Origin of the sequence: Pseudomonas sp. SWI36 (assembly GCF_002948105.1) — a bacterium.
Classification (GTDB): domain Bacteria; phylum Pseudomonadota; class Gammaproteobacteria; order Pseudomonadales; family Pseudomonadaceae; genus Aquipseudomonas; species Aquipseudomonas alloputida.
Window position 1 is genome coordinate 3,065,383 of sequence record NZ_CP026675.1, and the last position, 111,667, is coordinate 3,177,049.

The following is a 111,667-nucleotide window of genomic DNA, read 5'->3' on the forward strand; positions in this document are numbered from 1 at the left end:
CATCAGAGATCTTGGCCACCGGCGCGCCGTTGCAGTCGGTCATTTTAAGCACGATGTTCATGGGTGCCACACCTGGGATGTCGCAGGTCAGGTTGGTGCCGATGCCAAAGCTGACGTTGATGCGTCCGCGCAGGGCGCGGAAAATTTCCAGCGAGCGGGTCAGGTTGAGGCCGTCGGAAAACACCAGCGTCTTGGTCATCGGGTCGATACCCAGTTTCTGGTAATGGGCAATGGCCTTCTCCGCCCAGGCTACCGGCTCGCCCGAATCATGGCGCAGGCCGTCGAACAGCTTGGCGAAGTACAGGTCGAAATCGCCGAGGAAGGCATCCATGGTGATGCAGTCGGTCAGGGCGATGCCGAGCAGGCCGCGGTACTCGCGTACCCAGCAGTCCAGCGCAGCGATCTGGCTGTCGATCAGCCGTGGGCCGAGCTGCTGGTGGGCCATGATCCACTCGTGGGCCATGGTGCCCAGCGGCTTGATATCCAGTTTCCATGCCAGGTCGACGTTGCTGGTGCCGACAAAACGGCCGGGGAAGTCGTCGCGCAGCACCCTTGCCACTTCCTCCTGCACGCGGCTGGAAAAGCGCCGGCGGGTGCCGAAGTCGGCCACCTGCAGTTCGGCCAGCTCGTCGTCGCTGGCATGCGCACGCAGCCAGTCGAACTTGCGGTACAACTGATCCCGCGCCTCGGCCAGGCGCATGTGCGGGTGCAGATTGCGGTTGCGTACTTCGCTGATGATGGCCAGCAGCGGCACTTCGAACAGGATCACATGCAGCCACGGACCTTTCAGGCGCAGGAACAGCTGATCATTTTCGATGCCGACGTGCACGTAACGCAGATTGAAGCGGAACAGGCGCAGAAAGCGTAAAAAGTCGGGCTTGAGGAAGCTGATGCGTTCGAGGAAGGCCAGCTGGCCATCGTCCAGGGTGAGGTCGGCAAGCCGTTCGAGCTGATTGCGAATTTCGCCGAGGTAGGGGCGCAGGTCCTCACCGTTGCGGCAGCGGAATTCCCATTCGACGTCGGCGTCCGGGTAGTTGTGCAGCACACCCTGCATCATGGTGAGTTTGTAGAAGTCGGTGTCGAGCAGGTTGTGCACGATGCGCTCGGCGAATGCGCTTTCGCTCATCAAGGGGGCTCCGGAAGCGGCGATTGGCGGACATTGTGCCAGCCTTTTCCACCTTATGCGGCTGTTCCGGCCTCTTCGTGGGCAAGCCCGCTCCTACACGGTGCGGGGACCTGCTCCTATTGTGGGAGCTGGCGTGCCCGTGAGAAGGCCGAAACAGCCAAAACAGAGGTGTTTTTCCGTGCACCAGCTAGCCTTGAAACGGTGCCGCCTGTAGCAGTCGCGCACCAGCGGTGTGCAGTTCGGTGACGTCCGCTGTTACAGGGCGGTTGCACGTAAACACTTGCCAGGGTTGCAATGATGGCACTCGACGGTTGCTCCTTGTCTGTACGTGTGGTGGCGCCTGCCGCGTGGCAGACGGTTGCACGCTCAATAAAGAAAAGGCCGCCCGTCGCCTGCAGGCACCCTTCACAGTGTGTTTTCCCGGAAGACAAAACCGATGGCACGGCCCTTGCTCTGAGTACCGGGCTGAGAAGTTGTAGTGCCAACCAAAAAAACTCTAGGAGCACCACCTCATGTCGCAGACGTTTTACAAGAAAGGTTTCCTGGCTCTGGCCGTAGCTACGGCACTGGGTGTTTCTTCGTATGTTCAGGCCGACGTCAAGATCGGTGTAGCGGGCCCCATGACCGGGGCAAACGCAGCGTTTGGCGAGCAGTACATGAAAGGTGCGCAGGCAGCGGCCGACAAGATCAACGCCGCCGGTGGCGTGAATGGCGAGAAAATCGTCCTGGTCAAAGGCGATGACGCCTGTGAGCCGAAGCAAGCCGTGGCCGTGGCCAACCGCCTGGTCGATCAGGACAAGGTGATTGGCGTGGTGGGCCACTTCTGTTCTTCCAACACGATCCCGGCCTCCGAGGTATATGACGAGGCGGGCGTGATCGCCATCACCCCAGGCTCCACCAACCCACAGGTCACTGAGCGCGGCCTGAGCGCCATGTTCCGCATGTGCGGCCGTGACGACCAGCAGGGTATCGTCGCTGGCGATTACATCGTCGACGTGCTCAAGGGCAAGAAGGTCGCGGTGTTGCACGACAAGGACACCTACGGTCAGGGCCTGGCCGACGCGACCAAGGCGCAGCTGGAAAAACGCGGCGTGAAGCCTGTGCTGTACGAAGGCCTGACCCGTGGCGAGAAAGACTTCAGCGCGGTGGTCACCAAGATCCGCTCTACCGGTGCCGACGTGGTCTACTTCGGCGGCCTGCACCCGGAAGCCGGCCCGCTGGTACGCCAGCTGCGCGAGCAGGGCCTGAAAGACGTCAAGTTCATGTCCGATGATGGCATCGTCACCGACGAACTGGTGTCTACCGCCGGCGGCGCGCAATACGTTGACGGCGTGTACATGACCTTCGGTGCCGACCCGCGCCTGCTGCCAGACAGCAAGGCGGTGGTGGAGGAGTTCCGCAAGGCCGGCACCGAACCTGAGGGCTACACCCTGTACGCCTACGCTTCGCTGCAGGCTCTGGCTGCCGCTTTCAATGGCGCGAAGTCGAACAAGGGCGAGGACGCTGCCAAGTGGCTCAAGGCCAACCCGGTGCAGACCGTCATGGGTGAGAAGAAGTGGGACAGCAAGGGCGACCTGACCGTCTCCGACTACGTGGTCTACCAGTGGGACAAGACCGGTAAATACCACCAGCTGGAAAAACAAAAATAACAACGGCCCGCGGCCCGGGCGGTTGCTCGGGCCCAAGCCCCGCGGTACCTGTCTTTATTCGTAGATCTGCACAGTTCTGCGCTGCGAGGGCCCCGCACAGGTGGCCCGCGCCGTGGTCGGCGCTCGTGCAATCTCAATCAGGTGAGATTGCGTTATGGATGGTATTTTCCTGCAGCAACTGGTCAACGGCCTGACCCTCGGGTCGGTCTATGGCCTGATCGCCATCGGCTACACAATGGTCTATGGCATTATCGGCATGATCAACTTCGCGCACGGCGAGGTGTACATGATCTCCGCTTACCTCGCGGCGATCAGCCTGGCATTGCTGGCTTACTTCGGTGTCGAATCGTTCCCCCTGCTGATGCTGGGCACCTTGTTGTTCACCATCGTCGTCACCGGCGTTTATGGTTTCACCATCGAGCGCATCGCCTACAAACCGCTGCGTAACTCTACCCGCCTGGCACCGCTGATCAGTGCCATCGGCATTTCGCTGATCCTGCAGAACTATGCACAGATCAGCCAGGGCGCCCGCCAGCAAGGCGTGCCAACCCTGCTGGAAGGCGCCATGCGTGTCGAAGTCGGGTCCGGCTTCGTGCAACTGACATATACCAAGATCTTCATCCTGGTGGCGGCCTTTGTCGGCATGGGCCTGCTGACCTACGTGATCAAGTACACCAAGCTCGGCCGCATGTGCCGTGCTACCCAGCAAGACCGCAAGATGGCCTCGATCCTGGGTATCAACACCGACCGGGTGATTTCCTACGTGTTCGTCATCGGTGCAGTGATGGCCGCCCTGGCCGGCGTGCTCATCACCATGAACTACGGCACCTTCGACTTCTACGCCGGCTTCATCATCGGTATCAAGGCGTTCACTGCCGCAGTGCTCGGGGGTATCGGCTCGCTGCCGGGGGCCATGCTCGGCGGGATCATCCTGGGTATTTCCGAGTCGCTGTTCTCAGGCCTGATCAACTCCGACTACAAGGATGTGTTCAGCTTCTCGCTGCTGGTGATGATCCTTATCTTCCGCCCACAAGGCCTGCTGGGTCGCCCGCTCGTGGCTAAGGTGTGAACATGTCCGTTGCCAAAACTGCCTCTGTTAGCGAAACCAAGGGTTTCGACCTTAAACGCAGCCTGCTGGAGACCATTGTCGCTGGCCTGCTGGCACTTATCGTGTTTGGCCCGGTCGTTGGTGTGGTGCTCGACGGCTACACCTTCAATGCCGAGCCGCGCCGCGTGGCCTGGCTGGTCGGCGGTGTGATGGTGGGGCGCTTCCTGCTCAGCCTGTTCCTGCAGACTGCCCCCGGGCAGCGCATGCTCCTGGGCTTCGACAGCGGTGGCTCGGGCGTGCATGTGACCGCACCGGACTACAAGTCGCGCCTGCGTTACATCATCCCCGCGCTGATCGTGATTGCCATCGTTTTCCCGATCTTCGCCAACAAGTACCTGCTAACCGTGGTCATCCTCGGCCTGATCTACGTATTGCTGGGCCTTGGACTGAACATCGTGGTCGGCCTGGCCGGCCTGCTCGACCTGGGTTACGTGGCGTTCTATGCCATCGGTGCCTACGGCCTGGCGCTGGGTTACCAGTACCTGGGGCTGGGCTTCTGGAGCGTGCTGCCGCTGGCGGCCATCGCTGCGGCGCTGGCGGGGTGCATCCTCGGCTTCCCGGTGTTGCGCATGCACGGTGACTACCTGGCGATCGTGACGCTGGGCTTTGGCGAGATCATCCGCCTGGTGCTGAACAACTGGCTATCGTTCACCGGTGGCCCCAACGGCATGCCGGCACCTTCACCCACCTTCTTCGGCCTTGAGTTCGGCCGCCGGGCCAAGGATGGCGGGGTGCCTATCCACGAGTTCTTCGGCTTCGAGTACAACGCCAGCCTCAAGTTCGTGTTCATCTACGCGGTGCTGTTCTTGGTCGTGCTGGCAGTGCTGTACATCAAGCATCGCCTGACTCGCATGCCGGTCGGCCGGGCCTGGGAAGCGCTGCGCGAAGACGAGATCGCCTGCCGTTCGATGGGCCTGAACCACGTGCTGGTCAAGCTGTCGGCCTTTACCCTGGGCGCCTCGACTGCCGGTCTGGCGGGGGTGTTCTTCGCCACCTACCAGGGCTTCGTCAACCCGTCGTCATTCACATTCTTCGAGTCGGCGCTGATCCTCGCCATCGTCGTGCTGGGTGGCATGGGCTCTACCGTGGGTGTGGTCATCGCGGCGTTCGTGCTGACCGTGGCGCCGGAACTGCTGCGCAGCTTCTCCGAGTACCGGGTGCTGCTGTTCGGCGTGCTGATGGTGCTGATGATGATCTGGCGACCGCGTGGGCTGATCCGTATCAGCCGTACCGGTGTGACCCCACGTAAAGGAGTGGCGCCATGAGCGACGATATCATTCTCTCGGTCGACAACCTGATGATGCAGTTCGGTGGCATCAAGGCGCTCAGCGACGTCAGCCTGAAGGTCCGGCGCAACCAGATCTTTGCCCTGATCGGCCCCAACGGCGCCGGCAAGACCACGGTGTTCAACTGCCTGACCGGCTTTTACAAGGCCAGTGGCGGACGTATCGAACTGAACGTGCGCGGCAGCCACACCAACGTCATCCAACTGCTCGGCGAACGCTTCCAGGCGGCCGACTTCGTGTCGCCTGCGCGCTTTGCCAACCGTATGTACTACAAGATGTTCGGCGGTACCCACCTGGTCAATCGCGCCGGCCTGGCGCGCACCTTCCAGAACATTCGCCTGTTCAAGGAAATGTCGGTGGTGGAGAACCTGCTGGTGGCCCAGCACATGTGGGTCAACCGCAACTTGCTGGCCGGGGTGCTCAACACCAAGGCCTACCGCAAGGCCGAAAGCGATGCACTGGACCACGCCTTCTACTGGCTGGAAGTGGTGGACCTGGTTGATTGCGCCAACCGCCTGGCCGGCGAGCTGTCGTACGGCCAGCAGCGGCGTCTGGAAATCGCCCGGGCCATGTGCACGCGGCCGAAGATCATCTGCCTGGACGAACCGGCGGCGGGCCTTAACCCGCAGGAAACCGAGGCACTCAGCCGCATGATCCGTGTGCTGCGTGACGAGCACGACATCACTGTGGTGCTGATCGAGCACGACATGGGCATGGTCATGAGCATCTCCGACCATATCGTGGTGCTGGACCACGGCAACGTGATTGCCGAAGGTGCGCCGCAGGACATCCGCCACAACCCGACGGTGATTGCCGCCTACCTGGGTGCAGACGAAGAGGAACTGGTATGAGTGCACCCATTCTCGAGCTGAAAGACCTGGACGTGTTCTATGGGCCGATCCAGGCACTGAAGAAAGTCTCGATGCACATCAACGAGGGCGAGACGGTAAGCCTGATCGGCGCCAACGGTGCCGGCAAGTCGACCCTGCTGATGTCGATTTTCGGCCAGCCGCGGGCGGCATCCGGGCATATCGTGTACCGCGGCACCGACATTACCCGCAAATCCTCGCACTACATCGCCTCCAACGGCATTGCCCAGTCGCCGGAGGGGCGCCGGGTGTTTCCCGACATGACCGTCGAGGAAAACCTGATGATGGGTACCATCCCCATCGGCGACAAGCATGCCGACGAAGACATGCAGCGTATGTACGAGCTGTTCCCGCGGTTGAAGGAGCGGCGTAACCAGCGGGCCATGACCATGTCCGGTGGCGAGCAGCAAATGCTGGCGATTGCCCGGGCGCTGATGAGCCGGCCGAAGTTGCTGTTGCTGGACGAGCCCTCGCTGGGGCTGGCGCCGATCGTGGTCAAGCAGATCTTCTCGACTTTGCGAGAGCTGGCCAAGACCGGGATGACCATCTTCCTAGTGGAGCAGAACGCCAACCATGCGCTGAAACTGTCGGACCGGGCCTATGTGATGGTCAACGGGCAGATTCGCATGACCGGGACCGGGCAGGAACTGTTGGTCAATGAGGAAGTGCGTAACGCTTATCTGGGCGGGCACTGAGTTGTATGCAGGGGCTGCGATGCAGCCCCCTTCTCAATGTGGAAAACTTGTCGTTCCCTTCTCCCTAAACACACCCATATTCCTTCGCAAGCCATTGTTTCCACAGGCCAACTCTTTTCCACGGATAGTGTGGAGCCGCCTGTGGAAAACATGGTGGCATATCGCTCAAGGCCTTGAGTATCAAGCCCTGTAGCGATTTGATCATTTTTTGTTCATATCCCCGTTGTGGATGATTTTCCCAAGCTTTCAAAATCTCTGCGTGCGCTTCAAGTGCAGTGCCAATCCTGTGGATAACTCTGTGTAAAAACCTTGGACAGACCGCTGCAGGCGGCATGTTTGAAAGCCTTGCGCCATCATCGCCAAGATATCCACCGACCACAACCTGCTGAAAGGGTTCCGTGCAGTGGACAAGTTGCCCCCAATCCGTGGGGAAAGCCTTGTGGATAACATGCGTATACCTGGCGGCGAGCCCTCTGCCGCAAGGGTTTGCAGAATATGAACAAAAAATGAACAGCCCCTGAACGGCTTGCTGCCAAGGCTAGGCGCGGGCATGCTGCAAAGCTGCCATGACAACCTACCGTGAGGAACACAGCATGACGTCCACCGTATTCATCACTGGCGCGACTTCCGGTTTCGGCGAGGCCACCGCCCGCCGCTTCGCAGAAGCCGGCTGGAAGCTGGTACTCACTGGGCGCCGCAAAGAGCGCCTGGATGCCCTGTGCGCTGAACTGTCGGCCAAGACCGAAGTGCATGGCCTGGTGCTGGACGTGCGTGACCGCAAGGCCATGGAGCAGGCTATTGCCAATCTGCCGGCCGGCTTTGAAAAGATTCGCGGTCTGGTCAACAACGCCGGCTTGGCACTGGGTGTGGATGCTGCGCAGAACTGCAGCCTGGACGACTGGGAAACCATGGTCGACACCAACATCAAGGGCCTGATGTACACCACTCGCCTGCTGCTGCCACGGCTCATCGCCCATGGCCGCGGCGCGTCGATCCTGAACGTCGGGTCGGTGGCGGGCAACTATCCGTACCCGGGCAGCAACGTGTATGGCGGCACCAAGGCCTTCGTCGGCCAGTTCTCGCTGAGCCTGCGTTGCGACCTGCGCGGTACCGGCGTGCGTGTGAGCAACATCGAGCCGGGCCTGTGCGAGAGCGAGTTCTCGCTGGTGCGCTTCGGGGGTGACCAGGCCAAGTACGATGCTACCTACGCGGGTGCGGAGCCGATTCAGCCACAGGATATTGCCGAGACCATCTTCTGGATCCTCAACCAGCCGGCGCACATCAATATCAACAGCCTTGAACTGATGCCGGTGAGCCAGGACTGGGCAGGGTTCTCGATCGACCGATCAAAAGGCTAAGCACGAGGCGCGAACCGGAAAGATCCGGTTCGCGGAGCAACGCATCGCTCAGTTGATATAGTAAAAGCCGGTTCTTTCTTTAGGGATGATGCCTAACGCTTGAAGGACATCGTTGATGGCGTCATGCCGGCCCATGTCCTCGGCCGTTGCTTTGCAATTGATGACACGGCGCAGGCTTAGCAGGTAGCTGAGTTTGCCATGGGAGTGCTCGTCATAGCGGTGGCCGTGATCGATTATCTTCTGTGCCGCTCGGTTGATCTGCTCTTCGACAAATGCCTTGAAGGCTTCTGCTTCCATGTTGGTTACTCCTGAACGTTCGAGAAAGGAGCACCAACATAGGCGTGGGGAGATGCTTCCGGCAGAGGGAAACGCTCACCCCTGACAGGTTCGTTGTATGGACAGTCAGAAGTTCGCCTGATTCAGCCCTTCCAGGCAGGTAGCCAAGTGATAAGGCGTGGTCGATGGCATGTCATCCCTGCTCACCGCGCCGTCACCCCCTCGGCACTCATACCAGCCGGCGTCACGCAGGAACCGCGCTGAAAGGGCGCCTAACTGCCCCGCGAGCTTTGCTTCACTGCCTTCACGCAATGTAAGCGCCCGCAGGTACTCGGCCTGCGCCCAGATACGCTGGGAGGCATCAAGCACCCGGCCATCCACATTCAGCATGGCCAGTACGGCCGCATCCTTCACCCCGAATTGCTCGGCAAAGCCGAAGGCCCGGTCTATCGACGCATGCAGCGGCGTGTCACGCAGCAGCGGGGAGGTATGCAGCAGATAGAACCACTCGAACTGGTGCCCAGGCTCGAACCAGTTATCCACAGCCCCGCGTGGCTTTTCCAGCATCAGGCCATGGGCCGGTTCAATGAAATGCGCCTCGAGCGCCTGACACAATTGCAGCAGCGACTGGCGGACATGTTCGTCGTCACGCACAGCCAGTACCTGCAGGAACGCTTCGGCCAGGTGCATCTGCGGATTCTGCAGCGGGCCACTGCCGAGGTTGGCCCAGTCTTCGCCCAGGCAGGCTTCGTACAGGCCATCGTCACGGGCGAACTGCTGGTCGATGATGTCCAGCGCGGCATTCAACGTGGACTCCACCAGGTTTTCGCGCACTTTGCCCCAGTAGTGCGCGCAGGCGAACACGATGAAGGCGTGGGTATACAGGTCCTTGCGCCGGTCCAGCGGCTTGCCGTGGGCGTCGATGCTGTAGAACCAGCCCCCGTGCTCGGCATCGTGGAAGTGCTTTTGCAGCGAGCGAAACAGGGCTGCGGCGCGTTCGGCGGCGCCCGGTTGGCCGATACGGCTGCTGAACACGTACAGCTGGCGTGCACAGGCCATGGCCCGGTAGCGCTGCACCGGCAACGGTTGGTGCTGGGCGTCCAGCGCTTCGTAGGGCAGGGCCATGTCGGCGTTCCAGCCCGGGCCTTGCCACAGCGGCACGATGCGTTCGGCGAAGTGCTGGTTGAAGCGGGCCAGTTCGGGCAGGGTGGGGCGGGGGTCGGACATTTGGGCGCTCGTCGCTGTCGGGCAGGGCGCCATGGTAGCAGAAGTGGGGTTTTCAGTAGCCTGGGTTGCCGAGCCCCTGCCAATGCCGCGCCCCGACAAAGATGAAGCGCAATTGCTGGGTGATCTTTTCCTGCGGCGTCAGGGCCTGTGGATAACCCGCTTCCGGGTTGTCGATAAGCTCGGGCAGGGTGGCGAACACGGTCTTCACCACCAGGTCGGCCATCACCGCAAGCGCGGCGCTGTCCAGGTGTTGCCAGCGCTTCATGCGCGCAAGGTCGGTGGCAAGGTCGTCGCTGATATCCTGGCGCAGGCGGGCAATGGCCTGGCGCACGGCCTGTGCACCGCCGTACTGCTCGCGGGCCAGGAACAGGAACTGCGCGCGGTGGGCGGCTACCACGTCGAGGAAGATGCGCACCGAGGCGTCGGTGATGCCGCCCAGTTCGAATTCGTTCTGGCGCACCAGGCGGATGGTCTGGCGGAAGGTGGTGTCGATTTCGGCGACAAGTGCCAGGCCCAGGGCGTCCATGTCGGAGAAATGCCGATAGAAGCCGGTCGGCACGATGCCAGCGGTTTTCGCCACTTCGCGCAGGCTGATACTGCCGAAACCACGGCCACTCTCCATGAGCAGGCAGGCGGCATCGAGCAGGGCCTGACGGGTCTGTAGCTTCTGTTCGGCGCGCGGCAGCATGGTGCGGGCTTCTGTAACGGTCAGGCTGGGCACTCTAGATAAAAAAACAAAGCCCGGTCAATGGACCGGGCCTGGAGGGGAGCAAGCGTTGTGACAGAAGTTGTTCTTTTCGGCCATGGCGATCAGCTCACACGGCTGAGTTCAACCAGGCGATCCGAGCCACCTTCAGCGACACGGCCAGCTTGTTCGATCAGACGATCGGAGCCGCCTTCGGCAACACGGCCAGCTTGTTCGATCAGACGATCGGAGCCGCCTTCGGCAACACGGCCAGAACGTTCGATCAGGCGATCGGAGCCACCTTCGGCAACACGGCCAGAACGTTCGATCAGGCGATCGGAGCCACCTTCAGCAACGCGGCCAGAACGTTCGATCAGGCGATCGGAGCCACCTTCGGCAACACGGCCAGAACGTTCGATCAGTCGATCGGAGCCGCCTTCAGCTACGGTGTTCAGCGGCTGGGCGATTTCGGCTGCGCTGGAGCGCGCTTCGGACGTCAGGTGTTGCTCGGACGCCGGCAGGGCGAAAGCGTTGGCGGCCAGAAGGGACAGGGCCAGGGTCAGCAGATGGCGTTTCATGATTTCGGTGCTCCTCTCGGGGGCTGTAAAGTGGGTACGAAGCCAATGCTACGCCGCGTAACGCCAGAGAGAAGTTCATACGGGTAATGGTAACAATCGACCATATTGATAGAGGGTTGCAGTGCCTCTATTCCGGACCTTGCAGCCATTCAGGCAACCACCGGCCCCTGTTGGCGGTGGGTAACATGTGCAGTCTGGCGCGACACATTCCTGAGCAAAGGGCCAGGAAAAACTTCGCTATCATGGCGCCATTGATAAAACCTCACGGGTTTTCATCAGTCGGAGTTATTGAGGCCATCGCAGCGCCTGTTTTCTGTCATGCCGCAAGGAGAATTACGCAATGACGCGTCCCGCCAGAATCCTCGTCTGGACCCTCGCCAGCCTGCTTACCGTGCTGGCGATCCTGGTGGTAGTAATTGCCACCTTCGACTGGAACCGCGTCAAGCCACTGCTCAACGAGAAGGTCTCCGAAGCCTTGCATCGGCCCTTCGCGATCAACGGCAACCTCGCCGTGCACTGGCGTACCGAGCCCGAAGAGGGCGGTTGGCGTGCCTGGGTGCCTTGGCCGCACTTCATTGCCGAAGACCTGACGCTGGGCAACCCCGAGTGGCTCAAGGAGCCGAAGATGGTCGGCCTTGAGCGCGTGGAGTTTCGCCTGGCGCCGCTGCCGCTGGTGTTCCAGCAGATCAGCATACCCCGCATCAACCTCACCAAGCCCACTGCCAGCCTCACTCGCCTGGCCGATGGCCGCGCCAACTGGGTCTTCGACTTCGGCCCCAAGGATGAAAACGCCGAACCTTCCAAATGGCAGCTGGACATCGGCGCCATCGGCTTTGACCAAGGCAACGTCAGCTTCGACGACCAGACCCTGAAAACCAGCATGAAGGTGCAGATCGACCCGCTTGGCAAACCAATCCCGTTCAGTGAAATTGTCGGCAAGGCCAGCGCCGAGAAGGCCGGCGGTGCGCAGGACTATGCCTTCGGCCTCAAGGCCCAGGGCCGCTACAAAGGCCAGCCAGTGTCCGGCACCGGCAAGATCGGTGGCCTGCTGGCCCTGCAGGACGCCAGCCAGCCGTTCCCGCTGCAGGCCGACGTGCGCATCGCCGACACCCATGTGGTGCTCGCCGGCACCCTCACCGACCCGCGCAACCTTGGTGCCCTCGACCTGCGCCTGCGTTTGTCGGGTGCCAGCCTGGGCAACCTCTACCCATTGACCGGCGTCACCTTGCCTGACACCCCGGCCTATTCCACCGACGGCCACCTACGCGCCAACCTGCAGGCGGCGCAAGGGGCGTCGTTCAATTACCAGGGCTTCAACGGCAAGATCGGCGACAGCGATATCCATGGGGACCTGGCCTTCGTTGCCAGCCAGCCACGGCCAAGACTGTCCGGCAACCTGGTATCGAACCAGTTGCTGTTCAAGGACCTGGCGCCGCTGATCGGTGCCGACTCCAATGCCGAACAGAAGGCCCGCGGCGGTGCCAGCAAGCAGCCTGCAGGCAAGGTGCTGCCAGTGGAGGCGTTTCGCACCGAGCGTTGGCGGGCAATGGACGCTGATGTCACCTTTGCTGGCAAGCGCATCGTGCACAGCGCGCAACTGCCGTTCACTGACCTGTCGGCCCATGTGGTGCTCGAAGACGGCCTGTTGCGCCTGGAGCCCCTGCGCTTTGGCGTGGCCGGCGGCAGCCTGGCCTCCAACATCCGCCTGGACGGGCGAAGCGTGCCCTTGCAGGGGCGCGCGAAGTTGACTGCGCGGGGCTTCAAGCTCAAGCAACTGTTCCCCACCTTTGCGCCAATGCAGACCAGCTTTGGTGAGCTCAATGGCGACGCCGACATCAGCGGCCGTGGCAACTCGGTAGCCGCCTTGCTGGGTACCGCCAATGGCGACCTGCGCATGCTGATCAACGATGGCGCCATCAGCCGTAGCCTGATGGAAATCGCCGGGTTGAACGTGGGCAACTATGTGGTCGGCAAGCTGTTTGGTGATGAGGACGTGAAGATCAACTGTGCGGCAGCCGATGTAGCCATCAAGGATGGCCTGGCGACTACGCGGCTGTTCATCTTCGATACAGAGAACGCGATCATCTACATCGACGGCACGGCGAATTTCGCTTCCGAGCAACTGGATTTGAACATCACCCCGGAATCGAAAGGGCTGCGGTTGTTCTCGCTGCGTTCCCCCCTGTATGTGCGCGGACCGTTCGCCAAGCCGAACGCCGGTGTGCAGGCAGTGCCGCTGGCGTTGCGTGGCGCAGGGATGGTTGCGCTTGGGGTGGTGGCAGGGCCGGCGGCGGGGTTGCTGGCGCTGATTGCGCCCAGCAGCGGGGATGACCCGAACCAGTGCACACCGTTGTTGCAGCAGATGAAGGCAGGCAAGGCGCCGGCGGCGGTGAAAGCGCGGAAATAGCAAGGGGCCGCTAAAGCGGCCCCTTGAGGGTGTCAGAAATCAAAGGCCTTGCAACAGGTCAGACATATCGTCCGCGTGCTCCTCTTCCTGCGCCAGGATGTCTTCGAAGATACGACGGGTAGTCGGGTCTTTATCCCCGATGTACTGAATGATCTCGCGGTAGCTGTCGATGGCAATGCGCTCTGCCACCAGGTCTTCCAGCACCATCTCTTTCAGCGAATTGCCGGCCACGTACTGGGCATGCGAGTTCTTGGTCAGGTTGTCGGGGTTGAAGTCCGGCTCCCCGCCCAATTGCACGATGCGTTCGGCCAGCTTGTCGGCATGTTCGGCTTCCTGGTTGGCATGTTCCAGAAACTCCTCGGCAGCCACACTGGCCTTGATGCCGCTGGCCATGAAGTAGTGGCGCTTGTAGCGCAGCACACAGACCAGCTCGGTGGCCAGCGATTCATTAAGCAGGCGCAGGATCTGTTCACGGTCGGCGTGGTAACCCTCGGTCACTGCGCCTTGCTCCACATGCTGGCGTGCACGCTCGCGCAGGGTTTTCACATCGGTCAGTTCAACATTGCTCATGGTTATCTCCAGCAGGGGTCAGGGTCGGGTCGGAACACAGGCTTACGCGCCATGCAGGGCGTCGCTGTCCTCCTGGCGTTGCTTGCAGGTCTTGAAGCCTTTGGCATCCACATGGCCGGTGGCATCGAAGCGCACGTAATAGGGCTGCTGCTTGCCGTCGTGGTTGAGGATGTAGTCGTTGCAGGTGCCCCCGTGTGGCAGGTCGATCACGCTCGACGGGCTGCCGCCAATGGCGATGACCTTCTGCATGGTCATACCGTTCTCCACCTGCTTGACCAGCGGCTCATCGCGGTAGGTGACGTAATCCACCGGGTTTTCCGGGCGGCTGCCGCAGGCGGCCAGGGTGGCGCTTGCCAGAAGGATTGCCAGGGTCTGCTTGTACATGGTCCCGCTCCTTGCAAAGGGTCTGTGTGGTTTTGAACCACAGCGCGCGCCAGGAGTTCGATTGCGATGGTCATCATGGCCGCTGTAGTGTTGGCCCGTTGTCCACGCAAAGGAGCTGCGGTAATGCAGCAGGATTTGGCCACGCGATACCCGCTGGTGCTGGTGCCAGGCATGCTCGGGTTTGTCCGGATGGTGCTCTACCCCTACTGGTTCGGCATTGTGCCGGCCTTGCGCAAGGGCGGTGCGCAGGTGTTTCCGGTGCAGGTTTCGCCGCTGCATTCCAGCGAGGTACGCGGCGAGCAGTTGCTGGCGATCATCGACGATATCTGCCTACGTACCGGCGTCGAAAAGGTCAACCTCATCGGCCACAGCCAGGGCGCCCTGAGCGCGCGTTACGCAGCGGCCAAACGGCCGGGGCGGGTGGCGTCGGTCACCTCGGTGGCGGGGCCCAATCATGGCTCCGAGCTGGCCGACCACCTGGAACGCACGGCACCGGGCGATTCACCCCAGGGGCGCATCCTCAAGGCCGTGCTGCATGGGTTTGCCGTGCTGCTGGTGTGGCTGGAAACCGGCTGGCGTCGCGACCCGCTGCCGGTAGATGTGCACGCCTCGCACCAGTCGCTGACCAGCGCCGGGGTGGCACTGTTCAACCAGGCTTATCCACAGGGCCTGCCGCAAACCTGGGGTGGGGAAGGGGCCTATGAGGTCAATGGCGTCCGCTATTACTCCTGGTCTGGCACCTTGCAGCCCGGCCTGACAGACCAGGGGCGCAACCGCTTTGACGGCAGCAGCCGCTTCTGCCGCCTGTTCGCACGCAGTTTCATCAAGGAAAAGGGCCATTGCGACGGCATGGTCGGGCGTTTCAGTTCGCACCTGGGGCAGGTGATCGGCGACGATTACCCGCTCGATCACCTGGACATCGTCAACCAGTCGCTCGGTGCCGTGGGCAAAGGCGCGGAGCCTGTGCGGCTATTCACCGAACATGCTGCCCGGCTCAAGGCGGCGGGGCTTTAGCTCAAGTGCCTTGGCGGCGGATCGGCGTGGTCCAGCGTTCGGCCAGCACTACGCCGGCCAGGGTCAGCAAGCCGCCGACGAGGTGGTAACTGGCCAGTTGTTCGTCGAGCACCACGGCGGCGATCAGCGCAGTGACAAGCGGCAGCAAGTTGAAGAACAGTGTGGTGCGGCTGGGCCCCAGGCGGTGTACGGCCTGCATCCACACCAACGGCGCGATCATCGAAGCCAGTACGCAGGCATACAGGACCAGGCCGATGTTGTGGCTGTTCAGGCCGGTCTTGTCTGACAGCAGGAACAGCGGTAGCAACACGACGATGGCCACCAACACCTGCAGGTACAGCAGCTGCATCGGCGGCAGGCGCAGCTGCCATTTCTTCAGCAGGAAGCTGTAGAGCGCGTAGGCCAAGGTTGCCACCAGCATCAACAGATCGCCGCTGTTCAGCCCTTGCTGCAGCAGGCTGGCGGGATGGCCGGCACTGACCACTTCAAGCACGCCGAAGAATGACACCACCGCGCCCAGCAGGGCACCGTAGCTCAGGCGCTGGCCCAGCCAGGCGATGGACAGCGCCAGTGACATCAGCGGCATCAGCGAGAGGATGATGCCCATGTTGGTGGCACTGGTGATGCCGGCGGCGAAGTAGGCCAGGCTCTGGTACATCGCCATGCCCAGCACGCCGAGCACGAACACCTTGGCCAGGTGCGGGCGGATGGCTGCGCGGTTGCGCCACACGGCAGGCAGCAGGAACGGCGTGAACAGCAAGGCGGCCAGCAACCAGCGGTAGAAGCCGATCTCTGCAGGGTGGATGGCACCGGCGGACATCTTGGTGACCACGGTGTTGCCGGCCCAGATGAGGATGGCGGTGAGGGGGAACAGGTAGTTCATGCAGCAGGGTACTCGCTGGGGGCTGGAATGGGGCTGCTTTGCAGCCCTTCGCGGGTGAACCCGCTCCTACGGGGGATACACAGGCCTGGAGGCTGGCGCAGATCCTGTGGGAGCGGGGAGCCCGCGAAGGCCTGCAAGGCAGGTCCTCGATAGGCCTGTATTATCGAATGTCTGTCTACAAGCCTATACTTCTATCCAGACAACCGACCCTGCAAAGCAGACAGCATGCCGCGTAAATACCTCGATATCCCCCAGTTCACCCAACTGCCGGCCCCGGTGTACTTCCGCCACGACGAGTTCGTTGCCGACACCCACAGCGCCGTGCATCAACACGCCTGGGGCCAGCTGAACTACACCGCCCACGGCGTGATGCAACTGGATGTGGCCGGCCAGCGCTTCCTGTCGCCGCCGCACTACGCCGTTTGGGTGCCGCCCGACACCGAGCACGGCTGCTACAACCCCCAGGCCATCGTCTACCGTTCTATCTATCTCGACCGCAGCCTGTGCGCAGCGCTGCCACCGCACCCGTGCAGCCTGATGATCAGTGACATCCTCAAGGCCATCCTCGGTGACTTCGCCCGGCGCAATCTGAAGGTGGCCGAGGACGAGCGTGACCAGCGCCTGGTACAGGTACTGCTTGACCAGTTGCTGCTGGCGCCCACCTTGGCCTGCTACCTGCCGTTTGCCCACAGCGATGGCTTGCGCCAGGTGCTCGACGCGCTCAGCGCCGAGCCGGGGGACAACCGCCCGCTGGCCGACTGGGCCGCACGCGTACACGTCAGCGAACGCACCCTGGCCCGCCAGTTTCTGCGCGAGCTGGGCATCAGCTTTGGCGAATGGCGCCTGCGCCTGCGTTTTCTGCGTGCCATAGAAGCGCTGGAAGCCGGCCTGCCCATTCAGGCCATCGCCTTCGACCTTGGCTACAGCAGCGCCTCGGCGTTCATCGCCATGTTCCAGCGCCAGGCCCGGTGTACGCCGGAGCAGTACCGCCGGCAGGCGCGGGCGGGGCGTTGAATATTCTTGGCTACACTCAGCTCGACCCCCGTGCATCGGGCGCGGAGCCAAGGAGACCACTCCATGAAAGTGCTGCAAATCCCGTTACTGGCGCTGGCGGTGTTGTTCAGTGCCCAAGGTTTCGCTGCCAATACCGCGCAGCAGGAAAAGATGAAAACCTGCAACGCCGACGCCACCGCCAAGGCCCTCAAGGGCGATGAACGCAAAGCGTTCATGAGCACCTGCCTGAAAAAGGATGTGCCCCAAACCCAGCAAGAGAAAATGAAGACCTGCAATGCTGACGCCACCACCAAAGCCCTGAAGGGGGACGAGCGCAAGGCCTTCATGAGCGATTGCCTGAAGAAGAAATGACCTGCGCCTATGCCTGCGCCGCCAAGGCTGGCAGACTGCGGCATTCCCGCTGTCTGCCGTCGAGGCTGTATGACCTTTACCCCCCGTCAGATCACCCTGGCCAGCCTGATCATCGTCATGGCTGGGCTGCTGCTGGCTTTGCCCCTGAAGTTGCTGCCCAGCCTGCTGGCCGGTCTGCTGGTGTTCGAACTGGTCAACATGCTGACCCCGCGCCTGCAACCGCTGCTTGCTGGCCAACGCGCGCGCTGGCTGGCCGTGGCGTTGCTCGGCACGCTGGTGGTCAGCACCCTGACACTGCTGATTGCCGGTGCCTTCAGCTTCCTGCTGCACGAGGCGGAAAACCCCGGCGCCTCGCTGGACAAGTTCATGGCCTTGGTCGAGCGAGCCCGCAGCCAGTTGCCCCCTTTCATCGAGGGCTACCTGCCTGCCAGTGCCGCAGAGTTCAAGGTGGCCATCGGCGACTGGATCAAGAGCCACCTGAGCGATTTGCAGCTGGTGGGCAAGGGCATGGCGCACATGTTCGTGACGATGCTCATCGGCATGATCCTCGGCGCCATCATCGCTTTGCAGCGCATTCCCGATATTTCCCGGCGCAAGCCCCTGGCGGCGGCGCTGTTCGAACGTCTTAGCCTGCTGGTGAAGGCGTTTCGCAACATCGTGTTCGCGCAAATCAAGATCTCGCTGCTCAACACGATCTTCACCGGCATTTTCCTGGCCGTGGTGATGCCACTGTTCGACGTACACCTGCCGCTGACCAAGACGCTGATCGTGCTGACCTTCCTGCTGGGCTTGCTGCCGGTGATCGGCAACCTGATGTCCAACACCTTGATCACCATCGTCGGCCTGTCGCTGTCGATCTGGGTGGCGGCAGCGGCGCTGGGTTACCTGGTCGTCATCCACAAGATCGAGTACTTCCTCAACGCGCGGATCGTGGGTGGGCAGATCAGTGCCAAGGCGTGGGAATTGCTGCTGGCGATGCTGGTATTCGAGGCGGCGTTCGGGCTGCCTGGTGTCGTGGCGGGGCCCATCTACTATGCCTATCTGAAGAGTGAGCTGAAGCGGGCGGAGCTGGTCTGATCATGTAGTGGCCTGTACCGGCCCTTTCGCGGGTAAACCCGCTCCTACAGGGGCCTGTGGCCAATCACCGATGTGTGTCCACCCCCGATCGGGCGTAGGAGCGGGTTTACCCGCGAATACGGTAGCGGCGGCAACGGTGAACGGCGGGTGGTAATTGGCCAGCAGGCCCGGCCTCTTCGCGGGTGAACCCGCTCCTACACGGCGGCCTGCGGCCAATCACCGATGTGTGTCCACCCCCGATCGGGCGTAGGAGCGGGTTTACCCGCGAATACGGTAGCGGCGGCAACGGTGAACGGCGGGTGGAGATTGGCCAGCAGGCCCGGCCTCTTCGCGGGTGAACCCGCTCCTACACGCGGCCTGCGGCCAATCACCGATGTGTGTCCACCCCCGATCGGGCGTAGGAGCGGGCTTACCCGCGAATACGGTAGCGGCGGCATCGGTGAACGGCGGGTGGAGATTGGCCAGCAGGCCCGGCCTCTTCGCGGGTAAACCCGCTCCTACACGGCGGCCTCCGGCCAACCCCCGATGTGTGCCCACCCCCGATCGGGCGTAGGAGCGGGTTTACCCGCGAATACGGTAGCGGCGGCAACGGTGAACGACTGGTGGAGATTGGCCAGCAGCCCCAGCCCGTTCGCGGCTACAGGCTAATCGACAAATCAGGCCGCGCCGTAACGCTTGCGCGCCTCGATGGCCAGCCCGCTACCAATGCTGCCAAAGATATTGCCTTCCACATGCCGTGCATTCGGCAGCATCGCCGAAACACTGTTGCGCAGCGCCGGAATGCCGCTGGAGCCACCGGTGAAGAACACCGTATCGACCTGGCCTTCGCTTATCCCAGCCTTGGCCAGCAGTTCGGTCACGCTACCGCGCACGCGCTCCAGCAGGCCTTCGATCGCCTCTTCGAACAGCGTGCGGGTCAGTTCCGCACTCAGATCGGGCTCGACGCGGCGCAGGTCGATGTGGCGGCTGTCATGCTCGGTCAGCTCGATCTTGCTGGCTTCCACTTCCATCGCCAGCCAGTGCCCGGCGCGCTGTTCGATCAATTTGAACAGGCGATCGATGCCGAAGCTGTCCTCGATGTCATAGCGCATGCTGCCCAGCGCCAACTGTGACTTCTGCGAATACAAGGCGTTGATGGTGTGCCAGGTGGCCAGGTTGAGGTGGTAGCTGGTCGGCATCAGCGCACCGCTCTTCATGCGGCTGCCATAGCCAAACAACGGCATCACGCCCTGAAGGCTCAGTTGCTTGTCGAAGTCGGTACCGCCAATGTGCACACCGCCGGTGGCGAGGATGTCGCTTTGGCGCTCGGCGACCAGATGGCGCTCGGGCGACAGGCGGATCAGGGTGAAGTCCGAGGTACCACCGCCGATGTCGACGATCAGCACCAGCTCTTCGCGGCTGATGCTCGACTCATAGTCGAAGGCCGCGGCAATCGGTTCGTACTGGAACGACACGTCCTTGAAGCCGATTTTGCGCGCCACTTCGGCCAAGGTGTCCTCGGCCTCCTGGTCGGCAGCCGGGTCTTCGTCGACGAAGAACACCGGGCGGCCCAGCACCACCTGGTCGAATTCTCGGCCAGCGGCCGCCTCAGCGCGCTTCTTGAGCTCGCCGATGAACATGCCCAGCAGGTCCTTGAACGGCAGGGCGCTGCCCAGCACGCTGGTGTCGTGCTTGATCAGCTTCGAGCCCAGCAGGCTTTTCAGCGAGCGCATCAGGCGGCCTTCGTAGCCTTCCAGGTACTCGTGCAGCGCCAGGCGGCCATACACCGGGCGCCGCTCTTCGATATTGAAGAACACCACCGAGGGCAAGGTGATCTTGCCGTCTTCCAGGGCAATCAGCGACTCGACGCCAGGCCGATGCCAACCGACTGTGGAGTTGGAGGTGCCAAAGTCGATGCCCAGGGCGCGGGCCGGGGATACGTCAGACATGGGAAATGGGCTTCCGGAGGCAAAACGGCCGCGCAGTGTATGCCAGTTGGCTACAGAATCAAGACCAGTCGTCTGCCTTGAGGCAAACCCAAGTCGGTCTTGAAAGGCTATGCTTGACCCCTATCTTCAGTTGCAACATGCACATTCACATTGGTGATCCATAAATGGACTTCAAAGACTATTACAAGATACTCGGCGTAGAGCCCACTGCGGACGACAAGGCGATCAAGGCCGCGTACCGCAAACTGGCGCGCAAGTATCACCCGGATGTCAGCAAGGAGCGCGACGCCGAGGAAAAATTCAAGGAGGCCAACGAGGCCTATGAGGTGCTGGGCGACGCGCAGAAACGTGCCGAGTTCGATGAAATCCGCAAGTACGGCGGCCAGCATGGCCGGCCGTTCCAGGCACCACCGGGTTGGGAAAACCGCGGTGGCGGCGGCTTCGAAGGCGGCGACTTCTCCGACTTCTTCAGCTCGATCTTCGGTGGGCGCAGTGCTGGTGGCAACCCCTTCGGTGGCGCCCGGCAGCAGCAACGCAGTGCTGGCAGGCGGGGGCAGGACGTGGAGCTTGAACTGGCAGTGTTCCTTGAAGAGACCCTGAGCAAGGAGTCCAAGCAGATCAGCTTCCAGGTGCCGCAAACCAATGCCATGGGCCAGCGCACCGGCTTCACCACCAAGACCTTGAACGTGAGGATTCCGGCTGGGGTGACCGACGGCGAGCGCATCCGCCTCAAGGGCCAGGGCGCGCCCGGCAGCGGTGGCGGGGCCAACGGTGACCTGTTCCTGACCATCCGCATGGCACCGCACCCGCTGTTCGATGTCGAAGGTCATGACCTGATCATCACTGTGCCGTTGGCACCGTGGGAGGCGGCCTTGGGCGCCAAGGTGGCGGTTCCGACCCTGGATGGCAAGATCAACCTGACCATCCGTCCTGACAGCCAGAGCGGCCAGCGCCTGCGTGTACCGGGCAAGGGCCTGGCGAACAAGCAGGGAGAGCGCGGCAACCTTTATGCGCAGCTCAAGGTGGTCATGCCACCCGCGTCGGACGAATCTGCCCGCGAACTCTGGACCAAGCTTTCCGAGAAAGCTGCGTTCAACCCGAGGACACAATGGAGTAAGTGATCATGAGCAGCACCCTGATCGTTCAACTGGACATGCGTACCCTGTGTCAGGAAGCCGATGTCACGGCTGAATGCGTGATCGAAATCGTCGAGCACGGCATTGTCGAACCTTCTGGGCGAACGCCGGAGGACTGGCTGTTTGACGATCAGGCGCCGTTGGTGACCAAACGAGCGGTAAAGCTGCACCAGGAGCTGGAACTGGAGTGGGAAGGGGTGGCGCTGGCGCTGGAGCTGTTGCAGGAAGTGCAGCAGTTGCGCAGTGAGAACAGCATGCTGAAGCAGCGGCTGGGCCGGTTTATCCAGATGTAGGTGGCCTTGCCGGCATCTGTGGAAGCGGCCTTGTGTCGCGATGGGCTGCTTTGCAGCCCCAGATCTTTGCTCCACCGCAAAATTGCCGGGGCTGCTTTGCAGCCCTTTCGCGATGCTCACACAATGGACCGCATTTCAGGTCGGTTCGGCGCCCGGGTTCAGCACCAGTTGCATGAAGGTCAGATCAAGCCAGCGGCCAAACTTTACCCCCACCTGCGGCATCTGGCCGGTCACCACGAAGCCCAGCCGCTCATGCAGGCGCACCGAAGCTGCATTGCCACGCTCGATCGCTGCCACCATCACATGCTTGCCACATCCGCGCGCGCGTTCGACCAGTGCCGCCATCAACACCGGCCCGAGCCCTTTGCCACGCTGGTCGTTGCGCACGTACACCGAGTGCTCAACGGTCAGGCGAAAGCCCTCGAAAGGCCGCCAGTCGCCAAACGAGGCATACCCCAGCACGCCGGTTTCATCGACCGCCACCAGAATCGGGTAGCCCTGCTGCGCACGCGCTTCAAACCAGGCCTGGCGGTTGTCGAGGTCCACCGGGGTTTCGTTCCAGATCGCCGTGGTGTTGAGCACCGCGTCGTTGTAGATGTCGAGTATGCCTGGCACATCGGTGGGCCGGGCATCGCGGATTTCGTAGCTCATGACAGCGTCTCGCAAGGTCGTTGCTCGCAGATTAAATGGTTACCAGCCCGCGTACACCTTCGGCTTGCATGTTTTCGCCGCGACCGCGCTGGATGATTTCGCCACGGGCCATGACCAGGTACTGGTCAGCCAGCGCTTCGGCAAAGTCGTAGAACTGCTCCACCAGCAAAATCGCCATGTCGCCACGCTCGGCCAGGCGGCGGATGACCGCGCCGATTTCCTTGATCACCGAGGGCTGGATGCCCTCGGTCGGCTCGTCGAGAATCAGCAGGCGCGGGCGGCTGGCGAGGGCGCGGCCGATGGCCAGCTGTTGCTGCTGGCCGCCAGACAGGTCGCCACCGCGGCGCTGTTTCATCTGCTCCAGCACAGGGAACAGTTCGTAGATGAAGGCCGGGACCTCGCGGGCTTCACGGGCGGGGAAGCGCGACAGGCCCATCAGCAGGTTTTCCTCGACGGTCAGGCGCGGGAAGATCTCGCGGCCCTGGGGCACGTAGGCGATGCCGGCCTGCACCCGTTGCTGTGGTTTGAACGCGGTGATCGGCTTGCCTTCCCATTCGATGCTGCCGTCGCGGGCGGGCACCAGGCCCATCAGGCAGCGCAGCAAGGTGGTCTTGCCCACGCCGTTGCGGCCCAGCAGGCAGGTCACTTCGCCGACCTTGGCTTCGAAGGACAGGCCGCGCAGGATGTGGCTGCCGCCGTAGTACTGGTGCAGGGTGTCGATCTTGAGCATGTGAGAGTTCCTGAAAGGGATGCTGTGCCTGTGCCGGCCTCTTCGCGGGCAAGCCCGCTCCTACGACGGGAACCGCCCCATGGCATTACGCCCACTGTAGGAGCGGGTTTACCCGCGAAGAGGCCGGCACAGGCGCCAAAAATTCAAATCCGGTCAGCGGCCCAGGTACACCTCGACCACCCGCTCATCTGCCTGCACCTGCTCCAGCGAGCCTTCCGCCAGCACGCTCCCCTGGTGCAGCACGGTCACATGGTCGGCAATGCTGCCGACGAAGCCCATGTCATGTTCCACCACCATCAGCGAATGCTTGCCGGCCAGGCCCTTGAACAGCTCGGCGGTAAACTCGGTCTCGGCATCGGTCATGCCGGCCACCGGTTCATCCAGCAGCAGCAGCTGCGGCTCCTGCACCAGCAGCATGCCGATCTCCAGAAACTGCTTCTGCCCATGGGACAGCAAGCCGGCCTGGCGCTGGGCCAGCGGCAGCAGGCGCAAGGTGGTCAGCACGTCCTCGATGCGCTGGCGCTGGTCACCGCTCAGGCGCGCGGCCAGGCTGGCCCACACCGACTTGTCGGTCTTCAGCGCCAGCTCCAGGTTCTCGAACACGGTCAGCGCTTCGAACACTGTGGGCTTCTGGAACTTGCGGCCAATGCCGGCCTGGGCGATCTGGTATTCGCTCATGCGGGTCAGGTCGAGGGTATCGCCGAAGTAAGCCGTGCCGCTGTCGGGGCGGGTCTTGCCGGTGATTACGTCCATCATCGTGGTCTTGCCGGCGCCGTTGGGGCCGATGATGCAGCGCAGCTCGCCCACCCCGATGTACAGGTTCAGCGTGTTGAGCGCCTTGAAACCATCGAAGCTGACGCTGATGTCTTCAAGGCTCAGCACCGTACCGTGGCGGGTATCCAGGCCGGCCTTGCGGCTTTGGCCCAGGCCGATGGCATCGCGCCCGGCACCGAGGTTGTCGAATACCGGTTCCAGCATGAATTCCGGGTGGACTGGGGGCACGCCTCTCATGGCTGGCTCCTTTTCTTCAACAGGCCGACCACGCCCTTGGGCAGGTACAGGGTAACGAGGATGAACAACGCGCCGAGGAAGAACAGCCAGAACTCGGGGAAGGCCACGGTGAACCAGCTTTTCATGCCGTTGACCAGGCCGGCACCGAGCAGCGGGCCGATCAGCGTGCCGCGCCCGCCCAAGGCTACCCAGACGGCGGCTTCGATCGAGTTGGTCGGCGACATCTCGCTGGGGTTGATGATGCCCACCTGCGGCACGTACAGCGCACCGGCCAGGCCGCACAGCACGGCGCTCAGTACCCACACCAGCAGCTTGAAGCCGCGCGGGTCGTAGCCACAGAACATCATGCGGTTTTCAGCGTCACGCACGGCGGTGAGCAGGCGGCCGAACTTGCTGCGGGTCAGGCGCCAGCACAGGTACAGGCTGGCCAGCAGCAGGCCCACGGTCAGCAGGAACAACACCGCGCGGGTGCCCTGGGCTGCAATGTCGAAGCCGAGGATGGTGCGGAAGCTGGTGAAGCCGTTGTTGCCGCCGAAGCCGGTTTCGTTGCGGAAGAACAGCAGCATGCCGGCAAAGGTCAGGGCCTGGGTCATGATCGAGAAGTACACGCCCTTGATCCGCGAGCGGAAAGCGAACCAGCCGAACACCAGCGCCAGCAGCCCGGGCGCCAGCACCACCAGGCACAGGGCCCAGGCGAAATGCTGGGTACCGGCCCAGTACCAGGGCAGCTCGGTCCACGACAGGAAGGTCATGAACCCGGGCAGGCCGTCGCCGGCGGCCTGCCGCATCAGGTACATGCCCATGGCATAGCCGCCCAGGGCGAAGAACAGGCCATGGCCCAGGGACAACAGCCCGGCATAGCCCCAGACCAGGTCCAGGGCCAGGGCGACGATGGCGTAACAGAGAATCTTGCCGACCAGGGTCAGGGTGTAGGCCGACACGTGCAGGGCATGATCTGCCGGCAGCAGTGAGCACAGTGGCAAAGCCACCAGCAGCAGGACGACGACGGCACCGATGGCAAGGGTCAGGCGTGGGCCGGCCTTTTGCGTAGCAGTGACAAGCAGTGGCTGGTTCATCAGTCGATTACCCGTCCCTTGAGGGCGAACAGGCCTTGCGGGCGTTTCTGGATGAACAGAATGATCAACGCAAGGATGAGGATCTTGCCGAGTACGGCACCGATCTGCGGCTCCAGCAGCTTGTTGGCGATGCCCAGGCCGAACGCGGCCCAGAGGCTACCGGCCAGCTGCCCGACGCCGCCGAGTACCACCACCAGGAACGAATCGATGATGTAGCTTTGGCCCAGGTCCGGGCCGACATTGCCCACCTGGCTTAAAGCCACGCCACCGAGCCCGGCGATGCCCGAGCCAAGGCCAAAGGCGAGCATGTCGACGCGCCCGGTGGACACGCCGCAGCAGGCGGCCATGTTGCGGTTCTGGGTGACTGCGCGCACGTTCAGACCCAACCGGGTACGGTTGAGCAGCAGCCAGGTGAGCAGCACCACGGCCAGGGCGAAGCCGATGATGACCAGGCGGTTGTATGGCAGCACCAGGTTGGGCAGCAGCTGGATGCCGCCGGACAGCCAGGCCGGGTTGCTCACCTCGACGTTCTGCGCGCCGAACAGCAGGCGGATGGCCTGGATCAGGATCAGGCTGATGCCCCAGGTGGCCAGCAGGGTTTCCAGTGGGCGGCCGTACAGGTGGCGGATCACCGTGCGCTCCAGCGCCATGCCTACCCCGGCACTGACGGCGAAGGCCACCGGCAGGGCAATCAGCGGGTAGAACTCGATGGCGCCTGGGGCGAAGCGCTGCAGCAGTACCTGGACCATGTAGGTGCTGTAGGCGCCGAGCATCAACATCTCGCCATGGGCCATGTTGATCACCCCGAGCAGGCCGAAGGTGATCGCAAGGCCCAGCGCTGCCAGCAGCAGGACCGAACCCAGCGACAGGCCGCTGAAGGCCTGGCCGAGCAGTTCGCCTACCAGCAGTTTGCGTTTGACCTGGGCCAGGCTCGTTTCGGCGGCTGTGCGCACGCCCGGGTCTAGTTCTGCATCGGGCTGCAGCAGGGCTTCGAGGCGGGTGCGGGCCAGCGGGTCGCCGGTTTCACCCAGCAGGCGCACGGCGGCCAGGCGTACCGCAGGCTCGCTGGCGCCCAGCTGCAGGTTGGCCAGGGCCAGACCGAGGGCGGCCTGTACGGCGGCGTCCGGCTCGGCGGCGAAGCGCCGGTCGAGGAAGGCCATTTGCGCGGGTTGTGCGCTTTTCTGTAGTTGCTGGGCTGCGGCCAGGCGGGTTTCGCTGTTGTCGCTGAGCAACTGGTGGCTGGCCAGGGCGTTGTCGATCAGGCCGCGCAGGCGGTTGTTCAGGCGCACCTTGCGCGTGTCATCGGTGGCGATGCGGCCTTGGCGCAGGTTTTCCAGCAGTGGCAGGCGCGCGGCATCGGGTTGTGCTGCCCAGCCTTCGAGCAGGCCGGCCTGCTCGGCGGGCTTGGCGGTGAGAAAGAATTCGCCCTCGCTGGCGTGGGTTGCCAGGGGGATTAGCAGCAGGAGGGTGAGCAGGAGTCTGAGCATGCGGGCAATCCTGGAAATCGGTGTTGGATTCTTCGCGGGTAAACCCGCTCCTACACAGAGACGGTGCAAGGTTTGAAACCTGTGCGGTCCTTGTAGGAGCGGGTTCACCCGCGAATGGGCTGCAAAGCAGCCCCATGCACTCAGTTACCTTTCACGGCGTAATCTGGCCGCTTGTCATTGCCCGGAATGAACGGGCTCCATGGCTGCGCCCGCAGTGGCTGCTCGGTTTCCCACACCACGCTGAACTGCCCGTCATCCTGAATCTCGCCGATCATCACCGGCTTGTGCAGGTGGTGGTTGGTCTTGTCCATGGTCAGGGTGAAGCCCGACGGTGCTTCGAAGCTCTGCCCGGCCAGTGCTTCGCGGACCTTGTCGACGTCGGTGGACTTGGCTTTCTCCACCGCTTGTGCCCACATGTGGATGCCTACATAGGTGGCTTCCATGGGGTCGTTGGTCACGGCCTTGTCGGCACCCGGCAGGCCCTTGGCCTTGGCGTAGGCCTTCCAGTCGGCGACGAATTTCTGGTTGACCGGGTTATCCACCGATTCGAAGTAGTTCCATGCCGCCAGGTGGCCTACCAGCGGTTTGGTGTCGATGCCGCGCAGTTCCTCCTCGCCCACCGAGAAGGCCACCACCGGCACGTCGGTGGCCTTCAGGCCCTGGTTGGCCAGTTCCTTGTAGAAGGGCACGTTGGAGTCACCATTGACTGTGGAAATGACCGCGGTCTTGCCGCCGGCGGAGAACTTTTTGATGCTGGCGACAATGGTCTGGTAATCAGCGTGGCCAAACGGCGTGTACACCTCTTCGATGTCCTTGTCGGCCACGCCTTTGCTGTGCAGGAATGCGCGCAGGATCTTGTTGGTGGTGCGCGGGTAGACGTAGTCGGTGCCCAACAGGAAGAAGCGCTTGGCGCTGCCGCCGTCCTCGCTCATCAGGTATTCCACGGCCGGGATGGCTTGCTGGTTCGGGGCGGCGCCTGTGTAGAACACGTTCGGCGACATCTCTTCGCCCTCATACTGCACCGGGTAGAACAGCAGGCCGTTGAGTTCTTCGAACACCGGCAGAACAGACTTGCGCGACACGGATGTCCAGCAGCCGAACACCACGGCCACTTTGTCCTGGGTCAGCAGTTGACGGCTCTTTTCAGCGAACAGCGGCCAGTTGGACGCCGGGTCGACCACCACCGGTTCCAGCATCTTGCCGTTCACGCCACCCTTGGCGTTGATCTGCTCGATGGTCATCAGCGCCATGTCCTTGAGCGATGTCTCGGAAATGGCCATGGTCCCGGAAAGCGAATGCAGGATACCGACCTTGATGGTCTCGGCGGCCTGGATACTCCAGCTCAGGCCCATCGCCGCGATCGATGCGCTGAGGGTAAGGGCCTTGATCAGACTGCGACGCTTCATGTGCTCTCTCCGCTGAGTTTTTTATGGTGTTGGGCAAGCGGGGAGGGCGTTGCAAGGGCTGTGCCTAGTGGCGAAAGGTACGGTTTAGAGGGGTTGTGCGAGGTGTTGGGGCGTTGGTTGGATCCAGGTTGGTGCCTGATGGATTTGTGTGCACAGGATTGGGGCCGCGGTGCGGCCCATCGCGACACAAGGCTGTTCCCACAGCGGACGGCGTACACCGTTGCCTTCGTGGGAACAGCCCCCGAGGCGATCAGCCGTTATGCACAGCCGTGCGGGGATGGCGCCTGCTGCGTACGAGCTGGTAGGTCACCGCCAGCACGACAAACCAGATCGGCGTTACCACCAGCGCTGAACGCGTATCCGCCTCCAGGCTCAGCAACACCAGGATGAACGCAAAGAACGACAGGCACACGTAGCACATGAAGCGCCCGCCCGGCATCTTGTAGTTCGACGCCTGATGCAGCGCCGCGCGGTCTTTGCGGTACTTCAGGTATGACAGCAGGATCAGCGTCCACACGAACATGAACAGTACCGCCGACACGGTGGTGACCAAGGTGAATGCCTCGACCACGTTTGGCACCAGGTAGATCAGCACCGCACCGAGCAACAGGCAGGTACACGAGAAGTACAGGCCGTTGGCCGGCACCGAACGGCTGGACAGCTTCTCGAAGGCCTTGGGCGCGTCACCTTCCTGCGACAGGCCGTAGAGCATGCGGCTGGTGGAGAACACGCCGCTGTTGGCCGACGAAGCCGCCGAGGTCAGCACCACGAAGTTGATGATGCTGGCCGCCGCCGGCAGGCCTGCCAGCACGAACAACTCAACGAACGGGCTTTTGCCGGGCACCACATCGCGCCACGGGGTCACGGCCATGATCGCGATCAGCGCCAGCACATAGAACACGATGATACGGACCGGGATCGAGTTGATCGCCCGCGGCAGGGTGCGTTCCGGGTTCTTCGCTTCGGCGGCGGTGGTACCCACCAGCTCGATGCCGACGAAGGCGAACACGGCGATCTGGAAACCGGCGAAGAAGCCCATCAGGCCATTGGGAAACATGCCGCCGTCATTCCACAGGTTGGCCAGCTGGGCGGTGCGCCCGCTGGGCGAGGTGAAGCCGGTGATGACCATGTACAGGCCGGTAGCGACCAGGCCGAGGATGGCAACGATCTTGACCAGGGCGAACCAGAACTCCATTTCGCCGAACATTTTCACGGTGACCAGGTTCAGCGACAGCAGCAGCCCTACGCAGGTCAGCGCCGGTATCCACTGCGGCAGGTCGGGGAACCAGAACTGGGTGTAGGCGGCGATCGCGACCACGTCGGCAATGCCGGTGACCACCCAGCAGAACCAGTAGGTCCAGCCAGTAAAGTAGCCGGCCCAGGGGCCGAGCAGGTCGGCGGAAAAGTCGATGAACGATTTGTAGTTCAGGTTCGACAGCAGCAGTTCGCCCATGGCGCGCATGACGAAGAACAGCATGAAGCCGATAATCATGTAGACGAAGATGATCGATGGCCCGGCCAGGCTGATGGTCTTGCCTGAGCCCATGAACAGACCGGTACCGATCGCGCCGCCGATGGCGATCAGCTGGATGTGGCGGTTGGTCAGGTTGCGTTGCAGGTGCGGTTCATCTGTCGCTATGGGTGAGGTTTGCGTCATAGGCTGCAGTCTTCTTGTCAGAGGTAGCCGGCTAGGCTAACACGCGCGTTCCAGATCGGGGCGCGACAGATCGACTCTGCATTTTCGGCTCAGCATTTCGCCTGTACCGGCCTCTTCGCGGGTAAACCCGCTCCTACAAAGGAACACGGTCCCCTGTAGGAGCGGGTTTACCCGCGAAAAGGCCAGCACAGGCAACACAAGGCTCAAGCGCTGGCCAAGACCCGGCGGCGCCTCACCACCAAACTATCCACCCCCCACATCACCACCATCGACACCCCCACCAGCGGGAACATCACCCCCAGCACCAGCATCACGGCCACCGCCGCCTTCCAGCGTGGCAGGTCATGACGCAGAGGCGGTACGCCCAGGCCGCCTTCAGGCCGGCGCTTCCACCACATCACCAGCCCGCTCACCGACCCCAGCAGAATCATCAGGCACACCAGCAGGATGATGATCTGGTTCAGCGCCCCGAACATCTTGCCTTCGTGCAGCATCACGCCCAGCTCGGTGGCGCGGGCGACCGGGCTGTAGTCGTGCCAGCGCACATCGGCCAGAACCTTGCCGGTGTATTGGTCGACATGCAGGGTGGCGTCGTTGCGCGGGTTGTCGGCGAACACGGCAATGGTGAACACCCCGTCGGCAGTGGTGGGCAGGGTAATGCTGTAGCCCGGCTCGACCTGACGCGAAGTGGCAATGTCTTCGACCTGCTGCACGCTCACCTGGGGCGCTGCGGGCATGTCCGACATCATGTGGTGCCCGGCGTGCTCGGCGTGTGCACCGGACTGTGGCATCGGCGTGTTTTCCATGGCCCAGGGCACGGTCTGGCGGTGTGCGCTGTTCAACTCACGCGCCTGCTGGTCCGACTTGGGCACGTCGTTCCACATGGCTGCCGGGAAGCGGTTCCACAAATCAGCGTACTGCTTGCCCCACAAGCCGGTCCAGGTCATGCCGCTGACCAGCATCAACAACAGCAAGGCCGAACCCCAGAAACCGGTTACCGCGTGCAGGTCTCGCCAGAACAGCCGGCCGCGCGCCGACAGCCGCGGCCAAAGCACGCCAGCGCCACTGCGCCCGCGCGGCCACCACAGGTACAGGCCCGATACCACCAGCACGATGCCCCAGCCCGCTGCCAGTTCCACCAGCCGGTCACCGACCGTGCCGACCATCAGCTCGCCATGCAGGGCGCGGGCGATGGCCTGCAGGTTCTGCTTGCCGTCCTGTTCGCCGAGGACCTTGCCGCTGTATGGGTCGACGAACACGTTCAGTTCGCGCCCGCCGTCATGCACCACGAACTGCGCACTGCGCTCGGCGTTCAGTGGCGGCAAGTACTGGGCGATGTGGCCCTTTGGGTAGGCCTGGCGCACTTCAGCCAGCATCGTGTCTGCACCCTGCCGGTGCTGGCCGGCGTCGACCACCATCAGGTCGCGGTACAGCAGCGGGTCGAGCTGGGGCTTGAACAAGTAGATGATCCCGGTGATTGCCAACAGGATCATGAATGGGGCCACGAACAGCCCCGCATAAAAATGCCAACGCCAGGCCAGGTTATAGAAAGAGACGCGTGTTCCTCTCATGGGAACCTCCTTTTTGACCAGCTGAAGGGCGCAACCGAAGCTGCGCCCGTTGTTGTCAGAAGCTGAAGTCGACCTTGGTCCAGAAGGTCCTGCCTGGCTCGTTGACCGGTTGTGGATCTGTAGCCGGGTAGCCGAACCCGGCGTTCCCGGCCAGGTTCAAGTGCTCGGCGTAGGTTTTGTCGAACAGGTTGTCGACCCCTGCGCTGAGCTTGAGGTTGTTGTTCACCTTGTAGGCGCCGTTCAGGGAGAACACGCCGAAGCCGGCGCTCTTGTCGTAGTCCTTGCCGACGACGTTCCCTTGGTTTTCGGCAATGCGGTTCTGCGCCGCCACCAGCCGCCACAGTGCGCCGACGCTCCACACGTCGCGGCTGTAGGTCAGGCCCAGGCGGCTTTCCAGGGGAGGCATTTGAGGTAGCGCTTTGCCATCGCTGCTGTTCTTGCCCCAAGCGTAGGCAAGCGTGGCGTCGGCCTTCCAGTTTTCAGTCAGCTGGTAGGCGGCGCCCAGTTCGCCACCCATGATGCGGGCATCGATGTTCTGCGCCTGCGAGGTGCTCATGCCCATCATGCCAGTGCGATAGTCGAACAGGATGTAGTCGCGAATCTGCCCGACATAGCCCGAAGCCCAGGCCTCCAGGCGTTCAGTGCGGTACTGGATGCCGAAGTCGAGCTGGGTGGTTTTTTCTGGCTTGATGCCGTCGAAGGCATTGGCCGAGCCGGGTGGTGCCAGCTTGGGTGAGAACAGCTCCCAGTAGTCGGGGAAGCGCTGGGCATGGCCGAGGCCGATGTAGGTGGTGGCCGGGATGGCCGCCAGGTCGTGCTCGTAACGGATGAAGCCGCTTGGCAGGGTATCGGCGCGGGTGTCGCCTTCGGTGGCGCTGGTTTTGCGGAAGTCGCGCGCCGAGGCGCGGTCCAGACGGGCGCCGGTAATCAAGCGGTCCTCACCGCTGACGTACCAGGTCAGTTCGCTGAAGGCGCCGTAGTTGTGGAAGTCGGCGTCCTTGGTCCAGGCCTGGCCCTTATGTGCGTCCACACCCATACCGCCACGCTGTCGATGTTCATTGGTTTGCGCGTCGATGCCGCTGATCAGCTGCACGTCGGCCCAGCGCCAGGTGGCTTTGATGCGTGCACCCATGGTGCGGCGGTCGACGTTGCTGACCATCGGCATGCCCATCATTCCGCTACCCGACGGCGTGCGCAGGCTGTAGTTGTCCATCACATGGTCGGCGTAGTTGTAGTAGACCTGCGCCTCGACCTTGTCGAGCACCTCGCCGAGGTTGGACTTCTCAAAGCGCAGGCCCAGGCTTTCGCGCTTGAACTGCGAGCCGTCCATGCCGCGCCCGGCGTAGCGGGCTTCGCCATCACCCTTGCCGGCAGTCAGCTCCAGCAAGGTGTCCTGGTCGGGAGTCCAGCCGAGGGCGACATCGCCGTTCCACTTGTCCCAGCGCGACGGCACGGTGTCGTTGTTGCCGTCGTGGTAGTCATCCGAACGTGACTGGTTGCCGACGAAGCGGGCATAGCCCTGACTGTTGCCGGCCGCGGCATCCAGCACCTTGTCGAAGCGGCCGTTGGAGCCGGCCAGCAGGCTTGCGTTGACGCGGCTGCCGAGGGTGCCGAATTTCTCCGGTTCGCGCTCGAAGAGGATGGTGCCGGCCGAGCCGCCGGGCCCCCAGATGACGCTCTGCGGGCCTTTGATCACGGTCAGGCGGTCGTAGGTTTCTGGCGAGATATAGGACGTGGGCGCGTCCATGCGATTGGGGCATGCTCCAAGCATCAAGCCGCCGTTGGTGAGGATGTTCAGGCGCGAGCCGAACATGCCGCGCAATACCGGGTCGCCGTTGGTACCGCCAGCACGGATTGCCGAGAAGCCGGGGATGGTCTTCAGGTAGTCGGCGCCGTCGCTGGCCGGCACTGGCTGGCGCGGGTCTTTCGGGTTGGTGACCACAGTCAGCGGCGAACTCGGGGCCACGGCGGTGATCACCGTCGGGCTCAACTCGGGTGCGTCGTGCACATGGTCTTCATGGCCAGGGTCGGCGGCCAGGGCCATGGGCGCGAGCAGCGAGCCGCACAGGGCGGCGATGGTCCCACGCAGGGACAAGGCAAAAACAGGGGTGCAGCCTGACATAATGATTCCAGTCGATCAGTCATGAGTCAGCGCGAAGCCTCCTGGCTTCGTGCGCAAGATGTGGTTTCAGACGTTGATCGAAGAAGGCGGGGCGCGGCTGCGCGCACCAGGGAATACAGCCTGCCGGGCATGGCCCTGGTGCGTTGGCGCAAGCAGGTGGGTGGTGGGGACGATGCTGCCGGCGCTGAGCGGGCTGAGGGCCTGGGGCAGGGCCGGGCAGTTGAACAACAGGCTGCAGTAACCGCACTTTTCCCACATCACATGCAACTGGCCATCGCCGCCGTGGCCGTGATGGGCGTCGCCGCCATGCTGATGGGCAGCCGCCATCGGCATGTCCATCGGCATGTTCATGCCCGCGTGGTGGTCCATCGGCATCGACTGGGAAATCAGCGGGCCGATGAAGATCATCCACATGGCGAACAGGCTCAGCCATCCGCCACCGGCGCGCCTGAGGTCAGGGCGGGTGGTACGGCCGATGCTGTGGCGCGGCAGGCTCATGGCGCGTGCCTGTCAGCAGGTATCAGTGCGCGTGTTCGTGGGCTTGCGGCTGGTCCGCAGGCGCCTGCTTCTGCACGGCCACTTCGACGGTGATGTCGCCGGCCTTTTCGAAGTGCAGGGTCAACGGGAAGCGTTTGCCGTCGCTGAGCAGGCTGCGGTCCTTGGGCTGCATCAGCATCACGTGGTAGGCGCCAGGGGCGAAGGTCAGGTCCTTGCCGGCAGGCACTACCACGCTGGGCACCTGTTGCATCTTCATGGCGCCAGTGGCGCTCATGGCATGCTCGTGCAGTTGCGCGTCATCGCTGATGGGGCTGTCGACGCTGAGCAGGCGGTCATCAGCCTGGCCATTGTTGTGTACCACGAAATACGCGGCGACGTTAGGCGCGTTGGGTGGCAACTGCAGCGACCACGGGTGGGCAATGTGCAGGTCACCCACGCTGTATTCGTGGGCATTGGCAAAGGCGCCAGGCAGCAGCAGGGCGGCCATGACGAGGGCGTGCTTGAGCATGGTGAATCTCCGTTTCCGTTCTGGTTCAGGCAGACAGCATGATGAACTCAGGCTAGTGGAGAGGCACGAGGGTTTAGCCCAGGCCAGAGCTGGCGGGGCGTGGGTGTGTACTTGGCAGGTGGCGGCAGCAGCCCGCTGAGCAGTGTCGGCGGGTTGTGCAACTGTGGCGGGTAGCCGGGCAGGGCCAGCAGCGGCACAGCACCGGAGCAGCACCAGCAGTTCATCATGCCGACGCTGTCGTCACTTTGCGGGCCGAGGTCGATCTTGGCCAGGGCCTGAACGTCGACGTTGGCCTTGTTGGCCATGCTGGAACAGAAAGCCCCCCACAGCAGCTGCTCGGCCGTGCCCTTGGGCGCAGCAGAAGACAGCGGCATGGCCAGCAGGTTGAACAGCACTGCAAGGCAGGCTATCCAGGCAATGTGCCGACGTGGGGGCATGGAGAGATCCGGTCAGGAATCGTGGTGGCTATTGTACGGCGGAGTATAGGTAAAAATGCCGGGGTGCGGTGAAGTGACGCAGGGGCCGGGTATCGGGGCTGCGCAGCAGCCCCTGGCATGCTCAAACCTTGCCACGCCCCATCAAACCACGCACGGTCTCCTGCAGATCCGCGGGTAACACCACCACCTTGGCATTGCTGCTGCCCGCCAGGTTCTCCATCGCGCCCACATAGCGCTCGCCCAGCAGGTACATGGCCGGTACGGTCTCGTTGCCCACCGCTTCCTTCACCAGCGAAATCGCCCGCGCCGATGCCTCGGCCAGGCTGATCTGTGCCTCGGCATCCAGCCTGGCCGCCTGCAGGCGCGCCTCTGCTTCGAGGATCGCCGCCTGCTTGGCCCCTTCGGCGCGGGTAACGTCGGCCTTGCGCTCACGTTCGGCCGCGGCCTGGCGTTCCATGGCCAGTTGCATGTTTTCCGAAGGTTTGATGTCTTGAATCTCCACCGAGCGCACCGTCACGCCCCAGTCTTCGGTCTGCTCGGACATTGCATCGCGCAGGCGGGCCTTGATCTGCTCGCGGCTGGACAGCGCCTCGTCGAGGTCCATTGCACCGACGATGGCGCGCAGCGAGGTCATGGTCAGGCTGGTGACGGCGAACGAGAAGTCCTGCACGCCATACGAGGCTTTCTGCGGGTCGACTACCTTGGCGAAACACAGGGCGTTGGCGACGATTACCGCGTTGTCCTTGGTGATGATTTCCTGCTGCTGCACATCGAGGATGATGTCCTTGGTCGGCAGGCGGTAGGCGACCACGTCCATGTAGGGGATGACAATGTTCAGGCCCGGCTTGAGGGTGCTGTGGTAGCGACCCAGGCGTTCGACGATCCACTCCTCGCCCTGGGGCACGATGCGCACCCCCTTGAACACGGTGATCAGGACGAACAGGGCGATGGCGCCGACGACGATGAGGCTGGTCATGCTGCAAAATTCCTTTTAATGCGGATTCAGGCCCGGATAACGCGGGCGGTGTTCCCCTCGATGGCGGTCAGGCGTACCCGCTCGCCGGCGGCGATCTGGCTATCGGCGATGCAGGTCCATTCTTCGTTGCCGAGGATCGGCTTCTGGAAGCGTACGCGGCCTTTCTGGAACTCCGACACGGGAGCGGTCAGCAGGCCCACTTCGCCGATCACGCTGTCGGCGGTCCAGCGCACATCCGGCTGCTTGCGTCGGAACACTTTGAACCACAGCACGGTGGTGGCCGACGACAGCAGTACCCACAGCAGGACCTGCATGTCCAGTTGCAGGCTGGGTGCGGCGAGCGAGATAAGCGAGACCAGCACGGCGCCGATGCCGAACCAGAGTATGAAGAACGTTGGCAGGACCAGTTCAAGCAGGATCAGCGCGATGCCGAAGACCAGCCAGATCCACCATTGCATTTCCATATGGGTGAAACCTTCCGGGGGAGGGGCGTCGAGTTTAAGGCAGCAGATCGGCAACGGGCCACTGGGTTAGTTGGAAGAAAAGTCTGAAATCCTTGTAGGAGTGCCTTTGTGTTGCGAAAGGGCAGCGCTTAAAGGGCGAGCGCTGTGGCCAGATCCGTCAGTGAGTCGAATGCCCTGTCCACCTCCGGCAGCGTCGGACGTTTCAGGACAAGCACCGGCACGCCAAGCTCCCGCGCCACTTCCAGCTTCGGCTCGGTCGCCACACTGCCGCTGTTCTTGCTGATCAGCACATCGATGTGGCGGCGCTGGAACAACACTCGCTCATCCTCGATATGGAACGGCCCACGTGCGCCAATCACTTCACAGCGCTCGTTGCCAGGGCACGCCTCCAGCGCACGCAAGGTCCAGAACTGCTCCGGCGGAATCTCGTCCAGGTGCTGCAGCGGCTCGCGCCCCAGCGTGAACAGTGGCCTGCGGAACGGCTTCAGTGCTTCGATCAACCCTGCCCAATCCTCGACTTCACGCCAGTCGTCCCCCGCTTGCGCCTGCCAGGCGGGGCGACGCAAGGCCCAGCACGGGATGCCGGCGTTGCGTGCGGCGCTGGCGGCATTGCGGCTGATTTGCGCGGCATAGGGATGGGTGGCGTCGATCAGCAGGGTGATGCCCGCTTCGTGCAGGTAACGGGTCAGGCCCTCGACGCCGCCATAGCCGCCGACCCGTACCTGGCATTGCAAGCCCTGTGGCACGCGGCCGATACCGGCCAGGCTGTAGACATGTCGAGGCCCGAGCCGGCGGGCGATAGCCAGGGCTTCAGTGACACCCCCCAGCAACAGGATGCGCGCCGTCATTGCACACCCGCCTGGCCGACGATGCCGCCTTGGCGGTCGATGGCGAACACTTCCACGTGCACCTGCGCCGGCACGACGCTACGGGCGAAGGCCAGGGCGTGGGCACACACCGCGTCACCCAGGGCAATGCCAGCCGCATGAGCCAGGGCGAGCGCTTGCTGGCTGGTGTTGGCGCCGCTGATGGCAGCCTGCAACGCCTCGTCAGCGCCAATGTCTGCGGCCCAACCTGCCAGTTGCGGCAAGTCGATGCTGGAGTGACGGCTGTGCAGGTCCATGTGCCCGGCGGCCAGTTTGCTGATCTTGCCGAAGCCGCCGCACAGGGTCAGGCGCGGCACCGGTACCTTGCGCAGGTGCTTGAGCACCGCGCCGACGAAATCGCCCATTTCGATCAGGGCGATTTCCGGCAGACCGTAGACGCGGCGCATAGTGTCTTCGCTGGCATTGCCGGTGCACGCGGCTATGTGCGTGTAGCCATTGGTGTGGGCCACGTCGATGCCTTGATGAATCGAGGCAATGTAGGCCGCGCAAGAGAACGGCCGGACGATGCCGCTGGTGCCGAGGATCGACAGCCCGCCGAGGATGCCCAGACGCGGGTTCATGGTTTTCAGGGCCAGTTGCTCACCACCTTGCACATTGACCGTGACCTCGAAGCCGCCAAGGTAGCCGCACGCGTCGGCCAGGTGTTGCAGGTGTTCACTGATCATGCGCCGAGGCACCGGGTTGATGGCCGGTTCACCCACAGCCAGCACCAGCCCCGGCCGGGTCACCGTGCCCACGCCGCTGCCAGCGACAAAACCAATGCCAGGTTCCGCCAGCAGGCGCACCTGGCTATAGAGCAGGGCACCGTGGGTCACGTCCGGGTCGTCACCCGCATCCTTGAGGGTGCCGGCTTCGGCGCACTCGCCGATCAGGCGGCAGAATTCCAGGCGCATCTGCACGACCTTGCCTTTGGGCAAGGTGATGTCCACCGCATCATCACGCTGCCCGGTGAGCAGCAGCTTGGCCGCTGCCAGGCTGGTGGCGGTGGCGCAACTGCCAGTGGTAAGGCCGCTGCGCAGAGGCGCGGGCTGTTCGCGGGTTTCTTCACGCATCGGCGGGTTTCAGTACTTCCAGAAGGGTGATCGGCAGCGCCTGGCGCCAGGTGTCGAACGCACCCAAGGGCTGGGCATGAGCGACATGGATGCGGGTCAGCTCACCACCGTGCTGTTCGCGAAAATGTGCCAGGGCCAGTTCGCTTTGCAGGGTGACGGCGTTGGCCACCAAACGGCCGCCGGGGCGCAGGCTTGCCCAGCACAGGTCCAGTACACCTGCGCGGGTAACGCCGCCTCCGATGAAGACTGCATCCGGTTGTTCCAGGCCTTGCAGCGCCGCTGGCGCCTTGCCGCGAACCAGTTGCAGGCCAGGTACACCCAATGCATCGCGGTTATGCTCGATCAAACCCTGGCGGCCTTCGTCGGCCTCGATGGCTAGCGCGCGGCATGCCGGGTGGGCGCGCATCCATTCGATGCCGATCGAGCCGCAGCCCGCGCCCACATCCCACAACAGTTCGCCAGGCTGCGGTGCCAGGCGCGCCAGGGTGATGGCGCGGACATCACGCTTGGTCAACTGGCCATCGTGCCGGTATGCGGCGTCTGGCAGCCCGGCCAGCCGGTGCAGGCGGGGCGCATCGGGCGTAGCCAGGCATTCGATGGCGACCAGGTTGAGCGCCGCGATACCGGTGTGCGGCCAGTCCTGGGCGGTGCCGGCCAGTGCACGTTCGTCCACGCCCCCCAGGTGCTCGAACACCTGCAGGCGGCTAGGGCCGAAGCCGTGCTCGCGCAGTTGCGCGGCAATTGCCGCCGGGCTATCGCCATCGTTGCTCAGCACCAGCAGGCGCATGCCGCTGTACAAGTGGGCATTGAGCGCCACCAGGGGGCGGGCCACCAGCGACACCACCTGCAGGTCCTGCAGCGGCCAGCCCAGGCGGGCAGCGGCCAGGGCGCAGGAAGAGGGCAGCGACAGCACGCGCATTTCTGCAGCAGGCACCTGGCGTGCCAGGCTGGCGCCGACGCCGTAGAACATAGGGTCACCGCTGGCCAGCACGCACACCGGCTCGCCGCGAAGGGCCAGCACCGGGGCCAGCGAGAACGGGCTGGGCCAGGCCAGCTGTTCAGCGGTCACGCAACGTGGCAGCAAGGCCAGCTGGCGCGGGCTGCCGAAGACCCGGCCAGCGCCCAGCAGGGCGCGCCGGGCCTGTTTGCCCAGGCCGCTGAAGCCGTCTTCGCCGATGCCTACTACTGTCAGCCAGGGTGTCATGTATTTCGATCCGCCATTTTTGGGGCCGCTTCGCGCCCCTTCGCGGGCAAGCCCGCTCCTACAGATACAGGGCAGCCTGTGCAGCCTGCAGTGATCCTGTGGAAGCGGGCGAGCCCGCGAAGAAGGCGACGCGGTCCTGAAATTCTACTTAATCGCCGAGGATGCTCGACCACCGGCTTTTCATGCCGCCGGACAAAGCAGGCATAATACCGCGCCTTCTACACTCAAGCGCATTTTCACAGACTGCCGGATGCCCCTTTGACGCAGGCCCATGCCCCCCACGTATCGCCCCGCCCCTCGGCCTGCCCGGGGTTGTGGCGCATTGTCAGTGCCCGTGATGGCGGTATCTGCCGCATCAAGCTGCCGGGTGGCCTGCTGCTGGCCGAGCAGGCTGAAGCCGTGGCGGCGGCGGCGGAGCGTTTTGCTGGCGGCGTGATCGAGGCCACCAACCGTGGCAACCTGCAGATTCGCGGCATTGGCAGCGAGCATCGCGCTTTGGTCGAGGCACTGCTCGCAGCCGGCCTGGGACCACGCGATGCCGCGGGTGACGATGTGCGCAACGTGATGCTCAGCCCACTGGCCGGGCATGACCCGCTCATGCTGCTGGACGCCAGGCCGCTGGCCGGGCAGATCCTCGACCTGTTGGAAGGCACCCCGCGCTTTCACCAGCTGTCGGCCAAGTTCGCTGTGCAGCTGGATGCAGGCGAGCGCCTGGCGATGCTCGAACACCCCCATGACCTGTGGCTGTCGCCCCTGCACCTGGACCAGCAGACCTGGCTGGCGTTTGGCCTGGCAGGGTGCCCGGCAGAGGGCCAGGCGCTTGGTGCGGTGCCGCTGACGCAGGGCCTGATGCTGGTGCGCGCCGTGCTGGAGCGCTTCCTCGATCTGGCATCCCCGACGCAGACGCGCATGCGCCAGCTGCTTGAGGTGTACCCGCCAGCTGATTTTGTCGCTGGGCTCGGCCTGGACATCCGCTGCGATGCCGCCGTGCTCACATGGCGGCGTGAACAGCACCGCGCCTCGTGGTTGGGCAGGTTGCCCCAGGCGCAGGGTGTTGCCCTTGGCGTTGCCCCACCGCAAGGCCGCCTGACCCCCGCGATGCTGCGTGGCGCCGCACGTATTGCCCGTGAACTGGGCGATGCCAGTATGCGCCTTAGCCCCTGGCAAAGCCTGGTGCTGACCAACCTGCAAGCGCAGCACATCGATCAGGCCCTGGCCGAGCTGTCTGCGCTGGGGTTGCTGTGCCACGACCGTGAACCCCTGGCGCGTATCAGCGCCTGCACCGGTGCCAGCGGCTGCGCCAAGGCCCTTGCCGAGACCAAGGCCGACGCCGTTGTCCTGGCCGCGCTGCTGGGCCCTGGCGTGCCGGCCAGCGTGCACCTGTCCGGCTGCCCCCGTTCCTGCGCCGTGGCCCATGTTGCCCCGGCCACCTTGCTGGCCCGTTCGCCGGGCCGTTATGACCTGTACCTGCGTGATGCGCGCCAGCCAGGTTTCGGTGCCCTGCGCGCCACCGACCTTACCTTGAATGAAGCAGGCGCCATGCTCGACCTGCCGACGGAGCACCTTGATGATTGACTACATCCGCGATGGTCAGGAGATCTATCGCAATTCCTTCCGGATCATCCGCGAGGAAGCCCGACTCGAGCGGATCCCCGCAGACCTTGAAAAGCTCGCCGTGCGCGTGATCCACGCCTGTGGCATGGTCGACGCCATCGATGGCCTGCAGTTCTCCGACGGTGCCGGCCGGGCCGGGCGCGAGGCGCTGCTCAACGGCGCGCCGATCCTGTGCGATGCGCACATGGTGGCCGAAGGGATCACCCGGGCCCGCTTGCCAGCTGACAACAAAGTCATCTGCACCCTGCGTGACCCCAGCGTGCCGGGCCTGGCCAAAGACGCCGGCAACACACGCTCCGCCGTAGCCCTGGAACTGTGGCGCCCTTACCTGGAGGGCAGCGTGGTGGTCATCGGCAACGCCCCTACTGCGCTGTTCTACCTGTTGGAAATGCTCGACGCCGGTGCGCCCAAGCCGGCGCTGATCCTCGGTTTCCCGGTCGGTTTCGTCGGCGCTGCCGAGTCCAAGGCCATGCTCGCCGCCGACAGCCGTGGCGTGCCGTTCGTGATCATGCAAGGCCGCCTGGGCGGCAGCGCGATGGCCGCCGCGGCGGTCAACGCCCTGGCCACGGAGGTGGAATGATGGCGCCGCGCGGACGACTGCTTGGCCTGGGCGTGGGCCCTGGCGATCCTGAACTGATTACCCTCAAGGCCCTGCGCCTGTTGCGTGAGGCGCCGGTGGTCGGCTACTTCGTGGCCAAGGGCAAGCGTGGCAATGCCTTCGGCATTATCGAGGCGCACCTGCAGCCCGAGCAGACCCTGCTGCCGCTGGTCTACCCGGTCACCACCGAAGTGCTGCCGGCGCCGCTGTCCTATGAGCAAGTGATCAGCGACTTCTACGACGAAGCCAGCGTACAGGTGGCCGAGCACCTGGATGCCGGCCGCGACGTGGCGGTGATTTGCGAAGGCGACCCGTTCTTCTATGGCTCCTACATGTACTTGCATGACCGCCTGGCGCAGCGCTATGAGGCCGAAGTGATTCCGGGTGTCTGCTCCATGCTCGGTGGCGCTTCGGTGCTGGGGGCGCCGCTGGTGTACCGCAACCAGAGCCTTTCGGTGTTGTCCGGTGTGTTGCCCGCTGAAGAGCTCAAGCGCCGTCTGGCCGACGCCGATGCAGCGGTGATCATGAAACTTGGGCGCAACTTCCCCAAGGTGCGCGAAGTGCTGGCCGAACTGGGCCTGGACGGGCGTGCGCTGTATGTGGAACGGGCGACCATGGCCAACCAGAAGATCGTGCCGCTGGACCAGGTCGACCCGCAGTCGTCGCCCTACTTCTCGCTGATCATCGTGCCGGGGGAAAAATGGCAGGGCTGAACATGCACAAGGCACCAGCCATCGTCATTCTCGGCCCGGGCAGCCTGGCGACGGCGCAGCGTATCCAGGCCTGTTATCCACAGGCCGCGATCCATGGCCTCGAGGGGCGTGTCGAGGGTGCGGACCAGTCGTACGTGTCGTTCGGCGATACCCTGCGCGGGTTGTACCAGCAAGACACGCCGATCATCGCGTTGTGCGCCGCGGGTATCGTCATCCGCAGCCTGGCCAGCCTGCTCAGCGAGAAGGGCAGCGAGCCGCCGGTCCTGGCCGTGGCCGAGGATGGTAGCGCGGTAGTGCCGTTGCTTGGAGGCCTTGGTGGGGTGAACGTGATGGCGCGCGAAATCGCTGACGCGCTGGGCGTTTCCGCCGCCATCACTACCAGTGGCGAGCTGCGCTTTGGGACTTGCCTGCTGAACCCGCCGCAGGGCTATGCATTGGCTGACATCGAGCAAGGCAAGCGCTTTGTGTCCGACCTGTTGGCGGGTGAGTCTGTGCGCATCGAAGGTAACGCCCCGTGGCTGCAGCTGGCGCAGTTGCCCGCCAGCGAAGCGGCGCAGCGCACCATTCATGTGGGGCATCAGGCGCGCCCGGCCAACCGCGACGAGCTGCTGATCCACCCGCGCCTGGTGGTGGTGGGCGTTGCAGGTGGCAATCTGCACAGTATTCGCGCAGCCCTGCAGCAGGCCGGCATCGCCGAGCCCTCGGTAGCCTGCGTGCTGGCAGACGAGCGAACCATGGCCGACAGCGCGTTGCACGAAGCTGCGCAGGCCCTGGGTGTTCCCTTGCGCTTCGCCACCCGCTCTGGCGATGTGGCCAGCATGGTCGCTGCGGCGGTGCCCGATGCTGAGTTGATAGCGCTTGAAGAGGTCGTGGTTGCGGTGGCGCCTGCCCCGGTCGACGTAGCGCAGGTCGGCCGCCGTCGCGGTCGCCTGGCGGTCATCGGCCTTGGCCCAGGTGCGGCGGAACTGATGGTGCCGGCGGTCAAGGCCGAACTGGCGCAGGCCGAAGATGTGCTCGGTTACGAAACTTACGTGCGCATGGCTGGCCCGTTCCGCAGCGACCAGGTGCTGCACTGCACCGACAACCGCGAAGAGATGCAACGCGCCCGACATGCCTTCGAACTGGCGGCCCAAGGCCGTTCGGTGGTGGTGGTGTCGTCAGGTGACCCGGGCGTTTTCGCCATGGCCGCTGCGGTGCTCGAAGCATTGCACGAATCCAGCGACCCCACTTGGCATCGCGTTGACCTGCAGATCTTGCCGGGGGTATCCGCCTCGCTGGCAACCGCCGCCCAGGCAGGTGCACCGCTGGGGCATGACTTCTGCGTGATGTCGCTGTCGGACAACCTCAAGCCCTGGTCGATCATTGAAAAGCGCCTGGACCTGGCTGCCCAGGCCGACCTGGTGCTGGCCTTCTACAACCCGATCTCCAAGGCCAGGCCGCACCAGCTCGGTGTGGCCCTGGAAGTTGTGCGTCGCCACCGCGAGGGGAGCACGCCTGTAGTCCTTGGGCGCGACATCGGTAGGCCGGGGCAGACGCTTAAGGTAGTCACCTTGGCCGAGCTGCTGCCGGAAATGGTCGATATGCGCACCATGGTTCTGGTTGGCTCCTCTACAACCTGTGTATTCCCTCGCCTGTCGGGTGGGGTGTGGGCCTACACGCCGCGTTGGTACCCCACCGCCAACTAGTTGCGTCGGAAACTCTTCAGCGCGCTTTGTGGCCAGCGCGCTGGCTAAGGTGATTGCCCTTGACTCAAGGGGCAACCATCAAGGAGTTTCCAATGTCCGATGCAACCCAAATCACCACCACCGATGCCGCCATCCTGGTAGACGGCAACCTGCTTGCCTTCGGCGCGGGCATGTCTGCGCAAAGCCGTCATGATGTGAAGAATGCCTTCCACTTCGCCACGTTGGTCGCCGACAAAGCTTTTGACGCCGAAAAGCAGAGCCGGGAGTGGTACGACAAATTCATCGATGTCATGCGAGACCTTGGCTTTACCATCCCACGCCGTACCTTCGAACTTGAAACCTCGGTGGAACTGTCCGTCACCGTAGGCGCCGTGGCCATCCGCGCGATAGGTGTGGTCGGCAATGCGATGCTGGGCGGCACCAAGCTGGGTGAAGTGGCAAAGCGGGCGTTTGACAAAATGACCACAGTCGAAAACGACGCCAAGGTGCTCCACCACAAGCGCAAGAACAAAGCCAGGGGCCTGGTCGGCCTGGCCTCCTGCATTGAAACCTCAAAAAACGATGTGGTCATGGTGGTGAGCTGCATCCAGGCATCTGCCCCAGCACTGGACGACGATGTGCTCGGCATCCAGTGGAAGCTGGACAGGTCCGCTTACTACGCCGGCACGGCAGTGCTCACCCTCAATAACTTTGTCTACGACAAAGTCCGCGAAACCGTAGAAAACAAACTCGGCGTGCGCAGTGTCGAGAACGTGCTCGAGTACGACATCTGATTGCTCGGCGGCGTAGTCGCAACGCCGCCTTGTTCGGTTCTTTGTGACGAGGTAACACGATGGATAGAGCAGATGAGCAACTGATGTTGATTGGCGGAACAGCATTGCTGTATTCGCCAGGCGCAGTCGAGGCACAACGCCAGGCCGCTTTCGATTCAGTCCTGTACGCGCAGTTGGTAGCCAACAAGCACGCCGGTTCACGCGTGGACAATTATGAAAACTGGTATGCCGCGTATCGGGAGGCCTACCGCCAACTGGGCTGGATCAAGCTGGCCAGTACTCATGACCTGAAACCGTTGGGGCGACCTGTGCGCAACGCGCATATACAGCCACTTGAAGCGTGGCTGAAGATGCGTTCGCTTCGCCATGAGGCCGTGCTGGCGGCGATAAAGACGGGCCTTGGCCAGTCTGCTGAAGGCTTCCGGCACTTGCTGAGTTTCTGCGCGCATGATCAGGCGCAGTGCTCCACCCTGGTCATCGAACTTGGCGTACTCAAGCCGGGCCCGGCGCTGGACTTGTGCAGCATCTCGCTGCAAATCGACAAGCCACTCTCGCTAGTTTCGCTGGAGACATTTCTGGGCGAACAAGTACTTGAGGGCGAGGCCGAGTTCAACGGCGTTTCCCTGGCATTGGATGAAGGACGCTTCCAACGCCAGCGTGATGAATTGCAGGCCTTGATGAAAACCAAGGATGCACAGGCCGTTTACCGGTTCGACCCTTACGCACAACCTACAGGAGCAGCATCATGAGTGAAGCCACGTCTGCCGTGATCGGCGCTGGGATTGTTTCGTTCTTGCCGGGCGTCGACGCCGCGCAGAAAAACAAGGTGAAGCTGGCCTTGGCAATGGCCGAAAGAGCCACCGAGGCCGCTTTCAAAGAGGGGCTGATTAAAGACTGGTTCGCTTATTACCGTAACCAACTCAAATTCATGGGGTGGGATGCGGTAACGGCTGAGCAGATCCATTGGCCGGACAAGACGCGTACGCAACAGACGGATCAGGTGCTGCAGACCCTGTCCAAAACTGCCGGGGACAGCTTTGCATCGTCGGTCAAAGTGTCCATTCAAGCGTTGCTGACCAAGCCGTCGGTGCTGAAGGAACTTGAGAAAAAGGCATTCGAGATGCAGCACTTTCAAGTGTTGGCCTGTGCGCCGGCCGGTAATAACCGTGTCGACATGGTGATTTACCACGAAACGGACAAGCAGTCTGTTTTCAGTGCAGGGTTCATCAGCCGCAAGCGCAGTTACAAGAATGTGCGTGCGGAGCTGGTCCGGTTCAATATTCTGGCCTTCGAGAACAGCGTAATGCCAAAAGTGCAGGAAAGCGTCGTCAAGGTATCCCTGGCGCGCATTCATGACTATGCCATCTAAGGCACCAGGTACCCTTTGATCCCTGTAAAAATGATCTGCGCCGCCAGGGCACAGACGAACAGCCCCATCAAACGGCTGACGATCTGCAGGCCCTGGTCGCCCAGGATTCGCTCGATACCGTGGGACAGGTAAAGCACTAGGCCGACAGTGAAACTGGCCAGGGCAATGCTGACGATGGCCAGCAGTTTTTCATCCCAGTGCGGCTGGCTCACCCCCATCACCAGCAGGGCACCGATGGTACCGGGGCCAACGGTCAGCGGAATGGTCAGCGGTACGATGGTTACATCCTGCTGCACGTTGTCGGCCTGTACCGCCGGCTTGCCCTGGGCCATGCCCAGGGCCGAAATGAACAGCACGCTGCCGGCACCGATGCGGAAGGCATCGGCGGTGATGCCGAAAATTCCGAAGATCGCGCGCCCGAACAGGTAGAGCATCACGCTGGCGACCAAGGCTGCGAACGCGACCTTCCAGGCCAGTTGCTTGCGCTCCTTGCTGGAGTGGCCGCGGGTCAGGCTGATGAAACACGACAGCACGAAGAACGGGCTGTAGAGCACGAGCATTTTCAGGTAGACGCTGAACAACTCATGGAGCATGAGCAGTGTTCCTTGGGTTTATGCCGGCGCGGCCTTGTGTCGCGAGGCCGCTCCTGCAAGAGCATTGGATATCGGTCAGGACGTATGTGCCGGGTCCACCTTGGCTTCCCGGTGATTGGCCCAGTATTGAATCAGCTCACGCAACTGCGACAACTCCACCGGCTTGGCCATGTGTCCGTCCATGCCTGCCAGCCGCGCACGCTCCTTGTGTTCGGCGAGTATGTGCGCTGTCAGTGCCACCACCGGCGTGCGCTGGCGCTGGTTTTCTGCTTCCCAGGCCCGCAACTGCTGGGTGGCCGAGAAACCGTCCAGTATCGGCATCTCGCAGTCCATCAACACCAGGTCATAATGCTGCGCTTTCATTGCCTGCAAGGCCTCTTCGCCATTGCAGGCGGTATCGGGCTTGAGGTTGAGCTTGCCGAGCATGCTGCGGATCACCTTGGTCGAGATGCTGTTGTCTTCGGCGACCAGCACGCGGAAGTCGCCTGGCAGGTCCAGCGCCTGCGGGATGCCAGGCAGGCTGGCAGGCATCGCCTGTTCGCGGCCGCGCTGGGCCAGCTCCTCGGCCAGGGTGGTCTTCAATGTATAACCGGCCACCGGTTTGGCCAGTATTCGCTTGACCCCGGCGTTGCGCGCGATGACTTTGCTCGGCGCATTGCTGATGCCGGTGAGCATCACCACCAGGATGTCGTGGTTCAGGCTCGGGTCTTCCTTGATCTTGGCGGCCAGCTGCATGCCGGTCATACCGGGCATGTTCTGGTCCAGCAGCACCGCGTCGAAGTAGTCGCGCAGGTGTGCCTTGGTGCGCAAAAGGGCCAGAGCCTCCTTGCCTGACGGCACCGCGCTGACGTTCATGCCCCAGGCGCTGCACTGCTGTACAAGCACCTTGCGGCACGTGTCGTTGTCGTCGACCACCAGCACGCGGGCATCGCGCAGCGGGCTGTCGAGGTCCGCCGGTGGCTGTTCCAGGCGCGAAGGGTCCAGCGGCAAGGTCAGCCACAAGGTGTTGCCCATGCCGGTGCTGCTCTTGATGCCGAACTCGCCCTGCATCAGACCGATCAGCTGTTTGGCAATGACCAGCCCCAGATGGCCGCCCAGCTTGTTGCTGGAAAGGAAGTGGTGGCTGTGCAACTCGGCCTGCAGCAAGGCTTCACGGTCGGCGGCGGGCAACGGCTCGCCGCTGTCCTGCACGGCGATACGCAGGCGTGGCACATCGCCGCGTTGATCCAGCGCCACCACCAGCAGGATCTCGCCCTGGTCGGTGTTTTTCAGGGCGTTTTCCAGCAGGCTCGACAAGGCCTGGCGCAGGCGCGTCGGGTCTCCGCTGATGACCCGCGGTACTTGTGGCTGGGTGAAACTGATCAGCTCGATGTTCTGTTGCTCGGCCTTGGCGCGGAAGATGTTCAGGCAATCCTCGATCAGCGCGTTAAGGTCGAACTGCACATCATCCAGCTCGATCTGCCGGGATTCCAGCTTGGAAATGTCCAGAATTTCGTTGATCAGCGTCAGCAGCTCGTTGCCGGCGCTGTGGATGGTCTGCACATAATCTCGTTGCTTCACCGACAGCGGTGTGCCCAGCAGCAGTTCAGTCATGCCGAGCACGCCGTTCATCGGGGTGCGGATTTCGTGGCTGATCTTGGCCAGGAACTCGGCTTTGGCGTTGATTTCTGCATCGCTGGCGGCCAGCGCGCGGCTGGCGCTGAAACGCTCCTCGCTTATGCGCCGCAGCCGTTCACTGACCGCCAGGTTGAGCAGCAGGCCACTGACCACGGTCAGGCCCAGCAGGATACACAGCAGCCAGGGTGTCGAGGTGCGTGTCAGGCCCAGCAGGGCTGGCAGCAGTACCAGGCCTCCGAGGTTGAACACCACCATTGCCAGGCTGAACAGGCGTCCGGGCGCATAACCCTTGTACCAGTGGTAGCTGCTGACCAGCAGCATGCTCACGCTGCCCAGCGCCATCAGGGCGTAGGTCATCAGGTTCAATGGCAGGGTATCGACGAACAGCAGCACCAGGCCACTGAGCCCGACAATCAGCATCTCACCCTGCAGCAGGCGGTTAAGCCGTGGCGAATTGCACGGCGAAAAGAAATGTTGGGTGAAATACAACCCGGACAGGCCGGCCAGGACCAGTGTCAGATAGGCGGCAGGCGTTTGCGCACTGTGCCACACATGCCACCAAGGGCCGCTGAGGTTCAGCAGGATCAGACCGCTGAGCAGCATCAGGCCGTGGTAGAGCGCCAGAATCAGGGTGGTGCTGGAGCGGGTGTAGAGGAAGCGGATCAGGTTGTGCATGATCAGCATGATCAGGCCGCCGAACAGCATGCCGAACAGCAGCGGCTGGCGTTGGTCCGAGGCTGCCTCGGCCGCAGGTTCAAGGCTGATGGCCGGACGCAGCTGGTGCTCTGAGGCCAGGCGCAAGTAGATGTCCAGCGGTTGCCTGCTGTTGGGCAGGGGCAATACATGGTCGCTGCCTCGCAGGGTCGGGCTGGCATTGCCGGCCTGGCGCCCGTGGTGCAGCTGACGCAGAAGTTGTTCGCCTTCGAGGGCGTAGAGGTCCAGGCCAGAAAGGTCCGGGGCAAATACCCGCAGCAGCTGCTCCTGGTCACCTGGTGCCAGACGATAGTGCAGCCACAAGGCCTGTCCAGCCGGGGCAGCATCAAGGTCGGCGAGAGGCAGTGGGCTGAACTGGTTGCGATAGCGCTCGGAGCGCACATCGCTCAGTTGCAGGTTGGCCTGTTCGTCGAGCAGAACGGTCCAGCCACCGTCATGTTCGGCCGCAGCCGGAAACATGCAGAGCAGGGTCAGCAAGCTGACGATCAGAGCTGAGGCAATCCGAAGCCGACGCACTACGAAATCCCTTCTTGGCCGATGTGCCGGGTACTCACTATGCGCGGCGCGCCAAGTCGAAGGCAAGGCCCATTCCGGGCCCTGTCGACGAGCCGGATGCCGCAGGCTGAAACCGCTACGGCATACCGGTAGTACTTACTGCTGGTGCTCACCGCGCTCGCGGGCGATGGCCCGATAGCCGATGTCGGAACGGTAGAAGCTGCCGTTCCAGCTGACTTCCTTGGCCAGGCGGTAAGCCTGCTGCTGCGCGTCGGCAACGGTGCTGCCCATGGCGGTGGCACACAGCACGCGCCCGCCGTTGGTGGTTACCTTGCCATCCTTGAGCGCAGTACCGGCATGGAATACCTTGCCTTCGATCTTGGCGGCAGCGTCCAGGCCGTTGATCACGTCGCCCTTGGCGTAGTCGCCCGGGTAACCGCCCGCTGCCAGGACCACGCCCAGGCTCGGGCGCGGGTCCCACTGGGCTTCGACCTTGTCCAGTGCCTTGGCGAATGCAGCTTCCACCAGCAGGACCAGGCTCGACTCCAGGCGCAGCATGACCGGCTGGGTTTCCGGGTCGCCGAAGCGGCAGTTGAACTCGATGACCTTGGGGTTGCCCGCCTTGTCGATCATCAGGCCGGCGTAGAGGAAGCCGGTGTAGACGTTGCCTTCCTCGGCCATGCCGCGCACGGTTGGCCAGATCACCTGGTCCATCACGCGCTGGTGCACGTCGGCGGTAACGACCGGGGCAGGGGAGTAGGCGCCCATGCCGCCCGTGTTCGGGCCGGTGTCCTGGTCGCCGACGCGCTTGTGGTCCTGGCTGGTGGCCATGGGCAGCACATTGTGGCCGTCGACCATGACGATGAAGCTGGCTTCCTCGCCGTCGAGAAACTCTTCGATCACAACACGCGAACCTGCTTCACCGAAGGCGTTGCCAGCCAGCATGTCACGCACGGCGGCTTCGGCTTCTTCCAGCGTCATGGCGACGATCACGCCTTTGCCTGCCGCCAGGCCGTCGGCCTTGATCACGATTGGCGCGCCTTTTTCCTGCAGGTAGGCCAGCGCTGGCTCGATCTCGGTGAAATTCTGGTAGTCGGCGGTCGGGATCTTGTGACGCGCCAGGAAATCCTTGGTGAAGGCCTTGGAGCCTTCCAGCTGGGCCGCGCCCTTGGTTGGACCGAAGCAGTCCAGGCCGCGGCTGCGGAACAGGTCGACCACGCCGATAACCAGCGGTGCTTCCGGGCCGACGATGGTCAGGTCGACGTTTTTCTCGGCGAAGTCGGCCAGTTGCTCCAGGGCGCACACGTCGATGGCGACGTTCTCGCACTTGGCTTCAATGGCGGTACCGGCGTTGCCCGGGGCAACGAAGACTTTCTCGACGCGTGGGTCCTGGGCGACTTTCCAGGCCAGGGCGTGCTCACGGCCGCCGCTGCCGATGATCAAAACTTTCATGTCAAAACCTCGATTCAAGTGATCCCGTGGCTTGCGCCGAACACTGTGGGAGCGGGCTTGCTCGCGAATGCGGCGGTGAATCCACCATCGTATTCGCGGGCAAGCCCGCTCCCACAGGATCTCGACTCGCCTCGGGATCCGCGTAATTAGTGGCGGAAGTGGCGCATGCCAGTGAAGACCATCGCGATGCCGGCCTCGTCGGCAGCAGCGATGACTTCAGCATCACGCATCGAACCACCCGGCTGGATCACGGCGCTGATACCCACTTTAGCTGCATTGTCGATGCCGTCACGGAACGGGAAGAATGCATCCGACGCCATGACCGCGCCCTGCACCTGCAGGCCAGCGTGCTCGGCCTTGATTGCAGCGATGCGGGCGGAGTTGACGCGGCTCATCTGGCCGGCGCCGACGCCGATGGTCTGGCGCTGCTTGGCGTAGACAATGGCGTTGGACTTGACGAACTTGGCCACTTTCCAGGCGAATACCAGGTCGTGGATCTCTTGCTCGGTCGGGGCACGCTTGGTGACGATCTTCAGGTCATCGGCGGTGATCATGCCGATATCGCGGCTTTGCACCAGCAGGCCACCGTTGACGCGCTTGAAGTCCCAACCGGCAGCGCGCTCGGCTGGCCACTCGCCGCACTCCAGCAGGCGTACGTTCTGTTTGGCAGCCACCACGTCGCGGGCGGCCTGGGAGATTTTCGGGGCGATGATCACTTCGACGAACTGGCGGTCGACAATGGCCTTGGCGGTTTCGCCGTCCAGTTCACGGTTGAATGCGATGATGCCGCCGAACGCCGATTCGGTGTCGGTCGCGTAGGCCAGGTCGTAGGCTTTGCGGATGCCGCCTTCGTCTTCAGGTACTACCGCCACGCCGCACGGGTTGGCGTGCTTGACGATGACGCAGGCCGGCTTGACGAAGCTCTTTACGCATTCCAGCGCAGCGTCAGTGTCGGCCACGTTGTTGAATGACAGTTCCTTGCCTTGCAGCTGGACAGCGGTGGAAATGCTGGCTTCGCCTTTCTTGGCTTCTACATAGAACGCCGCGCTCTGGTGCGGGTTCTCGCCGTAACGCATTTCCTGTGCCTTGACGAACTGGCTGTTGAAGGTGCGCGGGAATTCGCTGCGCGCCTCGGTGCTCAGAGTGTCCTTGGCCTGGTCGATGGTGCCCATGTAGTTGGCGATCATGCCGTCGTAGGCGGCAGTGTGCTCGAACGCCTTGAGCATCAGGTCGAAGCGCTGGGCATAGGTCAGGCCACCGGCCTTGAGGCCTTCGACGATGCCGGCGTAGTCGCTGGCGTTGACCACGATGGCCACGTCCTTGTGGTTCTTGGCTGCCGAACGGACCATGGTCGGGCCGCCGATGTCGATGTTCTCGATGGCGGTCGGCAGGTCACAGCCAGGCTTGGAAATGGTGGCTTCGAACGGGTACAGGTTGACCGCAACCAGGTCGATCGGCTTGATGCCGTGCTCGTTCATGATGGCGTCGTCGGTGCCACGACGGCCGAGGATACCGCCGTGGATCTTCGGGTGCAGGGTTTTGACCCGGCCATCCATCATTTCGGCGAAGCCGGTGTAGTCGGCCACTTCCACCGCGTTTACGCCGTTGTCCTTGAGCAGCTTGTAGGTGCCGCCGGTGGACAGGATCTCGACACCGAGCTGCTGCAGCTCACGGGCGAATTCGAGGATACCGGTCTTGTCGGAGACGCTGATCAGGGCGCGGCGGACTGGCAGGCGGGTAGTCTGGTCGGTCATTTCGGGTTCCAATAACGCGGTGGAGTCAGCAAAAAAGGCGCCTCTGTTCAGGGAGTCGCCTTTTCTGGATGGGATTCTGGCTTACAACAAGTCGTACTGCTTGAGCTTCTTGCGCAGGGTGCCTCGGTTCAGCCCGAGCATCTCGCTGGCCTTGGTCTGGTTGCCCTTCACGTAGTTCATCACGCTTTCGAGCAGGGGCGCCTCGACTTCGGAGAGCACCAGGTTGTACACGTCCGTCACGGTCGCGCCTTCCAGGTGGGCGAAGTAGTTGTGCAGCGCCTTCTCGACGCTGTCGCGAAGGGTCTGGCCCTCTTCGCTCGGCGTGTTGAGGTGCTGTTTCAGGTTGGCGTTGTCGCTCACGGGCGTTGTTCCACTCACAAATGTCTCGGTCATCATCGTCATGCGGCCACCCCTTGTCCGTCCTCTGTCTCAAGGCTCTGTCGACGTTCGCTGAAAAACGCGCGAACGTTGGCGCACTGCGCTTGTGTGTCTTCCAAAGCGTTGAACCGGGCGCGAAACTCCTTGCCGCCGGGTCGTGTTGCCAGGTACCAGCCAACGTGCTTGCGGGCGATACGTACGCCCATCACATCGCCATAGAAGGCATGCAGCGCGGCCAGATGCTCCAGCAGGATGCGTTCCACTTCGTCCAGTTGCGGCGCTGGCAGATGTTCGCCAGTGCGCAGGTAATGCTCGATCTCGCGAAAGATCCATGGCCGCCCCTGGGCAGCCCGGCCAATCAACAGGCCATCGACCCCGGTGGTTTCCAGCACCGCCCGGGCCTTTTCTGGCGAGGTGATATCGCCGTTGGCAAAAACCGGGATTGACACCGCCTGCTTGATGGCAGCGATGGTGTCGTACTCGGCTTCGCCGGTGTACAGGTCGGCACGTGTGCGGCCATGCACCGCCAGCGCCTGGATGCCAGCCTGTTCGGCGATCTTCGCCACGTTCAGGCCGTTCTTGTTCGCCCGGTCCCATCCGGTGCGGATTTTCAGGGTCACCGGTACGTCCACGGCGCTGACCACGGCGTGGAGGATCTCGCTGACCAAGGCTTCATCTCTCAATAAAGCAGAGCCTGCGGCTTTGTTGCAGACTTTTTTTGCCGGACAGCCCATGTTGATATCGATGATCTGGGCACCCGCCTCGACATTGGCCTTTGCCGCCGCTGCCATCATCTGCGCATCGCCGCCGGCGATCTGCACCGAGCGTGGCTCGGGATCACCTTCATGGATGCGGCGCAGGCTCGACTTGCGGCTGTTCCACAGGCTCATGTCGCTGCTAACCATTTCCGACACCACCATACCGGCGCCCAGGCGCTGGCAAAGTGTACGGAAAGGCTGGTCCGTGACCCCGGCCATGGGCGCGAGGATCAGGTTGTTACGTAGTGTGTATTGGCCGATGCGTACCGCCGACATAGGTGATCCCTGTTGTGGGGCCGAATCTTGGAGTTCGAAAAAGGGTTGGCATGATACCCGCTCTCGATGACTGGATAAAGATGGATTTGGATAAAATCTGAACAGTTGTCGGCTTATGCCTTTGCGCTTCAAGCAGCAGGCGACAGGACGAAAAGCAGTCGCGGTTGGGGCTTCTTGTCTTGTCGCTCGCTGCTGGCCGCTTGTCGCCTACTCCGGCGAACGGAAGCTCAGGCTGTAATTCACGGCCTTCGGCCCAGGGTCGAGGATGTCCAGGGCAATGTGGATTGGCGTCTGGCTGGGCATTTCACCACGCCCTGCCAGTTCGCCCGACAGGTACTCGCTGGGCTTGAAGCGACGGCTGGCGATCAGTTGGCCATTGAGGTCGGCGAAGCGCAGCTCCAGCAACGGGAATGGCTGGGCGAACGGCGCGCGGTTGTAGATGATCGCGTCGACAATCAGCGCGCCCTTGAAGTCCGGGTGGCTGCGTACCACCAGATTGCTGCTCTTGATGCGTGCAATATCGACGCGGGTAGGCACCTGGCAACCGACCATCGGGCAGATCTGCTGGAAAATCGGCCGATACTGGTCCTGGCGGGCCATTTCGTCGAAGTGGAACCACACGTACTGGAACGCGAGCAGGCCGGCAGCCAGCAGGGTCAGAAAGCCCCACAGCAGGCGCTTGCCCCAGTTGGGTGCGGGTTTTTCCCAGCCTAGCTGCAAGGGGTCGTCGACCACATCGACCAGCGGCTCCTTGCGCGAGGGGCGCTCGGGTTTGCCGGCAAGGCCTGGTTCCAGGCGCTCTCCGGGCAGCGGCTCGACGGGCTCGTCGTCATGCGCCGACAGGCGCAGCGCCAGTGGCTCGTCGTCGCGGGCGCTCAGGCCCGTTTCCGGGGTTTCGTCATCGCTGATGCGCAGCGGTTCGCTGAATGCGGGCTGGTCATCGCGTTCGGCCGCACCGTGCACGGGGGGCTCGCCATCGATGTCCAGGTCAAGGTTGCTGCCCAGGGTAGGCTCGGTGCGTTCGCCGGGTGCAGGCTCCAGGTCGAGCTCCAAAGGTTCCGGTTCCAGCAGCACCGGGGTAGGCTCTGCCGGTTCCTGCGGCACGTAGGGCTCATCGGTAGCCGTGCCGAAAAGGTCTTCTGCGTGCTCGTCCGGGTGAAGTTCATCGCGCCGTGCCTGCAGCTTGTCATCCTGGCTGGCCGGGTGGGTCGGGGCCGGTTGGCCACGACGCTCCAGGCGCTCCAGTTCCTTGTCGAGGTCGAGCTCGTCCAGCGCCTGGGCAGTCAGCGCCCAGTCCTGGTCAGGGGGGGTGCCGCGTACGCTGGTGGCAGGCTCTTGCGCCGGCTCGGCCAGCGGCTCGGCAGGCACTGCAGGTACCGGTGCCGGCACCACGGGGGCGCTGGTGGTGGCGGCGCGGTTTTGCTCCAGCAGCTGCTTGGCGGCATTGAATACCTGCAGGCAGTGACCGCAGCGCACCACGCCACGGGCCACGCCCAACTGGTGGTGGGTGACGCGAAAGCTGGTCTGGCAATGCGGGCACTGGGTGACGAAACTGTCGGTCATGCGGCGATCCGGGAGCTGTGCAGAAAAGTATTCTAGGCCCGCTTAGCGACGCCGACCACTGATGCGCACCCAGCCGTCGCGCACGACGATCGGGTCCAGTTCAAAGTCGGCGGCATAAGCGGCGGCCACGTCTTCACCTTGCTCGGCGAGGATGCCCGAAAGCGCCAGCAGGCCACCTGGGCGAACCAGGCCGGACAACTGTGGCGCCAGCGACACCAGCGGGCCGGCGAGGATGTTGGCAACCAGCACGTCGGCCTGCATCGCCGGCATGTGTTCGGGCAGGTACAGCGCCAGTTTCTCGTCGGCAATGCCGTTGCGTTGGGCGTTGTCGCGCGAAGCCTCGATGGCCTGCACGTCGATGTCGGTGCCTACCGCTTCGCGGGCGCCCAGCAGCAGCGCAGCGATGGCCAGGATGCCCGAACCGCAGCCAAAGTCCAGCACCTGGGTGCCTTCAAGCTGCTGGCCGTCGAGCCATTCCAGGCACAGGGCCGTGGTGGGGTGGGTGCCGGTGCCAAAGGCCAGGCCCGGGTCGAGCAGCAGGTTCACGGCGTCCTTTTCCGGGGCATCGTGCCAGCTGGGCACGATCCACAGGCGGCGGCCGAAGCGCATCGGCTGGAAGTTGTCCATCCAGCTGCGTTCCCAGTCCTGGTCCTCGATCACCTCGGCCTGGTGCTCGGGCAGCTCGGCGCCGGTCAGCAGGCGCAGGTGGGAGAACACCTGTTCAGGGTCGGCATCGGCCTCGAACAGCGCCAGCAGGTGAGTGTGCGACCACAGCGGGGTGGTGTTGAGGTCTGGTTCGAAGATCGGTTGATCTTCGGCATCCATGAACGTGACCGAGACGGCGCCTACTTCAAGCAGCGCATCTTCATAGGTTTCGGCTTGTTCCGGGCTGATGGCCAGGCGTACTTGCAGCCAGGGCATGGCGGGCACCTTTGATAAATCGACAGGGGCAGCCCTAGGCTGCGCGAAGGCTGGCAGTTTACGCGAGTGCGGGGGATTTGTGGATCGGGGGCTGCACTGCAGCCCCCCGGGCATGTATCAGACAAAACAGAGCGACAGCGACTCGGCTATATAAGCAGGTTTCTCTTCACCCTCAATCTCCAGCGTGGCAATCGCCTTGAGTAGCCACTGCCCCGGCTTTTTCTCCACCACCTCGCCCAGCTTTACCTTCAGCCGAACCCGGCTGTCGACCTTGACCGGCTGAATGAAGCGCACGCTGTCCAGCCCGTAGTTCACCACCATCTTCAGCCCTTGCGGCAGGACGAGGATGTCCTCGATCAGCTTGGGGATCAGCGACAAGGTCAGGAAACCATGGGCGATCGTGCCGCCAAACGGGGTTTTTGCCGCCTTCTCAGGGTCGACATGGATGAACTGGAAATCGCCGGTCGCTTCGGCGAACAGGTTGATGCGCTGCTGGTCGATCTTCAACCACTCCGAGTGGCCCAGCTCCTTGCCAACGTACTGCGAAAGCTCTGTAACCGGTACATGGGGCATCGCGGACTCTCCGGGTTGTCAGTTGGTACGAAAGTACAAGATCAGCACGGCGAACCGTTTCAGTCAAGTTGCCCGCTTTTCGGCGAATGTCGGTCTACAGCCGAGCGTGCTTATAATGGCGGCCATGCCCGAGGGAGATGCTTATGCTGTTGCGTGGTTTGACCTGGCTGGTACTGTTCCAGCTGCTGGGGACGGCGATCAATCACCTGTTCGTGCCGTTTTTGCCCGGGCCGATCATCGGCCTGTTGTTGCTGCTGCTCTTCCTCATGGCCCGCGGTGAGGTCGGCAAGCCGCTGAATGAGGCCGCCAGCAGCTTGCTGCGCTATCTCCCGCTACTGCTGGTGCCGCCGGCAGTCGGGGTGATGGTATATGCCAAGGACATTGCCGCCGACTTCTGGGCGATTGCCGGGGCCTTGCTGATCTCCTGTCTCGTGACCCTGGTGTTCGTCGGTGTGCTGATGCAAAAGCTCATCCAGCGCCAGGGCAAGCGTGAGGAGCAGCCATGATGCTCGATTGGCAGGGCGCGCTCGATGCGGTCATTCATCACCCATTGTTCGGTATCGGCATCACGCTGGGGGCCTATCAGGTAGTGCTGGCAGCCTACGAGAAAACCCGCTGGATCTTCCTGCAACCTGTATTGGTATCGATGCTGCTGGTGATCGGTGTGTTGCTGCTGTGCGGCATCGATTACAGCGAGTACCGCAAAAGCACCGAAATCATGAACATCCTGCTGGGGCCCGCTACGGTGGCCCTGGCTGTGCCGCTCTATCTCAACCTGCGGCGGATCCGCCAGCTGTTCTGGCCTACATTTACTACGCTGGTAGTCGGAGGCCTGTTCGCCACGCTCTGCTGCCTGGTGCTGGGTTTGTGGTTCGGTGCCGAGCACATGATCCTGATGACCATGGCGCCGAAGTCCGTCACCTCGCCGATCGCCATGCTGGTGGCTGAGCAGATTGGTGGCGTGGCGGCCCTGGCGGCAGTGTTCGTGTTGATTACCGGGGTGATCGGGGCGATCTTCGGCCCGGCGTTGCTGAGCCGCTTCGGCGTGCACAGCCCTGAGGCGCGCGGCATGTCGCTGGGCGTGACCGCGCACGCAGTGGGCACTTCGGTGGCCCTGCAGGAAAGTGACGAATGCGGCGCCTTTGCCGCGCTGGCGATGAGCCTGATGGGAGTGGCTACAGCGGTGTTCCTGCCGCTGGCGGTCAGCCTGGTGGCTTGAGGAATTGTGATGACGCTACCGCTGTTTCCGCTCAATACCGTGCTGTTTCCTGGCTGCTTTCTCGATTTGCAGATTTTCGAGGCGCGCTACCTGGACATGATCGGGCGCTGCATGAAGCAGGGCGAAGGGTTTGGTGTGGTGTGCATCCTTGAGGGCGAGCAAGTCGGCAAGGCGCCGCCGGTGGTCGCCTCGATCGGCTGTGAAGCGGTGATCCGCGACTTCGTGCAGCAGGATAACGGCTTGCTGGGTATCCGCGTCGAGGGCGTGCGGCGCTTCAATCTGGAAAGCTCCGAGGTGCAGAAGGACCAGTTGCTGGTGGGCCAGGTGCAATGGCTGCCGGAGCAGGCCGACAGCCCGTTGCTGGAAGCCGATGACGACCTATTGGCGCTGCTGGTGGCTCTGGGTGAGCACCCCATGGTCGAAGCGCTGGGCATGCCGCGGCCGGTGGACGGGCGTCAGGCGCTGGCCAATCAGCTGGCGTACCTGTTGCCGTTCATGGAAGAGGACAAGCTGGACCTGCTGACCCTCGATTCGCCACAGCAGCGGCTGGGCGAGATTCAGAAACTGCTGGAGCGGATTCAGGGTGAGTTGTTCGCCTGATGGTTCTGTATTGCCTGTGCCGGCCCCTTCGCGGGTAAACCCGCTCCTACGACAAGCGCCATCCCCGCGTAGGAGCGGGTTCACCCGCGAATAGGCCCGCACAGGCAACATCAATATTGATACCTGACCAACGCCTGCGGCAGCGCATGCATGGCGAAGAACGCCAGCAGCGCCACGCATGCCGGCAACACCAGCCACCACACCCGCAGCGGCAGGGCTGGCAGGGTCTGCTGGCGTTGCACCAATGTCAGGCTGAGTGCGCACACGCAACAAGCCAGCAGGGCCCCGGCCAGGATATCGGTTGGCCAGTGCGCCCCCAGGTACACCCGCGACAGGGCAATCGCCAGCGCTGGAATGCACCCCAGCATCACCCAGGTCAGGCGCATCCGTGGTGGCTGGCCACGCCCTGCCAGCACGGCCATGACCAGGAAGAACGCGAACGATGCCGAGCTGTGCCCGCTGGGCATGCTGTAGCTGGTCAGTGGGTCGGTCAGTACTTCCGGCCTGGCCCGGGCAAATAGCCATTTCAGTGTGCCGTTGGCGATCGCCGTGCCCATCAACGCGCCCGCCGCGAAAAATGCGTGTCGCCATTGACGGGCAAGCAGCAGCAGGCCTGTCAGCAGGGCGCCGAGGAACAACTGGGTGCGGAAATCGCCTAGCCGTGTCACCAGCACCACGGTGCTGTCGATGGCCTGGCTGCGATGCTCCTGGACCAGTGTCATCACGCCTTGGTCGAACTCATGGAAGTAGGGCCAGCCGAGGAATACACCGGCCAGGGTGATGAAGCTGAGCGCGGCAACCAGCCTGGTGCCGTGGCGCTGGTCACGCAGGCTGGTATTGAGGCTCAGGCCGATCAGCACCGCGAGGGCGCCGGCGATGATCCCGGCGTCCAGCCAGAAGCCTTCCGGCAGGGGCAGGCGCATGGCGGCGCCGGTGGCCCAGCCGGGCAGCAGGTAGGCGACCGACCAGCCGGCGCCCGCCAGCAGGCTGACGGCGATGAAGCGCGGCAGGGGCATGTCGAACATGCCGGCGACCATTGGCAGCATCGGCCGCAGCGGGCCGATGAAGCGGCCTACCAGCAGGCTGGCGATGCCATAACGCTGGAAGTAGCTTTCGGCGCTGCCGATCCATTCCGGATGGTGGCGTAGCAGCGGCAGGCGGCGGATGTTCTGGTGGAAGTACTTGCCCACTGCGTAAGACATGGCGTCGCCCAGCAGGCCGCCGAGAAAGCCGAGGAGCAGCGTTTCGCCCAGGCTGAACGTGCCGTTACCGGCCAGTACCGCAACGGCGAACAGCAGTACGGTGCCCGGCACGATAATGCCGGCGATGGCCAGGCATTCGATGCAGGCCACCAGGAAAATCGCCAGGCCAAGCCACTGCGGGTTGGCGCTGAGCCAGCCGGTCAGGCTGTCGAGCCATTGGCCCATGTTCAGCTTCCTTGTTCGAGAATGAAGAAATCACGGCCTTCGACTTGGCCGCGGCGTAACGGGTTCCGTGTGCAGAAACGGGCGTACTCGGCATCGACGAAGCGGTACGGCAGGTGCTCGTCGCGCCCGTGCGGGATGCCCAGGCGAGCAGCCTGGATCACCCGGGGCACGGCGTTGCCGCAGTCCTCGACGTACAGGCGTTCGGCGTCGAAACGCTGGGCGTCCCAATGCGGCACTTTCAGGCCCAGGGCCCGGCATAGCAGGGTCTGGCCGGCGCACAGGCGCTCTTGCGGGCGGATATTGCCGCTTGCATCGGGATTGTTCAGTTGCATCTGCGCCAGGCTGTCGGGCCCCGAGAGGGTGTCCTGCCAAGGATAGGCAGACTTGATCAGCACCGCGTTGCCCGGCCCGTGGGCGCTGAAGTTCAGCGAATCGCCGCCGCGGGCGTAGTACATGTAGATGTGCCCCCCATCCAGGAATAGCGCCTTGCGTTTTTCGGTGTAGCCGAGCGAAGCGTGGCTACCTTTGTCGGAAAGGTAGTAGGCCTCGGTCTCGATGATCCGCGCGGCCAGCCACAGGTCGCCGTGGCGGTGACGGATGACCTTGCCCAGCAGGGCCTTGGCCAGGGTCTGGGCGTCGCGGTCGAAAAAGCTGTCGGGCAGGGCTGGCATGCGGGGCAGTTCGTGGCTGGAGAGGCGGGGATGATAGCAATGAATGGCTTAATCGAGGCTGAATCGGATGGTGATGTGGGCAGTGCCGGCCCTTTCGCGGGTAAACCCGCTCCTACACAAATCCCGGTGGGAGCGGGCGCGCCAGCGAAAGGGCCTCGACAGGAGGTGGAAATCTCGATAACCCCGGTTACATCTTTCCTACACATTGCCCCATCCATTTTCTACCATCCGCCACCCGCCGCTGGGCGTACACCTGCGCGGCAGTTATAATCAGCCGATTTCCCCTTCGCCAAGACACCGAACCCATGACTGAGTCCGTTCTTGACTATATGACCCGTTTGGGTCGCGCTGCCCGTGAGGCTTCCCGGGTGATTGGCCGTGCCAGCACCGCGCAGAAGAACCGCGCCCTGCAAGCCGCCGCCGACGCGCTGGACGCTGCCCGTGCCGAGCTCACCGCTGCCAACGAGCTGGACCTGGCCGCCGGCCGCGCCAGTGGCCTGGAGCCCGCACTGCTCGACCGTCTGGCGCTGACCCCGGCGCGTATCGACGGCATGATCACCGGCTTGCGCCAGGTGGCCAGCCTGCCGGACCCGGTCGGTGCCATCCGCGACATGAGCTACCGTCCATCGGGCATTCAGGTAGGCAAGATGCGTACCCCGCTGGGGGTGATCGGGATCATCTATGAATCGCGTCCGAACGTGACCATTGATGCCGCCAGCCTATGCCTCAAGTCGGGCAATGCAACCATCCTGCGTGGCGGTTCCGAAGCCATCCACTCCAACCGCGCCATTGCCACCTGCATTCAGCGTGGCCTGGCCGAAGCCGGCCTGCCGGCGGCGGTGGTGCAGGTGGTCGAAACCACCGACCGCGAAGCCGTGGGCGCGCTGATCAGCATGCCGGAATTCGTCGATGTCATCGTGCCGCGCGGAGGCCGTGGCCTGATCGAGCGCATCAGCCGCGATGCCCGCGTGCCGGTGATCAAGCATCTGGACGGCATCTGCCACATCTATGTCAGCCAGCATGCCGACCTGGACAAGGCCTGGAATGTGGCTTTCAACGCCAAGACCTACCGCTACGGCATCTGCGGTGCCATGGAAACGCTGCTGGTCGACCAACAAGTGGCTGAGCGCTTCCTGCCAGAAATGGCCCGCCGCTTCGTGGAGAATGGCGTGGAGCTGCGCGGTTGCGAGCGTACCCAGGCTATCATCAGCGCCAAACCGGCCACCGAAGCCGACTGGCACACGGAATACCTCGATGCGATCCTGTCGATTCGCGTGGTCGACGGCCTGAACCAGGCCATCGAGCACATCAACCACTATGGCTCGCACCACACCGACTCGATCATCAGCGAACACCAGGGTGAAGCCCGTCAGTTCATGGCTGAGGTCGATTCGGCGTCGGTCATGCTCAACACCCCGACCTGCTTTGCCGATGGCTTCGAGTACGGCCTGGGTGCGGAAATCGGTATTTCCACCGACAAGCTGCATGCCCGCGGCCCTGTCGGCCTGGAAGGCCTGACCTGCGAGAAGTATGTGGTGATCGGCGATGGCCAGTTGCGCGGCCAGGGGTCCTGCTGAGTTGAGCAAGGCCCAGGCAGTCCGGCGTATCGGCATTCTAGGTGGTACCTTCGACCCCGTGCATATCGGCCACTTGCGCAGCGCGCTTGAAGTGGCCGAGTTCATGCGGCTGGATGAGCTACGCCTGTTGCCCAATGCCCGGCCGCCGCACCGCGACACGCCACAGGTGGCCGCGCAGGATCGCCTGGCGATGGTCCGTGAAGCGGTGCAGGGCGTCGCTTGCCTGAGCGTCGATGCCCGCGAGCTGGAACGTGACAAGCCGTCGTACACCATCGATACGCTGGAATCGATCCGCGCCGAACTGTCTGGCAACGACCAGTTGTTCCTGGTGCTGGGTTGGGATGCCTTCTGTGGCCTGCCCGCCTGGCATCGCTGGGAAGAATTGCTGCAACACTGTCACATCCTGGTACTGCAACGTCCGGATGCCGACGTAGAACCCCCTGACGAGTTGCGCAACCTGTTGGCTGCGCGCTCGGAGAGCGATCCCACCGCCATGTCCGGCCCGGCGGGAAATATTTCGTTCGTCTGGCAGACGCCGCTTGCGGTGTCGGCTACACAGATCCGACAGCTGCTGGCCAGCGGCAAATCGGTGAGGTTCCTGGTGCCGGACGCCGTACTGGCCTATATCGAGGCGCACGAACTGTATCGTGCGCCCAACTGACGGTGCCTCTGGCGCCTCATCCAACGAGTTGAACGAGTTTTATATGACCAAGCAGAAAATTTACGGCGAAGAACTGGTCGCAGTGACCAAGGCAGCGCTGGAAGACGTCAAGGCCCAGGACATCCAGGTCATCGACGTGCGCGAGAAGCACAGCCTGACCGACTACATGATCATTGCCACCGGTACCTCCAACCGCCAGATCAACGCGATGGCCGAAAAGGTCCGTGAAGCAGTCAAGGCCAAGGGCGCCCAGCCACTGGGTGAAGAAGGCAAGGGCGACAGCGACTGGGTGCTGCTGGACCTGAACGACGTCATCGTGCACATGATGACCGCCGCTGCCCGCCAGTTCTACGACCTTGAGCGTCTGTGGCAGGGTGCCGAGCAAAGCCGTGCCGCCGATGGCAAGCACCACAGCCCGGACCATGCCCACGAGTACTCCGACAAGCTCAAAGACCGCGAATAAGGAAAGCGCTGTGCGTCTGCGCCTGATTGCGGTCGGCTCGCGCATGCCGAAGTGGGTCGAGGAAGGCTGGCATGAATATGCCAAGCGCCTGCCCGCCGAGCTGTCGCTGGAGCTGGTGGAAATCCCGCTGAATACCCGTGGCAAGAATGCCGACGTCGCCCGCCTGATCCGTCAGGAGGGCGAAGCCATGCTGAGCAAAGTGCAGCCTGGGGAACGCATTGTCACCCTCGAGGTCCATGGCAAGCCATGGAGTACCGAGCAGCTGGCGACCGAGCTGGACCGCTGGCGCCTGGATGCGCGCACGGTGAATTTGATGGTGGGCGGCCCGGAGGGCCTGGCGCCTGAGGTTTGCGCGCGCGCCGAGCAACGTTGGTCGCTGTCGCCGCTGACGTTGCCGCACCCGTTGGTAAGGATACTCATCGGCGAGCAGATCTACCGCGCCTGGACCGTGTTGTCCGGGCACCCTTACCACAAATGAGCCTTTAAGCAGTCCGATGTCGCAGCCGATCCGTCTCAAGGACCACGAGAAAGACGCCCGCCTGGTGCGCAAACGCGTCGTGGTCGGCGCAGTCGCGATCATGCTGCTTGTGTGCGTGTTGATCGCACGGCTGTACTACCTGCAGATCATCCAGTACGACTACCACTCCACGCTGTCGGAGAACAACCGGGTGCATGTGCAGCCGATCCCGCCGACCCGCGGGCTGATCTTCGACCGCAACGGGGTGATCGTTGCCGACAACCGGCCCAGCTTCAGCCTGTCGATGACCCGCGAACGTGCGGGTAACTGGCAGGAAGTGCTGGATACCATCGTCGAAGTGCTGGACCTCACCGCTGACGACCGTGCCCTGTTCGAGAAGCGCATGCGCCAAGGCCGCCGGCCATTCGAGCCGGTGCCGATCCTGTTCGAGCTCAACGAAGAGCAGATCGCCCGCGTGGCGGTAAACCAGTTCCGCCTGCCGGGTGTCGAGGTGGTGGCCCAGCTGGTGCGGCATTACCCGCAGGGTGCGCATTTCGCCCATTCGGTGGGTTATGTAGGGCGAATCAACGAGAAAGAGCTGAAAACGCTCGACCCGGTGAACTACAGCGGTACCCACCATATCGGCAAGACCGGCATCGAGCGCTTCTACGAGGCCGCCCTGCACGGTCAGGTGGGTTACGAGGAAGTCGAGACCAACGCCCGTGGCCGGGTGTTGCGGGTGCTCAAGCGCACCGATCCGAAGCCGGGCAAGGACATTGTGCTGAGCCTGGACATCAAGCTGCAGGAGGCCGCTGAAGCCGCCCTGGGAGGCCGGCGTGGTGCAGTGGTTGCGCTCGACCCGCGAACCGGTGAGGTACTGGCGATGGTGAGTCAGCCTAGCTTCGACCCCAACCTGTTCGTCACCGGCATCAGCTTCAAGGCCTATGCCGAATTGCGCGATTCGATCGATCGGCCGCTGTTCAACCGCGTGCTGCGTGGCCTGTACCCGCCGGGGTCGACCATCAAGCCGGCGGTGGCTATTGCCGGTCTGGACAGTGGCGTCGTGAATGCCAGCAGCAGGGTGTTCGACCCTGGCTACTACCAGCTGCCCAACTACGACCATAAATACCGTAACTGGAACCGCTCCGGGGATGGCTGGGTCGACCTGGACACCGCCATCATGCGCTCGAACGACACCTACTTCTATGACCTTGCGCACAAGATGGGCATCGATCGCTTGTCCAGCTACATGAACAAGTTCGGTATCGGCCAGCGGGTTTCCCTCGACATGTTCGAGGAGTCTGCCGGGTTGATGCCGTCGCGCGAATGGAAGCGTGCCACCCGTCGCCAGGCCTGGTTCCCTGGCGAAACCCTGATTCTCGGCATCGGCCAGGGCTATATGCAGGCTACGCCGCTGCAACTGGCCCAGGCCACTGCACTGATCGCCAACAAAGGTGTGTGGAACCGCCCGCACCTGGCCAAGACCATCGAAGGCCTGCCGCCGGTGGACGACAACCCCATGGAAGACATCGTGCTGCGTGACAAGTCCGACTGGGCCAAGGTCACCCATGGCATGGAACAGGTGATGCACAACGCCCGCGGTACCGCGCGCAAGGCAGCTGCCGGAGCCCAGTACCGCATTGCCGGCAAGAGCGGTACCGCCCAGGTGGTGGCGATCAAGCAGGGCGAGAAGTACGATCGCAACAAACTCCAGGAGCGCCACCGCGACCATGCGTTGTTCGTCGCGTTTGCCCCAGCCGAAGCCCCGAAAATCGTGGTTTCGGTGATGGTCGAGAACGGTGAGTCCGGCTCGGGTGTCGCCGCTCCGGTGGTACGCCAGATCATGGACGCCTGGCTGCTCGACGAAAATGGCCGGCTCAAACCCGAGTTCGCGCCCGCCACCGTTACCCAGGAATCGGCCCTGTGATGAACAATTTCGATCGCATGCTCTCCAGCGAGGATGTGATGCGTCGGCGTGCGAGCTTTCTGCAACGCATCCATATCGACGGCCCCTTGCTGATCATTCTGCTGACCCTTGCAGCCGGCAGCCTGTTCGTACTGTATTCGGCCAGTGGCAAGAACTGGGACCTGCTGCTCAAGCAAGCCACCTCGTTTGGCATCGGTCTGGTGTCGATGTTCGTCATCGCCCAGCTGGAGCCGCGCTTCATGGCGCGTTGGGTGCCGTTGGCCTACCTGGCCGGGGTGCTGTTGCTGGTAGTGGTCGACGTGATGGGCCACAACGCCATGGGGGCCACACGCTGGATCAACATTCCGGGGGTGATCCGCTTCCAGCCCTCGGAATTCATGAAGATCATCATGCCGGCGACCATCGCCTGGTACCTGTCCAAGCGCACCTTGCCGCCCCATTTGAAGCACGTGGCGATCAGCCTGCTGCTGATCGGCGTGCCGTTCATGCTGATCGTACGTCAGCCAGACCTGGGGACCGCGCTGCTGATCCTGGCCTCCGGTGCCTTCGTGCTGTTCATGGGCGGCTTGCGCTGGCGCTGGATCCTCAGCGTGCTGGCGGCAGCCGTGCCAGTCGCGGTGGCAATGTGGTTCTTCGTCATGCACGACTACCAGAAGCAGCGGGTATTGACCTTCCTCGACCCTGAAAGCGACCCGTTGGGCACCGGTTGGAACATCATCCAGTCCAAGGCGGCGATCGGCTCGGGCGGGGTGTTTGGCAAAGGCTGGCTGCTTGGCACGCAGTCGCACCTGGACTTTTTGCCGGAAAGCCACACCGACTTCATCATCGCCGTGCTCGGCGAGGAATTCGGCCTGGTCGGCATCTGCCTGCTGCTGATTGTCTACCTGCTGCTGATCGGCCGTGGCCTGGTGATCACCGCCCAGGCGCAGACCCTGTTCGGCAAGCTGCTTGCGGGCAGCCTGACCATGACTTTTTTTGTATACGTGTTCGTCAATATCGGAATGGTAAGCGGCCTTCTGCCCGTGGTGGGCGTGCCGTTACCTTTCATCAGCTATGGCGGAACATCGTTGGTGACGCTGCTGTCAGCGTTTGGCGTTTTGATGTCGATCCATACGCACCGCAAATGGATCGCGCAGGTTTGAATAAGGTGAACAATTTCATGCAAGCAGTGCGTAACTGGGCTGCCCGTTGTGCGCCTTGGATCGGTGCGGTGGGCCTGTTCGGCGCTGTACAGCTGGCCCATGCCGGCGAATACGACGGCTCGCCCGAGGTAGCCGCGTTTGTTGGCGAAATGAGCCGCGACTATGGTTTTGCGCCTGAGCAACTGATGGGTGTGTTTCGTGAGGTGCAGCGCAAGCAGTCGATCCTCGACGCCATCTCGCGCCCGGCCGAGCGGGTCAAACCGTGGAAGGACTACCGGCCGATGTTCATCACCGATGCACGTATCGCTCGCGGTGTGGATTTCTGGCGTCAGCACGAGGCTGTATTGGCACGTGCCGAGCAGGAGTACGGCGTACCTGCGCAGTACATTGTCGCGATCATCGGCGTGGAAACCTTCTTTGGCCGCAATACCGGCAACTACCGGGTGATCGACGCCCTGTCGACGCTGGGCTTCGACTACCCGCCACGGGCCGAGTTCTTCCGCAAGGAGCTGCGAGAGTTCCTGCTGCTGGCCCGTGAGGAACAGCTCGATCCCTTGACGCTCAAGGGCTCGTACGCCGGCGCCATGGGGCTGCCGCAGTTCATGCCAAGCAGCTTCCGCAACTACGCGGTGGACTTCGACGGGGACGGCCATATCAATATCTGGAACAACCCTGACGATGCCATCGGCAGCGTGGCCAGCTACTTCAAGCGCCACGGCTGGGTGGCCGGTGAGGGTGTGGTCAGTCGCGCCTGGGTTGAAGGTGAGCGCGCCGACGAAGGCCTGACCACCGGCATCGAGCCGGTGAAAACGGTAGGGGAGTTGCGTACGCTTGGCTGGTCGGTTCATGATTCGCTGCGCGATGATCTGCCGGTTACCGCCTTCCGTCTCGAGGGCGAGAGCGGCCCCGAGTACTGGATGGGCCTGAAGAACTTCTACGCGATCACTCGCTACAACCGCAGCGTGATGTATGCCATGGCGGTACATCAGCTTGCGGAACAGCTGGTTCAAGTACGGGGCGTCAAGTAATGCGCGCAATCATCTCTGGCAACGCTTTCAAGCTGCTCACCTGCCTCGCCGTCGGTGTGGCGCTGGTCAGCTGCTCTTCCAACCGCCCGGCCCCGAAAAGCAGTGGTAATGTCGTGCGTAGCCAGCCGGGCCTGGACATCAACCGGGCGCACAAGGACGGCGCACCGTGGTGGGACGTGGATGTGAACAAGATCCCCGATGCCACCCCGACCGTGCACACCGGTAACTACAAGGCCAACCCGTACACCGTGCTGGGCAAGACCTACTACCCGATGCAGGACTCGCGCAACTACCGCGCCGAGGGTACGGCATCGTGGTACGGCACCAAGTTCCACGGGCAGAACACTGCCAACGGCGAGCTGTACGACCTGTATGGCATGAGCGCAGCGCACAAGACCCTGCCGCTGCCAGCCTATGTGCGGGTGACCAACCTGGCGAACGGCCGCAGCGTGATCCTTCGGGTGAACGACCGTGGCCCGTTCTATTCCGACCGAATCATCGACTTGTCCTATGCTGCCGCGAAAAAGCTCGGCTATGCCGAGATCGGCACCGCGCATGTGCGCGTCGAGGGTATCGACCCGCAGCAGTGGTGGGCTCAGCGCGGCCAAACGCCGCCGATGGTGCTGAAGGAGCCGCAAGTGGCGCAGACCCAGGCAATACCGGCCAGTACCGGGCGGGTCGAGCAGTGGACCCCGCCGCCACAGCAGCACGCAGCGCCCGTGGTACCCGTGCAGGTGGGTGGCAATAACGTGCCCGGCGGTAGCGGTGGCAGTTTCTTGCAGGTAGGCGCGTTCGCCAACCCGGACGCTGCCGAGTTGCTGCGCGCCAAGCTCAGCACCATGGTCAATGCACCCGTGTTCATCAGCTCGATCGTGCGTAACCAGCAGACCCTGCACCGCGTGCGCCTGGGGCCGATCGGCAGCCAGGGCGAGATCCAGCAAGCACAAGACAGCATTCGCCTGGCGAACTTGGGGCAGGCAAAGCTGGTCACAGCAGACTGACTGTGGGAGCGGGCGCGCCTGCGAAGACGGCAACACCAAACTATCGGTTTTGTCATGAATTGCCGGTCGCGGCCATGTACAATGACCGCTTTTGCCCGCAGCGACATAAAGCCGCACGTTCGCGGGCCAGGCCATTGGCCATAAAACTAGACTGACTGGCGCTGGGCACATGATCTTGCCCAGGGAACATCTCAGACCATTAGCGATTTTCGAGAGACGGATGAACATCACCAACCTTGCCAAACGACTTTGCCTGCCTGTACTGCTGCTGATCACGCCTGCCGCCTTCGCGGCGGAGCAGATGACGCCGGCGCCACCGCAACTGGCAGCCAAGTCCTACGTACTCATGGACGCGTCCAGCGGCAACGTGCTGGTCGAGAACAACGGTGACGAGCGCCTGCCGCCAGCCAGCCTGACCAAGCTGATGACCGCCTATATCGCCACCCTGGACATCCGTCGCGGCCAGATCGGTGAAAGCGACCCGGTTACCGTCAGCGAAAACGCCTGGCGTACCGGCGGTTCGCGCATGTTCATCAAGGTTGGCAGCCAGGTAACGGTCAGCGACCTGCTGCACGGCATCATCATCCAGTCCGGTAACGACGCCTCGGTCGCCCTGGCCGAGCACATCGCCGGCAGCGAAGACGCCTTTGCCGACATGATGAACAAGACGGCTGCCGACCTGGGCATGACCAACAGCCACTTCATGAACCCGACCGGTCTGCCGCACCCCGAGCATTACTCGTCGGCGCACGACATGGCGACCCTGGCTCGCGCGATCATCAACGTCGACCCGGCCCACTACGCCATCTACTCGCAGAAAGAGTTCTTCTGGAACAACATCAAGCAGCCTAACCGCAACCTGCTGCTGTGGCGTGACAAGACCGTCGATGGCCTGAAAACCGGTCACACCGACGAAGCCGGCTACTGCATGGTGGCTTCGGCCGTTCGTGACGGCCAGCGCCTGATCGCCGTGGTGTTCGGTACCAACAGCGAGCAATCGCGTGCTGCCGAAACCCAGAAGCTGCTGACCTACGGTTTCCGCTTCTTCGAAACCCAGACCTTCTACCAGAAAGGCACCGAGCTGACCCAGGCGCCGGTCTGGAAGGGCGCTACCAGCCAAGTCAAGGCTGGCCTGGCTGACGACCTGACCATGACTATGCCTAAAGGCCAATTGAAGCGCCTGCAGGCTTCGATGACCATGAACCCGCAGCTCACCGCACCGATCGCCAAAGGTGACGTGATCGGCAAAGTGGAAGTCAAACTGGACGAAAAAGTGATTCACAGTGCCGACCTGATCGCCCTTGATGGCGTCGAGGAAGGTGGTTTCTTCCGCCGTATGTGGGATAGCATCCGTCTATTCTTCTACGGGTTGTTCAACTGATACGTGACCTGCATGCCCCCGCGCCTACCGCGGGGGTGTTGTTGTTGCCACGGCTTACGAGGCCGTTTCCGCCATGAGCGAACCAGACGTCAAGTCGCACAAGATCGAATTCCCTTGCGACGATTACCCGATCAAGGTCATTGGTGACACCGTTGTCGGTTTCAAGGACATGGTCATCGAGGTTCTCAGCAAGCACGCCAAAGTCGACCTTTCCACCCTGGCCGAACGCCAGAGCAAGGAAGGCAAGTACACCACCGTGCAATTGCACATCGTTGCCGAAAGCGAGAACCAGCTGCACGATATCAACAGCGCCCTGCGCGCTACCGGCATCGTGAAAATGGTGCTTTGATGTCCGCCTGCCTCGGTTTTCGCGAGCTTGGCCTGCAGCCCTATGAACCGGTGCTGGAGGCCATGCGTCGTTTTACCGAGCAGCGCAGCCCGGACAGCCAGGATGAAATCTGGCTGGTCGAGCACCCTGCGGTCTTCACCCAGGGGCAGGCCGGCAAGGCCGAGCACCTGCTGGTGCCGGGCGACATCCCGGTGGTGCAGACCGACCGCGGCGGCCAGGTCACCTACCATGGCCCCGGGCAGCTGGTGGCCTACCTGCTGCTGGATGTGCGCCGGCTGGGCTTTGGCGTGCGTGAGCTGGTCAGCCGTATCGAGCTGGCCCTCATCGACCTGCTCGCCAGCTATGCTGTTCAGGCGTCTGCCAAGCCCGATGCCCCGGGTGTCTATGTCGACGGAGCGAAAATCGCCTCCCTCGGCCTGCGAATTCGCAACGGCCGTTCGTTTCACGGCCTTGCCCTGAACGTGGACATGGACCTTGCGCCATTCCGCCGAATCAACCCCTGCGGCTATGCGGGGCTGGCGATGACCCAGCTGCGCGACCTGGCAGGTCCGATCGAACTCGACGAGGTCAGGACAAGGCTGCGCGGACAGCTGGTCAAGCACCTCGACTACGCTGAGCAGACGACCCTCACGGGCGGAATCGACTGAATATGACAACTGTGCAAGAAGCCGTGCCGAACCTGATACCTACCCAGGATGCCACCCCGCGCCCAGCGCCGAAGAAGGTGGAAGCTGGGGTCAAGCTGCGTGGTGCCGACAAAGTCGCGCGCATCCCGGTGAAGATCATCCCTACCGATGAGCTACCCAAGAAGCCCGACTGGATTCGCGTGCGTATCCCGGTGTCGCCCGAGGTAGACCGCATCAAACAACTGCTGCGCAAGCACAAACTGCACAGCGTGTGCGAAGAGGCCTCCTGCCCGAACCTGGGCGAGTGCTTCTCGGGTGGTACCGCCACCTTCATGATCATGGGTGACATCTGCACCCGTCGTTGCCCGTTCTGCGACGTTGGCCACGGCCGACCGAAACCGCTGGATCTGGACGAGCCGAAAAACCTGGCTGTTGCCATTGCCGACCTGCGCCTGAAGTATGTGGTGATCACCTCGGTGGACCGCGACGACCTGCGTGACGGCGGTGCCCAGCACTTTGCTGACTGCATCCGGGAAATCCGCGCGCTGTCGCCGGGCGTGCAGTTGGAGACCTTGGTGCCTGACTACCGTGGCCGTATGGACGTTGCCCTGGAAATCACCGCGCAAGAGCCGCCGGATGTGTTCAACCACAACCTCGAGACCGTACCGCGCCTGTACAAGGCCGCGCGCCCGGGTTCGGACTATGACTGGTCGCTGGACTTGCTGCAGAAGTTCAAGCAGTTGGTGCCGCACGTACCGACCAAGTCGGGCCTGATGCTCGGCCTGGGCGAAACCGACGAGGAAGTGATCGAAGTGATGCACCGCATGCGCGAGCATGACATCGACATGCTCACCCTTGGCCAGTACCTGCAGCCGTCGCGCAGCCACTTGCCGGTGCAGCGTTTCGTTCACCCGGACACCTTTGCCTGGTTCGCCGAGGAAGGTTACAAGATGGGCTTCAAGAACGTTGCTTCTGGCCCGCTGGTGCGTTCTTCGTACCACGCCGACCAGCAGGCCCACGAAGCCAAGATCAAGCTCTGAGCTATGCTCTAGCCTAGAGCAGAGCCACAGATGCCGATGCGCGCCCAAGGGCGGCATCGGCATTTTTGTTTGTGTCCCATGCGCTGCAAGGAGCCGCGATGTATTGCGCCAAAACCTTCCAATCCACCCTGCCAGCCGCGCTGCCGGCCAACGCATGTTTTGCCATTGTCGCCCCGGCGGGCGCGGCGCGGCTTGATGCGCACAAGGTTAGCCAGTGGTTCGTTGACCGCGGCTACCGTTGCCATATCTACCCGGGTGCCCTGCAGGCGCAGGGCTACCTGGCGGGGCCGGACCAGCAGCGCCTGCAGGACTTGCATGCAGCGTTTGCCGATCCGGCCATGGACGCCATCCTGTGCATGCGTGGGGGCTACGGCAGCATGCGCCTGCTTGACCAGCTCGACTTTGAACTGATCCGGCGCAACCCCAAGCCGCTGATCGGCTACAGCGACATCACCGCGTTGCATACGGCGATCTACCGGCATGCCGGGCTGGTGACCTTCCATGGGGGGATGCTCAATGCCGACCTGTTGGGGGCCAAGTTGCCACCGACCGAGTCGTCGTTGCTGGCGCAACTGGGTGGGCATGTGAGGGCAGGCGAGCAGGTCGCGCACCCGGCGGGCTTCGCATTGGACTGCGTGCTGCCGGGGGTGGCCAGCGGACCGTTGCTGGGGGGCAACCTGTCGATGCTGGGGGCGACCATGGGGACCCTTGCCGAGCTGGATACCCAGGGCTGCATCCTGTTCATCGAGGATGTCAACGAGCCGTTGTACAGGGTGGATCGGCTGCTGACCCAGTTACGCCTGGCAGGCAAGCTGGAGGGGGTCAAGGGCGTGCTGGTGGGCGACTTTGCCGGGATTACCACTGCGGCGCTGACGCCGTTGCTGGAGGATACGTTTGCACCGCTGGGTGTGCCGGTGCTGGCGGGTTGGCGCAGCGGGCACTGTGACCCGAATGTATGCTTGCCCCTGGGGGCTCGGGTGAGGCTCGACAGTGTTCAGCAAACACTGGTGCTGGAGCAGGACCTGTTCAGGGCGTGAAACTACCGGGGCCGCGCAGCGGCCCCGAAATGCCTACTGCTGCCGCAGGCTCTCAAGCAGCTTATGGGTCGGGTAGCCATCCGCCGGCCAGCCCAGCCCTTGCTGGGCATTGCGAATCGCTTTGCGGGTATTGGCCCCGATAATGCCATCTGCATTACCCGCATCATGCCCGCGGCTGTTCAGCAAGTTCTGCAACTCCATGCGCTCGGTGCGGCTGAGCGGCAGATCCTCTTTCGGCCAGCTGCCGGCAATGAAGCCCCAGCCGCTGAAGCGATCCCCGAGCAGGCTCACCGCCAAGGCATAGGACGACGAGTTGTTGTATTTGAGGATGGCGCGGAAGTTGTCCAGCACCAGGAACGCCGGGCCGCGTGCACCGGCCGGCAGCAGCAGGGCGGCAGACAGCTGGTTGCTACCTGCCGGCAGCTGGGTGCCCGCTGGCAGTTTCACGCCCATCGCGAGCCATTCACTCACTGGTTTGCGCAGTGCGCCATCGGCCTGCCAGAAGTCGAAACCAGCCGGCACCTGTACCTCGAAGCCCCACGGTTGGCCGCGTTTCCAGCCCGAACTCTGCAGGTAGTGCGCTGTTGAGGCCAAGGCATCTGGTGTGCTGTTCCAGATGTCGCGGCGGCCATCGCCGTCGAAGTCCACGGCATGGGTATTGTAGGTGGTCGGGATGAACTGGGTCTGGCCCATGGCGCCGGCCCACGAGCCACGCATGGCTTCAGGCTGGATGTCACCATGCTGGATGATCTGCAGCGCGGCAATCAGCTGATCCTGGGCGAACTGTGGGCGGCGGCCCTCATAGGCCAAAGTGGCCAGCGAGCGGATCACCGACTTGCTGCCTTGGAACTGGCCGAAGTTGCTTTCCATGCCCCACACCGCGACCAGCACCTGGCGGTCCACGCCATAGCGTTGCTCAAGGCGAGTCAGCAGCTCGGCGTTCTGCTCCAGCAGCTTCTTGCCGTTGCGCACACGCAGGGGCGACAGGGCGCCTTCGAGGTATTCCCACACCGGGCGGGTGAACTCCGGCTGGCTGCGGTCTGCCTTGATCACGTCCAGGTCGGGGGTGACACCGAGGAAGGCGCGGTCGAAGGTGCTCGGCGAAATGCCGGCTTGCAGGGCCTGCTCGCGGAAGCCCGCTTGCCATTGGGCGAAGGTTTGCAGGGGCTGGATGTCAGTGCTGACGTCGGGCGTTGCGCCGGGCACGGTCACCACGGGATTGGGTTGGGCAGGGGCCAGCGGCAGCGCGTCGGCGGCGGTGGGCTTTTCCGCACAGGCCACGAGCAGGATGAAGCTGGAGGCCGCGATCAGCTGGCGGGTTTCCCAGCGGGGGATAAGACGGAAGAGCATGCACAGATCCAGAGTTGCAGGTCAGGTGACGACCATACCATGCCTGCGCTTGCGATGCTTTCATGCAGCCAAAAAGTAGGAAGCCTCCCAATCTCTCGATTGGAAGGCTTCGCGGCGGTAGCTGCCTTTGCCCTTGTTCGGTTGTTCCTGGCGGCAGCGGAACAGTGGCTGGGCAACGATGGACTTGGCCTTGTTGGGGCCGTGCTTTTTCGGCTTTTTGCTCATGGCGGGCTTCCCGGGTTGGGTGGGTTTCGCGGCGCACTGTAGGCCCCCGAGGGGTGGGGGCCAATTGATTGTGTATATGGTCGAGGCTCTGGTGCCTATGTGTAGGAGCGGGTTTACCCGCGAATACGGTGGCGGCGGCAACGGTGAACGGCGCGTGGAGATTGGTTAGCAGGGCCGGCCTCTTCGCGGGTGAACCCGCTCCTACACGACGGCCTGTGTCCAACCCCCGATGTGTGTCCACCACCAATCTGCGTAGGAGCGGGTTTACCCGCGAATACGGTGGTGGCTGCGACGGTGAATGGCGGGTGGAGATTGGCTAGCAGGGCCGGCCTCTTCGCGGGTGAACCCGCGAATACGGTAGTGGCGGCAACGGTGAACGGCGGGTGGAGATTGGCCAGCAGGGCCGGCCTCTTCGCGGGTGAACCCGCTCCTACACGACGGCCTGTGCCTAACCCCCGATGTGTGTCCACCACCAATCTGCGTATTCGCGGGTTTACCCGCGAATACGGTGGCGGCGGCAACGGTGAACGGCGCGTGGAGATTGGTTAGCAGGGCCGGCCTCTTCGCGGGTGAACCCGCTCCTACACGACGGCCTGTGTCCAACCCCCGATGTGTGTCCACCACCAATCTGCGTAGGAGCGGGTTTACCCCGCGAATACGGTGGCGGCAGCAACGGTGAACGGCGCGTGGAGATTGGTTAGCAGGGCCGGCCTCTTCGCGGGTGAACCCGCCCCTACACGACGGCCTGTGCCCAACCACCGATGTGTGTCCACCACCAATCTGCGTAGGAGCGGGTTTACCCGCGAATACGGTGGCGGCGGCAACGGTGAACGGCGGGTGGAAATTGGCCTGCAGGGCCGGCCTCTTCGCGGGTAAACCCGCTCCTACAGTGGCCCCAGTTACTCGGGAGGCAGGGCCAGGCGTTGGCCAGCCATCAACAGCGACAGCCGCGCCAGGCCAATCCAGGGCGAACCTTCAGCCTGCCCTTTGATCTGCGCATCGATTCGCTGGGCATCCTGCAGCAGTTGCGCCCAACGCTGCGCCGAGAGGCGCTGCAGGGCCTTGCTGACCAGCGGTCGGCGTTTGTCCCAGATGGGCGGGCGGGCCTGGCTGAACGCTTTGTCCAATGGCACGCCTTGGCTGAACTGCTGGGCTAGCCCCGCCAGTTGGCGCAGCTCACGGGCCAACGCCCAGAGGATGACTGGCGGCTCCACACCTTCACCGCGCAAGCCTTCGAGCATGCGCAGGGCATGCGCCGCCTCGCCGTTGAGAATGGCATCGACCAGGCCGAAGACATCGAAGCGGGCACTGTCGGCGACGGCAGCCTGCACGGTTTCCACGGTGATCTGGCTGCCTTCGGCCAGCAGCTTGAGTTTTTCGATTTCCTGCGCGGCTGCCAGCAGGTTGCCTTCCACGCGCGCGGCAATCAGGTCGACGGCATCACGCTGGGCTGACAGGCCGGCCTGTTGAAGGCGCTGGTTGATCCACTGCGGGAGCTGGTGCACATCCACCGGCCAGATCTGGATGAACTGGCAATGAGCGCCTTCGATCAATGCCTTGCCCCACTTGGTCTTCTGCGCACTGCTGTCGAGCTTGGGCAGGCTGATCAGCAGCAGCGTGTCTTCGGCGGGGTTGGCGCAGTATTCCATCAGCGCAGCGGCACCCTTGTCACCGGGCTTGCCCGAGGGCAGGCGCAGTTCCAGCAGGCGGCGCTGGGCGAACAGCGACAGGCTTGCACCGGCCTGGAGCAGGGTGCCCCAGTCGAAGTTGGCGTCGGCACTGAATACCTGGCGTTCATCGAAACCTTGCTGACGCGCGGCATTGCGGATGGCGTCGGCAGCTTCCTGGCACAGCAGCGGGTCGTCGCCACTGACCACGTAGACCGGTGCCAGGGCGCCTTGCAGGTGCTTGTTGAGTTGGGCGGGGGCGAGTTTCATGGGGAACAGGCGGGGCGCCCGAGGGCGCCCCTCGCGGGCTTAGTTGCCCGGTACTTCCAGTGGCGATTGCTGAGGCGTCTCGGCTTGCTGGCGGCGGGCAGCCTCCAGCGCGGCAGCTTCGGCTTGGGCGCGCTCGTCGGCTTTACGCTGCAGCTCATCCAGTTGGGACGGGGACAGCATCTGCAAACGTACGACCATGGCGTTGACCAGGTCGCGGCGCATTTCTTCGCGGGCGCGTTTGGCTTCCTGCTCGGAGCCGGTGATGTTCGAGCCGTCACGCACGTAGACCTTGCGCACCTCCAGCTTGTCGCTCATCAGCTCCAGGTTGTTCAGGCCCAGGATGCTGTAGTCCAGCTTGGTGGTCAGCTCGTACTCGGCGGTACGGTTGCCGCTGTTGTAGGTCGCCGAGCGCTCGCGCTCCTGTTCGTTGGTCAGCACCAGGCGATACGGTGCGCCGGCGTGCACGTTGACGCCGCTACGTTCCAGCACTTCACGCAGCTGGAGCACGGTCGGGCCATAGGCATTGCGCGCGCTGACGTCCATTTCCTTCACGCTCAGCTCGGTGGCGCCGGTGCCGCGCAGCTGGAAACCGCAGGCGCTGAGCATGACCGCCAGGCCGATTACCAGCAAATTGCGTTTGATCATGTTGTTGCTCCCTTTTGGGCCTGTTCCGCCCACCCGCAATCGATGCGGGTGGGCGTTTTCATCAGTTGGCGACGATGTTGACCAGCTTGCCCGGTACCACGATGACCTTGCGGATGGTCAGGCCATCGATGAAGCGCAGGACATTCTCGTTGCTGCGGGCAGCGCCTTCGACTTCTTCGCGGCTGGCAGCGGCAGGCATCTCGACCTGGCCGCGCAGTTTACCGTTGACCTGAACCACCAAGGTAATGGAGTCCTGCACCAGCGCCTGTTCGTCGACGCTTGGCCAGGCGGCATCGATCACCGAGCCTGCGTGGCCCAGGTGCTGCCACAGCGCGTGAGAGATGTGCGGAGTGATCGGCGCCAGCAGCAGGGTGACGGCTTCCAGGCCTTCCTGCAGCAGGGCGCGGTCCTGTTCGGTGGCTTGCGGGGCCTTTTCCAGCACGTTCATCACGGTCATCACCTGGGCGATGGCGGTATTGAACTTGTGGAACTGGCCCACGTCGGTGCTGGCCTGCTTGATGGCAGCGTGAATGGCGCGGCGGATGACCTTTTGCGCGTCGTCCAAGGCGGCAACATCCAGCTTGCCTGGCAGGCCCTGGCTGACGTGAGCCTGAGCCAGACGCCAGACACGGCGCAGGAAGCGGCTGGCACCTTCGACGCCGGAGTCGGACCATTCCAGGCTCATGTCGGGCGGCGAGGCGAACATCATGAACAGGCGGCAGGTGTCGGCGCCGTAGGCTTCGATCATGGACTGCGGGTCGACGCCGTTGTTTTTCGACTTCGACATTTTCTCGGTGCCACCGATTTCCACCGGCAAGCCGTCGGTCTTCAGGCGGGCGCCAATGATCTTGGCTTTGGCATCACGCTCGATTTCGACATCGGCCGGGTTGAACCAGTCCTTGCCGCCGTTGCTGGCAACGCGGTAGTAGGTCTCGGCGACCACCATGCCCTGGGTCAGCAGGTTCTTGAATGGCTCGTTCGAGGTGACCAGGCCTTCGTCACGCATCAGCTTGTGGAAGAAGCGCGCGTACAGCAGGTGCAGGATCGCGTGTTCGATACCGCCGATGTACTGATCTACCGGCAGCCAGTGGTTGGCGGCTTTGGGGTCGACCAGGCCTTTGTCGTAGTTTGGCGAGGCGTAGCGGGCGAAGTACCAGGACGACTCGACGAAGGTGTCCATGGTGTCGGTTTCGCGCTTGGCCGGAGTACCGCATTTCGGGCAGCTGCATTCGTAGAATTCAGGCATGCGCGCCAGCGGCGAACCGGCGCCGTCCGGCACCACGTTCTCCGGCAGGGTGACCGGCAGCTGGTCTTCCGGCACCGGGACGTCGCCGCAGGACGGGCAGTGGATGATCGGGATCGGGCAGCCCCAGTAGCGCTGGCGGCTGATACCCCAGTCGCGCAGGCGGAACTGGGTACGCGATTTGCCCAGTTCCTTGCGGATCAGGGCCGCTTCGATGGCGTCGAAGGCGCCAGCAAAGTCCAGGCCGTCGAACTCTGCGGAGTTGATCAGCTGGCCGTGCTCGCCATAGGCGGCCTGCCACTCGCTGCCGACTTCATCGCCAGCGCTGGTGCGCACCACGGCCTTGACCGGCAGGTTGTACTTGTGGGCGAACTCGAAGTCGCGCTCGTCGTGGGCCGGCACGGCCATTACCGCGCCATCACCGTAGTGCATCAGCACGTAGTTGGCGACCCATACTGGCAGCTTCTCGCCAGTGAGCGGGTGCTCGACCAGCAGGGAAGTGGCCATGCCTTTCTTCTCCTGAGTGGCCATGTCGGCTTCGGCAACGCTGCCGCTCTTGCACTCATCGATGAACGCCTGCAGCGCCGGGTTGCCCTGCGCAGCCTGGGTGGCCAGCGGGTGCTCGGCGGCGACGGCGACATAGGTGGCGCCCATCAGCGTGTCCGGACGGGTGGTGAAGACCTTGAGGGTGCCTTCGTGGCCGATGCTGGCCTGGTCGTACGGGAACTGGACTTCCATGCCGCGCGATTTGCCGATCCAGTTGCGCTGCATGGTCTTGACCTGCTCAGGCCAGCCCGGCAGCTCGTCGAGGCTCTCCAGCAGCTCGTCGGCGTAATCGGTGATGCGGAAGTAGTACATCGGGATTTCGCGCTTCTCGATCAGCGCGCCCGAACGCCAGCCACGGCCGTCGATGACTTGTTCGTTGGCCAGTACGGTCTGGTCCGCCGGGTCCCAGTTCACGGTACCGTTCTTGCGGTAGATGATGCCTTTTTCGAACAGGCGGGTGAACAGCCACTGCTCCCAACGGTAGTAGTCGGGTTTGCAGGTGGTGACTTCACGTGCCCAGTCGATGGCCAGGCCCAGGCTCTTGAGCTGGGTCTTCATGTAGTCGATGTTTTCGTACGTCCACTTGGCCGGGGCGACGTTGTTTTTCATCGCCGCGTTTTCCGCGGGCATGCCGAAAGCGTCCCAGCCCATCGGCTGCAGGACGTTCTTGCCCAGCATGCGCTGGTAGCGGGCAATCACGTCACCGATGGTGTAGTTGCGCACGTGGCCCATGTGTAGCTTGCCGCTCGGGTACGGGAACATCGATAGGCAATAGTAGGTGTCTTTGCCTGGCTGTTCGGTAACAGCGAACGATTGTTGCTCGTCCCAGAACTTCTGGGCGGCGGCTTCGATATCACGGGGCGTGTATTGTTCGTGCATGGCTACTTTTGGCTGAGAGAGAAGAGACCTTGTTCCAGGCAGCGGAACCTCGCTGCGTCCGGCACTCCGGTGTCGTTTAGAGTGAACGCCGTAGCATACAGCAGCGCCGCGCATCGTGGGAAACCTTCGTTGCGAATGCCCGCTGGTCGCGGCGCACGGCTGCTTTTTGCAACGACGCTAAGCTCAGGTGTGGGGGGAGATATTCTTACCTTCAATGAGGTGAACGGATGGGAGAGACGCAGCTACCCGCAATCAGACCGGAGCTTTACGAGCGCCTGATCGACCGGCTTGGCCTGGCACTGGAAACGGCCAGGACCTCGGTGCGATTGCGCGACGAGATGCCAGCTGAGCTTGAGTTGCGTGGCCTGAGCCACGCAGAGTTCGAAGTGATCAAGGCCTACCTGGAATCCCTTCCGGAGCGCCACAATGCCCCTGTCGGCAGTTACCCACAAGCGGAGCCGACATCGGCCAAGATCATCTGGCTCAAGGACAAGAAACGCCCCGCCAGTACGGCGAGATCCAGGACGCTGCCACATCGCTAGCCGTTCAGGACGCCAGGCGCAGGCTATCGCGCGCCGGTTCTTCACTATCACACAACTCAAGATCGACGCCGGTAAGCACTTGTTGACCGGCGTCGATCCTTCTAGGCTGCACGCCTGCCAAGGAGGTGTGGCCGATGCCGATCCGATTCTTCATCAAACAATGGCTGATGCCGCCGGGCGTGCTGTTCTTGCTGCTGCTTGCGGCATGGTGGCTGCGTACGCGGCGGCCCCGGTTGGCGGCGCTTTGCTTTACCGTAGGGCTGGGTGGCCTGTGGTTGATGAGCCTGCCGCTGGTGGTGCAGGAAACCGCCCGTGTGCTGGAAAGTGAGCCGCCGCTGGCCGTGAGCGACTGGGCCGGCCTGGCGAGCCGGGCGGATGCCATTGTGGTGCTGGGCGCCGGGCGCGAGCGCGGGGACCCGGCCTGGGGTGGCGGTGACCAGCCCACGGCCACGGCACTGGAACGTATGCGCTTTGCCGCGCGACTGGCCAAAGCCTCGGGCCTGCCAGTGTTGACCAGTGGTGGGTTGCATTACGGCACGCCGCCCAGCGAGGCGAGGCTGATGGCGGAGCGCCTGCATGAAGATTTCGCTGTCGAGGTGAAATGGCGCGAAGAGGCCAGCCGCACGACCTGGGAAAATGCTCAGCTGACGGCCAAGGTGCTGCAGCCTTTGGGGTTTCGCCGGGTGGTGCTGGTGACCCAGGCCTGGCACATGCAGCGCTCACGCTGGAGTTTTGAACAGGCGGGGTTCGAGGTGGTGCCGGCGCCGGTGGGGTTCCTTGGGCGCGATCATGCGCGGCCGTTTGGCGGGCTGCTGCCAGAGAGCCGGGCGATGTGGCAGAGCGGGCAGTTGTTCAATGAAGTGGTGGGGTTGGTGGGGTATCGGGTGTTCTACTGATTCACCGGCTTACACAGTCGCCTGTAGGAGCGGGTTTACCCGCGAAAGGGCCAGCCCCGCTGGCCAATCTCCACCCGCCGTTCACCGTTGCCGCGACTACCGTATTCGCGGGTAAACCCGCTCCTACAGTGGTCGCGTATCGCCAATCAGACGGTTTTTGCAATACGCCCTGCCAGCAACGCCCAGCCCAGCAGCAATGCACAGACAATTGCCAGCGGCCATGAGCGCCATTGCAGGTAAGGCGTCAGCTGCTGCATCGGCACCACCTCGCCATACAGCACGGCCTGCTGGAACTGCGGAATCTGCGTGGTAATGCGGCCAAACGGGTCGATCAGCGCGGTCACGCCGTTGTTGGTGGCGCGGATCATCCAGCGGCCGGCTTCCAGCGCGCGCATCTGCGCCATCTGCAGGTGCTGCAAGGGGCCGATCGATTTGCCGAACCAGGTGTCGTTGCTGATGGTCAGCAGCAGGTCGCTACGCGCAGCCAGGCCGGCGGCGAACTCGGGGTAGACCACCTCGTAGCAGATGTAAGGCGCAATCTGGTAGCCCTTGGCCTGCAGCAGCGGCTGGTCTTCCGGACCGCGGGCGAAGTCGGACATGGGCAGGTTGAAGAACTCGATGGCCCCACGCAGCACGTCTTGCAGCGGCACATACTCGCCAAATGGCACCAGCTTCTGCTTGAGGTAGGTGCCATCGCCTTCGCCAGTGACGGTGATGCCGTTGTAGTAGCGGCGCTGGTGGTGCACTTCTTCGCGCACCGGCACGCCCGTGATCAGCGCCGAGTGGCGCTCGGCGGCGAAGCGGCCCATCACGTCGATGTAGCCCTGGGCCTGGTCCTTGAGCACCGGAACGGCGGTTTCCGGCCACACCAGCAGGTCCACCGGCCTGGAGCTGAAGCTCAGGTCGCGGTATAGCGCCAGTTGCGCGTCGATGTGCGCAGGGTCCCATTTCAGGTCCTGCTCGACGTTGCCCTGGATCGCCGCCACTTTCAGCGGATCGCCTGCCGGAATGGTCCAGGCATGGCCCTTGAGCGCCAGGCCCAGCACCCAGGGGGCCAGCAACAGCACGCTGGCCACGGCCAGGAACGAGGGGCGGGTGCGCAGGCGGTGCAGGTTGCACAGCAGGGCGGCGGTGAGGGCGAGGCTGAAGGAAATCAGCCATACCCCGCCCAGCGGCGCAAGGCCGGCCAACGGGCCGTCCAGCTGGCTATAGCCGGCGTAGAGCCAGGGGAAACCGGTCAGGAACCAGCCGCGGAAGGCCTCTTGCAGTAGCCAGAGGGCGGCGAAGCACAGGGCGTCGGCCAGTGGTGCTTCGTTGCGCCGTAGCCAGCGCGCCCACAGCCAGGTGGGCAGGGCGAAGAACCAGGCCAGTGCGGCGAAGAACACCAGCAACAACACGATTGCCAGCAGCGGCGAGGCGCCGCCGTAGGTGTTCATGCTGACGTAGATCCACCAGGTGCCGGCGCCATACAGGCCAAACCCAAACCACCAGCCACGCCACATGGCCTGGCGCGGGCTGAGCTCGCGCAGGCCAAGGTAGAGCACCGCGATGGACAGCACCGCCAACGGCCAGATGTCGAACGGCGCCAGGGCCAGGAGGGTGGAAGCACCGGCCGCCAGGGCCAGCAGGTTACCGGGCCAGCCGGGGCGGGTGATCCAACGCATGTTTGTCCTTAACGGGTGATCGGGGTCAGGCGCAGCAAGTGTATCCGCCGGCTGTCGGCGTTGAGAATACGGAACTTGTAAGACCCGATCTCAGTGGTTTCGTTGCGCTTGGGCAGGTGGCCAAAGGCGCTCATCACCAGGCCGCCGACCGTGTCGAACTCGTCATCGGAGAACTCGCTGTCGAAGAACTCGTTGAAGTTCTCGATCGGGGTAAGCGCTTTGACCAAAAAATCACCGCTGGGCAGTGGTTTGATGTAGCTGTCTTCCTCGACGTCGTGCTCGTCTTCGATATCGCCGACGATCTGCTCCAGCACGTCCTCGATGGTGACCAGGCCCGCCACGCCGCCATATTCGTCGATGACGATGGCCATGTGGTTGTGGTTGGCGCGGAATTCACGCAGCAGCACGTTCAGGCGCTTGGACTCGGGCACGAAGGTGGCCGGGCGCAGCAGGTCCTTGATGTTGAAGCTGTCGCCGTTCTCCTTGAGGATCAACGGCAGCAAGTCTTTGGCGAGCAGGATCCCGAGCACATCGTCATGGCTTTCGCCGATTACCGGGTAGCGCGAGTGCGCGGCGTCGATCACCGCCGGCAGGAACTCGCGAGGCGACTGGCCGGCCTTGATGCTGTTCATCTGCGAGCGCGGCACCATGATGTCGCGAACCTGCAGGTCGGCTACCTGAATGGCGCCTTCGACGATGGTCAGCGCTTCGCTGTCCAGCAATTTGTTCTGATGGGCTTCGCGCAGCAGCTCAAGCAGCTCCTGGCGGTTTTTCGGCTCATGGGCAAAAGCCTGGGTCAGTTTACCCAGCCAGGACTTCTGCCCGTTGCTCGATCGATCTTCGCTCATGGCGGTTCTCGTGATCCTTCGTGTATCAGTGTGTGATTGTGTCGGTTTCATCATCGGCATACGGGTCGGGGTGACCCAGTTCTGCCAGCAATTCCCGTTCCAGGCTTTCCATTTCCTCGGCTTCCTCATCCTCGATGTGGTCATAGCCGAGCAAGTGCAGGCAACCGTGGATGACCAGGTGCGCCCAGTGGGCTTCCAGCGATTTGCCTTGTTCGGCCGCTTCGCGCTCGACCACCGCTACACAGATGACCAGGTCGCCCAGCAGCGGGATATCGAGCAGGTCATCGGGCACATCGGCCGGGAACGACAACACATTGGTCGCGTAGTCCTTGTGCCGGTAGGTGTGGTTCAGCTCGCGGCCTTCGGCTTCGTCGACCAGGCGAATGGTCATTTCCGAGTCGGCGCTGCGCTGGCGCAACGCCAATTCGCACCAGCGGCGCAAGGCGGCGTCTTCTGGAGTGGCAGCATCCGTGGCCCGTTGGATATCAAGTTCAAGCATCTTTGCCGGGCGCCTCGGGCTTGGGCTGGCGGGCTTCGAAGCGGTCGTAGGCTTCGACGATACGCTGAACCAGTGGGTGACGAACCACATCCTTGGGTTGGAAATGGGTAAAGCTGATCCCCGGAACGTCCTTCAGCACCTCGATGACGTGCGCCAGGCCCGACTTGGTGCCACGGGGCAGGTCGACCTGGGTTATGTCACCGGTGATCACCGCAGTAGAGCCGAAACCGATGCGGGTCAGGAACATCTTCATCTGCTCGAGCGTGGTGTTCTGGCTTTCGTCGAGGATGATGAAGCTGTTGTTCAGGGTGCGGCCACGCATGTAGGCCAGAGGGGCGATTTCGATCACCTGGCGTTCGATCAGCTTGGCCACGTGTTCGAAGCCGAGCATTTCGTACAGGGCGTCGTACAGCGGGCGCAGGTACGGGTCGATTTTCTGTGCCAGGTCGCCGGGCAGGAAACCGAGCTTCTCACCCGCCTCGACCGCCGGGCGCACCAGCAGGATGCGGCGCACCTGTTCGCGTTCCAGCGCGTCCACGGCGCAGGCTACGGCCAGGTAGGTCTTGCCGGTACCGGCCGGGCCGATGCCGAAATTGATGTCGTTGGCCAGGATTTCCTTGACGTAGCGCTGCTGGTTGAGCCCGCGCGGGCGGATGTTGCCTTTGCGCGTGCGCAGCGACACGCTGACCTCGTTGACGGCCGGGTTGTCGATGTTCTCGACAGCCGACTCCTGCAGGTACAGGTGCACGGTTTCCGGTGACAGGTCGGTGGCCTTGGTCTCGCGATAGAGACGGCGCAACAGCTGTTCGGCAGCGGAGGTGGTCCTGGGTTCGCCGATCAGTTCGAACTGATTGCCGCGGTTGCGGATCTCGATGGCCAGGCGCTGTTCGATCAGGCGCAGGTGCTCGTCGAACTGGCCGCACAAGTTGGCGAAACGGTGGGCCTCGAAAGGTTCGAGGATGAAACGATGGGGTTCTATGGGTGCGTTCAAGGTCGTTTTTAGCCGCTCGACGGCGATGGAGTTGAACTCAAGAATAACCCTTGAATGGCAGTGGCGAAAGCACTGAAACGATCAAGGGTTGGCTCAAGGTATATAGTGCCTGTTCTGGCCTCTTCGCGGGCATGCCCGCTCCCACAGGTACTGCACGGGTTTGAAGGTGGGTGCAATACCTGTGGGGCTTGCCCGCGAAGGGGGCGGTGCAGGTATGATCCCCGTCTTTTCTTACGCATGTGTTATCTGGCCAAACATGAGCAAACGCGAACCCGCCATCTATAAAGTGATCTTCCTGAACCAGGGTCAGGTCTTCGAGATGTACGCCAAGCAGATCTACCAGAGTGACCTGTGGGGCTTTCTGGAAATCGAGGAGTTCGTGTTCGGCGAGCGCTCGCAACTGGTCGTGGACCCGAGTGAGGAGAAGCTCAAGAGCCAGTTCGACGGAGTGGTCCGCAGTTTCGTGCCGGTGCACTCGATTGTGCGCATCGATGAGGTGGAGCGCCTGGGCACGGCGAAGATCAGCGAGGCCAAGGGCGGCGGCAATGTGATGCCGTTCCCGATGCCAATGCCGGAAAAGTGACCTTCAGGGAAGCGGCGAGAACGGCGTGCGCCCTTCGGCGTTCTGCAGTTCGAGCAGGTACTTGCGGAAAATCTGGCCGAGCACCTGGGTGGCATGCTCCAGTTCGTCGCGGGGCATTTGCTCGGTCACTTCGTCGGCCATGTCCAGCGCATCTTCGGCGCCATTGACCGCAGCCATTTTCAGCAGGATGTAGGCCTGCACGTTGTTGGCCTTGACCCCTTCGCCATGGAAGAACATGGCACCCAGACGATATTGGGCGTCGGCTTGGCCCTGCAGCGATGCCTTCTGGAACCAGTCCAGGGCTTTGCCCAGGTTTTTTGGCGTTTGCGTGTAGTAATACTCGCCCAGTTCGAATTGCGCCTGGGCATCCCCCGCAGTCGCCGTCTGCTCGCAGGCCTTGAGGGCGTTTGCCAGGTCTTCAGGCTGAACGTTCAAGGTGCAGCGGCCCGTCGCCGGAATCAGCAACGAGTTACCGCCCTCCGCCAGGGCCAGCAGGGGCTGAAGAAGCAACAGGCAGCCCAGGGTCAGGGCGCGGCCGGTGCGGTTCATGGGGATCGACTTACCTCTGCAAAGCTGCGGCCAATGTCTCTGGTGGCACATTATGGGATAAGCAGCGCCAACCTTACAAAGTTTTACTCGAATTTCTGCTTGGTTGGGGAAGTCAGCTGATTGTGTGTGCGTAATTATTGCCTGTGCCGGCCTCTTCGCGGGTGAACCCGCTCCTACAAGGGGGTGTCGCTTTCATGAGTGTAGGAGTGGGTTGGCTCACGAAGAGGCCGGTACAGGCTGGCCATCACTTCAGGGCGGCAAAGGCTTTCTCAGCCGCATCCAGGGTGATCTGCAGCTCCTTGTCGCCATGGGCGATGGAGGTGAAGCCCGCTTCGAATGCGCTCGGTGCCAGGTACACGCCACCGTCGAGCATCAGGTGGAAGAAGCGCTTGAAGCGCTCGGCATCGCTGGCCATCACGTCTTCGAAGGTGACGATATCGTCGGCGCCGCTGAAGTACAGGCCGAACATGGCACCGGCCTGGGTGGTGACGAATGGCACGCCAGCGGCATCGGCGCGTTGCTGCAGGCCGTCAAGCATGCGGCTGGTGTAGTCGGTCAGCTCGGCGTGGAAGCCTGGGCGGCTGATCAGCTTGAGGGTGGTCAGGCCGGCGGCCATGGCCAGCGGGTTGCCCGACAGGGTGCCGGCCTGGTAGACCGGGCCGAGCGGGGCGATGCAGCCCATGATTTCACGCTTGCCGCCGAAGCAGCCGACCGGCATGCCGCCACCGACGATCTTGCCGAAGGTCGACAGGTCCGGCTTGATGCCGTAATGGCCCTGGGCGCCGCCGAGCGAGACGCGGAAACCGGTCATCACTTCGTCGAAGATCAGCACCACGCCATGCTTGTCGCATTGCTCGCGCAGGCCCTCGAGGAAGCCCGGTGCCGGTGGTACGCAGTTCATGTTGCCGGCCACTGGCTCCACGATGATGCAGGCCACGGTCTGGCCAACTTCGGCCAGGGTCTTCTCGACGGCGGCGATGTCGTTGAACGGCAGGGTCAGGGTGTGCTTGGCGAAGTCCGCTGGCACGCCTGCCGAGCTTGGCACGCCTTGGGTCAGCAAGCCGGAGCCGGCCTTTACCAGCAGGCTGTCGGAGTGGCCGTGGTAGCAGCCTTCGAACTTGATGATGGCGTCACGGCCAGTGTAGCCACGGGCCAGACGGATGGCGCTCATGGTGGCTTCAGTGCCCGAGCTGACCATGCGCACCATTTCCATCGACGGTACGATCGAGCAGACCAGGTCGGCCATCTCGGTTTCCATGGCGGTCGGCGCGCCGTAGGACAGGCCGTGCTCCAGCTGCCTGCGTACCGAGTCCAGCACGTCCGGGTGGCCGTGGCCGAGGATCATCGGGCCCCAGGAGCCGACGTAGTCGACGTAGCGTTTGTCGTCCTCGTCAACGACATAGGCGCCTTCGGCATGCTTGAAGAACAGCGGCGTGCCGCCAACGCTCTTGAAAGCGCGGACTGGCGAGTTGACGCCGCCAGGGATGTGCTTCTGGGCTTGGGCGAACAGGGCTTCGGAACGGGACATGGAAGTATCTCTCGAATCAGGATGCGAACAAGGCGTTGAAGGCGCGGGCGCGGCGGGTGACTTCCTGCGCGCTGTCGGCACCGAACAAGCCGTGGATCACCGCCAGCAGGTCGACGCCGTGGGCGACCAACGGGGCGGCGTTGTCGAGGGTGATGCCGCCGATCACGGCGATCGGCAGTTTCACCTGGGCGCGGGCCTGCTCGAGCAGGCCGACGTTGGCAGCGGGCGCGCCCGGCTTGGTGACAGAATTGAAGAAGCGGCCAAAGGCCACGTAGCTGGCGCCTTCGCTGGCAGCCTGGGCGGCCAGTTCGAGGCTGGCGTGGCAGGTGGAGCCGATGATTGCCTGACGGCCGAGCAGTGCGCGGGCCGGGGTCAGCGGGCCGTCGGTCTGGCCCAGGTGCACGCCGACACCCAGGCGGGCGGCCAGTTCGGCGTCGTCGTTGATCAGCAACTGGGTGCCGTAACGCTCGCAGAGCTTCATCAGCCCTTCGGCTTCACGCAGGCGGCGCGCCGCATCGTCGCTCTTGTCGCGGTACTGCAGCAGACACACGCCGCCTTCCAGGGCCGCCTCGACATGGGACAGGAAACGGCCGGCGAGCAGCTGGCTGTCGGTGATGGCATACAGACCGCGTAGCTTCATTGAAGGCCTCGTATCAGGAGCAGAAGTCCAGGGGCAGGCGGCGCGGCACGTATTGGCCTTTGCCCAGTTGCTCGGCGTCCCGCAGGGTGCGCCAGGTGTAGTCCAGGGCGGTGCGCACGGCGCTTTCCAGCTGCTCGCCGAGCGCCAGGCGGCCAGCCAGTGCACTGGCCAGGGTGCAGCCCGAGCCATGGTAGCTGCCCGGCAGGCGCTGGCAAGTCCAGGTGAAGTGCTGGCCGTCCTGGGTGTACAGGCGGTTGTGGATTTCGTCTTCGTCGCCGTGACCGCCGGTAATCAGCAGGTGTCTACAGAACGGCAACAGTTTCTCGGCACATTCGTCAGCGGTGCCCTCGGGCAGTTCGGCGAGGATGCGTGCTTCGGGCAGGTTCGGCGTGGCGATGGTCGCCAGCGGCAGCAACCGTTCACGCAGGGCGTAGCCCACTTCGTCCTTGCCCAGGCGGCCACCGCCACCGGCACGCAGTACCGGGTCGCAGACCAGCGGCAGGTGAGGGTGGGCGGCCAGCAGTTCGGCGACGGTGTCGACCATCTCGATCGAGCCGAGCATGCCCAACTTGACGGCGGCCACCGTGGAGTCGGCCAGCACGGCGTTGGCCTGGGCCAGCACCCACTCGCGGTCGAGCACGCGGAAGTCGGAAACGTTGACGGTATCCTGTACGGTCAGGGCGGTCACTGCAGGTGCAGCGTGGCAGCCTTGGGCGATCAGGGCTTCGATATCTGCCTGCAAGCCGGCGCCGCCACTGGGGTCGTGGCCGGAGAGACAGAGGACAACGGGGCGGGAGCTGTAGGTATTCATGGTCGGCGAGCTTACCACCAAACCTGTTTGGGCGGATCGTCCGACAAACGAGTTTTACTGATCGATCGGTCAGGTTGCTGATTGGTTTTCTATTGAAAGCATTGATTTAGAGCCTTTTCTTTGTGTTTTTATGTGGCCGATTGCCAGGTTGTGAGGCTATGCTAGAGTGCTCGGATAACTCGACAAACGGGTTCTGCAGGATCACGTCGTCTCAAACGGATGGGAGGCTACCGCGACGCGACCGGACAGGCCATGCTGGGGCTGTATGCGCTATTTGCTGATTGTGCTTCTGGGTTTGCTGCCCGTGCTGGCCGGAGCGGTCGATTTCGACGACGCTACCCGGCATCTTCCACTGGGCAAGGCCATGCAGGTTTATGAAGACCCCGATGGCAATGCCAGCATCGCTCAGGTCAGTGCCCCCGGTTTCGCCAAACACTTTCAGCCCCACCATGAGGATGTGCTGAACGCCGGTTACTCCACCTCGGTGTTCTGGCTCAAGGTCGAACTGCGCCCCACTGCCGCGCCCAACGCTGCCCCGCGGTCATGGCTGCTGGAGTTGGCCTACCCGCCGCTGGATCACCTCGAACTGTATTTGCCTGACAGCAGCGGCCTGTACCGCCTGGCGCAGCGCACCGGCGATGCCTTGCCCTACGACAGCCGGCAGATCCGGCAGAACAACTACTTGTTCGAACTGCAACTGCCGCCAGGCAAGGTGACCACCGCGTACCTGCGGCTGCACAGCCAGGGTTCGGTGCAAGCGCCGCTGGCGTTATGGTCCCCTGAAGCCTACCTGGAAGAGCAGCCCACGCGCCTGTATGTGCTGGGGATGATCTACGGTGTTTTACTGGTGATGCTGGTGTACAACCTGTTCATCTACCTCAGCGTGCGTGACGTCAGCTACCTCTATTACATCCTTTACATCGCGTCGTTCGGCCTTTACCAGGTCTCGGTGAACGGCGCCGGTGTAGCCTATTTCTGGCCAGACAGCCCTTGGTGGGCGAACGCCTCCACGCCTTTGTTCATTGGTGCAGCCGGGCTGTTCGGTTGCCAGTTCGCCCGGCACTTCCTGCAACTGGGCAGCCTCAACCGTGGCTTCGATCGCCTGTTGCAACTGCTGATGCTGGGGGGGGCGCTGGTCATGGTACTGGCGGTGAGCATGCCTTACGGCATTGCGCTGCGCATGGCCACGCTGCTGGCGCTGCTGTTCACCATAAGCGTCTTCAGCGCCGGCCTGTATGCCTGGTGGCGCGGCTTGCGAGTGGCGCGCTGGTTCATCATCGCCTGGACGGCGTTCCTGCTTGGCGGACTGGTCAACACCTTGATGGTACTGGGCTACCTGCCGAACGTGTTCATCACCATGTATGCCAGCCAGCTGGGTTCGGCCTTGGAAGTGGCCTTGCTGTCGCTGGCACTGGCCGACCGCATCAACAGCCTGCGCGAGCAGCAGGCACAGACCTTGCGCGACACTGGGCGTACGCTGGAGCAACTGAACCTGCAGCTGGCCAGGAGCAATCGCCTGAAGGACGAGTTCCTGGCCAGCGTGACTCATGAACTGCGCACCCCGATGAATGGGGTGATTGGCTCGCTCGAGCTGATGCACACCCTGCCGATGGGGGCTGAAATGGCTCAGTACCATCACACGGCAGTGGGGTCTGCCCAAGGCATGATGGATATGGTCGATGCCATTCTTACCCTGTCCGAATTGCAGGCCGGCCGCCTGCGGGCGCAGCCGGCACCGTTCAGCCTGCGCGCCCTGTTGCAGGGTTTGCGCGCCGGTTATGCCGGGCAGGCGCTGGGCAAAGGCCTGTACCTGAGCCTGGACATTCCGGCCGACCTGCCGGACGGGCTGCTCGGTGACGGGCAGAAACTGGCGCACTGCCTGGGTTGCCTGGTGGACAACGGTTTGAAGTTCACCCATCAGGGCGGTGTGATGATCCAGGTGCGTGGCCGCCGGGTGGGACCGGATGATCTGGCGTTGACCTTTACCGTCAGCGACAGCGGTATCGGTTTCGATGATCTGGAGCAGTCGACCCTGTACCAGCGGTTCTTCCAGGTCGATGGTTCGATGACCCGGCGGTATGGCGGTTTGGGGATTGGGTTGTCGATTTGCCGGCAGATGGGGGAGTTGCTGGGGGCCAGATTGGCGCATGAATCGACGCGCGGGCTGGGTAGCCGCTTCGAGTTGAGTTTGAACATGGCGATTTCGCAGGCGCAGATGAGCCCGCACATGCTGCAGGCGCGGCGCTCGCTGTAGGAGCGGGTTCACCCGCGAAAGGGCCGGGTCTGCTGGCCAATATCCACCCACCGTTCACCGTTGCCGCCACCACCGTATTCGCGGGTAAACCCGCTCCTACACACAGGTCGTTGTAGGAGCGGGTTCACCCGCGAAAGGGCCGGATCTGCTGGCCAATATCCACCCACCGTTCACCGTTGCCGCCACCACCGTATTCGCGGGTAAACCCGCTCCAACACAGCACAGGTCGTTGTAGGAGCGGGTTCACCCGCGAAAGGGCCGGGTCTGCTGGCCGATATCCACCCGCCGTTCACCGTTGCCGCCACCTACGCGCGCGCGCACGCCAGCAATCACACGTTTAGTCATTAATACCCCTTTGACTACCCCGCAAGCAGTGCTTCACTGGGTCTCTCAAGCCTACCCGGATCCAGGAGCCCCCCGATGAGCCTGCACCAGTACGCTGAAACCCACGAAGTCACCAACCAGCCGCCGCCGCTCGACGGTGCCAACCTGTACCGCCTCGACCTGCCCTTGCAAGAATGGTCAAGGCGTTTTGGCGCGGGCTGGGCCGAGTCGCGGATCGACGCCTATGGTGCCCTGGCCGGCGGCCCGCTGATGCAGGCAGGCTTCCTGGCCAACGCGCACAAACCCGAGTTCAGCAGCCACGACCGCTATGGCCATCGCATCGATCTGGTCGAGTTCCACCCGGCCTACCATGAGTTGATGCGTACCGCCGTCGAACATGGCCTGCCTTCTTTGCCATGGGCCGAGCCCCGTGCTGGCGCCCATGTTGCACGGGCTTCGATGACCTACCTGCACAGCCAGGCCGAGGCCGGCACCGGCTGCCCGCTGACCATGACGTTTGCCGCCGTGCCGGCATTGCGCCTGCAGCCTGAGCTGGCTGAATACTGGCTGCCGAAAATCCTTGCCTGCGAATATGACCCGCGCAACGTTGGCGACCGGCACAAGGCCGGGGTCACCCTGGGCATGGCGATGACCGAAAAGCAGGGCGGCACCGATGTGCGCGCCAACACTACCCGGGCCTATCCGGTCGGTGCGCCGGGCCCGGGGCAGGCTTATGAGCTGGTTGGCCACAAGTGGTTCTGCTCGGCGCCGATGTGCGACGCTTTCCTGACCTTGGCGCAAACCGAAAAAGGCCTGAGCTGCTTCCTGCTGCCGCGCCACCGCCCCGATGACAACCGCAACCAGTTCTATATCCAGCGCCTGAAAAACAAGCTGGGCAACAGCTCCAACGCCTCCAGCGAGGTGGAGTTCCGCGGTGCGCTGGCGTGGATGATCGGCGAAGAGGGACGCGGCGTGCCGACCATCATCGAGATGGTCGCCATGACCCGGTTTGATTGCATGGTCGGCTCCAGCGCGCTGATGCGCCAGGCGTTGACGCAGGCGGCTCACCATTGCGCGCATCGCAAGGTCGGCGGGCGGGTGCTGAACGAGCAGCCATTGATGCAGAACGTGCTGGCCGACCTGGCCCTGGAAAGCGAGGCTGCGCTCGCCCTGAGCTTGCGCATGGGCCAGGCGCTGGAGCAACTGGACGACCCGCAACAGGCGCATTTTGCCCGGCTGGTCACGGCGGTGGGCAAGTACTGGATCTGCAAACGTGCGCCGGCCATGATCAACGAGGCCGCCGAATGCCTGGGTGGCGCGGGTTATGTGGAAGACAGCATTCTGCCACGGCTGTACCGCGAGGCACCGGTCAACTCGACCTGGGAGGGCTCGGGCAACGTGCAGTGCCTGGATGTGCTGCGGGCCTTGTCCAAGGAGCCGGGCGTACTCGATGCACTGTTTGTCGAGCTGGGTGACGGGCATGGCGACCCGCGACTGGCGGCGCATATCGGCAACCTCAAGGGGGCGTTTGCCGACACCGGTGACATGCAGTACCGCGCGAGGCAGCTGACCGAGGATATTGCCCTGGCGTTGCAGGCCAAGCTGCTGCTGGAGGCCGGGAATGCAGACGTCAGTGATGCGTTTATCGGCAGCCGCCTGGCCGGTGGTGGCCGGGTGTACGGGGCGCTGCCGCGAGGTGTGGATGTGATGGCATTGGTCACAAGGGCTACGCCTGCCTGGCCCCTGTAGCAGCGGGCTTGCCCGCGAATGAACCCAACACCGATCAATGGGGGTGTATTTAACCAAGAAGGCAGGCAAGATGGATCACATGCATGTCCAGACAGGAAGCACAGTGTGAGCCACGCTTTTGTAGTCGTTGATACCCCCGAACAGGCCGTCGACCGTCTGGCGGCCTTGCATGAACAGGCCACAGGTGCCCTGAGTCAGGCCCTGAAGCGTTACCTGAAGGACCGTACCGAGCCCGATACCGATGAGCGCGACCTGTTCCGCTACCCGGCTCTGCGCCTGACCTACTACAGCCATGGCGAAGTCGCCGCCACCACCCGCGCCTATGCCAAGGTCCAGGTTGCCGGCACCTACAGCGTCACCGTCACCCAGCCCGCTGCGTTCCGTGGCTACCTGCTGGAGCAACTGCGCCCGCTGATGCATGACTACACCGTTACGGTAGAAGTCGGCGTCAGCGAGCAGAACATCCCTTACCCCTATGTGGTCGACCAGGGCGACGAATTGGCTGGCAGCGGCATTACCGCTGCGCAGTTGGCGCGGGTGTTCCCCAGCACCGACCTGTCGGCGGCCACCGACAACATCGCTGATGGCCTGTACGACTGGGACCGTGCTGAAATCATGCCACTGGCATTGTTCGATGCCGCGCGCGTCGACTTCTCGCTACGCCGCCTGGTGCACTACACCGGCAGCGACTGGCGCCATGTACAGCCGTGGATCCTGCTGACCAACTACCACCGCTATGTCGACCAGTTCATCAGCCATGGCCTGGAACAACTGCGTGACGACCCACGCTTCATGCGTATGGTGCTGCCGGGCAACGTCGTGATCGAAAAGGGCATGGACCATGGCGAAACCCAGGCCCTGGTGGCCAGCGTGGTCTGGCACCGCTACCAGATGCCGGCTTACCACCTGATCGCCGCCGACGGCGATGGCGTTACCTTGGTCAACATTGGTGTGGGACCGTCCAACGCCAAGAACATCACCGACCACCTGGCCGTGCTGCGCCCGCATTGCTGGCTGATGATCGGCCACTGCGGCGGCCTGCGGCAGTCGCAGACCATCGGCGACTACGTGCTGGCACACGCCTATATGCGCCGTGACGGCATTCTCGACCGGGTCGTGCCGCCGAATATCCCGATCCCGGCCCTGGCCGAAGTGCAAATGGCCTTGCAGGAGGCCGCCGCGCAGGTCACTGGCGAGCGTGGCGAGCAGTTGAAAAAGCGCCTGCGCACCGGCACCGTGCTGACCTACGACGACCGCAACTGGGAGCTGCGCTGGGCTCAGGAACGCCCGCTGATCAACCTGTCGCGTGCCGTGGCGGTGGACATGGAAAGCGGCACCATTGCTGCCCAGGGCTACCGTTTGCGCGTGCCTTACGGCACCTTGCTGTGCGTGTCCGACAAGCCGCTGCACAGCGAGATCAAACTGCCAGGTTCGGCCAACGCCTTCTATAACCGGGCGGTCAGCCAGCACCTGAAGATCGGCATTGCTGCCCTCGACCTGCTGCGCACCGAGCTCAACTCGCTGCACTCGCGTAAACTGCGGAGCTTCGATGAGCCGCCGTTCCGCTGAGGATTCATGTCACTGCCACCCCGTAACAAGCCGCGCCGCCCTCAGGCGCGGCCTGCCGCCGGCCCGCGTCGCCAGGCCAAGGCGCCACCCGCCGAGCCGCGCCTGATCCTGTTCAACAAACCGTTCGACGTGCTGACCCAGTTCAGCGACGGTGAAGGGCGCGCGACGCTCAAGGACTTCATCGACATTCCGGGCGTATACCCGGCCGGGCGGCTGGATCGCGACAGCGAAGGCTTGCTGTTGCTGACCAACGATGGCGGGTTGCAGGCGCGGATTGCCGATCCGAAGCACAAGCTGGCCAAGACCTACTGGGTGCAGGTGGAGGGTGAACCGAGTGACGAGCAGTTGCAGCGCTTGCGTGATGGCGTGGAGCTGAACGATGGGCCGACCTTGCCGGCTGAGGCGCGGCGCCTGGAAGAACCCGAACTGTGGCCGCGTAACCCGCCGGTACGGTTTCGCAAGAGCGTGCCGACCAGCTGGCTGGAGCTGGTGATTCGCGAAGGGCGTAACCGCCAGGTGCGGCGGATGACGGCAGCAGTGGGCTTGCCGACCTTGCGCCTGGTGCGCGTGCGGATTGGTGACTGGGCGCTGGATGGGCTGGAGCAGGGTTGCTGGCGGGAGGTCCCTGCCAGGCTTTAGTTCAGGTCAGGGCCTGTTCGCGGGCACGCCCGCTCCCAAAGTTACGGTGCAGTACTTGAAGGCAGCGCCCAACCTGTGAGAGCGGGCGTGCCCGCGAATGGCCCTGAAATGTTTTATACGCCTTCCAGAAACCCCACCACCACGCTTTTGATGATGAAGGCCAGCACCCCCAGGCCCAGCACGAAGAACAGGATCAGCGTCCCGAACTTACCCGCCTTGGACTTTTTTGCCAGGTCCCAGACGATGAAACCCATGAAACCGATCAACACGGTGACCAGGATGATCATCATCCATTCTTCGAATACGGCGGGATCCATCGGTGTTCTCCAGGCGGGTTGAGCGTCCGATTATACGTCGGCTGGGTAAGCAATTAACGCAGGTGGGTCAATGGCAGCTCGGTGCTGGCCAACACCTGGTTGAGCACGAAGCTCGAGCGCACGCTGGTGACGCCTTCGATACGGGTCAGGCTGCCTAGAAGCAGTTTCTGGTAGTGGTCCATGTCCGGCACCACCACTTTCAACTGATAGTCGGCATCCATGCCGGTGACCAGGCTGCACTCGAGTACCTGTGGCAGGTTGCGGATGGCGGCCTCGAATGTTTCAAAGCGCTCCGGGGTGTGGCGGTCCATACCTATCAACACATAGGCGGTCAGGCTCAGGCCCAGCTTCTTGCGGTCGAGCAGGGCCACCTGGCGCGAGATATAGCCGTCGTCCTCCAGTTGCTTGACCCGACGCGAGCATGGCGATGGCGACAGGCCGATGCGTTCGGCCAGTTCCTGGTTGGAAATGCGCGCATCGCGCTGCAATTCGGCGAGGATGCTCAGGTCGTAGCGGTCAAGTTTGCTCATGGCATTTGCCTTTTCTGTTCGGATTGCTGCGAATTATCAATCCAGGGTGAAAAATTGCGCAAGTGCTATTTATCTGAGCAATCTTCGCAATCCTCTGTCGCAACCCGTCCGGTATCTTTATCACCAGAATCACTGCCCGGACATCAGTCCACGGCGACGCGCCCTAGGCGGGCGGTCGCGGCCAGCCATCCAACAGGATCTGCAGGCCCCCGGGCTACACACCCTCCAGAAGACGGTGTGAGGTGAGCCGGCGCCACAAGTGCCGAGCACGGACGACAATTCCTGAAGGGAGGCCCTGTGGCCTCCCTTTTTTCATGTCGGGAATTTTAATTGGCCTGTGTGGTGGGCACGGTAGACTGGCGTTGGTTGCAGTTTTTTCTACCGAGAGGAACACCATGACGTCGCGCATCTGGCAGTTGGCAGGTGTTGGTTTACTGGGTTTGAGCATCAGCCTTGGGGCCTTGGCTGAAGGGCCCGGCGAGGGGCACGGTGAACGTGGCCAGCAGGTGCAAGGTGAGAGTGAACCGGGGCGCTCGCTCAACTCGCGCGACGAAGTGCGCCAGACCCAACCGCCGCGCCAGGGGTATTACCAGGACATCCCCCGCCGCCACGGTGATGATCACCACTGGCAAACCGGTGGCCCGGGGCAACGGCCCGGTGGCGACTGGCAGGGGCGCCCGGATGGCCATGGCAATGGCTGGGGGCCTGGGCCGCAGTATCGCCCAGGGCACACGGTGGATCATTTTCCTGACCGCTACTGGAAAGTACCCTACCGGGGCGCTGACTATTTCTACTCCGGGGGTTACTGGTACCGCCCGCACGGGGGCAGTTACATCGTGGTGACCCCGCCGTACGGCGTGCGGGTCAATTACCTGCCGCCTTATGCGCGGGAAGTGTGGTTGGGTGGTGCGCTGTTCTTTCTGGTGGCCGATACCTATTACCAGTACCTGGCAGACAGCCAGGAATATGTGGTGGTCAACCCGCCGGTCGGCGTGCCGTCGCCCGTGCCGGTGGCCCCGGCAAATGGCGGGTATGACGTGGTGGCCTATCCGATGTATGGCCAGGGTCAGGAACAGCAGGAGCGGGACCGCTACCAGTGCCATCGCTGGGCGGTGAGCCAATCGGGCTTCGACCCGGCGACGGCGACGTACGCACCGGCGGCCACTGTGCTCAGCCACTACCAGCGGGCGCTGGGGGCCTGTTTCAGTGGTCGGGGTTACAGCATCAACTGAACCCTGCAGGGGTAGGGATTAATTACCTCATACCGGGTCGGCGTGCACCATCACGTCTGCCTGTGGGTAACGCTGGCGGATCACCCGCGAGGCTTCCACGCACAAGCTATGCGCCTCATGCAGCGGCAGTTGCCCCGGCAGTTCCAGGTGCAGTTGCACAAACCACTGGTTGCCCGACACGCGCGTGCGCAGGTCATGCACGCCTTTCACGCCTGCAACGGCCAGCACCAGCGCGGTCATGTCCTCGCCAACATCGCCGGGTAAGGCCTTGTCCATCAGGATGGCCGTACTTTCGCGGGCAATCTGCAACGCGCTCCAGAGGATGTAAAAGGCGATGCCCAGGCCGAACAGCGCATCCAGCTGCGGCCAGCCAAAACGCGTCAGCAACAGGGCCAGCAGAATGCTGCCGTTGAGCAACAAGTCAGAACGGTAGTGCAGGGAATCTGCCCGTACCGCAGTGGAGCCGGTGAGCCGGATGACCTTGTACTGCAGCGCCAGCAGGGCGACCGTCAGCACCAGCGACAGCAGCATCACCGCGATACCGATGGAGGTATCACCCAGCGGTTGCGGGGTGTACAGGCGCTCGACCGCCTGTACACCGATTAGCACCGCACTGCCACCGATGAACAGCGCCTGCGCCATACCGGCCAAGGCCTCGGCCTTGCCATGGCCGAACCGGTGATCGTCGTCGGCCGGGCGCAGGGCATAGTGCACCGCCAGCAGGTTGAGGAACGAGGCCACGGCGTCCAGTGCCGAGTCGGTCAGCCCGGCCAGCAAGCTCACCGACCCGCTCAGCCACCAGGCCAGCGCCTTGCTCAGCACCAGGATGCCGGCCACCGCCAGTGAAGCGCGCGTGGCCAGGCGGAGCAGGCGCTGGTGTTCAGCCGGGGTAGTGATCATCCGTGGTCAGTGTCCTTGTGGCTCAGGCTGCCGGGACCAGGCCCAGGCTGGCCAGTTGTTCGATGCTGCCGCGGTGCTGGATCAGCCGTGGGTCGTTCAGCGGCAGGCGCTGGCCCAGTTCGCTTTCCAGAATGGCCTGCAACTTCAGGTTGTCGACCTTGCCATCGGGGCTGACGGCTTCCTGCAGTTTGGCCGGGTCAACCTGGGCAGTGCGGCCACCTGGGTAGTAGATGGCGCCGGTGGCAAAGTCGATACCGAAGGCAATCAGCCCCGGGATTACATAGAACAGGATGCCAATGGCATCCATGGCGGCAACCACAGGGTCGATCTTGCCGCCGATCTGGCCGCGCCGGTCCGGGTAGAAAATGGTGCCGCAGGCCGTCAGTTGGGTCAGCAGGGTGGCGATGAGGGCGCCACCGATGACGCGGGTCGAGATACGCATGTAAATCTCCGAAAAGGTGTTCAGCAGGACAAGCGAAGCGCCTGCACCTGATGTTAAGACCATGATAGAGCAGGCTGGGTTCGCCGTTATACTCGCGACACTGTTCGAGGACCACCATGATTTCATTACCCATTGATGCTGCCTTGCCCGCCCTGCGCCAGGCTCTGGAAAACCGTGACGAAGTGGTGCTTGAAGCGCCGCCTGGCGCTGGCAAGACCACCCGCGTGCCACTGGCGCTGCTGCACGAACCGTGGCTGGCCGGGCAGAGCATCCTAATGCTCGAGCCACGGCGCCTGGCTGCGCGGGCAGCGGCCGAACGGCTGGCCAGTGAGCTGGGCGAGCAGGTTGGGGAAACGGTGGGTTACCGCATCCGTCTGGACAGCAAGGTCGGGCCGAAAACCCGTATCGAAGTGGTGACCGAAGGCATCCTCACACGCCGCCTGCAAGCCGACCCGGCGCTGGAAGGTGTGGGCCTGCTGATCTTCGACGAATTTCACGAGCGCAGCCTGGATGCCGATCTCGCACTTGCGCTGAGCCTTAACGGCCGCGAGTTGCTGCGTGACGACCCGCCACTGAAGATTCTGCTGATGTCCGCCACCCTGGAAGGCGAGCGCCTGTCGCGGTTGCTGGACGATGCCCCGGTGGTCAGCAGCGAAGGCCGCATGCATCCGGTGGATATCCGCTGGGGGCGGCCGTTTCAGCCAGGCGAGTTCATCGAGCCACGGGTGGTGGACTGCGTGCTGCATGCGCTGGCTGACCAGGCCGGCAGCGTGCTGGTGTTCCTGCCTGGGCAAGCCGAGATCCGCCGGGTTCACCAAAGCCTTCAGGAGGCGCTGGGGACGCGCCCCGAGATTCTGCTGTGCCCGCTGCATGGCGAGCTCGACCTCAATGCCCAGCGCGCCGCTATCGACCCGCCGGCCAAGGGCCTGCGCAAGGTGGTGCTGGCCACCAACATCGCCGAAACCAGCCTGACCATCAATGGCGTGCGCGTGGTGATCGACGCAGGCCTGGCCCGGGTGCCGCGCTTCGACCCCGGCAGCGGCATGACCCGCCTGGACACCCAGCGCATTTCCCGCGCCAGCGCCACCCAGCGCGCGGGGCGTGCCGGCCGCCTGGAGCCCGGCGTGTGCTACCGCCTTTGGTCCGAGGCCCAGCATGACCAGCTGGCCGCCCATGGCAGTGCCGAGATTCTCCAGGCCGACCTGGCCGGGCTGGCCCTGCAGCTGGCGCGCTGGGGTGTAACGCCCGAGCAGTTGCGCTGGCTCGACCAGCCACCGGCTGCAGCGTTCGCCCAGGCACAGGACCTGTTGGCGCGACTCAGCGCCTTCAAGCCGGGCAGCCGCGACACCCTCAGCGAACATGGCCAGGCCATGGCCGAACTGCCGGCTCACCCACGCATCGCGCACTTGTTGCTGCGCGGCCAGGACCTGGGCCTGGCACAGATGGCATGCGATGTGGCTGCACTGCTGGGGGAGCGGGACATTCAGCGTGGCGGTGGTGCCGACTTGCACAGCCGGCTTGCGCTGGTCAGCGGTGAGAGCAAGGCTGCGCGTGGCGGCCAGGGGGGTGTGCAGCGTGCTCGTCAGCTGGCCCGGCAGTACCGTGGCCTGTTGCGTGGCAAGGTCGGTGCGCCGGTCGCCGACCCGGACCACCCACGCTGGCTGGGCGCCCTGCTGGCGCTGGCCTACCCTGACCGGGTCGCCCAGCAGCGCCGGGCGGGTGGGGCGGAGTATCGGCTCGCCAACGGCCGTGCGGCCCTGTTTGGCGAAGTCGATGCATTGATGAAGTGCCCATGGCTGGTGATCGCCGACCTGGGTAGCCGCCAGGGGCAGCGTGAGGAGCGGATCTATCTGGCAGCCGAATTCGATCCGGCGTTGCTCGAGGGTGTACTGGCCGAGCAGGTCGAGAGGGTCGATATCCTCGATTGGGACGAGCGCGAGCAGGTGTTGCGCGCCGAGCGTCAGGTGAAGGTTGGCGAACTGGTCCTCAGCCGTGAGCCGCTGCCCGGGCTGGATGACGAAGCCAGGGCCAGGGCGCTGCTTGGCCTGGTCCGGCGCAAAGGTTTGAACCTGCTGACCTGGACGCCGGAACTGCGGCAATGGCAGGCACGTGTGGCGCTGCTGCGTCAGCTCGACCTGCAGAAGGATGGCCACAGCGAATGGCCTGATCTGGGGGACGAGGCGCTGCTGGCCAGCCTGGAAGACTGGTTACAGCCTTACCTGAGCAAAGTATCGCGCCTCAGCCACTTTGCCGCGCTGGACTTGCCGTCGATGCTGCGCAACCTGCTGCCCTGGCCGCTGCCGCAACGCCTGGAAGAACAGGCTCCGGCGCATTTGGCCGTGCCGTCCGGCTCGAACATCCGCCTGGATTACAGCGAAACCCCGCCGATTCTCGCCGTGCGTCTGCAAGAACTGTTCGGCCTTGCCGATACCCCGCGCATCGCCAACGGCCGGCAGCAGGTCAAGCTGCACCTGCTGTCACCGGCACGTCGGCCGGTGCAGGTGACCCAGGACCTGGCCAGCTTCTGGCGCACGACCTATGCCGAGGTGAAGAAAGACCTGAAAGGGCGCTATCCGAAGCATTACTGGCCGGACGACCCTTTGGTGGCCGAGGCTACGGCGCGGGCCAAGCCGAGAGGGCGCTGATGCACAGCACCGAGTGCGGCAGGCCGAAAAAATCATGTGCTGGGCACGACGTGTCAGTGGTCGTGCCATTCATCGTATTGCACCCGCCAGAGAAGCTTGATCTGCTTGCCTCAATAGGAAAGTGATCACTTCGCCTTCCTCGACGTTGAGCAAGGCTACCCACTCCCCACTCCTGTGCGGCGTATCCGTGAGGGCGCCGACCCTGTAGCCCCGCTGGTCGCGCAGATGGCAGACAAGGCCTTCATCTGTCAGCGCCAGCGGCTCGATTTTCCAGTATTCGCTAACGTCTGCATGCCAGTAAAAGCCCAGATAACCATTGCGGCTGACCCCTAGTTTCTTGGTCTCCGGGCGCCCAGGCATGCTGATGCGGTAGTGCAGGCGATCGTTGGTCCGCGAGTGGTAATGAAAGTCCATCACCGGCGAGTCCTGCCTTCCCCCCGCCTGCAACCAGTCATCCTCTGGGGTAATGCCCCAGCTGAACTTGTCTGAACTGCGGCTGAGGCGTAGTGGGATGTCCCGGTCGACGGCGCGCATGTACAGCTTGCCGCGAAAAGACCTGGCGTACCTGGCCTGAATGGTTTCGTTCATGGTGCACTCCTAGAACAGCATTGAGGATGTGCACTCTGGCGCCAAGGCTGGGCAGCCCGGCAGGCCGAAAACATTCCCCGGTGGCCTCAGGTGCTGGCTTCGCCTTCCAGCAACATGAACAGGCGATACAGCACCACGGTGCTGAACAGTTGCAGGAAGCCGCTGAGGCTGTCCATGGCCAGTTCCATCCCGGGTGATGGCTCGGGGAAGGCCATCAGCAGCAGCCCGTCGATCAGCCAGATCGGTGCTAGCACGCCTACCACGCAGATCATGATGCGCATGAAATGCCCGGTGGTCATGCTTGCGCTGTCGCGCATCGCCTGTACCACCGGCCGGCCGCGCAGCACCAGCAGGTACTCGGCGAACACCAGGTTGATCATGATCCACACCCCCGGGAAGATGAACAGCGCAAGGCCGGCCATGATCAGTAGCGAGCTGATCAGGATCAGCAGGGCCAGTTGCGGCCACAGCTGCAGGGCGCGGGCGAACAGGTCGCGCTTGGCGATTTCCTGGCCGTTGCTGCGCGTGTCCAGGTACAGGATCAGGGCTGCGCTGTACAGCGGGTAGAACAACAGGCTGACCAGCATGCCGTAGGCCGGTGATGCCTGGTCGCCCAGCTGCCGGTACAGCAATTGGGTGACCAGGGCTTCCACCACCACCAGCGGCAGGCACAGCTGCAGGATGTTTGGCAGGTGACGGCGGAAGAAGTACAAGGAGTCGCGCAAAACGCTCAGCGGATTCATCAGTCAACATCGCATGGCAGTAAAAACAGGGGCCTAACTTTAGCCCAAAGCAGGCCTGGGGCTGTCACTTGCTGAAAAAAGTTTCACCGCAGCAGTGATTGAATCCCGCGCCTGTACGCCCCATCTTTGACGCTGTCCGATGTCCCGCTACCCCACGAGGTCGCCCCATGAACACTGAAGAACAAACCCTGATTGACGGCCTGTTCGGCCGCCTCAAGCAAGCCGAAGACCCGAGCCAGCCGCGTGACGCGCAAGCCCAGGCGTGCATCGAGCAGCACGTGCGTCAGCAACCGGCGGCGCCTTACTACATGGCCCAGGCGATTTTGGTGCAGGAGGCCGCAATCAAGCGCCTCGACGAACAGAACAAGCAGCTGGAAGCCGAGCTGCAGCAGGCCCGTGCCCAGGCTCAGGCGGCACAAGCCACCAGCAGTGCGCCGAGCAATGGCGGGGGTGGTTTCTTGTCCAGCATCTTTGGTTCGGGTGGGCGCAACGCAGCGCCGGCGGTGCAGCCACAGCGCCCTTCGGCGCCCCCTGTAGCGTCCGGTGGTGGCTGGCGCGAGCCGTCGGCCCCTGGTTTTGGCCAACCTCAGGCGCCGCAGCCTGGCTATGGCGCCGCGCCTGCGCGCAGCGGGGCCAGCAGCTTCCTTGGCGGGGCTATGCAGACCGCCGCCGGTGTGGCCGGTGGTGTGCTGCTGGCGCAGGGTATCAGCAGCCTGTTCAACCACAACTCGCAACCGGAAGAAGTGGTCGAGGTCATCAAGGAAGAGCCGGCGCCAGCCAGCGACAGTGGTGGCTGGAACGACCAGGGCGGGCAGCAGCAAGTGGCTGACAACGGTGGCTGGGGCAGTGACCAGGGCGGATACGCCGACGGTGGTTTTGGCAGCGATGACGGTGGGTTCTTCTCGGACGACGATTCTTACGTCTGACAGGTCTGGCATACTGCTGGCATTTCCGGGGTCGCTTTGCGCCCCTTCGCGGGCACGCCCGCTCCCACAGGTGTACGCGCGATACCTGTGGGAGCGGGCGTGCCCGCGAAGGGCTGCGCAGCAGCCCCCCAGCACTCCAGGCCAAAAATGAGGTTCCCAGGTGAAAAAGATCGCGCTGTTCGCCGATGTGCAGAACCTCTACTACACCGTACGCCAGGCCCACGGCTGCCACTTCAACTACACCGCCCTGTGGGCTGATGTCAGCCGCGAAGGCCAGATCGTCGAGGCCGTGGCCTATGCCATCGACCGTGGCGACAGCAAACAGCAGCAGTTCCAGCAGATCTTGCGCAACCTCGGTTTCGATGTGCGCCTCAAACCGTTCATCCAGCGCAGCGATGGCTCGGCCAAAGGCGACTGGGATGTGGGCATTACCCTGGATGTGATCGACGCGGCCAGCCGGGTCGACCAAGTGGTGCTGGCCTCCGGCGACGGTGATTTCGACCTGCTGCTGGAACGGGTAATCCAGCGCCATGGCACCGAAGCGGTGGTGTATGGCGTACCGGGGCTGACGGCGTTGTCACTGATCCGTGCTGCCACCCGCTACGTGCCCATCGAAGGCGCGCTGTTGCTCAAACACTAAGGTCTTTTCATGGAACGTATCGCTGTCATCGACTTTGAAACCACCGGCATTTCCCCCGGTACCGGCTGCCGTGCCACCGAGGTGGCGGTGGTAATGCTCGAGGGTGGGCGCATTGTCGAGCGCTACCAGAGCCTGATGAACGCTGGCGTGCCGGTGCCCGCCTTCGTCGCAGGGCTGACCGGCATCACCACCGCCATGCTGCGCAGTGCGCCGCCGGTGGAGAAAGTGATGAACGAGGTGGCCGAGTTTGTCGGTGGTACCCCATTGTTGGCGCACAACGCTGCTTTCGACCAGAAGTTCTGGGACTACGAGCTGGGCCGTATTGGCCGCAGCCGCAGCCAGCCCTTTGCGTGTTCCCTGTTGCTGTCACGGCGCCTGCTGCCCGCCGCGCCGAACCACAAGCTGGGCACTTTGACACGCTGGGCTGGGTTGCCGGACACGGGGACTGCGCACCGGGCCATGGCCGATGCCGAAATGGCCGCCAACCTGCTGCAGCATCTGGCGGGTGTGTTGCGCCAGGACCACGGGGTTCAGCAACTGTCGCACGAGCTGCTTTGCCGGCTGCAGAAGACCCCGGCTGCGAAACTGCGCGAAGCGCTGGCCAAGTACTGCAGGGATTAGCCAGTGAACGTCTGGGGGAGGGTCGCCTACGGCGAACGCACCAGAATTGTGCCGCTCATTTGAACCCGTTCTGTAACGTCCCTTCACCCAGGCAGGCCGTTAAACTGAGGCACCCGTAAACGGATTTCGAGTTTCCCCCATGCCTGCCTCCCGTCGTTTCCCGCTGCTGCTGATTGGCGCCTTCCTGGCCCTGTATCTGGTCTGGGGTTCCACTTACCTGTTCATTCGCATCGGCGTCGAGAGCTGGCCTCCGATGCTCATGGCCGGTGTGCGCTTCCTGATCGCCGGTGGCCTGCTGTACGGCTTCCTGCGTTGGCGCGGCGTGCCGGCACCTACCTGGCCGCAATGGCGGGCGGCAGGAGCGATCGGTTTCTTGTTGCTCAGCTGTGGCAACGGCGGGGTGACCGTGGCCGAGCATGCCGGCGTGGCTTCGGGCGTGGCGGCTTTGGCGGTGGCGACGGTGCCGCTGTTCACTTTGCTGTTCGGCCTGTTGTTCGGGCACCGCAATTCGAAGCTGGAGTGGGCAGGGATAGCCCTTGGGCTGGTGGGCATCGGCCTGCTGAACCTGGGCTCCAACCTGCAGGCAAGCCCGATAGGTGCGGCGCTGATCATCTTCGCGGCAGCGTCCTGGGCGTTCGGCTCGGTGTGGAGCAAGACCTTGCCGCTGCCCCAGGGGCCGATGGCCAGCGCAGCGGAAATGCTGGTCGGGGGGGCGGTGCTGTTGCTGGGCAGTGTGCTATCGGGCGAACGCATGACACAGCTGCCGACCGCCGCTGGCTGGGGGGCGCTGGCCTACCTGGTGTTCTTCGGTTCGATCCTGGCGTTCAGTGCCTACATGTACCTGCTCAAGCACGTGCGCCCGGCAGCGGCCACCAGCTACGCTTACGTCAACCCGGCGGTGGCGGTGCTGCTGGGGATCGTCTTTGCCGGTGAGCAGATTGGCGCGGAAGAGTGTGTGGCGATGGCAGTGATCATCGGCGCGGTGGTGCTGATCGGCTTGCCGCAGTGGCGCAAGGCACCTGAACCAGTGCCACCGTTGAAAGGTGAAATCTGCAAGTAGGCAGGGACGATGCGGTAAACTTGCCGCCTTCGCTGAACCCCCTGACGGTATTGCCATGAATTTCGCCAAACTCGGCCTGATCGAACCGCTGCTGCGTACGCTGCAGCAACTGGACTACACCACCCCGACCCCGGTGCAGGCCAAAGCCATCCCCGCCGTGCTGGCCGGCCGCGACCTGATGGCCGCAGCCCAGACCGGTACCGGCAAGACTGCAGGCTTTGCCCTGCCTGTGCTGCAGCGCCTGGCGCTGGAGGGCGAGAAGGTGGCCAGCAACTCGATCCGCGCCTTGGTGCTGGTACCCACTCGCGAGCTGGCCGAGCAGGTGCACAACAACGTGCGCGAATACGCCGAGAACCTGCCGCTGAGTACCTACGCGGTGTATGGCGGGGTCAGTATCAACCCACAGATGATGCGCCTGCGCCGGGGTGTCGACCTGCTGGTGGCTACCCCCGGCCGCTTGCTCGACCTGTTCCGGCAGAACGCCGTGAAGTTCAACCAGGTGCAGACCCTGGTGCTGGATGAAGCCGACCGCATGCTTGACCTGGGCTTTGCCGAAGAGCTGCAGTCGGTGTATGCGGCACTGCCGCGCAAGCGCCAGACGCTGCTGTTTTCCGCCACCTTCTCCGATCAGATTCGCATGCTGGCGGGGCTGGCGCTGAATGACCCGCTCAGTATCGAAGTGAGCCCGCGCAACGCCACGGCCGCCAGCGTCAAGCAGTGGCTGGTGCCTGTGGACAAGAAGCGTAAGGCCGACCTGTTCTGCCACCTGCTGCGCAAGCAGCGCTGGAAGCAGGTGCTGGTGTTCGCCAAGACCCGCAATGGCGTCGATCAGCTGGTGGAGCGCTTGCTGGCCGAAGGCGTGAATGCCGACGGCATCCACGGTGACCGCCCACAGGCAACCCGCCAGCGTGCGCTGGACAGCTTCAAGGCCCGTGAGGTGCAAGTGCTGGTGGCGACCGATGTGGCGGCCCGTGGCCTGGATATCGATGACTTGCCGCTGGTCGTCAACCTCGACCTGCCGATCGTTGCCGAAGACTACGTGCACCGCATCGGGCGTACCGGGCGGGCGGGCAACAAGGGCGAGGCGATTTCGCTGGTGTGTGCGGATGAAGTGCAACTGCTGGCGGCTATCGAGGTGCTGACCCGGCAGACCCTGCCGCGTCACGAAGAGCCAGATTTCATCCCCGAGCACCGGGTGCCGATGACCGATGCCAGTGGGCAGGTTATCAAGAAACCGAAGAAGCCCAAGAAGCCGAAAGAAAACAGCGCCAAGCGCGGGCTGGGGCGCTGGATGGACAGCACTGAAGCCGGCAGTGCGGAACCGGCGGTGAAGGCTGTGCGCAAGGTGCCGAGCTTCAATGGTGGGCCGCGCAAGCGCAAGCCTTGAGGTTTTGGGGCCGCTTTGCGGCCCTTTCGCGACGCAAGGCCGCTCCCACATGGGCTGCACAATCTGGATTGACGCAGTACTGTGGAAGCCGCCCCGGCCAGCTGTCAGGAAGCCCGCACCCAATCTGCCGCTGCCCGCCCGGCGCGCAAGCCGCTGGCAAAGCACGCCGTGAGCAGATACCCCCCGGTCGGCGCCTCCCAGTCCAGCATCTCGCCGGCACAGAACACCCCCGGCATGCCCTTGACCATCAACCCCTCATCCAGGCCCTCGAAGCGGACCCCGCCGGCACTGCTGATCGCTTCATCCAGCGGCCGCGTGCGTACCAGGGTGATGGGCAATGCCTTGATGGCCCGGGCCAGAGCATCAACGTCGGCAAAGGTCGCCTGATCGGTCAGTTCGCGCAGCAGTGCCGCCTTGACCCCATCAATCCCCAGCTGGCTGTGCAGGTGCTTGGCCATGGAGCGTGAACCGCGCGGTTTGGCCAGTGCCTGGGCAATCTTGTCCACAGGCTTGTCCGGCAGCAGGTCGAGCAACAGTACCCCGCGGCCTTCACGGTGGATGGCCTCGCGTACCGGTGCCGACCAGGCATACACCAGGCTGCCTTCCACACCTTGGGCGGTGAGGATGAACTCGCCTTTGCGCGGTGGGCTGCCCGGGACGCTGAGGGCGATGTTCTTCAGCGGTGCGCCCGCGAACTTGTCCTTGAGCAGCGCGCTCCAGCCCTCTACTTCAAAACCGCAGTTGCTCGGCTGCAGGGGCGAGATATCCACAGCCCGTTCTGCCAGCAGCGGTTGCCAGCTGCCGTCAGAACCCAAGCGCGCCCAGCTGGCGCCACCCAGCGCCAGCACCACGACCGAGGCTTTCACCTGCCGTTCGCCCTGTGGATAAGCAATTCGCAAGCTGCCATCGGTGTTCCAGCCCAACCAGCGATGGCGGGTGTGGATAACTACCCCGTTGTCGCGCAGGCGCTTGAGCCAGGCACGCAGCAACGGTGCGGCTTTCATGTCGGTGGGGAACACCCGGCCTGAGGTGCCGACGAAGGTTTCGATGCCCAAACCATGAATCCACTGGCGCAATGCGTCCGCATCGAAGTCGCGTAGCAGGGCCTCGATTTCGCCCTGGCGTTCGGCATAGCGTGCCACGAACGCCGGGTAGGGCTCGGAATGAGTGATGTTCATGCCCCCGACACCCGCCAGCAGGAACTTGCGGCCCACTGAAGGCATGGCATCGAACACCTCGACCGCCAGGCCTGCCTTGGCCAGTGCTTCGGCCGCCATCAGGCCGGCGGGGCCGCCACCGATGACGACAGCGGGGGGAGGGGATGCGGGGGTCAGATCGGGCATGGTGGGCAGCAGGCTGTGGAAAAGAGGCGCATTCTACCGCAGCGCTGCCCTTGGAAGCACTGGTCAAAAAATAGCCAGTGTCATGCAGGCCTTGCCAGTAAAGGGCTACAGCGCCTTTCGCGCAGGTTATCCACAAGCGGTTCCACAGTCATTGTGAACAACCTATGACACGTGCCGCGCTGTGGTGAAGGATGCCGTGGCGTCTGGCCAAGGCTGTGCGGTCCTTGCTGTAGCCTCCGCCGATCACGCCCATCACCGGGATATCGCGGCCCAGGCAGTGGCGCAGCACGGCTTCGTCACGGGCGGCAACGCCTGCGTCGGTCAGCTGCAGGTAGCCCAGGGCATCGTCCTTGTGCACATCGACACCGGCGTCATACAGCACCAGGTCGGGTTGATAAAGCGGCAGCAGGTAGTTGAGAGCGTCGTCCACCACCTTCAGGTAGGCCGCGTCGCCCATGCCTCGGGGCAGGGGGATGTCCCAGTCGCTTTGTGCCTTGCGGGCGGGGAAGTTCTGCTCGCAGTGCAGCGACACGGTGATGGCCTCGGGCGTGTCGTGCAGGATGCGCGCGGTGCCGTCACCCTGGTGCACGTCGCAGTCGAAGATCAGCACCCGGTGTACCCGGCCTGCTTCCAGCAGGTAGCGGCTGATGACCGCCAGGTCGTTGAAAATGCAGAAGCCGGCGGGGTGGTCGTAATGGGCGTGGTGGGTGCCACCGGCGAGGTGGCAGGCGATGCCGTGCTGCAGCGCCATCTCGGCGGTCAGCAGTGAGCCACCGACAGCGCGCACGGTACGCCGGGCCAGGGCCTCGCTCCAGGGCAGGCCGAGGCGGCGCTGGTCCTCGCGCGACAGCTCGCCGTTCATGTAGCGCTCAATGTAGCTGTGGTCATGGGCCAGGGCGAGGATGTCGTTGGGGCAGATGTCCGGGCGCAGCAGGGCCTGGTCGGTGGTCAGCCCGCTGCCGACCAGGTGGTCGTGCAGCAGGCGGAACTTGTCCATCGGGAAGCGGTGTTCAGCGGGGAACTCCGGGCTGTAATCTTCGTGGTAGATCAGCGGCAACGGCATGGATGGGGTCGCAATCAGGGCCAGTGCTGATCTTGCCATGACGGGTGACTGCAATGGGAGTACCTGTTTCTTGCGCCGGTACCGCTCCCACAGAGATGGCGTTTATGTTTGAGGGCTATTTTTCTGTGCTGGCCAATACGCGTTGCCAGTCAGGTTCGTTCAGTCGCCCGAGGATACGTGCCTTGCCATTGCCATCCACCGATACGAACAGGGCGC

Annotated in this window: 109 protein-coding genes (2 of these 109 running past the window's edge); 50 read left to right on the forward strand and 59 right to left on the reverse strand. The window is 63.4% G+C overall.

Annotation, left to right across the window (positions count from 1 at the left end; all coding sequences use genetic code 11):
- Window positions 1–1,126: the 5' portion of a nicotinate phosphoribosyltransferase gene (gene pncB, locus C4Q27_RS14605; RefSeq protein ID WP_049586710.1), read on the reverse strand. It extends 80 nt beyond the left edge of the window; 1,126 of the gene's 1,206 nt are visible here — the first part of the coding sequence; the start codon lies at window positions 1,124–1,126; its stop codon lies off the left edge, out of view.
- Window positions 1,127–1,638: 512 nt separating this feature from the next.
- Here pncB and C4Q27_RS14615 point away from each other — a divergent pair.
- The 6 genes from C4Q27_RS14615 (at window position 1,639) to C4Q27_RS14640 (ending at window position 8,091) form a co-directional block, all read left to right on the forward strand.
- A complete protein-coding gene (locus tag C4Q27_RS14615; RefSeq protein ID WP_003249588.1) occupies window positions 1,639–2,775 on the forward strand; it encodes a branched-chain amino acid ABC transporter substrate-binding protein in 1,137 nt (378 codons plus the stop codon).
- Between the two features lie 154 nt (window positions 2,776–2,929).
- Entirely contained in the window at window positions 2,930–3,844 is a 915-nt protein-coding gene (locus C4Q27_RS14620) for a branched-chain amino acid ABC transporter permease (protein ID WP_003249590.1), read from the forward strand.
- Between the two features lie 2 nt (window positions 3,845–3,846).
- Window positions 3,847–5,148, forward strand: a complete 1,302-nt coding sequence (gene livM, locus C4Q27_RS14625) for a high-affinity branched-chain amino acid ABC transporter permease LivM (RefSeq protein ID WP_104886990.1) — start codon at window positions 3,847–3,849, stop codon at window positions 5,146–5,148.
- Complete coding sequence (locus C4Q27_RS14630; RefSeq protein ID WP_010955466.1) at window positions 5,145–6,020, forward strand: ATP-binding cassette domain-containing protein; 876 nt, start codon at window positions 5,145–5,147, stop codon at window positions 6,018–6,020. The genes livM and C4Q27_RS14630 overlap by 4 nt, the downstream gene beginning before the upstream one ends.
- Window positions 6,017–6,733 carry an ABC transporter ATP-binding protein gene (locus C4Q27_RS14635; protein WP_004576969.1) on the forward strand — a complete coding sequence of 239 codons (717 nt, stop codon included), beginning with the start codon at window positions 6,017–6,019 and terminating at the stop codon, window positions 6,731–6,733. Before C4Q27_RS14630 ends, C4Q27_RS14635 begins: the two co-directional genes overlap by 4 nt.
- Window positions 6,734–7,326: 593 nt before the next feature.
- Window positions 7,327–8,091, forward strand: a complete 765-nt coding sequence (locus C4Q27_RS14640; RefSeq protein WP_003249597.1) for an SDR family oxidoreductase — start codon at window positions 7,327–7,329, stop codon at window positions 8,089–8,091.
- Between the two features lie 48 nt (window positions 8,092–8,139).
- Here C4Q27_RS14640 and C4Q27_RS14645 read toward each other — a convergent pair whose 3' ends face one another.
- The 4 genes from C4Q27_RS14645 to C4Q27_RS14660 form a co-directional block, all read right to left on the reverse strand.
- Window positions 8,140–8,388, reverse strand: a complete 249-nt coding sequence (locus tag C4Q27_RS14645; RefSeq protein ID WP_064492504.1) for a hypothetical protein — start codon at window positions 8,386–8,388, stop codon at window positions 8,140–8,142.
- Between the two features lie 105 nt (window positions 8,389–8,493).
- Window positions 8,494–9,594: an AGE family epimerase/isomerase gene (locus C4Q27_RS14650; protein WP_104886991.1), complete on the reverse strand. Its 1,101-nt coding sequence runs from the start codon at window positions 9,592–9,594 to the stop codon at window positions 8,494–8,496.
- Between the two features lie 52 nt (window positions 9,595–9,646).
- Window positions 9,647–10,282 (reverse strand): TetR family transcriptional regulator, encoded by a 636-nt coding sequence (locus tag C4Q27_RS14655; protein WP_003249603.1) that lies wholly within the window; start codon window positions 10,280–10,282, stop codon window positions 9,647–9,649.
- A gap of 122 nt (window positions 10,283–10,404) precedes the next feature.
- On the reverse strand, window positions 10,405–10,857 hold the full coding sequence (locus C4Q27_RS14660) for a phage infection protein (protein ID WP_104886992.1): 453 nt from the start codon (window positions 10,855–10,857) through the stop codon (window positions 10,405–10,407).
- Window positions 10,858–11,197: 340 nt separating this feature from the next.
- Between C4Q27_RS14660 and C4Q27_RS14670 the strand changes: the two genes are divergently transcribed.
- Window positions 11,198–13,264, forward strand: coding sequence for an AsmA family protein (locus C4Q27_RS14670; protein ID WP_104886993.1), 2,067 nt, complete (start codon window positions 11,198–11,200; stop codon window positions 13,262–13,264).
- A gap of 39 nt (window positions 13,265–13,303) precedes the next feature.
- Here the strand turns inward: C4Q27_RS14670 and C4Q27_RS14675 are convergent, their stop codons facing one another.
- On the reverse strand, window positions 13,304–13,834 hold the full coding sequence (locus C4Q27_RS14675; protein ID WP_020192925.1) for a bacterioferritin: 531 nt from the start codon (window positions 13,832–13,834) through the stop codon (window positions 13,304–13,306).
- Between the two features lie 42 nt (window positions 13,835–13,876).
- Window positions 13,877–14,218, reverse strand: a complete 342-nt coding sequence (osmE, locus tag C4Q27_RS14680) for an osmotically-inducible lipoprotein OsmE (RefSeq protein ID WP_003249613.1) — start codon at window positions 14,216–14,218, stop codon at window positions 13,877–13,879.
- 123 nt (window positions 14,219–14,341) lie between these two features.
- Here osmE and C4Q27_RS14685 point away from each other — a divergent pair, with 123 nt between their 5' ends.
- On the forward strand, window positions 14,342–15,232 hold the full coding sequence (locus C4Q27_RS14685; RefSeq protein ID WP_104886994.1) for a triacylglycerol lipase: 891 nt from the start codon (window positions 14,342–14,344) through the stop codon (window positions 15,230–15,232).
- 1 nt (window position 15,233) lies between these two features.
- Here the strand turns inward: C4Q27_RS14685 and C4Q27_RS14690 are convergent, their stop codons facing one another.
- Window positions 15,234–16,115 carry a DMT family transporter gene (locus C4Q27_RS14690; RefSeq protein WP_010955459.1) on the reverse strand — a complete coding sequence of 294 codons (882 nt, stop codon included), beginning with the start codon at window positions 16,113–16,115 and terminating at the stop codon, window positions 15,234–15,236.
- A gap of 225 nt (window positions 16,116–16,340) precedes the next feature.
- On the opposite strand from C4Q27_RS14690, the gene C4Q27_RS14695 reads away from it, so the two are divergent.
- The 3 genes from C4Q27_RS14695 (at window position 16,341) to C4Q27_RS14705 (ending at window position 18,557) form a co-directional block, all read left to right on the forward strand.
- A complete protein-coding gene (locus C4Q27_RS14695) occupies window positions 16,341–17,129 on the forward strand; it encodes a helix-turn-helix transcriptional regulator (RefSeq protein WP_064492499.1) in 789 nt (262 codons plus the stop codon).
- Window positions 17,130–17,192: 63 nt separating this feature from the next.
- The gene (locus C4Q27_RS14700) at window positions 17,193–17,480 is read left to right on the forward strand and encodes a PsiF family protein (protein ID WP_014592571.1); all 288 of its coding nucleotides are present in this window, start codon (window positions 17,193–17,195) and stop codon (window positions 17,478–17,480) included.
- Between the two features lie 69 nt (window positions 17,481–17,549).
- The gene (locus tag C4Q27_RS14705; protein ID WP_014592570.1) at window positions 17,550–18,557 is read left to right on the forward strand and encodes an AI-2E family transporter; all 1,008 of its coding nucleotides are present in this window, start codon (window positions 17,550–17,552) and stop codon (window positions 18,555–18,557) included.
- A 656-nt stretch (window positions 18,558–19,213) separates the two neighbouring features.
- Here C4Q27_RS14705 and C4Q27_RS14720 read toward each other — a convergent pair.
- Window positions 19,214–20,485 (reverse strand): Hsp70 family protein, encoded by a 1,272-nt coding sequence (locus tag C4Q27_RS14720; RefSeq protein WP_064491165.1) that lies wholly within the window; start codon window positions 20,483–20,485, stop codon window positions 19,214–19,216.
- Between the two features lie 164 nt (window positions 20,486–20,649).
- Between C4Q27_RS14720 and cbpA the strand changes: the two genes are divergently transcribed.
- Together cbpA and C4Q27_RS14730 are read left to right on the forward strand one after the other, a co-directional pair.
- Window positions 20,650–21,606, forward strand: a complete 957-nt coding sequence (gene cbpA, locus C4Q27_RS14725; RefSeq protein ID WP_104886996.1) for a curved DNA-binding protein — start codon at window positions 20,650–20,652, stop codon at window positions 21,604–21,606.
- A 2-nt stretch (window positions 21,607–21,608) separates the two neighbouring features.
- Window positions 21,609–21,914 (forward strand): chaperone modulator CbpM, encoded by a 306-nt coding sequence (locus C4Q27_RS14730; RefSeq protein ID WP_020191746.1) that lies wholly within the window; start codon window positions 21,609–21,611, stop codon window positions 21,912–21,914.
- Between the two features lie 135 nt (window positions 21,915–22,049).
- On the opposite strand, the gene C4Q27_RS14735 is transcribed toward C4Q27_RS14730, so the two are convergent.
- The 17 genes from C4Q27_RS14735 to cbiE all read right to left on the reverse strand — a co-directional run bounded on the left by C4Q27_RS14735 (window position 22,050) and on the right by cbiE (window position 39,651).
- Entirely contained in the window at window positions 22,050–22,565 is a 516-nt protein-coding gene (locus tag C4Q27_RS14735; RefSeq protein WP_064491163.1) for a GNAT family N-acetyltransferase, read from the reverse strand.
- A gap of 31 nt (window positions 22,566–22,596) precedes the next feature.
- Window positions 22,597–23,295, reverse strand: a complete 699-nt coding sequence (urtE, locus tag C4Q27_RS14740) for an urea ABC transporter ATP-binding subunit UrtE (RefSeq protein WP_003249634.1) — start codon at window positions 23,293–23,295, stop codon at window positions 22,597–22,599.
- A gap of 153 nt (window positions 23,296–23,448) precedes the next feature.
- The gene (gene urtD, locus C4Q27_RS14745) at window positions 23,449–24,306 is read right to left on the reverse strand and encodes an urea ABC transporter ATP-binding protein UrtD (RefSeq protein ID WP_010955450.1); all 858 of its coding nucleotides are present in this window, start codon (window positions 24,304–24,306) and stop codon (window positions 23,449–23,451) included.
- Window positions 24,303–25,382, reverse strand: a complete 1,080-nt coding sequence (urtC, locus tag C4Q27_RS14750; RefSeq protein WP_064491162.1) for an urea ABC transporter permease subunit UrtC — start codon at window positions 25,380–25,382, stop codon at window positions 24,303–24,305. The genes urtD and urtC overlap by 4 nt, the downstream gene beginning before the upstream one ends.
- Complete coding sequence (gene urtB / locus C4Q27_RS14755) at window positions 25,382–26,869, reverse strand: urea ABC transporter permease subunit UrtB (RefSeq protein WP_064491161.1); 1,488 nt, start codon at window positions 26,867–26,869, stop codon at window positions 25,382–25,384. The genes urtC and urtB overlap by 1 nt, the downstream gene beginning before the upstream one ends.
- Window positions 26,870–27,009: 140 nt before the next feature.
- Window positions 27,010–28,275, reverse strand: a complete 1,266-nt coding sequence (urtA, locus tag C4Q27_RS14760; protein ID WP_003249642.1) for an urea ABC transporter substrate-binding protein — start codon at window positions 28,273–28,275, stop codon at window positions 27,010–27,012.
- A 250-nt stretch (window positions 28,276–28,525) separates the two neighbouring features.
- Window positions 28,526–29,932 (reverse strand): D-serine/D-alanine/glycine transporter, encoded by a 1,407-nt coding sequence (gene cycA / locus C4Q27_RS14765; RefSeq protein ID WP_104886997.1) that lies wholly within the window; start codon window positions 29,930–29,932, stop codon window positions 28,526–28,528.
- Between the two features lie 203 nt (window positions 29,933–30,135).
- Complete coding sequence (locus tag C4Q27_RS14770) at window positions 30,136–31,503, reverse strand: PepSY domain-containing protein (RefSeq protein WP_104886998.1); 1,368 nt, start codon at window positions 31,501–31,503, stop codon at window positions 30,136–30,138.
- A 55-nt stretch (window positions 31,504–31,558) separates the two neighbouring features.
- Window positions 31,559–33,625: a TonB-dependent copper receptor gene (locus tag C4Q27_RS14775; RefSeq protein ID WP_104886999.1), complete on the reverse strand. Its 2,067-nt coding sequence runs from the start codon at window positions 33,623–33,625 to the stop codon at window positions 31,559–31,561.
- A gap of 66 nt (window positions 33,626–33,691) precedes the next feature.
- Window positions 33,692–34,123 carry a DUF2946 domain-containing protein gene (locus tag C4Q27_RS14780; RefSeq protein ID WP_014754592.1) on the reverse strand — a complete coding sequence of 144 codons (432 nt, stop codon included), beginning with the start codon at window positions 34,121–34,123 and terminating at the stop codon, window positions 33,692–33,694.
- 22 nt (window positions 34,124–34,145) lie between these two features.
- Complete coding sequence (locus tag C4Q27_RS14785; protein WP_003249653.1) at window positions 34,146–34,631, reverse strand: copper chaperone PCu(A)C; 486 nt, start codon at window positions 34,629–34,631, stop codon at window positions 34,146–34,148.
- A 47-nt stretch (window positions 34,632–34,678) separates the two neighbouring features.
- Window positions 34,679–35,068, reverse strand: coding sequence for a DUF2946 domain-containing protein (locus C4Q27_RS14790; protein WP_010955443.1), 390 nt, complete (start codon window positions 35,066–35,068; stop codon window positions 34,679–34,681).
- A 121-nt stretch (window positions 35,069–35,189) separates the two neighbouring features.
- Window positions 35,190–36,044, reverse strand: coding sequence for an SPFH domain-containing protein (locus C4Q27_RS14795; protein WP_104887000.1), 855 nt, complete (start codon window positions 36,042–36,044; stop codon window positions 35,190–35,192).
- Window positions 36,045–36,070: 26 nt separating this feature from the next.
- Window positions 36,071–36,508 (reverse strand): NfeD family protein, encoded by a 438-nt coding sequence (locus C4Q27_RS14800; protein WP_003249659.1) that lies wholly within the window; start codon window positions 36,506–36,508, stop codon window positions 36,071–36,073.
- 128 nt (window positions 36,509–36,636) lie between these two features.
- Entirely contained in the window at window positions 36,637–37,356 is a 720-nt protein-coding gene (locus C4Q27_RS14805) for a cobalt-precorrin-6A reductase (protein ID WP_104887001.1), read from the reverse strand.
- A complete protein-coding gene (locus tag C4Q27_RS14810) occupies window positions 37,353–38,447 on the reverse strand; it encodes a cobalt-precorrin-5B (C(1))-methyltransferase (RefSeq protein ID WP_003249663.1) in 1,095 nt (364 codons plus the stop codon). Before C4Q27_RS14810 ends, C4Q27_RS14805 begins: the two co-directional genes overlap by 4 nt.
- A complete protein-coding gene (cbiE, locus tag C4Q27_RS14815) occupies window positions 38,440–39,651 on the reverse strand; it encodes a precorrin-6y C5,15-methyltransferase (decarboxylating) subunit CbiE (protein WP_104887002.1) in 1,212 nt (403 codons plus the stop codon). Before cbiE ends, C4Q27_RS14810 begins: the two co-directional genes overlap by 8 nt.
- 243 nt (window positions 39,652–39,894) lie before the next feature.
- Between cbiE and cobG the strand changes: the two genes are divergently transcribed.
- From cobG to C4Q27_RS14850, 7 genes are all read left to right on the forward strand, one after another.
- Window positions 39,895–41,226 (forward strand): precorrin-3B synthase, encoded by a 1,332-nt coding sequence (gene cobG, locus C4Q27_RS14820; protein WP_104887003.1) that lies wholly within the window; start codon window positions 39,895–39,897, stop codon window positions 41,224–41,226.
- Window positions 41,219–41,845 (forward strand): precorrin-8X methylmutase, encoded by a 627-nt coding sequence (locus C4Q27_RS14825; protein WP_003249670.1) that lies wholly within the window; start codon window positions 41,219–41,221, stop codon window positions 41,843–41,845. Before cobG ends, C4Q27_RS14825 begins: the two co-directional genes overlap by 8 nt.
- The gene (locus C4Q27_RS14830) at window positions 41,845–42,576 is read left to right on the forward strand and encodes a precorrin-2 C(20)-methyltransferase (protein WP_047604704.1); all 732 of its coding nucleotides are present in this window, start codon (window positions 41,845–41,847) and stop codon (window positions 42,574–42,576) included. The genes C4Q27_RS14825 and C4Q27_RS14830 overlap by 1 nt, the downstream gene beginning before the upstream one ends.
- Window positions 42,564–44,261: a precorrin-3B C(17)-methyltransferase gene (gene cobJ / locus C4Q27_RS14835; RefSeq protein ID WP_104887004.1), complete on the forward strand. Its 1,698-nt coding sequence runs from the start codon at window positions 42,564–42,566 to the stop codon at window positions 44,259–44,261. The genes C4Q27_RS14830 and cobJ overlap by 13 nt, the downstream gene beginning before the upstream one ends.
- A 92-nt stretch (window positions 44,262–44,353) precedes the next feature.
- Window positions 44,354–45,034, forward strand: a complete 681-nt coding sequence (locus C4Q27_RS14840; protein WP_012053823.1) for a hypothetical protein — start codon at window positions 44,354–44,356, stop codon at window positions 45,032–45,034.
- A gap of 59 nt (window positions 45,035–45,093) precedes the next feature.
- On the forward strand, window positions 45,094–45,783 hold the full coding sequence (locus C4Q27_RS14845) for a hypothetical protein (protein ID WP_012053822.1): 690 nt from the start codon (window positions 45,094–45,096) through the stop codon (window positions 45,781–45,783).
- Window positions 45,780–46,403, forward strand: coding sequence for a hypothetical protein (locus tag C4Q27_RS14850; protein ID WP_012053821.1), 624 nt, complete (start codon window positions 45,780–45,782; stop codon window positions 46,401–46,403). Before C4Q27_RS14845 ends, C4Q27_RS14850 begins: the two co-directional genes overlap by 4 nt.
- Here the strand turns inward: C4Q27_RS14850 and C4Q27_RS14855 are convergent.
- The 9 genes from C4Q27_RS14855 to C4Q27_RS14895 all read right to left on the reverse strand — a co-directional run bounded on the left by C4Q27_RS14855 (window position 46,400) and on the right by C4Q27_RS14895 (window position 57,497).
- Window positions 46,400–46,996 carry a MarC family protein gene (locus C4Q27_RS14855; RefSeq protein WP_012053820.1) on the reverse strand — a complete coding sequence of 199 codons (597 nt, stop codon included), beginning with the start codon at window positions 46,994–46,996 and terminating at the stop codon, window positions 46,400–46,402. The two genes, C4Q27_RS14850 and C4Q27_RS14855, sit on opposite strands and share 4 nt — an antisense overlap.
- A gap of 75 nt (window positions 46,997–47,071) precedes the next feature.
- Window positions 47,072–49,843, reverse strand: a complete 2,772-nt coding sequence (locus C4Q27_RS14860; protein ID WP_064491153.1) for a hybrid sensor histidine kinase/response regulator — start codon at window positions 49,841–49,843, stop codon at window positions 47,072–47,074.
- 135 nt (window positions 49,844–49,978) lie between these two features.
- Window positions 49,979–51,274 carry a phosphoribosylamine--glycine ligase gene (purD, locus tag C4Q27_RS14865; protein WP_003249685.1) on the reverse strand — a complete coding sequence of 432 codons (1,296 nt, stop codon included), beginning with the start codon at window positions 51,272–51,274 and terminating at the stop codon, window positions 49,979–49,981.
- Between the two features lie 146 nt (window positions 51,275–51,420).
- Window positions 51,421–53,028 carry a bifunctional phosphoribosylaminoimidazolecarboxamide formyltransferase/IMP cyclohydrolase gene (gene purH, locus C4Q27_RS14870; RefSeq protein WP_003249687.1) on the reverse strand — a complete coding sequence of 536 codons (1,608 nt, stop codon included), beginning with the start codon at window positions 53,026–53,028 and terminating at the stop codon, window positions 51,421–51,423.
- Between the two features lie 81 nt (window positions 53,029–53,109).
- On the reverse strand, window positions 53,110–53,430 hold the full coding sequence (gene fis, locus C4Q27_RS14875; protein ID WP_012274390.1) for a DNA-binding transcriptional regulator Fis: 321 nt from the start codon (window positions 53,428–53,430) through the stop codon (window positions 53,110–53,112).
- The gene (dusB, locus tag C4Q27_RS14880; RefSeq protein WP_003249695.1) at window positions 53,427–54,440 is read right to left on the reverse strand and encodes a tRNA dihydrouridine synthase DusB; all 1,014 of its coding nucleotides are present in this window, start codon (window positions 54,438–54,440) and stop codon (window positions 53,427–53,429) included. The genes fis and dusB overlap by 4 nt, the downstream gene beginning before the upstream one ends.
- Window positions 54,441–54,647: 207 nt before the next feature.
- Window positions 54,648–56,003: a DUF3426 domain-containing protein gene (locus C4Q27_RS14885; RefSeq protein WP_064491152.1), complete on the reverse strand. Its 1,356-nt coding sequence runs from the start codon at window positions 56,001–56,003 to the stop codon at window positions 54,648–54,650.
- A 42-nt stretch (window positions 56,004–56,045) separates the two neighbouring features.
- Complete coding sequence (gene prmA, locus C4Q27_RS14890) at window positions 56,046–56,924, reverse strand: 50S ribosomal protein L11 methyltransferase (protein WP_064491151.1); 879 nt, start codon at window positions 56,922–56,924, stop codon at window positions 56,046–56,048.
- 117 nt (window positions 56,925–57,041) lie between these two features.
- Window positions 57,042–57,497, reverse strand: coding sequence for a MaoC family dehydratase (locus C4Q27_RS14895; RefSeq protein ID WP_010955428.1), 456 nt, complete (start codon window positions 57,495–57,497; stop codon window positions 57,042–57,044).
- Window positions 57,498–57,640: 143 nt separating this feature from the next.
- Here C4Q27_RS14895 and C4Q27_RS14900 point away from each other — a divergent pair, with 143 nt between their 5' ends.
- The 3 genes from C4Q27_RS14900 to C4Q27_RS14910 are packed head-to-tail and all read left to right on the forward strand — an operon-like array spanning window position 57,641 to window position 59,316.
- The gene (locus C4Q27_RS14900; RefSeq protein WP_049586734.1) at window positions 57,641–58,003 is read left to right on the forward strand and encodes a CidA/LrgA family protein; all 363 of its coding nucleotides are present in this window, start codon (window positions 57,641–57,643) and stop codon (window positions 58,001–58,003) included.
- Window positions 58,000–58,716 carry an LrgB family protein gene (locus C4Q27_RS14905; protein ID WP_064491150.1) on the forward strand — a complete coding sequence of 239 codons (717 nt, stop codon included), beginning with the start codon at window positions 58,000–58,002 and terminating at the stop codon, window positions 58,714–58,716. Before C4Q27_RS14900 ends, C4Q27_RS14905 begins: the two co-directional genes overlap by 4 nt.
- 9 nt (window positions 58,717–58,725) lie before the next feature.
- Window positions 58,726–59,316 (forward strand): LON peptidase substrate-binding domain-containing protein, encoded by a 591-nt coding sequence (locus tag C4Q27_RS14910; protein ID WP_003249708.1) that lies wholly within the window; start codon window positions 58,726–58,728, stop codon window positions 59,314–59,316.
- A 110-nt stretch (window positions 59,317–59,426) separates the two neighbouring features.
- On the opposite strand, the gene C4Q27_RS14915 is transcribed toward C4Q27_RS14910, so the two are convergent.
- Together C4Q27_RS14915 and C4Q27_RS14920 are read right to left on the reverse strand one after the other, a co-directional pair.
- Window positions 59,427–60,743: a bifunctional DedA family/phosphatase PAP2 family protein gene (locus tag C4Q27_RS14915; protein WP_064491149.1), complete on the reverse strand. Its 1,317-nt coding sequence runs from the start codon at window positions 60,741–60,743 to the stop codon at window positions 59,427–59,429.
- A 2-nt stretch (window positions 60,744–60,745) separates the two neighbouring features.
- Window positions 60,746–61,414, reverse strand: a complete 669-nt coding sequence (locus C4Q27_RS14920) for a DNA-3-methyladenine glycosylase (RefSeq protein ID WP_010955424.1) — start codon at window positions 61,412–61,414, stop codon at window positions 60,746–60,748.
- Between the two features lie 305 nt (window positions 61,415–61,719).
- Between C4Q27_RS14920 and C4Q27_RS14925 the strand changes: the two genes are divergently transcribed.
- From C4Q27_RS14925 to C4Q27_RS14985, 13 genes are all read left to right on the forward strand, one after another.
- Window positions 61,720–62,991, forward strand: a complete 1,272-nt coding sequence (locus C4Q27_RS14925) for a glutamate-5-semialdehyde dehydrogenase (protein WP_064491148.1) — start codon at window positions 61,720–61,722, stop codon at window positions 62,989–62,991.
- Entirely contained in the window at window positions 62,960–63,652 is a 693-nt protein-coding gene (nadD, locus tag C4Q27_RS14930; protein WP_064491147.1) for a nicotinate-nucleotide adenylyltransferase, read from the forward strand. Before C4Q27_RS14925 ends, nadD begins: the two co-directional genes overlap by 32 nt.
- Before the next feature lie 43 nt (window positions 63,653–63,695).
- Window positions 63,696–64,115: a ribosome silencing factor gene (gene rsfS, locus C4Q27_RS14935; protein ID WP_009685825.1), complete on the forward strand. Its 420-nt coding sequence runs from the start codon at window positions 63,696–63,698 to the stop codon at window positions 64,113–64,115.
- Between the two features lie 10 nt (window positions 64,116–64,125).
- Entirely contained in the window at window positions 64,126–64,593 is a 468-nt protein-coding gene (gene rlmH, locus C4Q27_RS14940; RefSeq protein ID WP_003249722.1) for a 23S rRNA (pseudouridine(1915)-N(3))-methyltransferase RlmH, read from the forward strand.
- Window positions 64,594–64,609: 16 nt separating this feature from the next.
- The gene (gene mrdA, locus C4Q27_RS14945) at window positions 64,610–66,499 is read left to right on the forward strand and encodes a penicillin-binding protein 2 (protein WP_010955422.1); all 1,890 of its coding nucleotides are present in this window, start codon (window positions 64,610–64,612) and stop codon (window positions 66,497–66,499) included.
- A 38-nt stretch (window positions 66,500–66,537) separates the two neighbouring features.
- Window positions 66,538–67,641, forward strand: coding sequence for a rod shape-determining protein RodA (gene rodA, locus C4Q27_RS14950; protein WP_050545941.1), 1,104 nt, complete (start codon window positions 66,538–66,540; stop codon window positions 67,639–67,641).
- Window positions 67,642–67,658: 17 nt separating this feature from the next.
- A complete protein-coding gene (gene mltB / locus C4Q27_RS14955; protein ID WP_014592536.1) occupies window positions 67,659–68,669 on the forward strand; it encodes a lytic murein transglycosylase B in 1,011 nt (336 codons plus the stop codon).
- Entirely contained in the window at window positions 68,669–69,670 is a 1,002-nt protein-coding gene (locus C4Q27_RS14960; protein ID WP_064491146.1) for a septal ring lytic transglycosylase RlpA family protein, read from the forward strand. Before mltB ends, C4Q27_RS14960 begins: the two co-directional genes overlap by 1 nt.
- A 220-nt stretch (window positions 69,671–69,890) precedes the next feature.
- Window positions 69,891–71,051, forward strand: a complete 1,161-nt coding sequence (locus tag C4Q27_RS14965; protein ID WP_010955418.1) for a D-alanyl-D-alanine carboxypeptidase family protein — start codon at window positions 69,891–69,893, stop codon at window positions 71,049–71,051.
- 73 nt (window positions 71,052–71,124) lie between these two features.
- Window positions 71,125–71,400: a DUF493 domain-containing protein gene (locus tag C4Q27_RS14970; RefSeq protein ID WP_010955417.1), complete on the forward strand. Its 276-nt coding sequence runs from the start codon at window positions 71,125–71,127 to the stop codon at window positions 71,398–71,400.
- Window positions 71,400–72,047 (forward strand): lipoyl(octanoyl) transferase LipB, encoded by a 648-nt coding sequence (gene lipB / locus C4Q27_RS14975; RefSeq protein ID WP_003249738.1) that lies wholly within the window; start codon window positions 71,400–71,402, stop codon window positions 72,045–72,047. Before C4Q27_RS14970 ends, lipB begins: the two co-directional genes overlap by 1 nt.
- A gap of 2 nt (window positions 72,048–72,049) precedes the next feature.
- Window positions 72,050–73,066: a lipoyl synthase gene (gene lipA, locus C4Q27_RS14980; RefSeq protein ID WP_003249742.1), complete on the forward strand. Its 1,017-nt coding sequence runs from the start codon at window positions 72,050–72,052 to the stop codon at window positions 73,064–73,066.
- Window positions 73,067–73,164: 98 nt separating this feature from the next.
- Window positions 73,165–74,103: an LD-carboxypeptidase gene (locus C4Q27_RS14985; RefSeq protein WP_064491145.1), complete on the forward strand. Its 939-nt coding sequence runs from the start codon at window positions 73,165–73,167 to the stop codon at window positions 74,101–74,103.
- A gap of 33 nt (window positions 74,104–74,136) precedes the next feature.
- Here C4Q27_RS14985 and C4Q27_RS14990 read toward each other — a convergent pair whose 3' ends face one another.
- The 5 genes from C4Q27_RS14990 to leuS all read right to left on the reverse strand — a co-directional run bounded on the left by C4Q27_RS14990 (window position 74,137) and on the right by leuS (window position 80,928).
- A complete protein-coding gene (locus tag C4Q27_RS14990) occupies window positions 74,137–75,453 on the reverse strand; it encodes a lytic murein transglycosylase (RefSeq protein ID WP_010955414.1) in 1,317 nt (438 codons plus the stop codon).
- Window positions 75,454–75,513: 60 nt separating this feature from the next.
- Window positions 75,514–75,678 carry an alternative ribosome rescue factor ArfA gene (gene arfA / locus C4Q27_RS14995; protein WP_003249747.1) on the reverse strand — a complete coding sequence of 55 codons (165 nt, stop codon included), beginning with the start codon at window positions 75,676–75,678 and terminating at the stop codon, window positions 75,514–75,516.
- A gap of 899 nt (window positions 75,679–76,577) precedes the next feature.
- A complete protein-coding gene (gene holA / locus C4Q27_RS15005) occupies window positions 76,578–77,615 on the reverse strand; it encodes a DNA polymerase III subunit delta (RefSeq protein WP_003249749.1) in 1,038 nt (345 codons plus the stop codon).
- 39 nt (window positions 77,616–77,654) lie between these two features.
- Window positions 77,655–78,260: an LPS assembly lipoprotein LptE gene (gene lptE, locus C4Q27_RS15010; protein ID WP_020193850.1), complete on the reverse strand. Its 606-nt coding sequence runs from the start codon at window positions 78,258–78,260 to the stop codon at window positions 77,655–77,657.
- 61 nt (window positions 78,261–78,321) lie between these two features.
- Entirely contained in the window at window positions 78,322–80,928 is a 2,607-nt protein-coding gene (gene leuS, locus C4Q27_RS15015; RefSeq protein WP_104887005.1) for a leucine--tRNA ligase, read from the reverse strand.
- Between the two features lie 227 nt (window positions 80,929–81,155).
- Between leuS and C4Q27_RS15020 the strand changes: the two genes are divergently transcribed.
- Both C4Q27_RS15020 and C4Q27_RS15025 read left to right on the forward strand, forming a co-directional pair.
- Window positions 81,156–81,470, forward strand: a complete 315-nt coding sequence (locus C4Q27_RS15020; protein ID WP_010955411.1) for a hypothetical protein — start codon at window positions 81,156–81,158, stop codon at window positions 81,468–81,470.
- A 134-nt stretch (window positions 81,471–81,604) separates the two neighbouring features.
- Window positions 81,605–82,366, forward strand: a complete 762-nt coding sequence (locus C4Q27_RS15025) for a YdcF family protein (protein ID WP_064491245.1) — start codon at window positions 81,605–81,607, stop codon at window positions 82,364–82,366.
- A gap of 146 nt (window positions 82,367–82,512) precedes the next feature.
- Here the strand turns inward: C4Q27_RS15025 and lnt are convergent, their stop codons facing one another.
- Genes lnt through C4Q27_RS15045 form a run of 4 tightly spaced genes read right to left on the reverse strand, consistent with a single transcriptional unit; the run spans window position 82,513 to window position 86,368 of the window.
- Window positions 82,513–84,030: an apolipoprotein N-acyltransferase gene (lnt, locus tag C4Q27_RS15030; protein WP_104887006.1), complete on the reverse strand. Its 1,518-nt coding sequence runs from the start codon at window positions 84,028–84,030 to the stop codon at window positions 82,513–82,515.
- 8 nt (window positions 84,031–84,038) lie between these two features.
- Window positions 84,039–84,878, reverse strand: a complete 840-nt coding sequence (locus tag C4Q27_RS15035; protein WP_003249762.1) for an HlyC/CorC family transporter — start codon at window positions 84,876–84,878, stop codon at window positions 84,039–84,041.
- Window positions 84,879–84,903: 25 nt separating this feature from the next.
- Window positions 84,904–85,377 carry an rRNA maturation RNase YbeY gene (gene ybeY / locus C4Q27_RS15040; protein ID WP_010955408.1) on the reverse strand — a complete coding sequence of 158 codons (474 nt, stop codon included), beginning with the start codon at window positions 85,375–85,377 and terminating at the stop codon, window positions 84,904–84,906.
- Window positions 85,370–86,368, reverse strand: a complete 999-nt coding sequence (locus C4Q27_RS15045) for a PhoH family protein (RefSeq protein WP_014592526.1) — start codon at window positions 86,366–86,368, stop codon at window positions 85,370–85,372. The genes ybeY and C4Q27_RS15045 overlap by 8 nt, the downstream gene beginning before the upstream one ends.
- A 256-nt stretch (window positions 86,369–86,624) precedes the next feature.
- Between C4Q27_RS15045 and C4Q27_RS15050 the strand changes: the two genes are divergently transcribed.
- A complete protein-coding gene (locus tag C4Q27_RS15050; protein WP_104887007.1) occupies window positions 86,625–86,951 on the forward strand; it encodes a DUF1820 family protein in 327 nt (108 codons plus the stop codon).
- Window positions 86,952–86,954: 3 nt separating this feature from the next.
- Here the strand turns inward: C4Q27_RS15050 and C4Q27_RS15055 are convergent, their stop codons facing one another.
- The 4 genes from C4Q27_RS15055 to C4Q27_RS15070 form a co-directional block, all read right to left on the reverse strand.
- Window positions 86,955–87,500, reverse strand: a complete 546-nt coding sequence (locus C4Q27_RS15055) for a tetratricopeptide repeat protein (protein WP_004576914.1) — start codon at window positions 87,498–87,500, stop codon at window positions 86,955–86,957.
- Between the two features lie 244 nt (window positions 87,501–87,744).
- On the reverse strand, window positions 87,745–89,028 hold the full coding sequence (hemL, locus tag C4Q27_RS15060; protein WP_010955406.1) for a glutamate-1-semialdehyde 2,1-aminomutase: 1,284 nt from the start codon (window positions 89,026–89,028) through the stop codon (window positions 87,745–87,747).
- 16 nt (window positions 89,029–89,044) lie between these two features.
- Window positions 89,045–89,668, reverse strand: coding sequence for a thiamine phosphate synthase (gene thiE, locus C4Q27_RS15065; protein WP_104887008.1), 624 nt, complete (start codon window positions 89,666–89,668; stop codon window positions 89,045–89,047).
- Window positions 89,669–89,681: 13 nt separating this feature from the next.
- Window positions 89,682–90,479, reverse strand: coding sequence for a hydroxymethylpyrimidine/phosphomethylpyrimidine kinase (locus tag C4Q27_RS15070; protein WP_010955404.1), 798 nt, complete (start codon window positions 90,477–90,479; stop codon window positions 89,682–89,684).
- Between the two features lie 265 nt (window positions 90,480–90,744).
- Between C4Q27_RS15070 and C4Q27_RS15075 the strand changes: the two genes are divergently transcribed.
- From C4Q27_RS15075 to C4Q27_RS15095, 4 genes are all read left to right on the forward strand, one after another.
- The gene (locus C4Q27_RS15075; RefSeq protein WP_010955403.1) at window positions 90,745–92,733 is read left to right on the forward strand and encodes a hybrid sensor histidine kinase/response regulator; all 1,989 of its coding nucleotides are present in this window, start codon (window positions 90,745–90,747) and stop codon (window positions 92,731–92,733) included.
- A 420-nt stretch (window positions 92,734–93,153) separates the two neighbouring features.
- On the forward strand, window positions 93,154–94,806 hold the full coding sequence (locus C4Q27_RS15085) for an acyl-CoA dehydrogenase family protein (RefSeq protein ID WP_104887009.1): 1,653 nt from the start codon (window positions 93,154–93,156) through the stop codon (window positions 94,804–94,806).
- Between the two features lie 105 nt (window positions 94,807–94,911).
- Window positions 94,912–96,375, forward strand: a complete 1,464-nt coding sequence (amn, locus tag C4Q27_RS15090) for an AMP nucleosidase (protein ID WP_104887010.1) — start codon at window positions 94,912–94,914, stop codon at window positions 96,373–96,375.
- 6 nt (window positions 96,376–96,381) lie between these two features.
- The gene (locus C4Q27_RS15095; RefSeq protein WP_049586600.1) at window positions 96,382–97,014 is read left to right on the forward strand and encodes a pseudouridine synthase; all 633 of its coding nucleotides are present in this window, start codon (window positions 96,382–96,384) and stop codon (window positions 97,012–97,014) included.
- Between the two features lie 113 nt (window positions 97,015–97,127).
- On the opposite strand, the gene C4Q27_RS15100 is transcribed toward C4Q27_RS15095, so the two are convergent.
- Together C4Q27_RS15100 and C4Q27_RS15105 are read right to left on the reverse strand one after the other, a co-directional pair.
- Window positions 97,128–97,331 (reverse strand): DUF2788 domain-containing protein, encoded by a 204-nt coding sequence (locus C4Q27_RS15100; protein WP_003249787.1) that lies wholly within the window; start codon window positions 97,329–97,331, stop codon window positions 97,128–97,130.
- 53 nt (window positions 97,332–97,384) lie between these two features.
- On the reverse strand, window positions 97,385–97,861 hold the full coding sequence (locus C4Q27_RS15105; protein ID WP_003249795.1) for an Lrp/AsnC family transcriptional regulator: 477 nt from the start codon (window positions 97,859–97,861) through the stop codon (window positions 97,385–97,387).
- A gap of 395 nt (window positions 97,862–98,256) precedes the next feature.
- Here C4Q27_RS15105 and C4Q27_RS15110 point away from each other — a divergent pair, with 395 nt between their 5' ends.
- Window positions 98,257–99,093: a DUF6515 family protein gene (locus C4Q27_RS15110; RefSeq protein ID WP_104887011.1), complete on the forward strand. Its 837-nt coding sequence runs from the start codon at window positions 98,257–98,259 to the stop codon at window positions 99,091–99,093.
- 27 nt (window positions 99,094–99,120) lie between these two features.
- On the opposite strand, the gene C4Q27_RS15115 is transcribed toward C4Q27_RS15110, so the two are convergent.
- Complete coding sequence (locus tag C4Q27_RS15115; protein WP_010955399.1) at window positions 99,121–99,993, reverse strand: cation diffusion facilitator family transporter; 873 nt, start codon at window positions 99,991–99,993, stop codon at window positions 99,121–99,123.
- 22 nt (window positions 99,994–100,015) lie between these two features.
- The gene (locus C4Q27_RS15120) at window positions 100,016–100,435 is read right to left on the reverse strand and encodes a hypothetical protein (RefSeq protein WP_014592516.1); all 420 of its coding nucleotides are present in this window, start codon (window positions 100,433–100,435) and stop codon (window positions 100,016–100,018) included.
- 116 nt (window positions 100,436–100,551) lie between these two features.
- On the opposite strand from C4Q27_RS15120, the gene hrpB reads away from it, so the two are divergent.
- Window positions 100,552–103,080, forward strand: a complete 2,529-nt coding sequence (gene hrpB / locus C4Q27_RS15125; RefSeq protein ID WP_104887012.1) for an ATP-dependent helicase HrpB — start codon at window positions 100,552–100,554, stop codon at window positions 103,078–103,080.
- Between the two features lie 69 nt (window positions 103,081–103,149).
- Here the strand turns inward: hrpB and C4Q27_RS15130 are convergent, their stop codons facing one another.
- The gene (locus tag C4Q27_RS15130) at window positions 103,150–103,668 is read right to left on the reverse strand and encodes a hypothetical protein (RefSeq protein WP_003249804.1); all 519 of its coding nucleotides are present in this window, start codon (window positions 103,666–103,668) and stop codon (window positions 103,150–103,152) included.
- A gap of 86 nt (window positions 103,669–103,754) precedes the next feature.
- On the reverse strand, window positions 103,755–104,411 hold the full coding sequence (locus C4Q27_RS15135; RefSeq protein ID WP_004576859.1) for a YciC family protein: 657 nt from the start codon (window positions 104,409–104,411) through the stop codon (window positions 103,755–103,757).
- Window positions 104,412–104,578: 167 nt separating this feature from the next.
- On the opposite strand from C4Q27_RS15135, the gene C4Q27_RS15140 reads away from it, so the two are divergent.
- The 5 genes from C4Q27_RS15140 to C4Q27_RS15160 all read left to right on the forward strand — a co-directional run bounded on the left by C4Q27_RS15140 (window position 104,579) and on the right by C4Q27_RS15160 (window position 109,045).
- Complete coding sequence (locus C4Q27_RS15140; RefSeq protein WP_003249808.1) at window positions 104,579–105,337, forward strand: DUF2076 domain-containing protein; 759 nt, start codon at window positions 104,579–104,581, stop codon at window positions 105,335–105,337.
- Window positions 105,338–105,497: 160 nt separating this feature from the next.
- Complete coding sequence (locus C4Q27_RS15145; RefSeq protein WP_004576858.1) at window positions 105,498–105,977, forward strand: NYN domain-containing protein; 480 nt, start codon at window positions 105,498–105,500, stop codon at window positions 105,975–105,977.
- 9 nt (window positions 105,978–105,986) lie between these two features.
- On the forward strand, window positions 105,987–106,598 hold the full coding sequence (locus C4Q27_RS15150; protein ID WP_020192908.1) for a PolC-type DNA polymerase III: 612 nt from the start codon (window positions 105,987–105,989) through the stop codon (window positions 106,596–106,598).
- Window positions 106,599–106,737: 139 nt separating this feature from the next.
- On the forward strand, window positions 106,738–107,658 hold the full coding sequence (gene yedA, locus C4Q27_RS15155) for a drug/metabolite exporter YedA (protein WP_014592487.1): 921 nt from the start codon (window positions 106,738–106,740) through the stop codon (window positions 107,656–107,658).
- A gap of 55 nt (window positions 107,659–107,713) precedes the next feature.
- Window positions 107,714–109,045 carry a DEAD/DEAH box helicase gene (locus tag C4Q27_RS15160; protein ID WP_104887013.1) on the forward strand — a complete coding sequence of 444 codons (1,332 nt, stop codon included), beginning with the start codon at window positions 107,714–107,716 and terminating at the stop codon, window positions 109,043–109,045.
- Window positions 109,046–109,149: 104 nt separating this feature from the next.
- Here the strand turns inward: C4Q27_RS15160 and C4Q27_RS15165 are convergent, their stop codons facing one another.
- The 3 genes from C4Q27_RS15165 to C4Q27_RS15175 all read right to left on the reverse strand — a co-directional run.
- A complete protein-coding gene (locus C4Q27_RS15165; RefSeq protein WP_104887014.1) occupies window positions 109,150–110,388 on the reverse strand; it encodes a TIGR03862 family flavoprotein in 1,239 nt (412 codons plus the stop codon).
- A gap of 148 nt (window positions 110,389–110,536) precedes the next feature.
- The gene (locus C4Q27_RS15170; RefSeq protein ID WP_104887015.1) at window positions 110,537–111,451 is read right to left on the reverse strand and encodes a histone deacetylase; all 915 of its coding nucleotides are present in this window, start codon (window positions 111,449–111,451) and stop codon (window positions 110,537–110,539) included.
- 115 nt (window positions 111,452–111,566) lie between these two features.
- Window positions 111,567–111,667, reverse strand: the 3' portion of a protein-coding gene (locus C4Q27_RS15175; protein WP_104887016.1) for a histidine phosphatase family protein. 586 nt of this gene lie beyond the right edge of the window; the window shows 101 of its 687 coding nt (coding positions 587–687); its start codon lies beyond the right edge, outside the window; the stop codon is at window positions 111,567–111,569.

Bases quoted from the DNA above. Each gene is read 5' to 3' on its own strand.
- C4Q27_RS14800 (WP_003249659.1), bottom strand. From the start codon at position 36,508: ATGGAAATGCAATGGTGGATCTGGCTGGTCTTCGGCATCGCGCTGATC.
- cbpA (WP_104886996.1), top strand. From the start codon at position 20,650: ATGGACTTCAAAGACTATTACAAGATACTCGGCGTAGAGCCCACTGCG.
- C4Q27_RS14630 (WP_010955466.1), top strand. From the start codon at position 5,145: ATGAGCGACGATATCATTCTCTCGGTCGACAACCTGATGATGCAGTTC.
- C4Q27_RS14790 (WP_010955443.1), bottom strand. From the start codon at position 35,068: ATGCCCCCACGTCGGCACATTGCCTGGATAGCCTGCCTTGCAGTGCTG.
- C4Q27_RS14805 (WP_104887001.1), bottom strand. From the start codon at position 37,356: ATGACGGCGCGCATCCTGTTGCTGGGGGGTGTCACTGAAGCCCTGGCT.
- C4Q27_RS15035 (WP_003249762.1), bottom strand. From the start codon at position 84,878: ATGAGCGAAGATCGATCGAGCAACGGGCAGAAGTCCTGGCTGGGTAAA.
- C4Q27_RS14925 (WP_064491148.1), top strand. From the start codon at position 61,720: ATGACTGAGTCCGTTCTTGACTATATGACCCGTTTGGGTCGCGCTGCC.
- C4Q27_RS15165 (WP_104887014.1), bottom strand. From the start codon at position 110,388: ATGCCCGATCTGACCCCCGCATCCCCTCCCCCCGCTGTCGTCATCGGT.
- C4Q27_RS14840 (WP_012053823.1), top strand. From the start codon at position 44,354: ATGTCCGATGCAACCCAAATCACCACCACCGATGCCGCCATCCTGGTA.
- C4Q27_RS15115 (WP_010955399.1), bottom strand. From the start codon at position 99,993: ATGATCACTACCCCGGCTGAACACCAGCGCCTGCTCCGCCTGGCCACG.
- C4Q27_RS15095 (WP_049586600.1), top strand. From the start codon at position 96,382: ATGTCACTGCCACCCCGTAACAAGCCGCGCCGCCCTCAGGCGCGGCCT.
- thiE (WP_104887008.1), bottom strand. From the start codon at position 89,668: ATGAAGCTACGCGGTCTGTATGCCATCACCGACAGCCAGCTGCTCGCC.
- C4Q27_RS14645 (WP_064492504.1), bottom strand. From the start codon at position 8,388: ATGGAAGCAGAAGCCTTCAAGGCATTTGTCGAAGAGCAGATCAACCGA.
- purD (WP_003249685.1), bottom strand. From the start codon at position 51,274: ATGAAAGTTTTGATCATCGGCAGCGGCGGCCGTGAGCACGCCCTGGCC.
- urtA (WP_003249642.1), bottom strand. From the start codon at position 28,275: ATGAAGCGTCGCAGTCTGATCAAGGCCCTTACCCTCAGCGCATCGATC.
- C4Q27_RS14660 (WP_104886992.1), bottom strand. From the start codon at position 10,857: ATGAAACGCCATCTGCTGACCCTGGCCCTGTCCCTTCTGGCCGCCAAC.
- urtD (WP_010955450.1), bottom strand. From the start codon at position 24,306: ATGAGAGGCGTGCCCCCAGTCCACCCGGAATTCATGCTGGAACCGGTA.
- yedA (WP_014592487.1), top strand. From the start codon at position 106,738: ATGCCTGCCTCCCGTCGTTTCCCGCTGCTGCTGATTGGCGCCTTCCTG.
- C4Q27_RS14690 (WP_010955459.1), bottom strand. From the start codon at position 16,115: ATGAACTACCTGTTCCCCCTCACCGCCATCCTCATCTGGGCCGGCAAC.
- cycA (WP_104886997.1), bottom strand. From the start codon at position 29,932: ATGACGCAAACCTCACCCATAGCGACAGATGAACCGCACCTGCAACGC.
- prmA (WP_064491151.1), bottom strand. From the start codon at position 56,924: ATGCCCTGGCTGCAAGTACGCCTGGCCATCAGCCCGGAACAAGCCGAA.
- lipA (WP_003249742.1), top strand. From the start codon at position 72,050: ATGACAACTGTGCAAGAAGCCGTGCCGAACCTGATACCTACCCAGGAT.
- holA (WP_003249749.1), bottom strand. From the start codon at position 77,615: ATGAAACTCGCCCCCGCCCAACTCAACAAGCACCTGCAAGGCGCCCTG.
- C4Q27_RS15140 (WP_003249808.1), top strand. From the start codon at position 104,579: ATGAACACTGAAGAACAAACCCTGATTGACGGCCTGTTCGGCCGCCTC.
- C4Q27_RS15120 (WP_014592516.1), bottom strand. From the start codon at position 100,435: ATGCGTATCTCGACCCGCGTCATCGGTGGCGCCCTCATCGCCACCCTG.
- osmE (WP_003249613.1), bottom strand. From the start codon at position 14,218: ATGTACAAGCAGACCCTGGCAATCCTTCTGGCAAGCGCCACCCTGGCC.
- urtE (WP_003249634.1), bottom strand. From the start codon at position 23,295: ATGCTCAAGATCGACACCCTGCACCAGTACTACGGCGGCAGCCACATC.
- nadD (WP_064491147.1), top strand. From the start codon at position 62,960: ATGGCCAGTTGCGCGGCCAGGGGTCCTGCTGAGTTGAGCAAGGCCCAG.
- rodA (WP_050545941.1), top strand. From the start codon at position 66,538: ATGCGTCGGCGTGCGAGCTTTCTGCAACGCATCCATATCGACGGCCCC.
- urtB (WP_064491161.1), bottom strand. From the start codon at position 26,869: ATGCTCAGACTCCTGCTCACCCTCCTGCTGCTAATCCCCCTGGCAACC.
- C4Q27_RS14915 (WP_064491149.1), bottom strand. From the start codon at position 60,743: ATGGGCCAATGGCTCGACAGCCTGACCGGCTGGCTCAGCGCCAACCCG.
- C4Q27_RS14795 (WP_104887000.1), bottom strand. From the start codon at position 36,044: ATGACCAGCCTCATCGTCGTCGGCGCCATCGCCCTGTTCGTCCTGATC.
- lipB (WP_003249738.1), top strand. From the start codon at position 71,400: ATGTCCGCCTGCCTCGGTTTTCGCGAGCTTGGCCTGCAGCCCTATGAA.
- C4Q27_RS14905 (WP_064491150.1), top strand. From the start codon at position 58,000: ATGATGCTCGATTGGCAGGGCGCGCTCGATGCGGTCATTCATCACCCA.
- C4Q27_RS14650 (WP_104886991.1), bottom strand. From the start codon at position 9,594: ATGTCCGACCCCCGCCCCACCCTGCCCGAACTGGCCCGCTTCAACCAG.
- C4Q27_RS14720 (WP_064491165.1), bottom strand. From the start codon at position 20,485: ATGTCTGACGTATCCCCGGCCCGCGCCCTGGGCATCGACTTTGGCACC.
- dusB (WP_003249695.1), bottom strand. From the start codon at position 54,440: ATGTCGGCGGTACGCATCGGCCAATACACACTACGTAACAACCTGATC.
- C4Q27_RS15050 (WP_104887007.1), top strand. From the start codon at position 86,625: ATGAGCAAACGCGAACCCGCCATCTATAAAGTGATCTTCCTGAACCAG.
- livM (WP_104886990.1), top strand. From the start codon at position 3,847: ATGTCCGTTGCCAAAACTGCCTCTGTTAGCGAAACCAAGGGTTTCGAC.
- C4Q27_RS14855 (WP_012053820.1), bottom strand. From the start codon at position 46,996: ATGCTCCATGAGTTGTTCAGCGTCTACCTGAAAATGCTCGTGCTCTAC.
- C4Q27_RS14685 (WP_104886994.1), top strand. From the start codon at position 14,342: ATGCAGCAGGATTTGGCCACGCGATACCCGCTGGTGCTGGTGCCAGGC.
- ybeY (WP_010955408.1), bottom strand. From the start codon at position 85,377: ATGCTTGAACTTGATATCCAACGGGCCACGGATGCTGCCACTCCAGAA.
- C4Q27_RS14885 (WP_064491152.1), bottom strand. From the start codon at position 56,003: ATGACCGACAGTTTCGTCACCCAGTGCCCGCATTGCCAGACCAGCTTT.
- C4Q27_RS14960 (WP_064491146.1), top strand. From the start codon at position 68,669: ATGCGCGCAATCATCTCTGGCAACGCTTTCAAGCTGCTCACCTGCCTC.
- C4Q27_RS14900 (WP_049586734.1), top strand. From the start codon at position 57,641: ATGCTGTTGCGTGGTTTGACCTGGCTGGTACTGTTCCAGCTGCTGGGG.
- C4Q27_RS14965 (WP_010955418.1), top strand. From the start codon at position 69,891: ATGAACATCACCAACCTTGCCAAACGACTTTGCCTGCCTGTACTGCTG.
- C4Q27_RS15025 (WP_064491245.1), top strand. From the start codon at position 81,605: ATGCCGATCCGATTCTTCATCAAACAATGGCTGATGCCGCCGGGCGTG.
- C4Q27_RS14810 (WP_003249663.1), bottom strand. From the start codon at position 38,447: ATGCGTGAAGAAACCCGCGAACAGCCCGCGCCTCTGCGCAGCGGCCTT.
- C4Q27_RS14985 (WP_064491145.1), top strand. From the start codon at position 73,165: ATGTATTGCGCCAAAACCTTCCAATCCACCCTGCCAGCCGCGCTGCCG.
- C4Q27_RS15135 (WP_004576859.1), bottom strand. From the start codon at position 104,411: ATGAATCCGCTGAGCGTTTTGCGCGACTCCTTGTACTTCTTCCGCCGT.
- C4Q27_RS15150 (WP_020192908.1), top strand. From the start codon at position 105,987: ATGGAACGTATCGCTGTCATCGACTTTGAAACCACCGGCATTTCCCCC.
- C4Q27_RS14615 (WP_003249588.1), top strand. From the start codon at position 1,639: ATGTCGCAGACGTTTTACAAGAAAGGTTTCCTGGCTCTGGCCGTAGCT.
- C4Q27_RS14845 (WP_012053822.1), top strand. From the start codon at position 45,094: ATGGATAGAGCAGATGAGCAACTGATGTTGATTGGCGGAACAGCATTG.
- mrdA (WP_010955422.1), top strand. From the start codon at position 64,610: ATGTCGCAGCCGATCCGTCTCAAGGACCACGAGAAAGACGCCCGCCTG.
- cbiE (WP_104887002.1), bottom strand. From the start codon at position 39,651: ATGACACCCTGGCTGACAGTAGTAGGCATCGGCGAAGACGGCTTCAGC.
- C4Q27_RS15160 (WP_104887013.1), top strand. From the start codon at position 107,714: ATGAATTTCGCCAAACTCGGCCTGATCGAACCGCTGCTGCGTACGCTG.
- purH (WP_003249687.1), bottom strand. From the start codon at position 53,028: ATGACCGACCAGACTACCCGCCTGCCAGTCCGCCGCGCCCTGATCAGC.
- C4Q27_RS14675 (WP_020192925.1), bottom strand. From the start codon at position 13,834: ATGAGCAATGTTGAACTGACCGATGTGAAAACCCTGCGCGAGCGTGCA.
- lnt (WP_104887006.1), bottom strand. From the start codon at position 84,030: ATGCGTTGGATCACCCGCCCCGGCTGGCCCGGTAACCTGCTGGCCCTG.
- C4Q27_RS14640 (WP_003249597.1), top strand. From the start codon at position 7,327: ATGACGTCCACCGTATTCATCACTGGCGCGACTTCCGGTTTCGGCGAG.
- C4Q27_RS15085 (WP_104887009.1), top strand. From the start codon at position 93,154: ATGAGCCTGCACCAGTACGCTGAAACCCACGAAGTCACCAACCAGCCG.
- C4Q27_RS14895 (WP_010955428.1), bottom strand. From the start codon at position 57,497: ATGCCCCATGTACCGGTTACAGAGCTTTCGCAGTACGTTGGCAAGGAG.
- lptE (WP_020193850.1), bottom strand. From the start codon at position 78,260: ATGATCAAACGCAATTTGCTGGTAATCGGCCTGGCGGTCATGCTCAGC.
- C4Q27_RS14910 (WP_003249708.1), top strand. From the start codon at position 58,726: ATGACGCTACCGCTGTTTCCGCTCAATACCGTGCTGTTTCCTGGCTGC.
- C4Q27_RS15075 (WP_010955403.1), top strand. From the start codon at position 90,745: ATGCGCTATTTGCTGATTGTGCTTCTGGGTTTGCTGCCCGTGCTGGCC.
- C4Q27_RS14770 (WP_104886998.1), bottom strand. From the start codon at position 31,503: ATGAGAGGAACACGCGTCTCTTTCTATAACCTGGCCTGGCGTTGGCAT.
- C4Q27_RS15100 (WP_003249787.1), bottom strand. From the start codon at position 97,331: ATGGATCCCGCCGTATTCGAAGAATGGATGATGATCATCCTGGTCACC.
- C4Q27_RS14825 (WP_003249670.1), top strand. From the start codon at position 41,219: ATGATTGACTACATCCGCGATGGTCAGGAGATCTATCGCAATTCCTTC.
- C4Q27_RS14785 (WP_003249653.1), bottom strand. From the start codon at position 34,631: ATGCTCAAGCACGCCCTCGTCATGGCCGCCCTGCTGCTGCCTGGCGCC.
- C4Q27_RS14775 (WP_104886999.1), bottom strand. From the start codon at position 33,625: ATGTCAGGCTGCACCCCTGTTTTTGCCTTGTCCCTGCGTGGGACCATC.
- C4Q27_RS14735 (WP_064491163.1), bottom strand. From the start codon at position 22,565: ATGAGCTACGAAATCCGCGATGCCCGGCCCACCGATGTGCCAGGCATA.
- C4Q27_RS14850 (WP_012053821.1), top strand. From the start codon at position 45,780: ATGAGTGAAGCCACGTCTGCCGTGATCGGCGCTGGGATTGTTTCGTTC.
- leuS (WP_104887005.1), bottom strand. From the start codon at position 80,928: ATGCACGAACAATACACGCCCCGTGATATCGAAGCCGCCGCCCAGAAG.
- C4Q27_RS14620 (WP_003249590.1), top strand. From the start codon at position 2,930: ATGGATGGTATTTTCCTGCAGCAACTGGTCAACGGCCTGACCCTCGGG.
- urtC (WP_064491162.1), bottom strand. From the start codon at position 25,382: ATGAACCAGCCACTGCTTGTCACTGCTACGCAAAAGGCCGGCCCACGC.
- C4Q27_RS15070 (WP_010955404.1), bottom strand. From the start codon at position 90,479: ATGAATACCTACAGCTCCCGCCCCGTTGTCCTCTGTCTCTCCGGCCAC.
- rsfS (WP_009685825.1), top strand. From the start codon at position 63,696: ATGACCAAGCAGAAAATTTACGGCGAAGAACTGGTCGCAGTGACCAAG.
- C4Q27_RS14695 (WP_064492499.1), top strand. From the start codon at position 16,341: ATGCCGCGTAAATACCTCGATATCCCCCAGTTCACCCAACTGCCGGCC.
- C4Q27_RS15170 (WP_104887015.1), bottom strand. From the start codon at position 111,451: ATGCCGTTGCCGCTGATCTACCACGAAGATTACAGCCCGGAGTTCCCC.
- C4Q27_RS14920 (WP_010955424.1), bottom strand. From the start codon at position 61,414: ATGCCAGCCCTGCCCGACAGCTTTTTCGACCGCGACGCCCAGACCCTG.
- C4Q27_RS15020 (WP_010955411.1), top strand. From the start codon at position 81,156: ATGGGAGAGACGCAGCTACCCGCAATCAGACCGGAGCTTTACGAGCGC.
- C4Q27_RS15055 (WP_004576914.1), bottom strand. From the start codon at position 87,500: ATGAACCGCACCGGCCGCGCCCTGACCCTGGGCTGCCTGTTGCTTCTT.
- C4Q27_RS14970 (WP_010955417.1), top strand. From the start codon at position 71,125: ATGAGCGAACCAGACGTCAAGTCGCACAAGATCGAATTCCCTTGCGAC.
- C4Q27_RS14670 (WP_104886993.1), top strand. From the start codon at position 11,198: ATGACGCGTCCCGCCAGAATCCTCGTCTGGACCCTCGCCAGCCTGCTT.
- C4Q27_RS14705 (WP_014592570.1), top strand. From the start codon at position 17,550: ATGACCTTTACCCCCCGTCAGATCACCCTGGCCAGCCTGATCATCGTC.
- C4Q27_RS14635 (WP_004576969.1), top strand. From the start codon at position 6,017: ATGAGTGCACCCATTCTCGAGCTGAAAGACCTGGACGTGTTCTATGGG.
- C4Q27_RS14730 (WP_020191746.1), top strand. From the start codon at position 21,609: ATGAGCAGCACCCTGATCGTTCAACTGGACATGCGTACCCTGTGTCAG.
- C4Q27_RS14990 (WP_010955414.1), bottom strand. From the start codon at position 75,453: ATGCTCTTCCGTCTTATCCCCCGCTGGGAAACCCGCCAGCTGATCGCG.
- mltB (WP_014592536.1), top strand. From the start codon at position 67,659: ATGCAAGCAGTGCGTAACTGGGCTGCCCGTTGTGCGCCTTGGATCGGT.
- C4Q27_RS15130 (WP_003249804.1), bottom strand. From the start codon at position 103,668: ATGAACGAAACCATTCAGGCCAGGTACGCCAGGTCTTTTCGCGGCAAG.
- cobJ (WP_104887004.1), top strand. From the start codon at position 42,564: ATGGCAGGGCTGAACATGCACAAGGCACCAGCCATCGTCATTCTCGGC.
- hemL (WP_010955406.1), bottom strand. From the start codon at position 89,028: ATGTCCCGTTCCGAAGCCCTGTTCGCCCAAGCCCAGAAGCACATCCCT.
- C4Q27_RS14700 (WP_014592571.1), top strand. From the start codon at position 17,193: ATGAAAGTGCTGCAAATCCCGTTACTGGCGCTGGCGGTGTTGTTCAGT.
- C4Q27_RS15110 (WP_104887011.1), top strand. From the start codon at position 98,257: ATGACGTCGCGCATCTGGCAGTTGGCAGGTGTTGGTTTACTGGGTTTG.
- C4Q27_RS14655 (WP_003249603.1), bottom strand. From the start codon at position 10,282: ATGCTGCCGCGCGCCGAACAGAAGCTACAGACCCGTCAGGCCCTGCTC.
- C4Q27_RS15105 (WP_003249795.1), bottom strand. From the start codon at position 97,861: ATGAGCAAACTTGACCGCTACGACCTGAGCATCCTCGCCGAATTGCAG.
- fis (WP_012274390.1), bottom strand. From the start codon at position 53,430: ATGACGATGATGACCGAGACATTTGTGAGTGGAACAACGCCCGTGAGC.
- C4Q27_RS14780 (WP_014754592.1), bottom strand. From the start codon at position 34,123: ATGAGCCTGCCGCGCCACAGCATCGGCCGTACCACCCGCCCTGACCTC.
- C4Q27_RS14830 (WP_047604704.1), top strand. From the start codon at position 41,845: ATGGCGCCGCGCGGACGACTGCTTGGCCTGGGCGTGGGCCCTGGCGAT.
- arfA (WP_003249747.1), bottom strand. From the start codon at position 75,678: ATGAGCAAAAAGCCGAAAAAGCACGGCCCCAACAAGGCCAAGTCCATC.
- hrpB (WP_104887012.1), top strand. From the start codon at position 100,552: ATGATTTCATTACCCATTGATGCTGCCTTGCCCGCCCTGCGCCAGGCT.